The organism is Gelidibacter maritimus (assembly GCF_014062315.1).
In the GTDB taxonomy this organism is placed as follows: Bacteria; Bacteroidota; Bacteroidia; order Flavobacteriales; family Flavobacteriaceae; genus Gelidibacter; species Gelidibacter maritimus.
In genome coordinates, this window is the sequence record NZ_JACGLT010000003.1 from 1 (window position 1) to 115,343 (window position 115,343).

The 115,343-nt window shown below is 37.4% G+C and carries 83 protein-coding genes and 1 CRISPR repeat array (1 of these 84 running past the window's edge); of the genes, 30 read left to right on the plus strand and 53 right to left on the minus strand.

Annotated features, from left to right (window positions below):
• Positions 1-79: 79 nt before the first annotated feature.
• The 3 genes from H3Z82_RS04605 to H3Z82_RS04615 all read left to right on the plus strand — a co-directional run bounded on the left by H3Z82_RS04605 (position 80) and on the right by H3Z82_RS04615 (position 7,126).
• Positions 80-1,624, plus strand: coding sequence for an IS1182 family transposase (locus tag H3Z82_RS04605; RefSeq protein WP_182203050.1), 1,545 nt, complete (start codon positions 80-82; stop codon positions 1,622-1,624).
• Between the two features lie 609 nt (positions 1,625-2,233).
• On the plus strand, positions 2,234-6,832 hold the full coding sequence (gene cas9 / locus H3Z82_RS04610) for a type II CRISPR RNA-guided endonuclease Cas9 (protein WP_182203052.1): 4,599 nt from the start codon (positions 2,234-2,236) through the stop codon (positions 6,830-6,832).
• Between the two features lie 48 nt (positions 6,833-6,880).
• Complete coding sequence (locus H3Z82_RS04615) at positions 6,881-7,126, plus strand: ribbon-helix-helix domain-containing protein (protein ID WP_235982369.1); 246 nt, start codon at positions 6,881-6,883, stop codon at positions 7,124-7,126.
• A gap of 238 nt (positions 7,127-7,364) precedes the next feature.
• A CRISPR array of direct repeats spans positions 7,365-9,046; the repeat unit is 36 nt; unit sequence GTTGTGGTTTGATTAAAGATTAGAAGACACGATATT.
• A 105-nt stretch (positions 9,047-9,151) separates the two neighbouring features.
• Here the strand turns inward: H3Z82_RS04615 and cas2 are convergent.
• Genes cas2 through H3Z82_RS19720 form a run of 3 tightly spaced genes read right to left on the minus strand, consistent with a single transcriptional unit; the run spans position 9,152 to position 10,355 of the window.
• Positions 9,152-9,481 (minus strand): CRISPR-associated endonuclease Cas2, encoded by a 330-nt coding sequence (gene cas2, locus H3Z82_RS04620; RefSeq protein ID WP_182203054.1) that lies wholly within the window; start codon positions 9,479-9,481, stop codon positions 9,152-9,154.
• A complete protein-coding gene (gene cas1, locus H3Z82_RS04625) occupies positions 9,472-10,047 on the minus strand; it encodes a type II CRISPR-associated endonuclease Cas1 (RefSeq protein ID WP_262890679.1) in 576 nt (191 codons plus the stop codon). The genes cas2 and cas1 overlap by 10 nt, the downstream gene beginning before the upstream one ends.
• Positions 9,996-10,355 (minus strand): CRISPR-associated endonuclease Cas1, encoded by a 360-nt coding sequence (locus H3Z82_RS19720; RefSeq protein ID WP_262890680.1) that lies wholly within the window; start codon positions 10,353-10,355, stop codon positions 9,996-9,998. The genes cas1 and H3Z82_RS19720 overlap by 52 nt, the downstream gene beginning before the upstream one ends.
• A gap of 664 nt (positions 10,356-11,019) precedes the next feature.
• Here H3Z82_RS19720 and H3Z82_RS04630 point away from each other — a divergent pair.
• Entirely contained in the window at positions 11,020-12,579 is a 1,560-nt protein-coding gene (locus tag H3Z82_RS04630) for a CHRD domain-containing protein (RefSeq protein WP_182203056.1), read from the plus strand.
• 211 nt (positions 12,580-12,790) lie between these two features.
• On the opposite strand, the gene H3Z82_RS04635 is transcribed toward H3Z82_RS04630, so the two are convergent.
• The 32 genes from H3Z82_RS04635 to H3Z82_RS04785 all read right to left on the minus strand — a co-directional run bounded on the left by H3Z82_RS04635 (position 12,791) and on the right by H3Z82_RS04785 (position 54,413).
• Positions 12,791-13,411 carry a hypothetical protein gene (locus H3Z82_RS04635; protein ID WP_182203058.1) on the minus strand — a complete coding sequence of 207 codons (621 nt, stop codon included), beginning with the start codon at positions 13,409-13,411 and terminating at the stop codon, positions 12,791-12,793.
• A gap of 206 nt (positions 13,412-13,617) precedes the next feature.
• Complete coding sequence (locus tag H3Z82_RS04640; protein ID WP_182203060.1) at positions 13,618-15,051, minus strand: phage tail sheath family protein; 1,434 nt, start codon at positions 15,049-15,051, stop codon at positions 13,618-13,620.
• 370 nt (positions 15,052-15,421) lie between these two features.
• Entirely contained in the window at positions 15,422-17,071 is a 1,650-nt protein-coding gene (locus tag H3Z82_RS04645; RefSeq protein WP_182203062.1) for a hypothetical protein, read from the minus strand.
• Positions 17,072-17,168: 97 nt separating this feature from the next.
• Entirely contained in the window at positions 17,169-18,419 is a 1,251-nt protein-coding gene (locus tag H3Z82_RS04650) for a hypothetical protein (RefSeq protein WP_182203064.1), read from the minus strand.
• Positions 18,420-18,577: 158 nt separating this feature from the next.
• Positions 18,578-19,072, minus strand: a complete 495-nt coding sequence (locus tag H3Z82_RS04655; protein ID WP_182203066.1) for a hypothetical protein — start codon at positions 19,070-19,072, stop codon at positions 18,578-18,580.
• A gap of 22 nt (positions 19,073-19,094) precedes the next feature.
• A complete protein-coding gene (locus H3Z82_RS04660) occupies positions 19,095-19,712 on the minus strand; it encodes a hypothetical protein (RefSeq protein WP_182203068.1) in 618 nt (205 codons plus the stop codon).
• A gap of 104 nt (positions 19,713-19,816) precedes the next feature.
• Positions 19,817-21,028, minus strand: a complete 1,212-nt coding sequence (locus H3Z82_RS04665; protein WP_182203070.1) for an OmpA family protein — start codon at positions 21,026-21,028, stop codon at positions 19,817-19,819.
• A 41-nt stretch (positions 21,029-21,069) separates the two neighbouring features.
• Complete coding sequence (locus H3Z82_RS04670) at positions 21,070-21,600, minus strand: outer membrane beta-barrel protein (protein ID WP_182203072.1); 531 nt, start codon at positions 21,598-21,600, stop codon at positions 21,070-21,072.
• A gap of 348 nt (positions 21,601-21,948) precedes the next feature.
• Positions 21,949-22,482 carry a hypothetical protein gene (locus H3Z82_RS04675; protein ID WP_182203074.1) on the minus strand — a complete coding sequence of 178 codons (534 nt, stop codon included), beginning with the start codon at positions 22,480-22,482 and terminating at the stop codon, positions 21,949-21,951.
• A gap of 746 nt (positions 22,483-23,228) precedes the next feature.
• Positions 23,229-24,152 carry a hypothetical protein gene (locus tag H3Z82_RS04680; RefSeq protein WP_182203076.1) on the minus strand — a complete coding sequence of 308 codons (924 nt, stop codon included), beginning with the start codon at positions 24,150-24,152 and terminating at the stop codon, positions 23,229-23,231.
• A gap of 160 nt (positions 24,153-24,312) precedes the next feature.
• The gene (locus H3Z82_RS04685; RefSeq protein WP_182203078.1) at positions 24,313-25,659 is read right to left on the minus strand and encodes a right-handed parallel beta-helix repeat-containing protein; all 1,347 of its coding nucleotides are present in this window, start codon (positions 25,657-25,659) and stop codon (positions 24,313-24,315) included.
• A 76-nt stretch (positions 25,660-25,735) separates the two neighbouring features.
• Positions 25,736-26,722 carry a hypothetical protein gene (locus H3Z82_RS04690; protein WP_182203080.1) on the minus strand — a complete coding sequence of 329 codons (987 nt, stop codon included), beginning with the start codon at positions 26,720-26,722 and terminating at the stop codon, positions 25,736-25,738.
• Between the two features lie 498 nt (positions 26,723-27,220).
• Positions 27,221-27,979, minus strand: coding sequence for a LytR/AlgR family response regulator transcription factor (locus H3Z82_RS04695; protein ID WP_182203082.1), 759 nt, complete (start codon positions 27,977-27,979; stop codon positions 27,221-27,223).
• Between the two features lie 3 nt (positions 27,980-27,982).
• A complete protein-coding gene (locus H3Z82_RS04700; RefSeq protein WP_235982370.1) occupies positions 27,983-29,941 on the minus strand; it encodes a histidine kinase in 1,959 nt (652 codons plus the stop codon).
• A gap of 310 nt (positions 29,942-30,251) precedes the next feature.
• Positions 30,252-31,691: an SLC13 family permease gene (locus H3Z82_RS04705; RefSeq protein ID WP_182203086.1), complete on the minus strand. Its 1,440-nt coding sequence runs from the start codon at positions 31,689-31,691 to the stop codon at positions 30,252-30,254.
• A 109-nt stretch (positions 31,692-31,800) separates the two neighbouring features.
• The gene (locus H3Z82_RS04710) at positions 31,801-34,419 is read right to left on the minus strand and encodes an exo-rhamnogalacturonan lyase family protein (RefSeq protein WP_182203088.1); all 2,619 of its coding nucleotides are present in this window, start codon (positions 34,417-34,419) and stop codon (positions 31,801-31,803) included.
• Positions 34,420-34,422: 3 nt separating this feature from the next.
• Positions 34,423-35,280: an ROK family protein gene (locus H3Z82_RS04715; RefSeq protein ID WP_182203089.1), complete on the minus strand. Its 858-nt coding sequence runs from the start codon at positions 35,278-35,280 to the stop codon at positions 34,423-34,425.
• Between the two features lie 10 nt (positions 35,281-35,290).
• Positions 35,291-36,553 carry an MFS transporter gene (locus H3Z82_RS04720; RefSeq protein WP_182203091.1) on the minus strand — a complete coding sequence of 421 codons (1,263 nt, stop codon included), beginning with the start codon at positions 36,551-36,553 and terminating at the stop codon, positions 35,291-35,293.
• A 49-nt stretch (positions 36,554-36,602) separates the two neighbouring features.
• A complete protein-coding gene (locus H3Z82_RS04725; protein ID WP_182203093.1) occupies positions 36,603-37,493 on the minus strand; it encodes a PIG-L deacetylase family protein in 891 nt (296 codons plus the stop codon).
• An 11-nt stretch (positions 37,494-37,504) separates the two neighbouring features.
• Positions 37,505-38,398 carry a PIG-L deacetylase family protein gene (locus H3Z82_RS04730; RefSeq protein ID WP_235982371.1) on the minus strand — a complete coding sequence of 298 codons (894 nt, stop codon included), beginning with the start codon at positions 38,396-38,398 and terminating at the stop codon, positions 37,505-37,507.
• A gap of 80 nt (positions 38,399-38,478) precedes the next feature.
• A complete protein-coding gene (locus H3Z82_RS04735) occupies positions 38,479-39,873 on the minus strand; it encodes a RagB/SusD family nutrient uptake outer membrane protein (protein ID WP_182203095.1) in 1,395 nt (464 codons plus the stop codon).
• Positions 39,874-39,890: 17 nt separating this feature from the next.
• Complete coding sequence (locus H3Z82_RS04740) at positions 39,891-43,403, minus strand: TonB-dependent receptor (protein WP_182203097.1); 3,513 nt, start codon at positions 43,401-43,403, stop codon at positions 39,891-39,893.
• Between the two features lie 65 nt (positions 43,404-43,468).
• On the minus strand, positions 43,469-44,647 hold the full coding sequence (locus H3Z82_RS04745; RefSeq protein ID WP_182203099.1) for a FecR family protein: 1,179 nt from the start codon (positions 44,645-44,647) through the stop codon (positions 43,469-43,471).
• 100 nt (positions 44,648-44,747) lie between these two features.
• Complete coding sequence (locus tag H3Z82_RS04750; protein WP_182203101.1) at positions 44,748-45,329, minus strand: RNA polymerase sigma factor; 582 nt, start codon at positions 45,327-45,329, stop codon at positions 44,748-44,750.
• A 422-nt stretch (positions 45,330-45,751) separates the two neighbouring features.
• On the minus strand, positions 45,752-46,780 hold the full coding sequence (locus H3Z82_RS04755; RefSeq protein ID WP_182203103.1) for an AraC family transcriptional regulator: 1,029 nt from the start codon (positions 46,778-46,780) through the stop codon (positions 45,752-45,754).
• A gap of 43 nt (positions 46,781-46,823) precedes the next feature.
• Positions 46,824-46,949 (minus strand): hypothetical protein, encoded by a 126-nt coding sequence (locus H3Z82_RS19725; RefSeq protein ID WP_262890681.1) that lies wholly within the window; start codon positions 46,947-46,949, stop codon positions 46,824-46,826.
• A 35-nt stretch (positions 46,950-46,984) separates the two neighbouring features.
• A complete protein-coding gene (locus H3Z82_RS04760) occupies positions 46,985-47,131 on the minus strand; it encodes a DUF5670 family protein (protein WP_182203105.1) in 147 nt (48 codons plus the stop codon).
• Between the two features lie 175 nt (positions 47,132-47,306).
• Positions 47,307-49,103 (minus strand): CHASE3 domain-containing protein, encoded by a 1,797-nt coding sequence (locus H3Z82_RS04765; protein ID WP_235982372.1) that lies wholly within the window; start codon positions 49,101-49,103, stop codon positions 47,307-47,309.
• A 22-nt stretch (positions 49,104-49,125) separates the two neighbouring features.
• Positions 49,126-49,572, minus strand: a complete 447-nt coding sequence (locus tag H3Z82_RS04770; RefSeq protein WP_182203107.1) for a response regulator — start codon at positions 49,570-49,572, stop codon at positions 49,126-49,128.
• Between the two features lie 11 nt (positions 49,573-49,583).
• On the minus strand, positions 49,584-50,147 hold the full coding sequence (locus H3Z82_RS04775) for a helix-turn-helix domain-containing protein (RefSeq protein WP_182203109.1): 564 nt from the start codon (positions 50,145-50,147) through the stop codon (positions 49,584-49,586).
• A gap of 205 nt (positions 50,148-50,352) precedes the next feature.
• The gene (locus H3Z82_RS04780; protein WP_182203110.1) at positions 50,353-53,958 is read right to left on the minus strand and encodes a PAS domain-containing sensor histidine kinase; all 3,606 of its coding nucleotides are present in this window, start codon (positions 53,956-53,958) and stop codon (positions 50,353-50,355) included.
• 8 nt (positions 53,959-53,966) lie between these two features.
• Positions 53,967-54,413, minus strand: coding sequence for a response regulator (locus H3Z82_RS04785; protein ID WP_182203112.1), 447 nt, complete (start codon positions 54,411-54,413; stop codon positions 53,967-53,969).
• Between the two features lie 345 nt (positions 54,414-54,758).
• Between H3Z82_RS04785 and H3Z82_RS04790 the strand changes: the two genes are divergently transcribed.
• Positions 54,759-55,313: a LemA family protein gene (locus tag H3Z82_RS04790; RefSeq protein ID WP_182203114.1), complete on the plus strand. Its 555-nt coding sequence runs from the start codon at positions 54,759-54,761 to the stop codon at positions 55,311-55,313.
• Between the two features lie 89 nt (positions 55,314-55,402).
• Positions 55,403-57,100: a DUF2207 domain-containing protein gene (locus tag H3Z82_RS04795; protein ID WP_182203116.1), complete on the plus strand. Its 1,698-nt coding sequence runs from the start codon at positions 55,403-55,405 to the stop codon at positions 57,098-57,100.
• A gap of 86 nt (positions 57,101-57,186) precedes the next feature.
• Here the strand turns inward: H3Z82_RS04795 and H3Z82_RS04800 are convergent, their stop codons facing one another.
• The 4 genes from H3Z82_RS04800 to H3Z82_RS19610 all read right to left on the minus strand — a co-directional run bounded on the left by H3Z82_RS04800 (position 57,187) and on the right by H3Z82_RS19610 (position 59,199).
• Positions 57,187-57,660, minus strand: coding sequence for a ferritin-like domain-containing protein (locus H3Z82_RS04800; RefSeq protein WP_182203118.1), 474 nt, complete (start codon positions 57,658-57,660; stop codon positions 57,187-57,189).
• Positions 57,661-58,000: 340 nt separating this feature from the next.
• Positions 58,001-58,471, minus strand: a complete 471-nt coding sequence (locus H3Z82_RS04805; protein WP_182203121.1) for a ferritin-like domain-containing protein — start codon at positions 58,469-58,471, stop codon at positions 58,001-58,003.
• A gap of 148 nt (positions 58,472-58,619) precedes the next feature.
• On the minus strand, positions 58,620-58,886 hold the full coding sequence (locus H3Z82_RS19605) for a sigma factor-like helix-turn-helix DNA-binding protein (protein WP_235982373.1): 267 nt from the start codon (positions 58,884-58,886) through the stop codon (positions 58,620-58,622).
• Between the two features lie 19 nt (positions 58,887-58,905).
• Positions 58,906-59,199 carry an RNA polymerase sigma factor gene (locus H3Z82_RS19610; RefSeq protein WP_317172429.1) on the minus strand — a complete coding sequence of 98 codons (294 nt, stop codon included), beginning with the start codon at positions 59,197-59,199 and terminating at the stop codon, positions 58,906-58,908.
• 110 nt (positions 59,200-59,309) lie between these two features.
• Between H3Z82_RS19610 and H3Z82_RS04815 the strand changes: the two genes are divergently transcribed.
• From H3Z82_RS04815 to H3Z82_RS04845, 7 genes are all read left to right on the plus strand, one after another.
• Positions 59,310-60,488: a FecR family protein gene (locus H3Z82_RS04815; RefSeq protein ID WP_182203123.1), complete on the plus strand. Its 1,179-nt coding sequence runs from the start codon at positions 59,310-59,312 to the stop codon at positions 60,486-60,488.
• Between the two features lie 100 nt (positions 60,489-60,588).
• Positions 60,589-63,978 (plus strand): SusC/RagA family TonB-linked outer membrane protein, encoded by a 3,390-nt coding sequence (locus H3Z82_RS04820; RefSeq protein ID WP_220459131.1) that lies wholly within the window; start codon positions 60,589-60,591, stop codon positions 63,976-63,978.
• Between the two features lie 13 nt (positions 63,979-63,991).
• Positions 63,992-65,428, plus strand: a complete 1,437-nt coding sequence (locus H3Z82_RS04825; RefSeq protein WP_182203125.1) for a RagB/SusD family nutrient uptake outer membrane protein — start codon at positions 63,992-63,994, stop codon at positions 65,426-65,428.
• A 10-nt stretch (positions 65,429-65,438) separates the two neighbouring features.
• On the plus strand, positions 65,439-66,119 hold the full coding sequence (locus H3Z82_RS04830) for a DUF4843 domain-containing protein (RefSeq protein ID WP_182203127.1): 681 nt from the start codon (positions 65,439-65,441) through the stop codon (positions 66,117-66,119).
• 29 nt (positions 66,120-66,148) lie between these two features.
• Positions 66,149-67,657, plus strand: coding sequence for a PKD-like family lipoprotein (locus H3Z82_RS04835; protein WP_182203129.1), 1,509 nt, complete (start codon positions 66,149-66,151; stop codon positions 67,655-67,657).
• On the plus strand, positions 67,647-69,026 hold the full coding sequence (locus H3Z82_RS04840) for a TlpA family protein disulfide reductase (RefSeq protein WP_182203131.1): 1,380 nt from the start codon (positions 67,647-67,649) through the stop codon (positions 69,024-69,026). Before H3Z82_RS04835 ends, H3Z82_RS04840 begins: the two co-directional genes overlap by 11 nt.
• 194 nt (positions 69,027-69,220) lie before the next feature.
• The gene (locus H3Z82_RS04845) at positions 69,221-70,684 is read left to right on the plus strand and encodes a hypothetical protein (protein WP_182203134.1); all 1,464 of its coding nucleotides are present in this window, start codon (positions 69,221-69,223) and stop codon (positions 70,682-70,684) included.
• A 379-nt stretch (positions 70,685-71,063) separates the two neighbouring features.
• Here H3Z82_RS04845 and H3Z82_RS04850 read toward each other — a convergent pair whose 3' ends face one another.
• Positions 71,064-71,618, minus strand: a complete 555-nt coding sequence (locus H3Z82_RS04850) for an RNA polymerase sigma factor (protein WP_182203136.1) — start codon at positions 71,616-71,618, stop codon at positions 71,064-71,066.
• 113 nt (positions 71,619-71,731) lie between these two features.
• Between H3Z82_RS04850 and H3Z82_RS04855 the strand changes: the two genes are divergently transcribed.
• From H3Z82_RS04855 to H3Z82_RS04890, 8 genes are all read left to right on the plus strand, one after another.
• The gene (locus H3Z82_RS04855) at positions 71,732-72,859 is read left to right on the plus strand and encodes a FecR family protein (protein ID WP_182203138.1); all 1,128 of its coding nucleotides are present in this window, start codon (positions 71,732-71,734) and stop codon (positions 72,857-72,859) included.
• 110 nt (positions 72,860-72,969) lie between these two features.
• Positions 72,970-76,467, plus strand: a complete 3,498-nt coding sequence (locus H3Z82_RS04860) for a TonB-dependent receptor (protein WP_182203140.1) — start codon at positions 72,970-72,972, stop codon at positions 76,465-76,467.
• Between the two features lie 14 nt (positions 76,468-76,481).
• On the plus strand, positions 76,482-77,903 hold the full coding sequence (locus H3Z82_RS04865; RefSeq protein ID WP_182203142.1) for a RagB/SusD family nutrient uptake outer membrane protein: 1,422 nt from the start codon (positions 76,482-76,484) through the stop codon (positions 77,901-77,903).
• 19 nt (positions 77,904-77,922) lie between these two features.
• A complete protein-coding gene (locus H3Z82_RS04870; protein WP_182203144.1) occupies positions 77,923-78,957 on the plus strand; it encodes a TlpA family protein disulfide reductase in 1,035 nt (344 codons plus the stop codon).
• Between the two features lie 425 nt (positions 78,958-79,382).
• Positions 79,383-80,774: a T9SS type A sorting domain-containing protein gene (locus H3Z82_RS04875; RefSeq protein WP_182203146.1), complete on the plus strand. Its 1,392-nt coding sequence runs from the start codon at positions 79,383-79,385 to the stop codon at positions 80,772-80,774.
• Positions 80,775-80,993: 219 nt separating this feature from the next.
• Positions 80,994-84,668, plus strand: coding sequence for a fibronectin type III domain-containing protein (locus tag H3Z82_RS04880; RefSeq protein ID WP_182203148.1), 3,675 nt, complete (start codon positions 80,994-80,996; stop codon positions 84,666-84,668).
• A gap of 442 nt (positions 84,669-85,110) precedes the next feature.
• The gene (locus H3Z82_RS04885; protein WP_182203151.1) at positions 85,111-88,599 is read left to right on the plus strand and encodes an HYR domain-containing protein; all 3,489 of its coding nucleotides are present in this window, start codon (positions 85,111-85,113) and stop codon (positions 88,597-88,599) included.
• A gap of 101 nt (positions 88,600-88,700) precedes the next feature.
• Positions 88,701-90,185, plus strand: a complete 1,485-nt coding sequence (locus tag H3Z82_RS04890; RefSeq protein WP_182203153.1) for a T9SS type A sorting domain-containing protein — start codon at positions 88,701-88,703, stop codon at positions 90,183-90,185.
• Between the two features lie 71 nt (positions 90,186-90,256).
• On the opposite strand, the gene H3Z82_RS04895 is transcribed toward H3Z82_RS04890, so the two are convergent.
• The 5 genes from H3Z82_RS04895 to H3Z82_RS04915 form a co-directional block, all read right to left on the minus strand.
• Positions 90,257-93,481 (minus strand): CHAT domain-containing protein, encoded by a 3,225-nt coding sequence (locus tag H3Z82_RS04895; protein WP_182203156.1) that lies wholly within the window; start codon positions 93,479-93,481, stop codon positions 90,257-90,259.
• Positions 93,482-93,880: 399 nt separating this feature from the next.
• Positions 93,881-94,615, minus strand: coding sequence for a tetratricopeptide repeat protein (locus H3Z82_RS04900; protein ID WP_182203158.1), 735 nt, complete (start codon positions 94,613-94,615; stop codon positions 93,881-93,883).
• A 5-nt stretch (positions 94,616-94,620) separates the two neighbouring features.
• Positions 94,621-95,211 carry an RNA polymerase sigma factor gene (locus H3Z82_RS04905; protein ID WP_182203160.1) on the minus strand — a complete coding sequence of 197 codons (591 nt, stop codon included), beginning with the start codon at positions 95,209-95,211 and terminating at the stop codon, positions 94,621-94,623.
• Positions 95,212-95,362: 151 nt separating this feature from the next.
• Positions 95,363-96,460 (minus strand): hypothetical protein, encoded by a 1,098-nt coding sequence (locus H3Z82_RS04910; RefSeq protein WP_182203163.1) that lies wholly within the window; start codon positions 96,458-96,460, stop codon positions 95,363-95,365.
• A 315-nt stretch (positions 96,461-96,775) separates the two neighbouring features.
• Positions 96,776-97,738: an NAD-dependent epimerase/dehydratase family protein gene (locus H3Z82_RS04915; protein ID WP_182203165.1), complete on the minus strand. Its 963-nt coding sequence runs from the start codon at positions 97,736-97,738 to the stop codon at positions 96,776-96,778.
• A 450-nt stretch (positions 97,739-98,188) separates the two neighbouring features.
• On the opposite strand from H3Z82_RS04915, the gene H3Z82_RS04920 reads away from it, so the two are divergent.
• The 3 genes from H3Z82_RS04920 to H3Z82_RS04930 all read left to right on the plus strand — a co-directional run bounded on the left by H3Z82_RS04920 (position 98,189) and on the right by H3Z82_RS04930 (position 100,324).
• On the plus strand, positions 98,189-98,491 hold the full coding sequence (locus H3Z82_RS04920) for a hypothetical protein (protein WP_182203167.1): 303 nt from the start codon (positions 98,189-98,191) through the stop codon (positions 98,489-98,491).
• Positions 98,492-98,556: 65 nt separating this feature from the next.
• The gene (locus H3Z82_RS04925) at positions 98,557-98,859 is read left to right on the plus strand and encodes a hypothetical protein (protein ID WP_182203170.1); all 303 of its coding nucleotides are present in this window, start codon (positions 98,557-98,559) and stop codon (positions 98,857-98,859) included.
• A 118-nt stretch (positions 98,860-98,977) separates the two neighbouring features.
• Complete coding sequence (locus H3Z82_RS04930) at positions 98,978-100,324, plus strand: sigma-54-dependent transcriptional regulator (RefSeq protein ID WP_182203172.1); 1,347 nt, start codon at positions 98,978-98,980, stop codon at positions 100,322-100,324.
• Here the strand turns inward: H3Z82_RS04930 and H3Z82_RS04935 are convergent.
• On the minus strand, positions 100,302-102,740 hold the full coding sequence (locus H3Z82_RS04935; protein ID WP_182203174.1) for a hybrid sensor histidine kinase/response regulator: 2,439 nt from the start codon (positions 102,738-102,740) through the stop codon (positions 100,302-100,304). The genes H3Z82_RS04930 and H3Z82_RS04935 overlap by 23 nt on opposite strands.
• A gap of 181 nt (positions 102,741-102,921) precedes the next feature.
• Between H3Z82_RS04935 and H3Z82_RS04940 the strand changes: the two genes are divergently transcribed.
• Both H3Z82_RS04940 and H3Z82_RS04945 read left to right on the plus strand, forming a co-directional pair.
• Positions 102,922-103,443 (plus strand): hypothetical protein, encoded by a 522-nt coding sequence (locus tag H3Z82_RS04940; protein ID WP_182203176.1) that lies wholly within the window; start codon positions 102,922-102,924, stop codon positions 103,441-103,443.
• A 261-nt stretch (positions 103,444-103,704) separates the two neighbouring features.
• Positions 103,705-105,771 carry a M13 family metallopeptidase gene (locus H3Z82_RS04945; RefSeq protein ID WP_182203178.1) on the plus strand — a complete coding sequence of 689 codons (2,067 nt, stop codon included), beginning with the start codon at positions 103,705-103,707 and terminating at the stop codon, positions 105,769-105,771.
• 108 nt (positions 105,772-105,879) lie between these two features.
• Here H3Z82_RS04945 and H3Z82_RS04950 read toward each other — a convergent pair whose 3' ends face one another.
• From H3Z82_RS04950 to H3Z82_RS04960, 3 genes are all read right to left on the minus strand, one after another.
• Positions 105,880-106,569 carry a hypothetical protein gene (locus H3Z82_RS04950; protein WP_182203180.1) on the minus strand — a complete coding sequence of 230 codons (690 nt, stop codon included), beginning with the start codon at positions 106,567-106,569 and terminating at the stop codon, positions 105,880-105,882.
• A 102-nt stretch (positions 106,570-106,671) separates the two neighbouring features.
• Positions 106,672-107,481: an SDR family oxidoreductase gene (locus tag H3Z82_RS04955; RefSeq protein WP_182203183.1), complete on the minus strand. Its 810-nt coding sequence runs from the start codon at positions 107,479-107,481 to the stop codon at positions 106,672-106,674.
• Positions 107,474-109,774: a M28 family peptidase gene (locus H3Z82_RS04960; RefSeq protein ID WP_182203186.1), complete on the minus strand. Its 2,301-nt coding sequence runs from the start codon at positions 109,772-109,774 to the stop codon at positions 107,474-107,476. The genes H3Z82_RS04955 and H3Z82_RS04960 overlap by 8 nt, the downstream gene beginning before the upstream one ends.
• A gap of 112 nt (positions 109,775-109,886) precedes the next feature.
• On the opposite strand from H3Z82_RS04960, the gene H3Z82_RS04965 reads away from it, so the two are divergent.
• Positions 109,887-110,372: a CBS domain-containing protein gene (locus H3Z82_RS04965; protein WP_182203188.1), complete on the plus strand. Its 486-nt coding sequence runs from the start codon at positions 109,887-109,889 to the stop codon at positions 110,370-110,372.
• 15 nt (positions 110,373-110,387) lie between these two features.
• Here the strand turns inward: H3Z82_RS04965 and H3Z82_RS04970 are convergent, their stop codons facing one another.
• Entirely contained in the window at positions 110,388-110,738 is a 351-nt protein-coding gene (locus H3Z82_RS04970) for a hypothetical protein (RefSeq protein ID WP_182203191.1), read from the minus strand.
• A gap of 50 nt (positions 110,739-110,788) precedes the next feature.
• Positions 110,789-111,433 (minus strand): spermidine synthase, encoded by a 645-nt coding sequence (locus tag H3Z82_RS04975; protein WP_182203193.1) that lies wholly within the window; start codon positions 111,431-111,433, stop codon positions 110,789-110,791.
• A gap of 183 nt (positions 111,434-111,616) precedes the next feature.
• On the opposite strand from H3Z82_RS04975, the gene H3Z82_RS04980 reads away from it, so the two are divergent.
• Both H3Z82_RS04980 and H3Z82_RS04985 read left to right on the plus strand, forming a co-directional pair.
• The gene (locus H3Z82_RS04980) at positions 111,617-111,952 is read left to right on the plus strand and encodes a single-stranded DNA-binding protein (RefSeq protein WP_182203196.1); all 336 of its coding nucleotides are present in this window, start codon (positions 111,617-111,619) and stop codon (positions 111,950-111,952) included.
• A 306-nt stretch (positions 111,953-112,258) separates the two neighbouring features.
• Positions 112,259-113,347, plus strand: coding sequence for a TlpA disulfide reductase family protein (locus H3Z82_RS04985; RefSeq protein WP_182203198.1), 1,089 nt, complete (start codon positions 112,259-112,261; stop codon positions 113,345-113,347).
• Between the two features lie 26 nt (positions 113,348-113,373).
• Here the strand turns inward: H3Z82_RS04985 and H3Z82_RS04990 are convergent, their stop codons facing one another.
• Positions 113,374-113,676 (minus strand): monooxygenase, encoded by a 303-nt coding sequence (locus H3Z82_RS04990; RefSeq protein ID WP_182203200.1) that lies wholly within the window; start codon positions 113,674-113,676, stop codon positions 113,374-113,376.
• Positions 113,677-113,923: 247 nt separating this feature from the next.
• On the opposite strand from H3Z82_RS04990, the gene H3Z82_RS04995 reads away from it, so the two are divergent.
• Positions 113,924-114,259: a single-stranded DNA-binding protein gene (locus tag H3Z82_RS04995; protein ID WP_182203203.1), complete on the plus strand. Its 336-nt coding sequence runs from the start codon at positions 113,924-113,926 to the stop codon at positions 114,257-114,259.
• A 195-nt stretch (positions 114,260-114,454) separates the two neighbouring features.
• Here the strand turns inward: H3Z82_RS04995 and H3Z82_RS05000 are convergent, their stop codons facing one another.
• Positions 114,455-115,343 carry the final stretch of an alpha/beta hydrolase family protein gene (locus tag H3Z82_RS05000; protein ID WP_182203205.1) on the minus strand. It continues 1,928 nt past the right edge of the window, so only the last 889 of its 2,817 coding nucleotides appear in the window; its start codon lies beyond the right edge, outside the window — the gene reads right to left on this strand; the stop codon is at positions 114,455-114,457.

Genomic DNA, 115,343 nt, shown 5'->3' on the forward strand with positions numbered 1-115,343 from the left:
AAGAGGCTGTCTAAAAAGGCAGTCTCTTTTTTTATGCTTTAGATTTAGAAAAAAGCTTTGATTTTCGTATCTTAATGTTATGAAAAGCAACGTTATATGGAAGACCAATAGCCAGTCACAATTGAGTCTTCTCCCACCCAGTTATAATGATTTTGTTCCAGAGCATCATCCCGTGCGTATCGTCAACAGCATTCTTGATCAAATAGATATCAGTTCCATAGAAAGGACCTATAAAGGCGGTGGCACCTCGAGCTATCATCCCAGGGATCTGCTCAAAATTTTGGTCTATGCTTATCTTCGCAACTTATATTCATCCCGTAAGATCGAACAGGCCTTGGGTGAGAACGTCCATTTTATGTGGCTCGGCGGCTGTATCCAGCCTGACCATAATACCATCAGTAATTTTCGATCGGGAAAACTCAAGGGAAAGTTCAAAAAGATCTTTAACCAAGTTGTCATTCTGCTGGCAGAACAGGGCTACCTGAGCTTAAAGGACATCTTTGTTGATGGCACCAAGATCGAGGCCAATGCCAATCGCTATACTTTTGTTTGGGGAAAGAGCATCAAGACCTCGCGCACGCGCATTGAAAAACAGCTCAAGGATTTATGGCGCTATGTAGAGACCGTATATGCAGAGGAAGAACAAAAGCCCAACCAGCCTGATAATTTTAAAGCCATAGATCCCAATGAAGTATCCCAAACGATCGATAAGATCAACCGGGCTCTCCAGGGAAAGGATGTTGATAAGAAAGTAAAACAAAAGCTCAATTATGCCAAGAAGAACTGGCCAAAGAATATTGCCAAATACAATAGCTACGAAGCGCAGATAGGCGGGCGCAACTCCATGAGCAAGACGGATCCCGACACCACCTTTATGAGGATGAAAGAAGACCACATGCTAAATGGCCAGCTCAAACCAGGTTATAATCTACAGGCAGCCACCAACAACCAGTTCATAGCAAACTACACCCTTGCACAGACCACGGCAGACACTGCCACACTTATCGAGCATACCGAAGATTTTATAAAAGGTTATGGAAAACCGCCCGAAAGACTGACGGCCGATGCAGGCTATGGCAGTGATGAAAACTACACCTACCTCGAAGACAATGATATTGAGGCTTTTGTAAAATACAATTACTTCCACAAGGAACAGTTGGATGAAAAACGTGGCAAGAACAAAAATCCTTTTGCAGCAGATAAGCTGTTCTATAACGATGAAGCAGATACCTATTATTGCCCTATGGGGCAGCCGATGGATAATATAGGGAGCTATGTGAGAAAAACAGCTACCGGATATGAACAGAAAATAGACAGATATCAGGCTAAAAACTGTATAGGCTGCCAGCTTAGAAGCCTGTGCCATAAATCAAAAAGCAATCGTATTGTAGAGAGGAACCACAAGCTGGTCAGGCTTAAGGCAAGAGCGAAACAAAAATTATTGAGTCCACAAGGTATTGCCCACAGAAAACAAAGATGTTGGGATGTGGAGGCAGTATTTGGTAACATAAAACACAATATGAACTTCAGAAGGTTCATGTTAAGGGGCCTTGATAAGGTAGAAACAGAAATAGGCCTCATTGCCATGGCGCATAACCTTAAAAAAGTGAGTTTAGCGATGTAAGAATCGCTTTGCCCAATTTTAACCCAGAACTAATTGCCCAATTATCCGAGCAAATCCATAATGAAACCAAAAGAACCAAAAAAATAAAAGGTCGCCTAAATAGTTTTTAGACGACCTCTTTTTGTTTTAGGTGGGTTTTGACTTTTCGATTGAGTCAACTTAGTGCGTAAATCGCATCATAACACAATACGGTTTTTATGGGTTTGGAAGCTTTCGGGATTCCGCGAGCGAAAGAAGTAGGATCCAGCAAACTATATCAAACTGTAAAGAATTAATTTATTTCCTTTACTTGTTTTCATGCACTATCCATACTTTATCCATACACTATCCATGGAGTATCTACGCTATACCTATTTTGTAAGACCCATCCTAGAGGCATATCCAGAGAAATATTTATGAAGCGATTTTATCTATAAAACAAAAAAAGTCCTACCGAAGCAGGACTAAAGATTTTCATCTACGGCATATAGCCTTATTGTGATAAGATTAAAGATTAGAAGTTTTAATCTGAGACAAACATAATAAAATGTTTTCAAATAAGCAATAAGGTTTCCAGTACATTAGATTCAACTTAATGTGTATCTTGAAGCAATTAAAATTGAAAATATCATGGCAAAAGTATTAGGTTTGGATTTGGGGACGAACTCGATTGGGTGGGCAGTGGTTGATGATGATAAACAAAAGATATTCGGTATGGGGAGCCGGATTTTTCCGGAAGGTGTTGTTGCTAAAACAATAGGAAAAGGAGAAAAGGAAGAATCGAAAAACGCAGCGCGAAGGAACAGTAGGCAACAAAGACGTCAGTATTACAGAAAGCGTTTAAGGAAAATAAAACTGTTGAGAACACTTATTGATTTAGATATGTGTCCATTAACTCATAAAGAACTTGATTTATGGGCAAAATGGGATAAATATAGAGGAAAGGCTGGGCGAATTGCTCCAAGTTCAAAAGTTTATATTGAATGGCATCGACAAAATCCTTATCACTTAAGAGATAAGGCCCTAAACGAAGACTTAAGCTTACATGAAATGGGGCGTGTTTTGTACCATTTAATTCAAAGACGAGGTTTTTTGAGCAATAGAAAAGGAAAGGATGATGGTAAAATCTACAAAGGTAAAGAAGGAATGGTTGGTATCGACCAAACTAAAAATAGTATCGATAACGGTACGTTAGGCAGTTTCTTAAATTCAATTTATCCGCCAGAAGGAGAACCATTCCAATTAATAACTGACGAAAACGGCAATGAACTTCGTGTGAGAGCAAGATACACGTTGCGGGATATGTACGTTGAAGAATTTGATAAAATATGGGAGCGACAGGCAAAGCCATTGGGATTGTTGGAAAAAACAGGAGAAAAAAAGAAGCTGACTTTTCTAAAAGGAAATTTGGATGCCAATAGAAACAAGAAGAAAATAGAAAAATTATATCAAAAGTATGGGGAACCAAACGTTACCATTACAGAAATAGAAAATAAAGATACTAGAAAAAGTATTTTTAAGGTTGTGGTTAAATCGATTGTGCCCTTAAAGGAATTTTTTGGAGGAGAAATCGAATATGATAAAGAAGGAACAATTAAACACAAAAGTCAAGATAGTGTCTTGTTCTGGCAAAGACCCTTGCGATCTCAAAAAGGGCTATTGGCAAAATGCCGATTTGAACCAACTGTAACTAAAAATGGTAAATATCTGCAAAGAGGAAAATCTCCTTGCCATTTGTCACATCCAGTTTATGAAGAATTCAGAGCCTACCAGTTTATAAACAATATTGAATACGGTCGAAAACAAAAACTTAATGAATACCAAAGATTGCAAGTTTTGGCTTTGATGAATGGCAAAGACAGTAATTTTAATTTTTCGGAAATTCCTAAAAAGCTCAAAATGGAATATGAAAAATGGAACTACGCCGATGACCAGAAAGTGCCAGGAAATTATACCACAAAACATTTGTCGAGTTTATTTTCTAAGGAAGTATGGGAAAAATACAAACATGAGATTTGGCACTGCTTTATGGATTTTGAAGACAATGACAATTTAATTGAAAAATTGATTTCAGATTTTGATTTAAATGAAAAACTAATCGACAAAGTAGAAAGAATTAATCTTAAAGAGGGTTATTCCAATGTGTCGTTAAAAGCCATAAAGAATATTCTGCCTTTTCTAAGAGAAGGATTTCAAATGAGTGATGCCACTATTTTCGGAGGTGTAATGAATGCTTTTGGTGATCAAATAAACTATTTCAAAGATTCAAAAGAACAATTAAAAAAAGATGTTCTGAATATTGTAAGAGACAAAACCAATAAAGAGGGAGATGCCATTGAGAAAATCAAATCCTATTTGGTTGAAAACGATTTTGGATTTACACCAGATGATAAACGGTTTATAAAATTGTATCACCATAGTCAGGATATAGAAACGAAAGAGTTGAAAGACAAACTGGATGCCATTGAAAATTTAAGAAACCCGATTGTTCAACAAGGACTCAATGAAACCAGACGGCTTGTCAACCATTTGATTGATGAATATGGGAAATTTGATAGAATTCAAGTTGAATTGGGTCGTGATGTCAAAAACAGTAAACAAGGAAGGCAAAATCAGTCGAATAGGATCAAAGAAAATACAACAAAAAATGATGCTGCCAGAAAATTACTTACCGAATACGGGTTAAGGCACACTAGAGTTAACCTCCAAAAAGTCTTGCTCTATAAAGAAATGCAAGATCGTGGCGTTGTCACTGTTTGTCCTTACACAAACATTTCCATCAATATAAGTGACGTCTTGGGAAGGGAAAACAAGATACAGATAGAGCACATCATGCCCAAAAGCACCTCATTAAATGATAGTTTTGGAAATAAAACTTTGTGTGATTCTAAATTCAATGGACTAAAAGGTAATCTTACACCCTATCAATTTTACTTAAAAAACAATGATCCGAAAATATGGGGTGGCGCAGAAACCTGGGAAGACATCGAGCAAAGGATTTATAGGTTGTTGCCATATCCTAAAGCAAAACGATTTACTTCAAAAATAAAGATCGAAGATGCTGATGTACAAAATAGCTTTATCGAAAGACAGTTGAACGACACCCGGTATATCAGCAAAAAGACCAAAGAAATCATGAGTCAGGTTTGCGAAGATGTGAGAGTGCTGCCCGGAGGGCTTACTTCGGAATTAAGGCACTTATGGGGTTTGAATAATATCTTACAGCCGGTTATGAACTTGGACATCAACCTCAAGAACATGGAAGAGGATCGAGTCTATCCACATTATGTTGTAATGGACGAAAACAATAATCTCATTTCGTCATTACCAATTTATAATGAAAAGCCAACATTGGAAGCTAATCAAACCACTATCACAGGGAAAGTAAATAAAGGTGTATTCAAAACGTTAAACAACTATGTCAATATAACTGTTAGTGTGCCAGAATTGACCAATGGAAATTATTGGTTAAAATTGAACATTTCTGAACCCAAAAAAGTGGTGCGTATCTTTAAGGAGCGACCGGAAAGTACAGAAAACACGATTGTATTAAGAGGGAATGTAGAACGGGAAAAATTTAAAAATAATAGTATCGGACTAGTTTCTGCCAAAGCTATTGACAATGGGTCATATTGGGCGAAATTGCCAGTTATAGATAAAAAATTCATTGTTCCAGAAAAAGAAAAGCAACCCAAAAAAACAGGAAAGCAGATTCTGTTGTTTGGCGAAGTAAAAGATAATTATTTCAAATCGTACATCTATGAATGCGAAACTAATACGACGGATGGAAAATATTGGCTGCTATTGGATCTTGATACAGAGCATCCAGTTTATGAGAGAGCCATTAACGAAAAACCGAGCTTTGCTTCAAACCAAATTTGTATTGAAGGAACGGTAAATGACCAAGGTGTTTTTGTTTCAGAGATAGATGCAGAGCATCAATTTGCTACCAACGAAAAGGAAGGAAAGTATTGGGTGGTGTATGACATCGTAAATGAGCCAAATGAATTCAATGCCATTGAGAACCAAAAACCCCCGATAGAAAAAAATCAATCGTTGATAGAGGGAAACATTTGGGTGGATAAATACACAGGGGAGATAAAATTTGACCCCAAGAAAAATAGGGATGATCATAGGCACCATGCCATAGATGCCTTGGTTATTGCCTTGTCAAAACAAAGTTATTTTCAACAATTAAGCACATACAATGCACAGCGGGTGGCAAAATACAAAGGATTGCCTTTTGAAAAAGACCAATTAAATTTCCCTGTACCATGGTTGAATTTCCATACGTCGGCAAAAAAGGAAGCTGAAAAGATCTTGGTGTCACACAAGCAAAATCGAAAAGTGTTGACACAAGTAAGAAAACGCATTACTAAAAATGGCAAAACTTTTACAAGTGTAGGAGACGCCGTAAGGGGTCAATTGCATAAGGAAAATATTTATGGGCAAAGACAGGCACCTGCGGAAGTTAGTAAAGGATATCACATGCGGAAGAAAGTGAGCGATTTAAAAGACAACCAGCTAAAGAAAATCGTTGACCCAGAAATACGAAGAATTATTACGAAAGCGAGAATAGAAGAAGTTAAAATCAATAAAGAAATCGCTTTATTGGAAAAACAAAAAAAGCAAAAAGGAGTTAGTGATGAAGAGGAATTGGTTATCGTAGATCAAATCAACTCGTTAAAAAATGACATCCAACAACTCTATACTTTAAAAAATAAAAACGGAGAACGCGTTCCTATTAAAAAGGTAAGGTTAAGGGAAGAAATGTCCAATGCACAAAAATTAAAAGAGGCAAATCAATATGTGAATCCGAGGAATAATCATCATATAATTATCTATGAAGATAAAATGGGAGAACTTAAAGAAACTATAGTTTCTTTTTGGGAGGTTGTAGAAAGGCAAAAACAAAATCAAGAAATTTATCAACTTCCTGAATTTGATAAGCACGGTAAAATTATAAATACCTTACAAGAAAACGATATGTTTGTGCTGGGCTTGGATGATGAAGAGTTTAATGAAAATAAATTAGACTCTAAGTTTTTAATACAATATTTATATCGCGTTCAAAAAATATCAGCGGGAGATTATTCGTTTAGACATCATTTGGCATCCACCCTGAGAAACAAGGAAGAGGAAGTTAGAGTTACAAGTTTAAAGAGATGGAATGAAATAAATCCTATAAAAGTAAATCTGACAGAAACAGGTTCAATAATTGAAGCCTAAAAAAACTTACAAGTTTGTTGACTTGAAATTAAACCTTTTAAATTTTAAATGATGGCACTTCAATGTATTACATTGACCAAACAAAATAATGATTGGTTAGAAAAGCAAGTAGATGCGCAAGAATTTCTCAGCAAAAGTGAAGGGGTAAATTATTTAATTAATCAAGCACGAGAGAAACAAGAATACGACGATTTTGTTCAAATAAAAATTAACAAAGGCTTGAAAAGTGGCTATACAAAAAAGCAGACAAGAGAAGAGATGTTGGCTGAAATTAAGAGTAATTTGAAATTTTGATCGTTGTAAGATGGTAAGATTTTGCAAATAAAAGTTCTTTGACATAAATGGCTTTATCTTAAACAGCCAAGCCACAACGAAAAATTGACGCTTTTTAATTTTTGTCAACGATTTTTCGTTGTGGTTTACAAACATATTATTCTAATATTATTTGAATGTTTGTGAATCTCCTTCGTCGATTTTATTGAAGATTAGAAGATACGATATTACCGTCAAGATGGTTTCGCAAGGACACGCCGTTGTGGTTTGACTAAAGATTAGAAGACACGATATTTTAAATATTTAATCGTAATAAAACTCGTACGTTGTGGTTTGATTAAAGATTAGAAGACACGATATTCTGTTTTATTGAACAGCAATCCAATGTCCGTTGTGGTTTGATTAAAGATTAGAAGACACGATATTTTCTGTCAGCCGTAGGCTTTGGATGATGTCGTTGTGGTTTGATTAAAGATTAGAAGACACGATATTGATTTAGGAATTGTTACCTGCTTTAAACCGTTGTGGTTTGATTAAAGAATAGAAGACACGATATTATATCTAACAAAGTCATTTAGGTACTTTGTGTTGTGGTTTGATTAAAGATTAGAAGACACGATATTTATTCCCGCAACTCTTAAACCTTCTAATTTGTTGTGGTTTGATTAAAGATTAGAAGACACGATATTTCCTTCTCGTTTACACATGTTAAGACAGGCGTTGTGGTTTGATTAAAGATTAGAAGACACGATATTTAGACGTTTAAAGAATTATACAACGTTTGGGTTGTGGTTTGATTAAAGATTAGAAGACACGATATTGGAGTTTCGGAAGTGAAAAGAAATTAAGTTGTTGTGGTTTGATTAAAGATTAGAAGACACGATATTTGTAGTTATACTGGCTTCGAGTTGGAAAGTGTTGTGGTTTGATTAAAGATTAGAAGACACGATATTACAATGCTGTTATCTGTGATGTAGTAGCCAGTTGTGGTTTGATTAAAGATTAGAAGACACGATATTACCTTGCCAAATGGACCACTCGTATCACGGTTGTGGTTTGATTAAAGATTAGAAGACACGATATTTGAAGCAGGAGGTTGAGCAGTATCTTAAGCGTTGTGGTTTGATTAAAGATTAGAAGACACGATATTCCTAATGAATATAAAAATATCAAAGTTACTGTTGTGGTTTGATTAAAGATTAGAAGACACGATATTAAGAATACACAGGAGATATTACAGCGGTTAGTTGTGGTTTGATTAAAGATTAGAAGACACGATATTGTTTCGGGTTCAACTCTTAAAGCAATCGTTGTTGTGGTTTGATTAAAGATTAGAAGACACGATATTGCATTGGCAGAGGGCACATCCTTGACCGATGTTGTGGTTTGATTAAAGATTAGAAGACACGATATTATGGTCTGTAAGTTTTAGCCGCCCGGCATTGTTGTGGTTTGATTAAAGATTAGAAGACACGATATTGGACGAAAATAAGATAGGTGTGTTTAACGCGTTGTGGTTTGATTAAAGATTAGAAGACACGATATTACAACAAAAACTTTGCTGTCGTCATCCAGGTTGTGGTTTGATTAAAGATTAGAAGACACGATATTGAGGAAGATGATTTGATTGCTGGGTATATTGTTGTGGTTTGATTAAAGATTAGAAGACACGATATTTGAGTCCGACGAGCGCCGTACATCGCTGTTGTTGTGGTTTGATTAAAGATTAGAAGACACGATATTCAAGTTGGGCCATTAATTCAGCTTCTTCTTGTTGTGGTTTGATTAAAGATTAGAAGACACGATATTAACGCAACGGTTAAAGAATTAGCCGAGTCTGTTGTGGTTTGATTAAAGATTAGAAGACACGATATTCCTCAATACTAACGTCAAACGTCAAAATCAGTTGTGGTTTGATTAAAGATTAGAAGACACGATATTAGTTGGTCTTGTACCTTCTGATAGTCATGTGCTTAAAGCAAGATATCGTATAAGAAAATGCTTCTTTTTTGCAGTGATAAGGCAAGATTGAGGCATTTTTTTGTTTTAAAATAACTCCAGTTGTGTGGGTAATGGCTCTTTTGGGACTTCGGCGCGTCCCCAAAAGTTCATAATATTGCCAAATTGTTTATCGGTAATTCGGAGGACGCTCACTTTCCCTAAAGGAGGTAATAGGCGTTTAATACGTTTTTCATGCACATCAGCACTTTCGCTACTGGCACAATGCCGCATATAAACTGAGTATTGCATCATAGTGAAGCCATCTTTTAATAGGTTTTTTCTAAAGCCTGCAGCATTTCGTCGGTCCTTGGGCGTTTCAGTTGGTAAATCAAAAAATACAAATAACCACATAATTCTATAACCGTTTAGTTCCATAATTTTGGATATTTAATTTTCTTTCTTTCACCAGTGTAACATTGTTGAAGTGAACTGGCTGTTTTTTGAAGGCCAACCATTAAAGGGCTTTTTTCGTTTTTGAAATAAACGGTTCGCGTCAGCACCTGAAGCAATTCGGATTTTATCTCTGTGGTCAAATCTTGCTCATCATAATGTTGCATGATGAAATGAACAGCTTCATCTACGGCCGGCCGAAAAGGTTCCATAATATCATCGGCCAGAGCAAATGCGTTGTACTTACTTTTATGATGTATGCCCAATGTATTCAGTAATCCACTTCCGGATAATGCTCTTGCGGTTGCTGCACGTAAAATAGCATATCCGTAATTGAGAAAATTATTAGGGTAATTGCCAAATCGTTCTCTTTTAAAATCGATGTTAAAAAACGATTTCCAATAAAAATTAGCGGCTACGGCCTCCATATTTGTAGAATCTCCGCTTAAGACTTTGCTCTCCAAAAATTCGAACGAATTTTTTTTATTTGTTATTTTCTCTAATAGAATGCCTTGATTTCTGATTTTTTCCTTGATGGTCTGTTGCCACAATTGTTTTTTAAAGGTAAACTAGCGGCTATTTGATATTTGAAAATTTCTTGTTGTATATGATGACTGTTGAGGTTGAGAAGCATTCCATTTGGAAGATGTTTGTCATCGCAGATAATACAAGCACAATTATTATTAATTAATTTATTAAGCGCGGGAATACTTATATATACTTCATTATGATCAATAACGACATAACCGATATCTTCTATTGGAATAGTTCTGTTTATACTGTCTGAAGTGATTACAAGCTGCTCATTAGCGGTAGTTATGGCGCATTTGTTTGCAAAGAACAATGTTTTTTTTAGCATAATTGGTCAGTAAGTTAGGTTGGAATTTTGCCAAGCATAAGCGGGAGGGAACTTTAAATATATAAAATTCAGTTGTTAAAATGCTGAAAGCCAGCAAGATTTTTTAAGGCAACTACTTCATCCTTTGGTTATAAATCTAAACCACACTATTAAAGCACACCTTACAAGCCAAGCTGCCAAATTACAATGACCGTGTTTTTTCTACTAAATAATACATCTTATAAGTGCATTCTATTTTTGCCATGCGTGCAATGATAGAACCCATTATGTAAGTTTATTGCACCATAATAAAAAATGTTAAAAGGGTATATCTTTCAATAGTCTAAACCAAGATCAAATAGCTTTACTCCCATCAGTATTTTTTAACACCTCCGAGCCTATTTCAACTAGTAAAAGACAATTTTGATTCATACCTCGTGCCCTTATCCGTCCGTTCCATTCGGATGGACCCCAAGGTTCTTGCATAATGTATTCGGAGAAATTTCAACATTTAGTCCAGCAGAAAGAGTCAATTTAATTTTTATTGTTTAAAATTCTAAAATTCAGTGTGTTGCGATTTTGATTGACATATTTAATACTAAAAAAGATGATTTTTTAAAACCGACCCTTTGAAAATCTCGTAAGTAGAGTTCAAAGCAAAATAGTTTAACAAAAAATCAAAAACATGAAAACCAAAATTTTAACTTCACTGTTAGTCACCTTCTTAATGTTCACGAGTTGTAGTAATGACGACGACGCTGCTATGATCCAAGAAACGGGAGAGCGCAAAACCTATTCTTTAATGGCTGTTTCCGATCCGTCAATTTCAGGAATGGTCACGTTTGTAAAGAACACCGATAATTCAACTACTGTAAAAGTAGATTTGGATGGGACCTCATCAGGAATGCATCCGGCCCACATTCACATTAATACGGCTGCCGAGGGTGGTGCTATTGCCATTAGTTTAGAGCCAATAAATGGGGCTACGGGCATGAGTTCTACAACCTTTAGTACAAAGGATGACGGCACACCGATTAGTTACGAACAGCTATTGGATTTTAATGGCTATGTCAATGTGCACAAAAGTGCCGACGATCTTGGAACCTTGATTGCTCAAGGCGATATCGGTCAAAACGAATTGACCACTATGTCCAAAACCTATGCCTTAGGCTCTAAATCAGATCCAAGTATTATGGGCGATGCCAAATTCACAAAACGCGTTAACGGCACCACATTGATTGAGATCATGTTGGAGGGTACGTCTGCCGGTGATGAGCATCCAGGACATATTCACATGAATACTGCCGCTGAAGGTGGAGACATTGCCGTAACCTTTACCCCGTTAGACGGAGCAACTGGGATGAGTAAAACGCAGGTTGCAATGTTGGCTGATGGGACAGCAATTTCTTATGATGAACTTTTAGATTATAACGGATACATCAATATTCACAAAAGTGCCGACGATCTTGGAACCTTGATTGCTCAAGGCGATATCGGCCAAAACGAATTGACCACTATGTCCAAAACCTATGCCTTAGGCTCTAAATCGGATCCAAGTATTATGGGCGATGCCAAATTCACAAAACGCGTTAACGGCACCACATTGATTGAGATCATGTTGGAGGGTACGACTGCCGGTGATGAGCATCCAGGACATATTCACATGAATACTGCCGCTGAAGGTGGAGACATTGCCGTAACCTTTACTCCATTAGACGGCGCTACAGGTATGAGTACAACGCAGGTTGCTATGTTGGCCGATGGGACAGCCATTACCTATGACGAACTGTTAGAATTTGATGGGTATATCAATATTCACAAAAGTGCCGACGATCTTGGTACCTTGATTGCTCAAGGTGATATCGGTCAAAACGAATTGACCGGCGAAGCTAAAGCATACACTTTGGTTACGGTTGGCAGTTCTGGTGTTGACGGTGAGGCCACGTTTTATGAGAGAACAAATGGTGAGGCTTTATTGGTTATTGCCGTGATGGGAACCATGAACGGAAACAGTCATCCGTCTCATATCCATATCGGCGATATTAATAATCCTGGTGCTATTGCGGTAAGCCTTAATCCTGTGGATGGAGATAGTGGCATGTCTATGACAAATATTGCTAAATTGGATGATGATAGTGTATTTGGCTATGAAGACGTATTAACTTATAACGGCTATATTAACGTCCATAAAAGCGCTGCAGAATTGGATGTTTTATTAACCCAAGGAAATATTGGTGTCAACTAAACTTTGGTTTGTTGTGATTGCTGAAAGGCTGCCTACTAATGGGCAGTCTTTTTGTTTGATCCGTAATTCATATTAAGCGTCAGATAGCCAAGCACAAATTGGTTAAAAAAAATCCCACAGATGATGATATCTGATGGGATTTTAGGTTGTGTTGCTACTATTGATTTTAGCAGCTCCAGATTAATTAAATAAGGCTTTAATTCTTACTGATTTAGTTATCAAATCGTTGTAAATGTAAGATGTCAATTTTTGATTTATCGTTCCGTGAGCGCACCAAGATGGTAAAATAATGTTGTTCTACATTATCATAATCTGCTCCAGCGCTGTAGCTAAGCGGTTTCACATCTATCATGGTATGCCAATTGCCGTCAGCATTGGCCTTTACGGGTCTCCAGTCTTCAATTACCTTACTGTAATAACGATTGGTATCGGTATAGTTATCAACCGTCCTTTTTCCTGATTGCACTCTAATTTCAATCCATTGGCGTTTGTTTGTACGACCTTTTACGGTTATTTTTCCATTCAACCCTTCGCCTACCGAGAGATTGCTTTTTGGTGATGTAATGGCTACGTAAACTGCTTCCGTTGTTGGCGTGATGACTTGTTCTCCCGTAATGGGGTCAATGCGGCCATGCTTTACACGTTCTTTAATTGGGGTCACCTTGGCTTTAGACCGTGGTATCACCTTCATTTCCTCCATAGTCTTGGCTTTTTTGGTTTTTTCTACCTTGACTTTTTGTTCCACCTTTTGCTTTGAGGTTTTCTGTGCGTATAATTGAGAGGTCATTACCATCAATACTACTGTTGCTGTCATTAATAATTTAATTTTCATAAACTGTTGTTTTAATTAATATTCTATGTTAATCGATGTGTTTGCTTTAACTGAAAGCAAGTCGGTTTTCTATGCTCATGCCAGCTTTTGGTCAAAATGCAAAATTTTTGGCGCAGTCAGTTTTTTTTTAATTATTGACTCTTGACATCTCACATGTTGTTAATAAAGTGGTATCACAAATCAAGCGTTAATGGACGGCGTTCTAATTAATTGTCGTGCATATCTTGAGAAATCCTTAACAACGAGAATTCTGCTGGTCTCGATGGTGATATCCCGATGTCTACAATCATCTTTCCGTTATTTACATCGTGTTCTGTCATGGTTTCATTCAGACCCACCCTTACAAAATAAGCCTGTTCTGGTTTAGCACCCATTAATGCGCCCGCTCGCCAGAGCTCGATGAGGTAATTTGTGATCATTGCTTTCACATTGCTCCACGTTGCAGGGTTGTTTGGCGCATTTTTAAATTGTGCCAGAGCATTTTTTACTGAGGTTTCAATGGTCATGCCCATTCGCATCACAGGAATATAGCGCCATTCGTAATCATTGCTGGCCAATGTGCGGGCACCCCAAACCATAACCCCTTTGCCTTTAAAACTTCTAATGGCATTAATGGATTTTCCTGAGCTGTCAACATTAAGATTGGCCTGAGCATTGTTATCAATGGCTAGTGTTGGTGCTGTAACCTTATTCAGGGATATATTGGCTGGTGCTTTCCAAACGCCTCTGGAGGCATCAGCCTTGGCGTAAACACCAGCAACAGCTGCACTGGGCGGTAATTTGAGATGGATTGTATTGATCCTCTGTTTTATCTGTTGGTATTGTGTTCTATAATTTCCATTATCAGCGTGATATAAAGAGGTCTCAGCTTTGCTTGGATCTCTTGCAATGAGGTCTTCAGGATGCTTCAACACCATGGTTTTATTGTTTTGATTTAGCTTTACTTGAATCTTATCTTCAGAAATATGGTAATTAAGGGTTGTTTGCAAGGATGGAAAGTAAGCCGCTCCATATTTAAGATTTTCGGTCCCCATCGAGAATCGGAATTTTTCTACCGAATCTGAAATATCACTATTTGATTCTTTGACATCGCAGATCAGAAAACGATCCTTTCTTTCGGCACATTGGGCAAGTGCGGTCTTATAGACTTCGGCTGGGTCTCCAATGTTTTCAGAACTGCTGATATCCGGAAACAGAATCAAGGTTGGTATGTCTTCGTTTTCCAGCAATGCTAAACCCGACATAAAGTCTTCATTTTGTATGAGATTATCATAATGGCCAACCGAGGTAATGAAACAATCGTCACCGCCATTGGCAAAAAAAAGTTCCAACATATAGTACATCTTGTATTTTGGAGTAGTCAATAGCTCTGGGGGAATGATGCTTCCGTCATTGGTTATCTGAAACACACCTAAATCAGCTGGGTTAGCGCCACCAAATTTAGATATATACTCCTGCATAGAACGGATCCGTGTTGGGCTATTGGAGCCTTTTTCAGTATACCCTATAAAAGCAGGAATAGACGTCTCCACTTGTGTAATTGAAGGGATGGCACTTGAAACTTCTTGAACATAAACGCCTGGAGTGCTTCTGTTTTTATGAGCATTGCTCCCTTTGTTATCCTTACTAACCTTAGGCATCTTCTTTAGCCGTTTGTGAGGTAGGCTACGTTCTGTTTTTGTCTTTCGATTTGTGATCTTGTTTTTAACCTGTGAGAAAGATCCATAGGAAAAAATGAAAAGAAGGATAATACAAAAAAGGTGTGTTTTGTTCATAATTCATTGTCGTTTTTGATGATTATACTCGCATTTCTATAGCTTGCTTCGAATTCCACTTCCAAATGTCGTCATCATCTCTGATAGCCCTACGGGATAAGGACACTCCGCCAAATTTCACTTTTTCGTTTAAGGTTCTGTTTTTCGTTTTATCAAGCACCTATTCGAATACTTCAAAAACCCTTCAGATCTTTACTATCTGGAGGGTTTTGAATAGAGGAGATGATTAATTGTTTTAGTCAACGAGTTCAAAACGCATCCAAACAAAAGCTTTTCTATTGTTATGAGCGTTTCTCATGCGGCCTCGAATAGGTCCCTCTAAAATTGTCCTTCCTGAATAACTCACCTTTCTAAGAGGTAAGGATGCATTGTCAAAATTATCAAATTTCAAGGATTGACTCACATCACCATCAAAATATGTATGGGATGCATTTAAGTCCTTAGTGCCATTTAAAATGGCAAGAACGTCGTAGATGGCAACTCTCATTTTTCGAGGATCTTTGTTGAGTACATTATCATAATCTTCTCTTACTAAAATATTGGATAGTGTTGTACTACTGTATTCTTTAATCCAGGTGTCTATTGTGAATTCGGCATTCCTGTCATTGGCTTCGTCAGGGGTAATTTCAAAAATAACAGAGTTGTTGATATTTGGCGACCGTCTATCAGTTACTTTTGATTCTTGTACTTGAATTTGCCTATCTCTATTGCCGCAAATCAGAGCTGTTGACCCCGCCCAATAACTATTTTGGTCTCCCGGTTTACATTTTCTATTGTTACGAAACTTTTTGATGTCCCTGCTAATCGGACTTTTTATCTTTCCATTAGCCTTATATTTCACATGCTGCGTGATGCCATAATCATCTATTTTATCGTCATCTTTTGATACTGCACATTGAATTTCAAGCAAGGTTACTTTTAATTTCACATTAGGAATGGGTTTCCACATCGTCTTGGTGGTTGGTTCAGAATAAATGGTTCTGGTTGCTTTGTTACCTACTTCCTTACCATTTTCTTTTCGTACTGCTGTGATATCGTGAGTCACCTTACCATCTGCTTTGTCCACCTTTATAGAATAGAGCTTAACCCTGCCCCATTCGCCTTTGTTGTCTGTAGATAGATTGGTTTTTGTTCTTTTTGTAATCGCCTCGCCATTTTCTTTATAGGTAGTTGTTATCATGAGTTCGATATCACTATTCCTTTTGGCGGTGCCCCCAAATACAACGGGAATTTTGGTGAATGATGAAATTTGCGGTGGAGAAATGATGCGTGTTTCTGTATCCTCAAGATCTAAATTGAGGGTGTTGCCAACATCTAATTTCTTATCTACTTTTACTGGCGTCTTCATTTTTGCAGGCTGTTTAACCAGGCGCCGCTCAACCTTGGATGATGGGACTTCTTGAGGCACCAAGGTGAGCTTTGGATTGAGTGCCCTGAATTTCTTTTCAGTCATCTCCACTCGAGAAATCATTTGAATGGGCTGATTGGTTGAAACACTGATTTTCTTTTCACTATCGGTCCTTGAATTATCTGTAACTATAATTTCAAAACGGAGATTTTTTGAGCCCTCTGGAGCCCACAAATTAACAGGCGTACTTTGCCATTTCCCATTGTTGCTGGCTGTTGCTGTAAATGTACCCAAGCCTTGATCTCCACCACTGTAAATTGCCTTAACCTTTATGGAAACGGTTGTTTCTTTTGGCGCTGTACCAGAAATAGTCAAGGGTGATGAGACTTTTGACTTGTTCTTGGGAGAGGTGATAGAAAGGTCAATACTATTTCGGAATTTAACTTGCGCTTTTTTGCCCCTAATTACTTGAGCATGAAAGGGCGTTGAGGCCATTAGGAAAAAATAGACTCCTAAGAATAAAATTGCTTTTTTCATGATTAATATATTGTTATAATGATTATTTTATAGGATAACATTTCACTTGAAGACTTCAGAATCCAATTCATAAAAATGGACCTGATGGAATATTTCCTTATCGTCTCAAATGCAATACTGTAATTTCAGACGGGTTTCTTTTATCGCGAACCAATACGGTGAGTTTGTACTCTTTTTGTGATGCACGGCCGTTATTGGTTTTTGGTGTTCCTGTATTTAACTGTGTGCTCCAATAGCCTCTGGAATCTACAGAAACTGAGGTCCAATCTTTAATCACCCTCCCGTTGTTCTGTTGCTGATAGTTTCCAGCACTGCCTTGCCCTGTTTGTACGCGGATTTCCAAAGTGTGGTTTTTCATTGCGCGTCCCTTGACCGTAAATGGTGATCTCACTTTTTCGCCTTGATAAAGATTACTCTCTGGTGAGGTTATCTTCAGTCCCAATTTTTCTTTGGCTTGCGAGTTGACCGTTACCGAGGCTTTATTCCCTTGTTCTGAATTGTTGACAACCCTGACTGCCGTAATCTCAAGAGTGACATTGTCATCGGCGGCGTCCGCTTGAATGGAATAAAGTTTGCCAGATTTCCACTGACCATTGGCGTCTGTTGATGCATTTAATTCTGTGCTTTGCCTAATGTCCTGACCGTATTGTGTGTAATGGCGATTAATAACAATTTTAACCTCACTGTTTTTTTGTGCAGTTCCAGTGATTATCAATGGAAAGTCAACATTGGTATTACTGGTTGGCGAGGTGATATATGTATTGGGTATGTTGCTTGACGGTCTTTGAGGGCGTTGATGTCCAGTTATGGGATCAATTGGGCTCTGAGTTACTCTTTCTGGCATCTCAGTCAACTGAGGATTGAGTTCTTTTATCTTCTTCGCCGTCATTTCCACACGTTCAATTCTTTGGATATTGCTGGTAGGAGAAACGATTATTTTTTTTGAATTTGGTTTCCTTAAGCGTTTCATCTTCGATTTCTCTACCACTGATTCTGAAGCCATGATTTCAAATTTTAAGTTATTTACGCCCTCTGGAGCCCACAGATTGATAGGTGTGCTTTGCCAAATTCCATTGCGGTTGGAGGTTATTTCAAATGTCCCCAAATCTTGATCGCCTTCCGCGAAGGTGGCTTTGACGTTGAGGGTTACCTTGGCGTTTTTTGAAGCCGTACCGGCAATGGTAAGCGGTGAAGAAACCTTGGCATTATTTTTTGGAGAAGTAATGGACAGCTCAGCGCTGACGTTTTTTGGAGATTTGATAGTTTTGCCTAAAGTTCTTTGCGCATACATCTGGGTGGAGATGATTAAGAACACAAATGATGCTAAAGTTAAAATTGGTTTTTTCATGATATATGGGTTTAGGTGTTACTGTTTATTTTGGGGTAATCCCTGATTAAGTTTTTTTAATTTGAAGCGGTTATGATGTGTTTAGTCGGTTATTGATCAGTCGGTTTTTTATGTATTTAGAGATAATTTGAATATGCTTTTAGCTTTTGAAAAAGGTTTTAATCCACTCGCATAAAAACAAAAACCAAGACTTCTGGGCCCGATGCTGTGCCTTGATATCTCTCGCGTCTTGCCGCCTCTGGAATCTCTTCAAGCTTTAGGGTTGTTTGGTTAATTTGAATGATCCTGAATTCTCTAATCGGCGGGAACGGACTGTCTTGATAGGGTCTGCTGTCGGACAAATCAATTTTTAAAGTATTGCCTTCCACATGGTATTGTCCAATGAAATATTGATAGATGGCGCAATGGTCATCGTACCAGCGTAAATTCATTTTACCGTCTGACGAAAAGCGCAACTGATCACTGTTTCTATGGCATACATTCTGATAATTGTAAAGCCGCTCATTAGAGCCATTGATAATGGTGCCCGTTTTTACAAAGGCCCAATCACCCCAAAGACTTCCTGGCAAAGGTTGTTGCAAGGTGACACAACTCATGGTCATGCTACAAATGCTTAGAACTAAAATGAGGTTTCTAAATTTTATGTCTTTCATTAGGTGTTTGTTTTTGGGGTCATTATAAATAATTTGGAACTTTCACCACCACACGACCTTTAATTTGGGAGATGTTCTCTTCATAATCTTCAAACTGACCGTCAAACACTAAGGTATAGCCTAAGGAGCCACCTTCATGACTCTTTAAGCCGTAAGTGATATTGGATAATTTGATTTCGCCAGACATACTATTCTGTACGTCAGAGGAAGGCGGTGCGATTGAAATAATCAGATTGGATTTTTCTTCAGAATCATCTTCTGAACCATCAAATAAGTCGGCAACGGAACCATCGGCATTTTGAAAAAGGAGTCCGTGAAGGAGTATATCGTCATTGCCTATTCGTAAAACAATGCCCTTACCATTTTCAGTATTGCTATAGGCTGAAAAGTTGTTCATGCTGCCTGCATCTGTTGATACATTTTTAATGTCTCCCTTTAAGTGGCGTTCGTTGGCACTTCCTGGATTTATGGTAATATCATAGGTGTGATTTTCGCTTTGCGCATCCTCTTGACGTTCTTGGACAGGTGTTTCAGAAGCCTCTTCAACCGTATCTTTTGATTTATTGTTATTGCCACAACCAAAGACCAATGTAAGACAGATGAGAAGTAGGAGGGGCGTTGTTTTTTTAAAGTTGTTCATGGTTATTTTGTTTCATTATTAAAAATTAATTCTGAGGTGTTTAGGTTGTGTTAAGTCAATTCATCGCTTATATAATTTTGGAAGGGTGTAAATTTCAAATCGGTTTATAGCTTTTTGGCATCCCAACCAGTTTTTGTGGCTTCGTCATCACAGTAGCCCCATCGGCCTTCAAAGTCGGTAAAATCTTCATTGAACTTAAGCACCAAAGAGCCCCAGTTTTTTCTGCCGTAAATGTCTGTTTTACATTTTTTAGCCGAGCCATTTTCAACCCACTGTCCAACCATGGTATGGGAATCGGTCATTTTTCCTAAAATTTCGCCACCATCGTTTTCATACCAACCGGCAATGACATCTCCATATTTATAGATACGGAGATTTCCCTCTGCGGTTGTTTTCCAAGTTCCTACAACACCTTTTTGCTCTATTTCGTTGTTTTGGAAAACAATGAGCTCTACTCTTCTGTTTTTCGCGCGTCCTTCTTCCGTAGTATTATCGGCAACGGGATTTGTTTGTCCAAGCGCTTTGGTTTCAATGCGGTTGCGGTCAATTCCAATGGTTTCAATCAAATAAGTTTTTACCGCATCCGCTCTGTTTTTGGATAGTGTCAAATTACTTTCAGCCGAACCGACATTATCGGTATAACCTTCAATAAGCACCATGCCGTTGAGCTCTTTTATTTTTTCGGCCATGTCAGCCAACTCCTGTGTGTCTTCTTTAAGCGTGTATTTTCCGGTATCAAACGATACTGCCGCATTTAACTGAAAATTGATACTAGAGCCAATAGCGCCTATGGCATCAATATCAGCACCGGGCCATTTGCCGCTCTTTTTTTCTTTAACATCTACCACTTTGACATACCTAAACACATCCGATTTTTCAACATAGTCGGCAATGTCAATCGCCGAAAATCCGCCACCGGTACGCCCTACAGAAATCCATGCTTCGCCATCTTTGGAGATGTAGGCATCAACAGGTTCGGTTAATGCCCCTATTTCCAAGATAAATAAATCAGGACCTTCAATGTCGTATAGCACGTTATCGGTAAATTTCACAACCAACTCTCCGCCATAGCCCAGGGTGCAAAAGTTGCTGTAAGGTGAGGTTTTAGAATCTGGAATGCCAAGGGCTTCCTCTGGACCAAAGCCTTCAATCGGGCTTGGATTGCCAACCTTGAAACTGACCACTTCATCGGCAAAGGATATGTCGCCATAAGGGAAAAACACCCTGTTTCCGTGACCGTCGGGATAGGTTCTTCCTATTTGAGAGTAACATAATGCCGAGATCATGAGCATCAATGAAGTTATAATATATTTCATCTTATTTTGATTTTGAGCTTGATTTTTTACATTTTTAAATTCTAAATATTGAATTTAACTCCAGCTGCAATAACCAATTGTCCGCCGTCAATAATGACGTATTTGAGTTCAGCAAAGGGCATTATGCCACTGTTGCTTATATACATTTTGGCACCTGCACCTAGATTAAGGCCAAACCTTCCATCGCTGGCACTATAGCTTCCAGGAAGTTCTTCATAACCAGCTCCGTCATATTTAGCTTTTACGCTGCTATAGTTTAAACCGGCAAGCCCATAGACATGAAATTCCCCGTCGTTTACAAAGTAATAATTGGCATTTCCGTTGACTTCAAACCAGTTGACCTTAATTGGTCCTTCTGTTTTTGGAAAATAATAGATGAGACTTGGTGATATACTGAGGTTGTCGGCGATGCCAAACTCGGCGTTGGCCCCAATTCCAATATTTTCAATTTCAGTACCGTAGGCGAGCATGACCCCAAGTCGGGTGTCAATTTCCTGCGCATTTGCAGTGGTCGAAAAGAAGCCAATAAAGGCTAAACTAAGGGTTGCAATAATTAATTTTTGAGTTTTCATGAGTATTGATTTTAATTTAAAGAGTTATAATTTTGTGCAATAGTACGTTTGTGTAGAATTGGTATTAACGTTTGTTATAAGTTGTTCTTTCAGCCTCCTTCCGTTTAAGTGAGTTGCCTATTAAATTTGGAATTTGTTGTACCTGACGGAACCAGTTCAGGCGATTGAGCCATAAGATAGGTGACCAAAAACAAACTCAGAACTATGTACACTATGGTTTTAAGGTTTTTTGTTATCATATTAATTAGTTGTTATTTCTTGGGATGCTTTAAGATCTTTCTTGGTTATCTGTGTGTCCAATTATTCCAAAACTTGTTTATTCCACTTCATTTCTTTTAAATTTTACGTTTAAAGTTTATCAATAATAAGCTTCGCTAGAGCCAATGTTTGTGTCTTGTTGGAATCAGCATCCGCAGAGGTTCTTGCGTGTACGTGAATTAAATTACCCTTGTATAAAAAAGTAAGTTGGGTTTTTTTCGTGCTCCAGGTCGCCATATCACCAATGTCATCAACGGATTCACCATCTTTATAATAAGATACAGAAGATTTATACTGTGCTTCTTTAATGTTAGAAACCTGTACAATGCTCATTTCGGCCGCATAGTTTGCCATGTGGCCGTTCATCACTTCATAAGGCCAGGTGATAGATTCCCATTTGTAAAAACAGGTAGGAAAAGTGGTGTTTTTTTCTTTCATACTTGTTTCAGTTTCTGTAGGAATAGACAATGTGTTTTTGATTTCTGTTTCGGACAACAGTTCACAAGGCGATTGAGCGCGCGATTTATCTGAGCCATCCTGAATTTTATCAGAATTGGATTTTTCAGAGTTTCCGCAAGCAAAGACACTTAATACAATGGCAATTAGGACTAATGATTTTTTCATTGTTTTCAATTTAATTATTCGCAACTATTTGACGTTTTAATACAGGAAAATTGGTGCGCCAAGATGTCTTTTGCTCTATAGTTGCTTATAAATCAACAGGAGTTAGGGCACTATTTCTAAATTCAGTTAAGAATAGAGGTGGTGGTTAAATGGAATATATAGTGTTTCAATGGCATCATGGACGAGTTCATTTTTAAAGGTTTTAAAAATAACGAGCGTAAAGCATAGGCTTTTAACTCATTTCTTGAACTGGGGATTCAACTCTTAAATGCAATGGATAAGCTAATCGTCATTAATTTTGAAATTTAACGACAGTCAATTTTTCATTTTTAGGAAATAAACTAAAATTAGTTATACCTGCAAATATAATGGACGTATTTTCTTACGCAAGACCAAGTCAGAATTTGGCAGTTCATACTTAGTATTTGACAAGGTTGACTTAGAATTCAGTAAGAGGGATGTTTCAAAAAGAAGCTAATAAATTAACAAATACATAAAAGTGCGGTCTAGCACTATAACATTATTGTCTGACTAACCAACGGTTCATACGCTGCTTCCGATTGGGATTCATATCAGCTACTTTCAGATGTCTTAACTACGAACTTCGCCCGAACAGCTTGTGGTTTTACACCAATAATATTGTGATTCCAAATTATTTTTACCAGTTAGTTCACAAAGCCGACTTTCAGTGTACAAGTATAAAACTGTCAATTTTCAATGATCTGAACCCAGTTTTAGGATAGGGTCTAATGAGTTTGGAATCGGATTTCTTGTATTTTATCTGTGTCAGAAATTAAATATTTTACAACGAGGTTGCCCTTGAAATCAAAATGCGCAATACCTTCATGATCAGCATTGATATATCTATAATAGCCTTCGTTTTCTGAAGGCACTAATCGGGCGAAAGTCTTAGAAGAACCGTTTTTGTAAAGGTTAAACCCATTTTTACTTTGTTTCAGCTTGTAGCTTATATTTTTAAAGCGCAGCTGTGTTGGTGCTTTGATCACCTTAGTTTTAGAGGTAGGGTTCTTCATGAAATCTGGTACATCCAAGCCTTTCCCTGCTGTTTTAGCATTGACATTATGCCAATGGTCAGGCGTTGCGATGCCTACTTCTTCTGCTTTATCGTTTGGATTGTGAAAATGGTCAGGAACCGCTACACCTTTTTTTTCCGTATTGTTGTTGGAGAGTTTTCTCTGTTGATGCTTATGAACTTTTATGGATTTAGCTTGTGACTTCATTTTTACATTTGAAAAACTATAATTCAATCTTTTGATGGGTTCAAAGGCATTCACCAGGGCGTCCTGATAGGCCGATTTATTTTCTCTTTTAATGAGACCTTCTTGCCCGCTCTCAAAAACGACCTTGCCATGACAATTTTTCAAGGTTGATATGAGTTTGTTTGCGCTGTCTTCGGAAACTTTATCTACATCCGCATGAAGTCCAAAGCACGGGTTCTTTTTAAGTTCTGTTGGCATTTTACTGCCTTTTATAATTGTTATGAAACCTTCTTTCTGAAATAATTTAGTGGTGAGAGACGTTAATTGGTAGGCCTTGACGTTAATCCCAAAAGTTTTTGGAACAATGATATATTTATAGCCGTTAAGATCTTGTGCATTAAGCGCATTTAATCCGACGATCAGTGCGATAAGGAAAAATATCTTTTTCATTATTTATACTATATAGTTAAAGGTTAACATTCTGTTCCTTATCGAGATTCATTTCAGTTTTTCTTTTTTGCCACGTCTAGATTAAAATTGAAATGGGTTATATGATTATTTTTTAATGCACAGTAATTATAAACTCTGAGCAGTGTTTTAATCATTATTCTTACGAACTTTCAAGCGTAGGAATCTCTTTTCCTTTCCAATCAGAGAACAGCTTTGGGGTATTATCCAGACTGAGATTGGCATGTTCTAAATGAGATTTTTCTGCATTTTGTATACTTATTCCATACTCAAAACAATTTTTAAATACCACATCATGGATCTTTAAAAACCTTGAAGTTTCCAGAAAAATGGCACCGTTAGGTTTTTTGGTGGTTCTGCCGGCATTTTTTATGATGACGTGTCCAATTTCATTTAAAGGACTGCTGGATCTCACATTGATTTGTTGCCAAAATCCAGCAATATCATGTTCTCCACGAATAGTAATGGGATTATCGGTGGTGCCCACCATAATCAATGAGGCGTTGTCATCTACGTGAATCCATTTTTGTGTAGACATGATAACTTCAGTGCCAGGCGCTACCGTAAACACGCCATCTTCAATCCTAAAGTTACTTTGAATGAAGTAGGGCACATCCAATTGAGCCCAAGTAGCGTCGCCGTGTATGGTTCCACCATCTAATTCAATATAATCCTTTTCATTTCCAACGAATTTATTGGTGTCATTAAATAATCTTAAACGCGAGACATCCGTTTTAAAAGGAATTTTATTTTTTGTGAAGGTGCAGTTGGTCATGGTTATATTTGATACATCTTTTCCTACCCGTTTATTGGTAAGCATTCCATAGTTTTTACTATTTGAAAACGTACACCGATCAAGCGTTAACGTGCTAGTATCGTTTTGAATGTTCAAAGCCGCTTTTGAGTTGCCACCGGCATAATCAACAGTAACATACGTCATGGTATTGATCATACTTGAGCTTTCCGTATAAATGCCTCTCCAAAAGCCTTTTATTTTTTCTTTGGCAGTAAGTACAATTGGTTTTTCGGCAGTTCCTTGTATTTTAAAGGAAGATTTACTCCCAAAATTCAGTCCTGCATCCTGTTCAAAGGCAATAACTACACCTGGTTCTATGGTTAACTTGCCATCAACCCTAGCCATACAAGAGATGACATAATCTATTTCGGCTTTTGGGTTGTCCTTTAAGATGGCATTGGGGTGTTCATTAAAATAGTTGCAGTCCAATAAAACGGCCGATGTGTCGGCCTCCGAGAAATCAGGACTCGCGGTGCCTGGAGCATCTGGAGCAATTTGGGATCGATCAGCCTGTTCCGAATTTGAACTTATCGCCTCACTTTGGCTAGCAGTGGCTTTGTCAGCTTGGCTTGGATTTTGCTCTGACTCTAAATTTTTTGTGTCACCTTTTTTATCATCGCCACAACTGACAGCAGCAAAGCCCACCAAAAGCAAAAATAATACGATTTTGAATTTTAATTGGATTGTTTTCATGTGTAATGGAGTTTATTGAGTTTTGTATCTTTTGTAATCATTTTATATTCATTTATTTTGGACAGAAAAAACCCGCCTAATCCTTCGTTAAGGTGAGTGCTTCGCCGTCTCTTATAACTACAAGTTCTGTTTTTGTAAGCAGTTGGATTTCCCAAATAGTACTGTTTCCATTTTCAATCACCTTGATTTGATCGTCAGCGATAAACTTAAAAGTTGCATTTATCGTGGCACCAGCTATACATTTGTCACTACTATGGTCTTCAGCATAGGGTTTTATGTGTAAGATATAATCGTCTGTAAATTGAAAAAAGGTTTTTTTAGTGCATACGGATAAGGCCGGGTGTCCTTGAATACGTTCATAATACCATTTGCCAATAATAATGTCTTCAGGAGGCAGTTTAACAATTGAAGAAGATGCAACACCGCTTAGGGCAGGATCTCCTTTTATTGTAACCCGGTCACCGGTAACCATGAAAGGCTCTCCCGGAAATCCATAGACTGTGATTTGTTCAGTGCTGACCTCCTTAATAGGCATAGCACCCATGCGGTGATCATTGTTATAAAAAGACAAAAAATAAGTGGTGTCCAAAACCTCCAATTGGACCTTTTTTTCAGAGTCGTCTTCTGTTGAATTAAAACTTATTGGGAGGGTTTTATTTTGATAAGTTACTTCATAATTCAGTTGCTTTATTTCGGCCCTGGTCAAGCATGTTTGCGTGGGTTGCAAGCGTACAAAATCAATAGGTTGCTTTGCGCGATCTGGTATTAAACGCAAGCGATTGGGATTCACAAACAGAAACTCTCCTCCAATTGGAATTGAGCTGTCCTCCACAGCGAGTCGATTATCCTTGATATGGTAGGTAGTTGCCGATTGACGTTGGTCAAAATCATAAAATATCAAACTGTCTCCGGAGAACTGAATCACAGTGGAATGTCGGCTATTTATTTTAGAGATATACCACTTCCCTTCCAAGCTTTGTGCTAAAGATGGCGTGCTTGTAAAAACCGTAACCAGAGTTAGTAAAACCAATATAGATTTGAAAATAGAGGCGTTTGTTTTCATATATTAAAAGCATTTCTGACAAATAAATGGCCAGTTTCATAAGCTCTATGCGCTTTAGGCGCTATAAGCTTGTGATTAAAACACCTGCCATACTTTTCTGGCGAGATATATATTTATGCGCACTTAGGAAAACTTTAGATATGTAAAAGTTTTCTTTCGATTTAATGAAAGGGATCCAATTGTTTTATGAAATATTATTAATGCAGGGGGATTCAGGTGAATAGTTGTTTTGAAAAAACACTAGGGTCCAAAGATAGTCGATGTATTTTCTTACACAAGTCGAAATCAGAATTTGGCGGCTAAGACTTAGTATTTGACTACTTTGACTTAGAATTCAGGCATACATCTATTTATAGAATATTTTTTATTTGTAAGTGAATGGAGAAATGGAGAAGAATACACACTCTGAAAATATTGCGTTTGAAAAAGACGAATGGAGGACTGAAGCGTGTTTTTTAGGTGTATTATTTAAATACTATCACCATAACGGATAACTAATTACTTAAAACGGATCATGGTTTCCAGGATTTCATTGATCTGTTGTCCTTTTTGTCTTGATACAGGAATTTCCACATTATCATGCATTATAAGACTACCTCCATCTTGTTTAAGAATCCCTTTTACAAACTGGGGGTTTATTAAATGCGATTGGTGTACCCTAACAAAACCGTGGTCCTGCAAAAGTTCTTCTATTTCCTTTAAGGTTCTGCTGATTAAAATTTTGTTTTGGTCCTTACAGAATATATAGGTGTAATTGCTATCGGATTGACACCTGACAATATTCTGAATCTCCGTTATTTGGTAACCAACACCTGTAGGCAAGGCAATTTGAGAACAATTTTTATTATCGTTTTTTAAATGATTTTGTAGGAGTTGCCATTGCTCTCCGCTCGTTTGTTTACGTCGCTTTTCCCAATTGGAAAGTGCTTTGACAATATTTTTTTCTGTAATGGGTTTCAATAGGTAGTTGATAGCACTATATTGAAAGGCTTTAATGGCATACTGGTCATAGGCGGTGGTAAAAATAACATCAAAATCAATGGGTAGCAGATTGTCCAATAGTGCAAATCCGTTGAGGTTGGGCATTTCTATATCCAGAAACAGCAAATCTGGAGGATTATTTTTTATAAATTCCAATCCAGTGAGCGGATTCGTAAAAACACCGATAATATTATAGTCGGCGTGCACTTTCTTAATTAAATTTTCCAAGACATTGGTGCAATGGTCTTCATCGTCGATAATAATTATGTTGGTCATGTCTCAATATTTATAAGTTAATGTAATACGCGTACCCAGTGCTCGATTGTCTTCTTCAAGATCAGTAATTTGAAGATAAATGGCCAGGTCATTCAAATGATTATATAGGGTCAATCGGTCCTGAACAATGGTTGTGCCCATAGAGTTATGCAATCTTTTACTCTTCTCACTTGCTTTTCTGCCAATACCGTTGTCTTCTATAATGATTTTTAAATCCTTGCTGGTGTCGAAAGTAATGGTCAATCTTTTCTCGGCTTTTAAACTGGGGTGTAGGCCATGCCAAATAGCATTTTCTACAATAGGCTGTAAGAGTAACGGTGGAATTTCAAATTGCGAGAGCGCTTCTTTGGAATCCACTTCTATGACATAGTTGAAATTCTTGCCCATCCGACTTTGTTCCAAAGAAAGATACAATTCTAAAATTTCCAATTCCTCCTCCACAGTTATTTTTTTGCGGTTGCTATTTTGCAGGATCTCACGAAGCAAACTTGCAAAATCGTCTAAATAGATTATGGCGTCTTCATTTCTAGAGGTCATAATCAAATTTTTTATAGCGTTCATGCTATTGAAAATAAAATGCGGATTCATTTGAGAGCGTAAGGCCATCATTTCGGTTTCCTTTATTTTCTTCAGAAAATCATCCTTTGTTTTTTGTGTCTTTTCACGCTCTATTTCGGAGTAAAGACGAATGAGTTCTTGGGTCTTTTTTTGTACTATTTCATCGAGTTTACGATTCATAGTTTTTTGCAAATGTTGATTCTCCTTAAGTTGGTCAATAAGTTCTTTATTGGCTTTTTCTTTATCTTGTTGAAGTAAAAACGTGTTTTTTCCTAAAGCGAGTGAAAAACAATACACCTCCGCCAATAAACCGATCTGAAAAATAATATTGGGAGATTCTTTAAAATTAAAGAAATGACCAGGGATGAAGTTCATTCCAGTGTATGCAACATAAGTGCTTAATAAGGCACCAATAAAGAAGAAGGTCTGTCCGATGATAAAATAGATCAACAGTGGATGCTTCACTTTGTAGATGATCCAGAAAATCAAAATGAAATTTGCGGGAAGAATTATATAGCGTACGATATAGAAAATTCGGACCGCGTATTTTCCATTAAGCAGAAAATAGCTCACGGCAAAATTAGTTATTGCGTATAGAAAACAGAGAAGTCCGAGATAAAAAAGAATTTTGGCAAGTAGCTTATCATAAGATTCAATCTTTAAAAGCTGCAAAATAAACAAGACATAAAAACCAATAAAAAGAAATTGAATGGGTTCAAATAAATCGAATGCCAAGCTCGGGTTATACTCAAAAAAATTGCCGATTGGCGCCATGGTATTCCTGAGTGTCAAGAATCCATAAACAAGCTGAAAAAGTAAATAGCCCAGATAGTAGAAGTAAAGTTTTTCGCGCACTCGTAACCAAAATACAAGTGCGAAAATGGATATTGTGATTAGTGATATAATGTAGAAATAGATAAACCCTATGGCGTAGGTTTGATCATCATAATGGCTAACGTAGGCCTCCCAATAGCCCAATTCTGAAAAAAGAACTGGTGTATCTCGAGGTTTTAAGTTTTCAATGTCAAGTTTGACATAAACCAGTGACGATTGGAGGGGGGATAAGCGTAATTTGGTAAACGTTGGATCTGATGGATTGGCTCTTTCGGATAAGGGAACATAATAACCATTGATCAGGGTTTCCTTCTGCCGCCCATTTTGATGGTAAACAGTTGTATAATCATAATTGCTATATAGATGAATGTCTACGGGTTCTCTCGATTTATTTTCAATTTCAACTTTAAGCCATAGCGAAGTTTCTAAGGAAGCTGTGTGTGTTGCTTCATAAGGGCGCCAAGATGAATTTTGTCTGATATCGTTAAAAGATGCTGCTCTATCAGCTTGAAGAACTTGTACATTTTTATTCCCGGCTAATGTTACTTGTTCAGGAAGAGAATCTGCCATAATCTGCCCAAAGAGTTGAGTAAAACCCAATGATAAATAGCAAATTATAAGCGCAAGTATTTTCATTGTAGCTAAAATACCATTCTATTTTTAAATGATTGGCTGTGGCTTAGAATTTAGCTCCTTTGATTTAGTATTTGGTATGTTTTGAGTTTTTAACCGCCCATGGAACCGTCCAAACTAAATAATCATTATATAATTAATGATTTCTAAGAATTGTCTTTTGGTGTGCTTTTCAAATTAATCATGGATAAAACTACTGGAAACAAGGGGAACTTGTCATTTATTGTGATTTTCACTTGAATTTGTTTTATAGACCCCACAATATGGGTAGGATATAATAAACAAATAAGGTTAAAACTATAATTGATATCAGATTCATCCAAAATCCAGATTTCATCATATCAATGATTCTTAAATAACCAGAGCCAAAGACGACGGCATTTGGTGGTGTAGCTACTGGCAACATAAAAGCACATGAGGCAGCTGTAGTTGTTGCTACAATTAACACAAAGGGGTTAACGTCTAAACTCACTGCAATTGGTGCCAAAATTGGTAAGAGCATAGCTGTAGTCGCCAAATTGGAAGTTATTTCCGTCAAAAAGTTTACGGCAACGATAATAATGAAAACTAATAAAAACAGAGAAACTCCAATCAATAAATCAATCTGACTTCCCAACCACAACGCTAAACCAGTTTCTTTAAAACCTGCAGCTAAAGCCATTCCTCCACCGAACAATAAAATTATTCCCCATGGAATTTTTACAGCATCTTCCCAGCCGATAATTCTTTGGTTTTTATTTTTCGTAGGTAAAATAAATAAAATCATGGCAGCACTCATCGCTATGATCGTATCATCTATTCCTGGAATTATGGACTGAAGTACAAAGGAGCGTGTAATCCAGCAGATTGCTGTGAAAATAAAAACAATTAAAACAAGTTTTTCTTCAAATTGCATTGGTCCCAATTCTTTTATTAATCGATTGATCTCTCCTTTCCCTCCGGGAAATTCCTTTTGTTTAAACTTGAAAGCCACACGTGTTAAATAAAGCCATGCAATTGTTAATAATATGATTGAAATTGGCAGTCCATATTGAATCCACTGCCCAAAGGTGATTTCTATGCCGTAGGCTTTTTGAACAAACCCTGCCATTACTAAGTTGGGTGGTGTACCAATTAGCGTTGCAATTCCACCAATGGACGCTGAATAGGCGATACTGAGCATTAAAGCTTTTCCGAAATTAGTATTCTCATTTTCTATAGTTGTAGGGTTGTCTTTCAATTGAGCAACTATGGACATCCCCATAGGTAGCATCATGACTGCCGTAGCAGTATTCGAAATCCACATGGATAGAAAAGCAGTGGCCACCATAAAACCAAGAATTACCTTATAGATATTGGTTCCTATTCCTTTGATAATGTATAGAGCGATGCGTTTATGTAAATTCCATTTTTCGATAGCAATTGCTAGAAAAAACCCTCCTAAATAAAGAAACACATACTTATCACCATAGGCGGCAGTAGTATCTTCAATTCTCATAATACCTGTTAAAGGAAATAAGATTAAGGGTAACAGTGCTGTTGCAGCTATAGGGACGGCCTCTGTTGTCCACCATATTGCTACCCAAATAGTGACTCCTAACATAAAATGGGCACTCTCAGGCATGTCTTGAGGTTTGTCTATAAGTGTTAGGATAAAAAAGGATAATGGCCCAAGGATTAGAGCTATAGTTTTTTTTGGGAAAGTCATGAATGTGGTTTTTATACTCTGTGAAGCTTAGGACGATGAAAAAATCATAATTACTAACAAGCCATACTACTAAGTATGGCTCATTGATGATTTTTACCGTAAACTCATTTTATTTAGAAACTTTCTCTTTGTCAGTTTTTTCTAACCAATACAGCAAATAAGGAATGTTGTTTGCATGCGTCCATCCAAAAACTCGAAGTCCCATATTCAGCTCCCAAATTGCAGCTCTATCTGAATCTTCTGGTAGTCTCGAGATTTCCAATAAAGCATCACTAAATTCTTTTTGAGTGGTTGCGCTACTTATTGTTATTGGAAGTTTTGACACTTTTAGGGTCTCGGCTCTTTTTTGGGCTTCATCAAAATAAGCTTTGTTTCCACTTAATTCATATCCAAGAATTAGTGGATAGATAGTAGCTAAATAAGACTCCATTTTATGGTTCAATGGCGGTACGTTTTTAACCCATCTGGCATGATCTATAAGTGCTTTCTTCACCTCTTCACTTCCAGTTAATTGATAGTATTTATTTAAGCCTTGGGCCACATAGGTTTGTGAATAACCATATCTGTCCAATAAAATATTCCCGCCTTGTTCTTTTTGAAGGTCCAGCAAAATTCTTACACGATCGTCCAGTTCAGTTTTATATTTTTCTAATTTGGTAGCGTCATAGAGTTCCATTAAATTAAGTACAGACAAATATAATCTTCTGCCTCTTAAGTCGTGATCTCCCCAAATTCTCTTTATATAGGTGTCTCCGGTCATTTTCGCAACCTCGAGCGCTCTTTGATCTCCTGTTATATAATATGAAGCTATCCAACCTTGAATCCAAACATGGGCACTAAGGACGGCATTCCAGTGCTCACTAGCGTGTCTGAGACCAACTCCTAAATAGGGTGTGGATTCTGGTTCATCTTGATAATTCCAAAAATCAATCGACTCATTAATTTCTCCTATGTAAATTCTTTTTTTAGGCCAATGAATATTGTCGACATCCATGGTATGCTTACTCATGCTCTCGGCCATGTGATAGTATTTAGGATTGCCTGTTCGCATAAAATTTGTCCATAAACTAAAGTCAGCAGTCGGTTCATTGTTGTTCCACATATACCATTGATCATTGAAATAATATGTTTTCATATCACCATAATTAAACATACCGTACCAAGATTCCCATTCTTGATTAAAGGCCATCCAATCGTACTTATATTGTAAGGCATTTTCAAATTCTGGAAATTTGGTGCTATAAGGCGCCATATTTCCATAAACTTTAGAATCGGTATACCATTTTGGACTTGCATGGGCAATAGGAGGGTCTAAAACATAATCCATGGTGTTTTCAATGATTTCTGTTTTTTGGGCAGTATGAAAGTAATAAATGAACTCAGTAGTTTTAGTAATTCCTTGAGCGAAGTTGGCTAACATTTCACTATCTACCTTTGTATTGGCTCGTTCGAAACTCATAGGATCAATACTGGCTGGCCATACATATGCATTAACCGAGTTAGTAGTGGGGTCAATTTCTAATTCTTTGGGATATTCTTGAAGAAAGTTCTTTATTCCTATGCTAATTCCTTTTGACTTATCAGAAATATCAATCCATCCTTTCGCCCTTTCGGCATATACAAGTGGTGATTTATCATTAAAAACCGTTGCAGAGAACCCTTTTTCTTTTTCTGTGGAAGTAGAAGTTTCCATAGCTTTCTTTTGCTGAGGCCCTATCTGTAAAACTCCCATCTTCTTATCGGCAAGTGTCGTATCAAATGCGTCGTCAGCTTGAATTGTGTTTAAATCCCTGTCGGTGTTGGTTGAAGTAGAAAATTGAACCTCTTTATCTAAATGGTATTTAAACGTTAAACCACATCCAGCAATTTGATCATTAGGTTGGGTCCATCCTATATCATCAGTTGAGGCTTCTGAAATAATGTTTTTGTTTTGAGTAGCAATATTGGCATATTCGCCTTCTTGAATTTTATGTTTATCTGGTACACCGGTATAGGTGAGTGTGTGCAGTACTTTAATGTAACTTTTTCCTGCATAGGCGTGAATTCTTAATGTGAAAGGCGAGTCGTTATTGTCGCTTTGATTATATTTATATGTGCCTTCTATTCTAAATATGATATGTAAAGGTCCAGAGCCTTTTTCTCTGAAAACTTCATTGACGATGGCTTTTGAAAGATCAATTCCAGAATCGTCTAATATGTCTAAAAAGGTGCCTCTATAGTTTTCTGGTGCCGATGCAATCAATTCATCTTTTGAGTAATCTTTGTCACCGTTTTTATCTATATATACTTCATCTAAAAACCCATGTCCTTTCTTATTAATATTAAATTTTAAGGTCCCGGTGTTTACCATTATACCTCCAGTAGGTCTCATATTGTTTGAAGAAATAATTCGCTTTTCTGGTTCCATAGGATAGATACCTTCGCCATACTCCAGAGTATAATCAGAGGCTTCATCTGCAAAAAAGAATACCCAAATCCATTTAATACTGTCGTCTGCCGGTTCCCATGTTGTAACTTCTGTAGTTTGAGATACAATTTCTTTCCCCTTACTATTTAGCATCCTAACATTATCAACTGAAAATAATTCACCTTTCGGAAACGGAATTCCTAAGGTTATCGGAGCCCCTTTTTTATTGTTTTCAATTTTTATAGGGATTTGTTTTTGGATTGCTGCGCTAATATTAAATGTTATGATTAGTGCTAGCAACAATAATATTCTATTTTTCATATTCTAAGTTGTCGTATTGTTATTTGATTTTTGGATGCATAAAGAGGCTGCACCTAATATTGCCGATCCTTTTGTAGTTGATACTTCAATTACTAAATTTTCGATTTGTTTTTGATAAGCAAAAGAACTCAAACTTTCAAGCATGGCATCTTTAAAATAAGGATAGGCCTTACTGATGGAGCCTCCTAAAAAAATGGCATCCGGTGCGAACAAATACAAGATATATTTAAGGGTTTCACCCAAATGTTCTCCGTATTCTTTAAAAGCCTTCAATGCTATTTCTTGTCCTTTTACTGCTTTTGTCGCCACATCTCTGGCTGTTGAATTATAATGTTGGGAAAAGAAGAAACTTCCAGCGTAGTTTTCGATAATACTATCTTTATAAGGCAACATTCCTATTTCGCCAGCCCCACAAAGCACACCGTTATAAAGAACTTTATTAATTATTATTCCCATACCAACACCTGTGCCTAAAGAAAGTCCTATAACATTTCCGTACTTCTTGGCTTGACCATATGTAAATTCTCCCAAGGCGAAACAATTGGCATCATTGTTTATAAAAACGGGAAGATTAAATTCTTTTTCAAGGATTTGTTTCAATGGAATTTCCTTCCACGCAGGTATATTTTGCACATCATACACTATTCCATTGACAGGATCTACTACTGCTGGAACGCCAACACCAATGGCTATCACTTCTGAAGTTAGATTTTCGCGTATAACCTGTGTCAAATTTCGCAGAGTAACATCTGCAGTGGCAGTGCTATCAACTAAAATATGAGCTTCATTTTTAATCGAATTACCTTGAACTGTACCGACATTAATTGTCGTTCCTCCTATATCTACACCTAGTATTTCCATTATCCCAATTTTAATTGCTCTTTTTAAGGCTTATGGTTTTATTGTTTACTAAGGGTTTGGCCCAAAAGCCAATGGAAAGGATGAACAGTAAAGGGATGATAAGGAAAAACAATGCTGCTCTTAAACTTATAAGTTCACCCAGCCAGCCGACGATAAAAGGAACAATAGCACCGCCAGCTATCCCAGTACATAAAATCCCTGATAGAGACCCATGGTGGCTCGTAACCGAGTTAAGTGCCAGTGAGAAAATAATGGACCACATAACTGAGATAAAAAACCCAATAAGTGGGAAAGCTATCAACGCTACATTAAGTGAGCCAGTAATAGCTACTATAACTGTAACTATGGTAATTGCAGTCGCCAGGATAAGGAGCTTTCTACTATCCATAATTTTTAAAAGCAATAGTCCTAAAAGACAACCTATAGTAAGCATTGCCCAGAAATACGAGACTGTATCTGCACCGATGGTTTGTGCATCAACATTGTGATATTCCAGTAAAAACTGAGAGATCCAGCTGCCTATCCCTTGCTCAGTTCCTACGTAACAGAAAATTCCTAAAAAATAAAGTATGGTCCACTTATTTTTCAAAAGATTCATATAAGAACTCTTATCTCCGGCTCTTTCATCTTCATTTTTTTCAACTTGTGGATACTTTATAAAAAGAACCACGATCAACATAATCAAGGCGATAAATGAAAAAACAAAATATAAGGATACCCAAGGTAGGTTTGAGGGAACAAAATCTCTCAATAAACTAGCTACAGTCTGTGTGTTTGAGCTGATATCACTTACTAAATACTTATATAAATAAGGACTTGCAAAAGACGCCAAGCCAAATATGAGTTGTGCTAATACAGAATTGAATGCAAAATGTTCTTCCCCTCCCGCAACTCTAAGCATTGGGTTAATAACCACTTGAAGGACCGCCATACAACATCCCAAACTAAATAAAGTGATGGTAAATGTGATATAGCTTGGGTTGATCGCAAACAAAAACGAAGCGAGAGTCATCACAAAAAATGATGCTACCAATAAGGTTTTGTTGCCATATTTTTCCGATAAAAATCCTGCAGGAATGGACATTACCCCATAAGCAATAAAAAACGAAAATGGGAGCAAGCCTGTGAGAGTTAGACTTAAATCAAAACTCTGCTTAACGTCTACAATTATAGAGTTAAGTATGTTTGTTATAAAAGAGATCACAAAGAAAACTAACATTACCAATAATATGATATGGTAGAATCTCTTTGTTGCTTTATCTTGGTTAGTCATGTTCAGTTATTAATTTAGTGTGATAGTTAGGTGTTTATGTGTAGTGCTTCTATTGCTTTAGCATAGGAAAGAAGTGTTTAATTTCTTCATCAGTAGGTTGTTTGCCATACTCACAGATTTCAAAAAATTCTACGTTTTTTACTTTTGACACATCTGCATTTGGATACCATTTATTTAAAGCCTCTGAGCCGGTCTTATCTAATGGTCTTCCCTTCAGAAAAACATTCTTCATCCATTCAAAACGTTCGTTTTCTCCTTTAGGAATCTCGTCCATATTCATTCCCATGACCCATGGCATCCATTCAAATACTTGCGATTCATGAGCTGCAAAAGCTCTTTGCTTTTGTTCCATAACATCATCAATAACCACAGCGATGTCTTTAGAGAAAGGATAGGGTTTTTGAAAGTTATCTTGCATATACAAAAAGATTGGATTCTTTTGTAATGGTGGTGTATCTGGTGTGACATTTGGAACAATGACTAAGTACGCAGCATCTTGAACGGCAATCCCGGCATTTCTATGATCCGGATGATAATCATTAGGTCGTAAACCAAGAACAATATCTGCATCCCATTCTCTAATGGCCCTAATGACTTGATGTCTGACCGCTAAGGTTGGAAATAATTCGGCGTCATGATTATCTAAAACTTCATATTCAATGCCTAATATTTCTCCTGCCTTTTGAGCTTCTGCACGCCTTCTTTTACCTAGTACGCCACCGCCCATATCTTGATGACCTGCATCACCATTAGTGAGTGCAAGAAATTTAACCTTGTGTCCTAACTTCGCATATAATGCAGCTGTTCCACCAGCACCAAAATCACAATCGTCAGGGTGGGCACCAATGGCAATGATCCTTAACGGAGTATTTGATTTCTCTTGAGCAAAGGTGTAAAGGCTCATTAAAAGTGTGAATAATAAAAATGCTGTTTTTTTCATTTTGTTTTATTTTAGTTGATTAACATTGGGAAAAGTCGTCTGATGTCTTCATCAGTAGGTTGTTTTCCGTATTCACACACCTCAAAAGATTCCACATGTTTTGCTTTTTTTGCTTTTTCTGATCCGTACCATTTCGTTAAAGATGCCCGTGCATTATCAGAAACTGGTCTACTCCAGGCGTTGATCAGAAAGGTTCTCTTGTCCTTTTCGTTCTTAGGAACTTTTGAAAGCATTCCTGCTGTCCAGGGCAACCATTCATAAAACTGGGAAGTGTGTGCATCCAAAGCATCCATCTTCTTATCAAAAACACTGGTAATATCAACAGTGATATCTGCTTTAAATGGAGTTGGTTTTTGAAAATGATCCTGTAGGTAAAGAAAAACAGGATTCTTTTTTAATGGCGGTGTATCTGGTGTGACGTTAGGAACGATAACCAAATAGGCTGCATCTTGTACCAGAACGCCGGTATATCTGTGGTCTGGGTGGTAATCTACTGGTCTATGTGTAAGTACGACATCGGCATTCCATTTCCTTATTTCTCTGATAACTTGATGTCTTACTTCAATAGTTGGAAACAGTTCACCATCATGATTATCAAGTACGGTGTACTCTATGCCTAATCTTTTGCCAGCTTCTTGTGCTTCAGCGCGTCTGATTTTTGCAAGATGACCACCACCTTTTTCATAATGGCCTGCATCTCCATTTGTTACTGACACGAATTTGACCCGGTGACCCATTTCGGCAAATAATGCTGCCGTACCGCCCATTTTATTATCACAATCATCAGGATGCGCACCAAACACAATAATATTTAGTGGCTCGTTCACTTTCTCTTGTGCGTTGATAGTTGTAAGGCTAAATATAAAGCACGACGTAACCATCAATTGAATAATTTTATTTTTCAAAATTGAAAATTTAGAGGTTATAATATGATTTCATAGAAATTGGTCACACACTATTCATGTGTGACCAATTAGAAGTAATTTTAGTTTGTGTTTTGAACAAAACCTGTGTTGATGTCCATTTCCCTTTGTGGGATGTAGAATAAATTTCTAACAGCAGCTTCTGCAATGAACGGTTCTGCCTCGTGAACTTTTTGAGCAGCCACACCAAATCTTTTTAAATCTGGCCATCTATGATTCTCAAAAGCTAATTCCACTTGTCTTTCATTTAGTAATTTTTCTGTGAAAGTACCGGGAGATGATGCATCAATATCTGCTAAACCTGCTCTTGTTCTTACTTCATTAATTAAATCGTAAGCTTCAGTAGATTCTCCAATAGCCTCAGCAAGCATTAATAGAACATCTGCATACCTGAAAACTACGAAGTTATTATCTGCATCATTTTCAGTTGGTGGATCACTCCAAAACTTTTTAATGTATTTGGCTAATACCGTATCACCAGAAGCATTGATGTATGAAGTTCCCAAAGAAGGATCCAGTCTTAAATCGCCAGGAGCGTATGCGGCAACCAAAGCATCTGTTGGTCTGTTTCTACCAAAACCTTGACCTGTCTGCAAAAATGCACTTGGAGAAAAATCATTGGTAAATGAACTACCTTGGCCTATACCGCCACTCATAAATTCCACTTCAAAAATAGACTCCTTGTTATTTTCATTAGCCTGTCCCCACAGATTAGCATAATCACTTACTAATTCATAGCCATAGGAGGTTTTAATCCGTCTTAAGACTACTTCAGCTTCGGAATTTTTGTTGAGCGTCAATAAAACCTTTGCCAATAAAGTGGCTGCTGCACCTTTGGTAGCTCTTCCTTTATCTCCAACAGAATAAGAAACTGCCAGATTGCTTTCAGCTAACGCTAAATCTGAGCTTATTTGTGTTAAGACTGTATTCGCATCCACTTGAGTCAATTCATCTCCAACAGAAAATGGGGTTAATTGTAATGGGATATTTCCATAAGCGATGGCTAAATGATAATACATAAGAGATCTTAAAAATAAGGCTTCGCCAATAATTCTATTTTTAACATCAGCATTCATTTGTATGCCATCTATTCGATCTAAGATGACGTTACAATTTGCAATAACAGAGTAGGAATCTGTCCATACGGCAGTAATCTGCTCATTCAAAGGGTCTTCAGTGAATGCGTTTATTTCAGCATATACCCTTGCTAAACCTGTAGCGTCTGGACCTTGGTCGGTATTGTCACCTCTCATTTCAAACATTGTCCAATAGCCTCGTCCATATACACCGTTGTTTTGTAAACCGGCATAACTAGAGTTAATAGCGGAAACGAAGTCGTTTTCGGTGTTATAAAAGTCTGCCTCATTCCGGTTAGAAATAGGTGCTAAGTCAGTAAAATCACTGCTGCAAGAACTTAAGACTACCATTGATAGAAATACTATAATTATATTTTTCATTTTGATTCGTTTTTAAGTTAGAAATTAAGATTCAGTCCCACAGTAAATGACTTTGTCAATGGGTAAGCTCCATAATCTTCACCAGGAGTTAAACTACTATTTGGACTTGCACTTACTTCTGGATTGTATCCTAAATAGTCAGTTTTAGTAAACAGGTTTGTTCCAGTCATATAAATTCGAAGCTTGGTAATGTTAGCTCCAAAAAGATCTTTAGTTGGTAAGGTATAACCAAGGGTCATGTTTCTTAATCGTACAAAAGATCCATCTTCTACCTGAAAAGATGAAGGTCTTGCATTGTTTCCATGATTTCCTGATAGCCTATCAGCTCTATGAATCTTTCCGTTTCCTGGTTCGGCTTCTGATTTCCATCTGTCATTGAAAACTGCGTACGAATTGAAGTTTGCCTCACCATTTTTCAAGTGTCTGCTAGTTAAGTTTAAAATTTCATTTCCTTGAACTCCTTGAATTAGGAAGCTGAAATCAAATCCTTTGTAACCAAATCTGTTCGTCATTCCCCACGTATAATCTGGAAAATAACTCCCTGTTACAGTTCTGTCGGACGGCGTAATTTTTCCATCACCGTCGACATCTTTAAACTTTAAATCTCCAGGTGCAGGATTTGGTGCTTGAGTATCTACAGGAGAGTTTGCGATATCTTGGGCGTTTTGATAAATCCCATCAACAACGTAACCATAATAACTTCCTATTGGATCGCCAACACGAGTAATATGTCTGATTCCTGCCTGACCTGATGAGAAAATAGGCTCACCTTTGGAGTTAAGAGATAATACTTCATTTTTGTTTGTGGAAAAATTAAGATCTGTTTCCCATGTAAACTCTCCAACAAAATTTCTGCTTTTTAAAGCAATTTCAAATCCTTCATTCTTTACCTCTCCAATATTCTGTAAGGTAGTTTGAAAACCTGAAACGCCCGAAATTCCGACATTTAAAAGTAAATCTGAAGTAATTGTTCGGTAATAATCTGCCAATAAAAATATTCTGTTATTAATTAAGCCTAATTCTAATCCGATGTTCGTTTGTTGAGATTTTTCCCATGTTAAATTTGGATTAGGAATCGTTGATTGAATCAAACCGTTGATTTCATTGCCACTAATGTTATAGTTGTTTGGTGAGAGTAGGCCGATAGCGCCATAATTCGGGATCTCAAAATTCCCTGTTTCTCCCCAACTGAATCTAAATTTCAACTCTGAAATAGATTCTATAGATTGCATGAAGTCTTCTTGAGTAACTCTCCATCCCACAGAAAATGATGGAAAATATCCGGTTTGATTGTCCTTTCCAAAACGAGAGGATTTATCAGATCGAAATGTTCCTGTAAATAGGTATTTGTCATCATAACTATAATTCAGTCTAAACAATGCAGAAACTAAAGACCATTGCTCTTTAATTGAATTACCTGCATAGACTTGCCCGCCACTGATAGTATGCACCAAATCATCTGGAAAGTTGTCTGCCATCACTTGCTTTATACCAATATTGTCTTTTTGGGCGGTATATCCTGCAATAGCATTAAAATAGTGTACGTCAATTTCTTTTTCCCAATTTAGGGTATTTTCCCAAAGCCAATTAACTTCTGTAGAAGATGAGGCCTGGGCATAAGAGACGCCTTCTGTTGCTTCTCTAAAAAGAAGTGTGTTGGCTCTATAAAAATCCCTGTTGTAAACATTAACGTAAGTACCTCCAAAAGTCTTGAATGTTAATTCTGGTAGAATTTTATAGGACAAGCCTAAAGACGCTCTTGTTTGAAATTGAAATAACTTATCATCAATAGCATCAATAATCGCTAAAGGGTTACTTGCAGAGGTGGTCCCGCCTCCTAAATGAGATTGATTGTCTGTTTGATTATACGATCCATCGGCATTATAAGGATTAACTGTTGGAGAATGAACTAGAGCTGAATAAACTATTCCAGGAGGCGTTGCAAAATATGGTGCAGACCCTGGTTGTCTTTTGTTTTCTGTTATGGTTGGTGCAATTCTTAAATCTAAATTAAGTTTTTCACTCACTTGAGAATTTAAATTAAGCATCAAGTTATATCTTTCGAAATTAGATTCTGGAATAATACCATCTTGTTTAAAATAGCCAGCAGAAGCATGGTAGCTTGTTTTATTCTTCAAAGGAGAAGCATAAGAAAAATTATAACTCTGTGAATTTCCAGTCTTAAAAATTAGATCTTGCCAATCTGTATCTGTGCCATCCCAATTAATAAAAGAAATTGGCATTTCATAATTGGCGTTTCCTCTATCTCCTGGGCCAATTGGATCACTTGCTGATGCACCTGGGTTATCCTGCAAATAGGCGTTATTTCTTGCATCTCTTGTAAAGTCTATTAGCTGTTGTGAGTTCATTAAATCAACTTTTTTAGCAACATTTTGAGTACTATAAAAAGAATCAAAGGAAAAAACTCCTTTATCAGAAGATGTTCCGCTTTTAGTTGTAATTAAAACTACACCATTACCACCTCGGGAGCCATAAATTGCTGCTGCAGAAGCATCTTTTAATATCTCTATTGATGCAATGTCGTTAGGGTTAATAGTTGCCAATGGATTTACTGGAGGCGCTTGAAAATTGCCGCCTCTTTTAGCCAAATCTCCTTGAATTCCTATAGTTGTTAAGTTTTTTGAAATGGGAATACCATCTACTACAAATAATGGATCATTACCAGCTGATATGGAACCAGAACCACGTATCCGTATGTTTGGACTTGAACCTGGTTCACCCGATGTCTCTTGAACCTGTACACCTGCTACTTGACCAATTATTGCATTCTCTGCACTTATGACAGGAATGTTTACAATGTTTTGTGGCGATATCGACGAAACCGCACCTGTTACTCTTTTCTTAGATAAAGTTCCATAACCAACAACTACAATTTCATCTAAGGCCGCCGCATCTGGAATCATGGTTATGGTGATGTTCGATTTTCCTTCAACATTTATATTCTGAGTTTTGTAACCAACGTAAGATACTATGATTTCTGTACTATTCGTTATATCCACTTCAAAATTACCATCAAAATCTGAAACGACTCCTACGCCAGTACCGGTTACTTGAACAGTTGCTCCAATCAATGGCACGCCTGATTCATCCAGTATAGTTCCTTTAAGCTTGTTCTGAATTTTAATAATAGTCTTGTCTTTTATAATTTCAGGAACAACTGTATTTTCAGTCTTTTTTGTTACTACAATTTGGTTAGAAGTGATTTCATAATTCAAATTTGAGTTTTTAGAAAGTTCTTTTAGCAACTCTGATAAATGAACTTCATTAGATACGAGATTTACTTTCTTCTGGGTCTCAATATCTGATGTTTCATAAAAGAACATATATCCTACAGAATCTGTAATAGTCTTAAAGACCTTTTTTAAAGGTTCGTTTTTGATGTTAACAGACACAATCTCATTCTGTTCGCATAAAATGTTTGCATTTGCATTTATGCAAAAAAGCAGTGACAAGAATAGAGAGGCTCTCGTCAAGTTTTTTACTCTTGGTGTTGTAATTATTTGCATCATACTTTTTATAAATTTTGAGTTTAGTTATTGATTAGTGTACTAGTGATAATTCATTTACTTCATAATCATTGAGGGTTTTTAGGGTTATTTATAGTAATGATCTCATCTTTTCTTTGGAAGGAAAAGTTAGTATGGGTCTTTATAGTATTTAGGATTTTTTCAATACTATCATTTTTAAAAGTTCCATTATATCTGAAACTATTAATGTCGTGAAAGTTATTTATGATTTTAACATTATAATGGCGTTCTAGAGTTTTTTGGATCGTCTCAAACTTTTCATTTTCGAAAGTCAATATCCCTTCTTTCCATGAAATATATTTTTGGATATTTACAGTAGTAATCTCTACATCTTCCGAATTGCTTGAGAGTGAAGCCTTTTGAGATGGAATCATCATCTGATAGTTCTCTTGGCCTTTTATCGAGGAATTTGTTTTTACCCCTACAGAGCCTTCAACTAAAACTATTTCTGTCTTATCATCTTCTGAATAACAGGACACATTGAATTCCGTACCGTAAACCTTTGTAATACTATTTTTCGAATTCACAATAAAAGAGGAATTTGGAGCCGTAGTAACTTGAAAGAACGCTTCACCTTCTAAAAAAACTTCTCTTGGTTCATTTTTAATAAAAACATTTGGATATTTAAGAAGACTGCCAGAATTTAATAGTATAGATGACCCATCTGACAACACCACATTAAATGTTTTTCCATAGGGAACTTTAAGGATGTTTTGAAGTGGTTTGTTCTTTCTGTTAGTCGGCTCGGCTACATAGGTTAAGACGCCATTCTCCACAATGGCAACTTCGTGACCGGTTTTAGTCTTAATAGTTTTGTCTGTATCAATATTAAAATATTGCTTGTCACCATTGATAAGTTGTAATGTGACCTGATCTGTCATTTCCACAAACGGACTGACGTGGTTTTCTTTCTTTAATAAATACAATGTTGATAATAGAACACCTACAATCACAGCTGCATATTTAAAGTAACGAACAAACCTTTTTATTCTGAAATTAGATTTGGATTTGGAAGTACGTATTTGCCTTAAGAAATCATCAAAGGCAGTTTGGACTTCACTACTGTTATAGGCAATATTAGAAAGTTGATGTGCCTGAACGAATTCTTTAAATATCTTTTCATTTTTCTTTGAGCCTACCCAGCGGAGAAGTTTCTCTGTCTCCTGAGGTGTCGCTTCATTTACCAAATACTTGACAATGATTTTCTTGGCATTAAATTCCTTCATACAAAACTTAAACAATTGTTAAACTTATTAATAAGACGTAAGAATTTTAATAAACCCCCACTCTTGTTTATACAATTATAATAAAACTATAAGTTTATTGTTAAAAAGGTATGTGAAGGTTATGGAGTAAGTGAAAAAAAAGGATAATTATTTTGAGACCTTTTCTAAGTCTCCGTAACGCCTTAGTCATATGTCTTTCTACGGTTTTTATCGAGATATTTAATTCTTCAGCAATTTCCGAATATTTAAGGCCATCTTTTTTTGCGAGTAAGAACACGTTCTTGCACTTCTCAGGTAATTTGTTTACTTCAGAAAGCACTAAGTTGATTTGCATATCTAATTCGTAATTGGTGAAATCTACTATTTCATGAATGGCATTTTGTTTTAATTGCTCTAAGAGTTGAAGTTCTTTTTTGTCTTTTCTTTGTAAATCTATGTAGAGGTTATAGCCAATTTTAAATATATATTTCTTTAAGGAAGAATTAATAGATAGCGATTCCCTTTTATTCCATATTTTGATGAAGACTTGTTGCGATAATTCTTTTGAAATCTCTACACTACCAGAAATGGATGTGAGATAAGCCCTTAACTCGGAGTAGTAAAGAGTGTAGAGGTGTTTGTATGAAGTTTCATTACCTTTTCTTAAGCCTTCAATAAGTGTTTTTTCACAATTGTTATCCATTTAGATTACTTAATTCGATTTAATTTGAATGAGAAAAATAAATAAATTGTAATTTATATTTACTTTAAAACTATAATTCCATTTGACTTTTTCGTCTTAAAATCCTAAAAATTAATGTCTTAATGGATTGTTTAATTCATTTAGGTTCAGATAGCATTCTTTACAATATATAGATATTGGTAAAGAGTTAAACAGCCACTGTCTAAATGTATAATAATTATCTTGATTTTGAATAATATTATAAGAAAGAGTAGATTTTCGTAAGTAAAACATATAGTTTTGGGATTAGTATAGGTAATGCTCTGTCTTTAATAAATCCTCCTTTCGACAGAAAACTCCAAAAAATTAAAAGAGCCCTAATTTTCATCAGAGCTCTCTTCAATTAAGTACTAAAATCCCTTGAAGTACGTAATAAATATATATTATGCTGAAACAGCTAACTTATTTTTCTTGTAATCGCTTGGCGTACAGTCAAAACGTTCCTTGAATATTTTTGAGAAATAGCTTCGGCTTGTAAATCCAACAGTATAAACAATTTCTGAAATATTCAAATCAGTATTGATGATCAGGTCCTCTGATTTGGTCAAGCGTACGGATCGGATGTATTCACAAACTGTCAATCCGTGTTGGAATTTAAAGCCTTCCTGCAACTTGGCAGCCGACAGACCAACTTTGTCACTCAAATTTTCTACCTTATGGTCAAGATCTGGATACTCATTGATGTATTCGGTTAATTTTGCAATGCCATTCAATTCCATTTTGGTTAAGGAGGTAGGCTCCATTTCCAAACCTTCAATATCATTATTATGGTGCTCTATTTCAAGCGCCAAAATGACGTTAACTATACCTTTGGTCAACAATTGCCTTACCAGGCCTTCCTGCTTGATGCTTTGAAGTTGTTTGATGCTTTCGGCTATTTTAAGGTTGTAAGAACCAATGTATAAATAGTCCTCCTTTTTATTTTCTATAAAGGCTTCCTTTAAACTGTTACTCCATTGGGAGTTTTTACTTTCGGCTGTGTTGACAGAAATTAAAGTCGCCACAGTTTGTACATCCTTCTCAATAAAAACAACATTATGGCCGGATATGATATTGGCAACAATGCTGGTTTGAAAAGCGTCAATATTCTTGATTTGATCTGGGTTGCTTTCTCTATCAGCATCTTTATGGAAAGCATGGGAAAGTTTTCCTTTTGAGCAATACATAAAGTTGACATGAGTGGCGAGAAGCGCTTCAATGGAAATTTCTATAGTCTCACTGGCAAGAATATCAAATTCAAGTACAGAAAGTCCATCTTCTAAAATAATGGAACGAATGCTACCGTTTGCCAGCTCATTTTTAATTTCAAGTTTACATTCTGTCGTACTTTTTGCTAACGTACCACCAATCTCACTTTGAAGTGTGTCGAAAAAAGAATAAAAATCGTTTACTTTGGATGCAATTGTTATCATGGCGTGTTATTTTTATGGTTAATTAATGTTGATTGGTTCGGATCTATTTTTGACCCTTTATTGTTTTTAATACCCTAATACGGGCATTGGTTGCAGAAAAAATGTTCTTTGGAAAAACTCTTGCGACTTTAGCATATTGTCTTTCTGACGATGTTAGATTGGTTTTCATAACTTTTAGTTTTTATTGATTTTATATCTTAATTTTTAACGTTTCTCCAACATTCCAGCGACTCCTAAAAGAGCAGCGGTCAATAGTAAAAAATGAACTGGAGTTTTAAGACCATACACAAAGTAGCTTACTGCCCATATAATGACTACGAGAACTGATACCGTGTAAAAAATCGTCTTCATACTAAAATCGGCTTCTTTCTTTATCTTCCTATTCATCTGCAATACAAAGATGCGCCAATACACTGCCTTTTTTCTTACAGCATTTTCCGAATTGATTATAGAATTCCCATAAACGCATAAAAAAACACCTTATTTGGGCAAAATAAGGTGTCAGATTGAAGCAACTAAAAAGTGATTAGCTGGTAATTGGAAGATACACAATAAATGTAGAGCCTTGATTAGGGTAACCTTCCGCAGTGATATAGCCGTTATGGTTTTCAACTATTTTCTTGCAAATAGAAAGTCCGATGCCAGTACCGGAGTATTCGTTTTTGTTATGCAATCTGCTAAAGAGCGTGAAAATTTGCTCGGCGTATTCTTGGTCAAACCCAATGCCATTATCCTTAATAGTAATTGTATGATAGCGACTGTGCTTTGAATATTTCAGATTTGGCACTTCGCTTGCGTGAGTTTCCGAATATCTGATGGAGATGACCGGTGCCACATTTTCTCGACGGTATTTTAAAGAATTACTGATCAGGTTTGAGAACAGTTGCTTGATCTGAAATGGGATGACCTTCATGGACGGAATTGAATCTGATGAAATACGCGCTCTTGTGTCCGATATGATTTCAACTAAATCATGTTTTGCGGTTTCTAAAAGGATGTTGATGTTAGAATCCTCAAAAGCTTCTTCCGATTTGTTGGTTCTTGAAAATTGAAGTAAGTCGTCAATTAAAGAACGCATCCGAGCCGAAGATGATTTGATGCGCTTTATATATAGTTTTCCGTTGTCAGTTAAGTTTTCTTGTTCTTTATCTTCCAAACGTGAGATAAAGGTTTGGATCTTACGGAGTGGCTCTTGTAAGTCGTGGCTGGCAACATAATTAAAGGATGCTAACTCTTTATTGTTGCGTTCCAATTCTAGGTTGCGTTCTTCAATCAAACGGTAGTTTTCAATTTCGTCGGTAATATCGGCAGTAGTTCCCAACAGCTTTTTATGACCATCGGAATCTATAAGAACCTTACCATAAGCCTTAAAATGCTTTATGCTGCCACTTTTTTGAATAATGCGATAATGGATGAAAGGTAAGTCTTCGTTTTCCATCATTTTATTGACTTGCTCCGTGAGTTTATCCAAATCTTCAGGATGGGTGAAGGCTATGAAATTTTCAAGGGTAGGTTCAAAAGATTGAGGCTCTTCACCCAACAATCGATAAAGGTTGTCTGAATACTCAAAGGTGTTGTCGTCAATATTCCAAATCCAATTGCCATGTTTGCTTATAATTTCAGATTGTGTGGTCGACTCCTTAAAGGTTTCCAGAAGTTCATTTTTTTCTTTTAGAATCTTTAAGTTCTTACTGATTTGTAAATAGATCAATAAAAGGATTAACAGTGAAAAAATTAAAACATAATAGACCACCATTGGTGCATTTGAAAGGCTCTTTGAACTTCTTTCTTTTTTGGTGCCCAACAGGTCACTTTCATGAGTGGTTATTTCAAGGACTTTAAAACGCACACTGTTCATGTTTTGTCTTCCTTCTTTGAACGCCGAGATAAACTCCGCCGATTCTATTTCATTCTTTTGGGCGAGTTGTAGGGTTTTTTCAAAGATGCGTAAACTGTTATCTATTTTGATTTCTAAATCCGCTATTTTCTCTTCCTGATCAGGATTGCCTTGAGTAAGCGCTTTCAATCGTTGTAAACTAAGGTCAAGCTCTGAGCCACTCACCCATAAAGGTTCTAAAAATGTGGAGTCCTTGGAGATTATGTAGCCGCGTTTGCCACTTTCAGCATCTTTTAAAGCAGACAGTAATTTCTCCAATTCAATGTGCAATTGGTAAGCTTCTTGAACTTCATCAAAGGAATCAGAGAGTTCCTTGATATAGCGATACGCCAAACCTCCCATGACCAAAACAATGAATAAACTCAAACCGAAAATGATTTTTAAGAAGCGTTCAGAATTGTATAAGGATTTGAATTTCATGGTCATACCAAGTTAAGTTTAAGTGGTATTATAAACGTAATAGGAAATTATCTTTGTTCAATCCGCTGGTATGGTATTGCCAGTTCATGGTGACTACGTCGGATAGGATTTTCTTGAGCACCTTAAAATCATTAGGTTTTTTGATGTAGATATTGGCACCACTTACAAAGGTGTCTTCTATATCTTCTTCTGAGGCAGAAGTAGAATATATGGCGATGGCAATATCCTTAAACCTCGGATTGCTTTTAATTTCTGTAAGACATTCCAAGCCGGATTTCATGGGCATGTTCAAATCTAAAAAAAGAATGTTTGGCAATGTTGATTCCGACTGGTTTAGTGCGTTCATCAAATCCACGCCATCTTTATAGATATCTACTTTGGTCTTCATCTTCAATTCGTCAAAGGCCTCCGTAAAAAACAAGCGGTCATCTTCGTCATCATCGGCTAATACCACATAAGTGTAATTTTCTCGCATAGTTTTCAGTATTAGTTCTTATTGTCGCTCAAAGCTCTTCTTTTAGCAATAATTCGTTGAAATGTGGTAGGCGTAATGCCAGTTGTATTCTTAAATTGTGTACTTAAATGGGCTACACTAGAATATTGCAGCCTAAACGCAATTTCCGTTAAAGATAAGTCGGTATTGATCATCAGTGATTTTGCATGTTCAATACGTTGCAGGATGATAAAATTCTCAATAGAAGTATAGGTCACTTCCGAGAATACATTGGACAGATATCCATAGCTATGACCCAATTTTTCTGAGAGATATACCGAACTTTTTACGTTGACGGTATCATCTGTATTTAAGACCATCTCAATGATGGTGTCTTTTATTTTTTGAACTAAAATAACTTTCTGGTTTTCTATTTTTTCTATCCCGTATTCTCTGAGGATAAGGTCAAATGCTTTCAGTTTATCAGATGGTACGTCTTCCAAAAACTCAATCTCGCCAAAATTCAACATCCGATATTTGATACCAAGTTCCTCCAGTTTTTCATCGATGACTCTGGTGCAGATCTGGGTAAAATCAAATTTAATAAAGATTTTCATAACGTACGAAATAGATTACAAAAGTAAACATTATTTTTATACTGTAAACACCATAATTCCTTAGTTAAACACACTGAAAACAAGAAGTTTTAATGGCGGTCCAATTTAAACATTTTTTATATTTTTTAACGGTTTTTGTTGTCTCAAAAACTTAGAAGTTTAAACCTATTCCTATTAAAATACAATATAATACCACTAGTGGGTTCTAATACTCCACAGCTCTTGATTCCGTTGGCAGATATATATCAAACTTGGCGCCTTGGTTTAACTTTCCATTGGCGTGAATAATACCTTCGTGATTTTCAATGATTCTTTTCACGATTGCCAACCCAATTCCCGTGCCTGAATATTCATCTTTACTATGTAAGCGTTGGAACACTTCAAATATCTTTTGGTTGTATTCAGGTTCAAAACCAATGCCATTATCGGTATAGCTGATATGGTAAAAATGAGCATGATCTGAGGGCAGTGCAATGTCCAAGCTTTTTGCTTCAACTTTCTCACAATTAATTTCAATAACTACGGGAAGTTCTGCCTTTGCAAATTTTATGGAATTGCTGATCAAATTATGCATGATTTGTTTAAATTGTACAGGGATCACTTCAATAGCGCATATATTATTGAGTTTGATAGTAACCTGATGCTCTTCCAGTTCTTCGCTTAAGGTTTCTTTCAGTTCTTCAATTACCTCACTGAGGTCTACACTTTCAAAATTTGATTCTTGAACATTGGTTCTTGAATACGAGATCAGATCTTGAATTAAATTTTGCATTCTGTACGCCGACTTCTGCATCCGGTTAAAATGTTTCTTGGCCCGATCAGATAGGATGTCATATTCGGTTTCAAAAATCCGGGAAGAAAAGGTCTGGATTTTTCGTAAGGGTTCCTGCAGGTCATGACTGGAGATATATACAAACGACTGTAATTCTTTATTTATTTTTTCAAGATCAAGGTTCTTTTTTTCCAATTCATTGGTTCGCAATTGGACCATATTTTCCAACTCCGTCGTAAACATTTTTTGCTCTTGGATATCGGTACTTGATCCCACCCACATTTTAATATGGCCATCAGCATCCTTTTGCGGGATTGCCCTGCTCAATTGCCATCGGTACTCGCCATTGTACTTCTTAAATCGGTGTTCTATTAAAAAGTCATTGCCCGTGCTTATGGCGTCGTTCCATTGTTTCATATTCTCTTCCCAATCGTCGGGGTGCACAATCTGTATCCATCCATCCTTAATAATTTGTTCAGGCGTCAATCCGGAATAATCATAAACCGATTGATTAAAATAATTAAGGTTGCCATCAGGATCTGAAGTCCACACATGTTGCGGCATGGAATCGGCCAGAAGCCTAAATTTTTCCTCGCGCTCCAGCAATTGTTGTTGAAAGCTGCGTTCTTCGGTAATATCTCTAACGGTACCCAATAATCTGAGAGGCTCGTTATTATCGTCGTAAAACACTTTGCCTTTGGCGTCTATCCAATGTAACGATTGGTCTTTCCAGATTACCCTTGCCTGGTAGTGAAGTGTCCCTTCTGCAAATGCTTTTTTGAAGGCCTTTTTCCTAACGATATGATCCTCAGGATGGAGGGTGGTAATAATATCTTTATGTGATAGCTGGGCTTTTTCTGGAAAACCTAAGATCTCATAACAGCGTTCAGAAGCGTTAATTTCACCCGATTTCAAATTGGCATCATAAACCCCTAACTCGCTAGCCTCAATGATAAGTTTAAGCTTTTCTTCGTTTTCCTCAATCAGATGCTTGGTCTTAACCATCGCGGTGACCTCCGAAGCCACTACCATGACCCCAATGATGTTGTTGTTTTCTTTTAATGGATGGTAAACAAAATTGTAATAGCCTGTTTCAGTCGTACCGTGTCGGTCAAGTTTGATTGGAAATTCATATCCGTAAAAAGGTCTTCCGGTTTTATAAAGATCGGTAATAATGGGCGACATCACATCCTCTACCTCTGGTAAGACTTCAAAAAGTGGCTTGCCTACAAATTGTGCTTCAGTTTTCTCTATTAACTGTAGATAGTTGTCATTGGCCATTTCAATGACATTCTCTTTACCACTAAAAATAACAATGCCCAAAGGAGCTTGCATTACCATATCGCGGAAACGCTTTTCACTTTCTTCTACTTTCTGTTTGGCTTCATTGAGCTCTGTAACTTCAGCGGCCGTATTCATTACAGCATAGACATTGCCAGAGGCATCAAGTAAGGGTGTGAAACTGTAATTATAATAAAAGGTATTTAGTTTGCCGTTTATAACAATCTCGACCCTTTGATTTTTAGTGTGAAAAGGAATACCGGTACGCAGCACTTTTCTTATCTGATCAAAAATATGTTGGCTGCCAAATTCTGGTAGGATATCGGCGTATAATTTACCGATAACGTCGTTTCCTTTACCCCAAGCATCCATAACCGACTGATTGGCAAGTAGTATTCTCATATCATCCCCGGTGAATACCGCAATTGGAAATGGTGCACTTTCTACTAAAGCCCGCATGTTCTGCTCACTTTCTTCCACTTTCTTTCGCGCCTCTACTTGCGGTGTAACATCAGTACCAATAGCCATAACGCCATTAATATGGCCATCAGTATCGTAAAGTGCCTCGAATGAAAAACTGATATAGATAAGGACTTCTTCGTCATTTTTGGTAAATTTTACTGGCATTTCAGAGGTTGAAAAGCGTTGTCCAGTAGTATATACGCCATCCACAAAATCCTTTATGCCTTGTGATACAAGTTCAGGCAGGGTCTCAAAAACGGGTTTATTCAAGACTTGTTCCTCAGTCCGTCCCCATAGTTGGAGTGCTAATCTATTGGCAATTTCAACCTGGTAATCGGGTTCTCTGAAAATGGCTATGGCCACAGGGGCTTGAAGGATCATTAGCCGAAGACTTCTTTCGCTTTCTTCAATCCTCTTTCTTTCCAGCACTCTATTGGTGACATCCTCTATAGTACCGGTCAGTCTGTAAGCAATTTTCGCTTTATTAAACCATGCACGCCCTCTGGCATGAACAATAATGGGTTTGCCCGAGTCAGGATTTATAAGGCTGTATTCGATATTGTAACTTCCAGAAGAGGATGGCTGTAAGACGTCAGAAATGGCTTCTAATACACGTTCTTTATCTTCTTCTGCAATGACATCTATGGCGTTGGAGAGTTCAATACGCTCTTCTGATGGTAATCCAAACCAATTCTTCAATCGGTTGTTGGCGGTAAAATTTTTGGTGATGGGATTGTAATCAAAAGTGCCCAATTCTGCGGTATCTATGACAAACTCCAATTCATTTTTACTTTCTTTTAAAGCCTCTTCAGCTTTCTTCTTATTAGTGGTCTCAACAATGGTTACCAACACGCCGCCCACAGTGCCATTGCTCATTCTTATAGGGCTGTAGGCAAAATCAAAGTAACAGACTTCTACTTGTCCATTTCGGTTTAATGGCAACATAAAGTCCGAAAAGCCTATTGGTGTTCCTTCCATGACGCCATCAAACATTGGCCTCACGATGTCCCAAATTTCTAAGAAGGTATCTTTTGTGCTAGTGCCTAAAGCCTGTGGATGTTTATTGTCGGCCAAGATAGGACGGTAAGCGTCGTTATAAATTTGAGTATAGTCTTCTCCCCAAGCAATATACATCCCAAAAGGATTGTCGAGCATGACGTTGACCATGGTCTTTAATGTTTCCGGCCAGGTTTCGGGATGGCCCAATGGCGTTTGGCTCCAATCCTTGGCTCTGATGAGTTGACCCATTTCGCCGCCACCTTGCAGAAAGTTATATGATGTGCTGTTGCTATCCATGTATTGATTTAAGGGTGAATTATAAAGTGTTCTCTTGAAGGTGGTTTAACTGTAGTATTGCCAAATAATGCCACTACTTTTTCAATAACGCTTTTTATACTTGCAAACTCCGCGGGTTTTTGAATATAATGATGGGCTCCCATATCGTATAAATTATTGACAACCGTTTGATCAAGAGAAGTAGAGTAAATGACAATGGGGATATGCGATAAGCTGTCTGAAGCTTTGATTTCTGCAATACATTCCATTCCCGATTTTTTTGGCATGTTAAGGTCCATAAATATCAGATTTGGTAGATGATCCGGTGCAGATAGTAGAAATTCCATCAGCTCCACCCCATTGTTCAAGACAGTGAGTTTACAGGCATGATATGTTTCATCAATGGCATCTCTAAAAAATTCGCAGTCGTCTATATCATCATCCGCAAGTAGCAAGTGTAGCTTTGTGTTTTTCATTTTAGTCCCACATGTTGGTTTTAGAACGTTGAGATTTACTATATCAAAAATATGGTTTTTTATTTAGATCTTTTTGACATACCCACCTGAGAAAGTTCGGAAGGACCCGGAGGTTCTTGGTTAAAACTCGTTTAGGTTTGTTAACGGTCAGCTCTACATAAGTATTAAAAACCTTTAAAGTTAATATTAAAATCTGTTCGTATGTAATTCTTTTTGAACATACAATTCGTCCGTTGTCCGATCAACTCACATATTGTCCGTACTACAAAATTCATTATATTAGTGTCTTGTAAATAAACGAATTTTCTATTTTAAAATGGAATTTTTGTTAAAAACCACCTGTTTATGATTGGATATATTGTTCTGGGCGTTATTGTCCTACTTGTTTTTTTAATGGTCTCAGTGTTTAACAACTTTGCCAAGAACCGTAATGTGGTAAAGGATGCCTGGGGTAATATTGATGTGGCTCTTAAGCGCCGCTATGATTTAATCCCGAATCTTGTTGAAACTGTTAAAGGCTATGCCACTCACGAAAAAGAAACCTTAGAAAGCGTCATTCAGGCTCGAAATGTAGCAATGCAAGTGCCCGATGGCGATATTAATGCGCAGATAAAGGCAGAAAATCAATTGCAACAAACCTTGAGAAGTATTTTTGCACTTAGTGAAGCTTACCCCGATTTAAAAGCTAATGCAAGTTTCCTCGATTTGCAGAATAAGCTTAATGAAATTGAAGAAAACCTTGAACGCAGTCGCCGCTATTACAACGGAACGGTACGCGAAAATAATACTTATGGCGAAAGTCTTCCGGGTGCATTGTTTTCTGGAGTGCTTAAGTACCAGCATTTCGACTATTTTGAGGCGGATGCTGCTAGTCGTGAGAATGTAAAGGTGAGTTTTTAGCATTTAAGTAACTATTGAATCCCCTCGGCATTTTTTTACTATGCCAATTTTAAATACGTACTAGTTCTGCGTATTTTAGACCTGTATCAATGAAACAGCTATTATTTTTACTTCTTGCTTTACTGTGCCTGAATTTTGGCTATGCGCAAGATTTTACCGTGGATCATTATAAAGTGGAAATCACCCTTCATGAGGACGGTTATTTTGATGTGATTGAAAATTATGACCTCACTTTTGAAATCCCAAAGCACGGAATTTATAGAGATATCCAAACCAAATATGATCTTTTGACCGAATCTGGTAATCAGGAGATCCGAAAAATTAAGATTAGTGATGTTGATGTGCCTGGGCACAATTTTGAAAAGCCATCCGGATTTGAGCAAAAATTCTCGTCGGCCTACCAAATAAAAATTGGTGACGCCAACAAGACCGTCGTGGGACCGCAACACTATGAAATCAGATACCGAGTTCACAATGCTTTCCTGCATGAATCTGATGGCGTGAAATTCTACTGGAATTTAAAACCCAACAACTGGCGGACCACCTTTAATGCTATAGAATTTAAAATACACCTCCCGTCTTCAATTACACTAAGTTCAGACGATGTGTTTGTGTATTCGGGAGCCTTAGGTGATACGACCGAAACCCAAGACATTGATTTTGTTGTTTCCAACGCTATAGTTGAAGGTAAAAGTCTACCTACTTTTAAGTCCCATCAAGGTCAAAGTGTGACCATCTTAATTAATTTACCACCAAACGCCATTGCCGAAATTAAACCATTCTGGCCGTTTTGGACCGATTACGGATGGGTGTTTGTTTTGGCTGTGTTGCTAGGTGGATTTTACATGACTTGGTTGCGTTACGGTAAGGACGATAAAGTAGTGAGCATTACCAGCTATTTTCCACCGGAAGGGATGGATCCTGCTATGGCTGGGTTTCTGATCAATGATGCCGATGATATTTCTGATTTAATTGCCTTGATCCCCTATTGGGGTTCAAAAGGAATTTTAAGAATAGAAGAGATTCCTAAAAAAGGTTGGTTCTCATCATCTGATACCAAACTGATTGCCTTAAAACCACTGTCCGAGGATGCCACGAGTTATGAAAGAACCATTTTTGATGGATTGTTTGGAACGTCCATTGTTCCAAATGAAACCGAAGTACTCATTAGCAGTCTGAAGAATAAATTCTACACCAAAATGAGCAGTGCACGCAGTTCTTTAAAGAAAGCTGCAAAACCGTACTACGATGGAGGAGCCAAGCGCGTACAGATCATCACTTACGTGGTGCTTGTTTTACTGGTTTTAGGATTGGCGCCATTGCTATTATTTGTTTGGGGTTTTATTGCCATGTTTGCTGTGATCATTCTGATTATGTTCTTACTCTTTATGAATAAATTCATGATAAAAAAGAACGTGAAAGGAAATACAGCCTTCTCCGAATTGAAAGGGTTTAAGCAATTTATAAAAGTGGCTGAACTAAATAAGTTGAGGATGTTGATTGCGGAAGATCCTTCCTATTTTGAAACGACTATGGGCTACGCCTTGGCATTTGGGCTGTTTGATAAATGGGCCAATAAGTTTGATGCCTTAAATGTGCCACCACCACAATGGTATAGTTCAACCTCAACAGTGCCTTTAACCATGAACAGTTTTTCCAATTCTTTTGCTAATACGATGTCTTCGGCAAAATCGACCATGGTCAGTTCGCCAAGCAGCAGTGGGTCTTCGGGAGGCGGTGGTTCGTCCGGAGGTGGATTTGGCGGCGGTGGAGGTGGGAGCTGGTAAGCAGATTGTTATTTGGACGGTGTTACTTATAGGTATAAAAAAACCCCCTGATGGAGGTTTTTTCAATGATCTATTTCAATTTGTGATTATGAAATATCTTCAAGGGTTTTGACGCGGTTAAGCGTTCCTTGTATATCTCTTAATTGCGATTGTAGAACGTTTTGGATTTTTGGAGCTAACGTGTTTTTCTTCATGACATCTTCATATTCATCAACACTTGCTTTTTCTCCGCGAATCACTTCTTCCAACACAGCTTCGTCGTCGTTTCCGGCCACAGAGCTTTTAATGTCAATCCAGGCACGGTGTAAAGATCCGGTAACGCTTCCGCTTTCTTTAGGCGCTTCGCCCAAATCGCGCAATTCTTTATCAATAGCCGTAGCAAAGTTACTACGTTGTACAGCCTGTTGCTTTAGAAAATTTTTCAACGCTGGATTTTCAGCATCCTGCATCGCTTTTTTATAGCCTTTTTCGGCGTCGTAATTCTTTTCAATGATACCTTGTAAAACATTAACGGTATCTTTATGTGATTGTTCTCTAGCTTCTTCTAATGAGGTTTTCATGATTCTATAATTTTTAAGTTCATCTCTAAATTACAATTATCAGATCTAAAATTATCTTAAAGAAATCTTATTTAGCATAGGATTAACGTTGCGAATTAGTTTTCTTAAAGAGTGTTAATGCTGGTCTAATCATGTCACCACAGAAGACTGTTTTGAAGATATTGATCAAATATATTGCCTATCCTATTTTAGGCTGTAGGTCTTTTATACGCTTTTTAGAATTCAGAAACACCGATTGAGTTTTATGAAAATTGTCCAGAATGTGTGTATTACTATGAAGCGATTAGGCATAAAAAAACCTCCAATTTGGAAGTTGTAAAATTTTATGATCTTGGAAAGATTAATTGGCATTAAAGTGCTTTACATCTTGTAGCGTGTTTTTGATCGCTTTTAATTGAGATTGCAACAGATTATGGGTCTGTGGTGCCAATAAGTTGTTTTTTAGAGCATCTTTGTACTCTTTGACTTTAGCTTTCTCACCCCGAATGACCTCTTCAATAATAGTTTCATCAGCATTACTGGCAACACGAGTCTTAATATCAATCCAGGTACGATGTAAGGTTGCTGCCATACTGCCATTTTCTATTGGCGTGTCACCTAAATTCCTAATCTGTTGATCAATTTCGTTCGTAAAGTTACTGCGCTGACGTGCTTGTTGCTGCATAAAGTTTTTTAATTCAGGATCCTGTACATCCATCATCGCTTTTCTGTAGCCTTGTCGCGCATCATAGTTCTTTTCTATAATGGCTTGTAACACGTCAATATTATTTTCGTTTGTTTTCTGTCTAGCTCGTTCTAGGGTTGTTTTCATTGTAAATAATTTTTTGGGTTAACCATAGAACATAAGGATTTATAGCCCTAATTCTCTTAAAAATTTCACATTTGTGAGAGTGTTAACATATGGCATTCTGAATGTTAAGGTTCAATTGTATGGGTTAGTCCACACGATGTGATGTGTTTCACGTATGGAATAATAGAAAAAGGATAGCGTCTGTTCTGCTTCCAATTTTTGATCGAAGGATAGAGAAGGCCTTGGTTATATGTGCTTCTACTGATTTGACGGAGACATTTAAAAACTCAGCAATTTCAATATTTGTTAAGCCTTCCTCTTTACTTAGCAAGAATGTTTTTTTACATTTTGGAGGTAAGTTCTGAATCTCATTTTTTACGATAGTTATTAGTCGCTCCAGATCGTTGTCATCTTCATATTCTACGAAATGACTCAAGGCTTCTATATGAATTTTCTCAAGTGTTAAGACTTTTTTTTTGTTTCCTATAGTGATCGATAAACTCGTTGTAAACGGATCTATAGAGATAACTTTTAAAAGAGAAATCAGTTTTTAGGTTGTGGCGTTTTCTCCAAATGCGCACCAATACATTCTGGACAATATCTTCTGCTTGATCATAATCGCGGGTTAGTCCATAGGCATAAACACAAAGTTGATGATGGTAAGTATCCATCAAAAATGAATAAGCGTGTTCATTCCCATTCCTGAGTGCCTCAACTAAAATAAAATTGTCGGAAAAATCCATTTCCATTGTGGGTTCCACGTGTTTAATATGAAAATTGTCACAATGTATAAAAAAAGTTAAAGAAAAGTTAGGGTTGAGCAAAAGTATAACGTAATAGTTATAAATCGAATAAACTAATGTTGACACCTGTCATAGAAAATATCATCGTAAAATATCTAAACAAGGAAGCCTCTCCATCTGAATTGGAGACTTTGGATTTTTGGTTGAAGGATGAGGCCCATCTGGAAATTTTTAAAAGTTACATTAAAACCAATCATCTTATAGATGCCAATGTTTTGAAATTTGATACCGATACATCCAAAAAGCAGTTGTTAGAATTGATCTCAAAAGAGAAAAAGGTGATTAGATTAAAAACTTTTTATCGAGTTTCAAGCTATGCTGCGGTGTTATTGGTGATGCTTGGCATTGGATATTTATTTAAGGATCAATTGTTTGTTACGAACGGGGAGGGGTCTAATCCACCGATAAATATGGTTAAAAGCACCATAGAAATTGGAACTGATAAAGCTACTTTAACGTTGGAAGACGGTTCTGAGGTTGTGTTAAACAAGAATACTTCCTACAAAACAGCCTATGCCAACAGCGATGGAGAGGCTCTTGTTTACAATGATGATGATGTTGATGATGAGAGCTCTGCCGAACCGGTGTATAATGTATTGACCATTCCGAGAGGCGGGCAATTCTTTATTCAGTTGGCCGACGGCACCAAGGTGTGGCTCAACTCCGAGTCGCAGTTAAAATATCCGGTTGCCTTTGCAAAGGGAAAAACGCGAGAGGTGACCTTGGTTTATGGAGAAGGCTATTTTGAAGTGTCTCCGAGCACCAATCACAACGGCGATGCCTTCATAGTGCAATCGGAAATGCAAACTGTAGAAGTTTTGGGTACGCAATTTAATATCAAGGCTTATAAGGACGAATCGGACATTTACACCACCTTAGTGGAAGGAAAGGTGATGGTAAATGGCGCGCATGACAACACGGTTTTGAAACCAGGGCAGCAATCTATTAATTCTCCGAATTCAAGCATGGTCGTTGTGAATGCCGATGTGAATATGGAAACAGCTTGGCGCCAAGGCCTATTTAGCTTCAAGGAAAAGTCGCTTAAAGACATCATGATAGTCTTATCAAGATGGTATGATGTGGATATTGCGTTTGCCAATAAAGATCTAGAGAAAATTAGATTCAAGGGGGTGTTGAGCAAGGAACAAGAGCTTGAAGATATTTTATCGACCATAAAAAACCTTAAAGTAATTAATGCTTATGAAATCACTAAAGATGCAATCCTTATTAAATAAAAATTAGGGGAATAAAAGCAACTACCGTCCAAAGTACACTGCTTCCTCCCCCTTTAGTAGAAAATGATTAATTAGTAACTAACCAAAATCAAGTAAATTTATGAAAATTAATTTAACTGACGGTTTCCCTAACCTGCGGAAAACGATGCTCCTATCACTTATGAGACTATTTCTCTTATTGTTTTGCACAACCGTGTTTAGCTTTTCATCGGTTGATTTACTATCTCAAAATGCAATCATCCGGTTTGATACAGATAAAGAACTTACTGTAGATCAGGTTTTTGACGAAATCATTGATCAAACGGATTATACTTTTTTATACCAGATTGGGATATTTGATGGCTTACCCAAGGTGAAGGTTAGAAAGGGTAAGATCAAAGCCAACAAGCTTTTGGAAATTAGTCTTCCAGAGGGGTATTTTAGGTTTGGTGATGGAGGTAGAAATGTTATCGTAATTGAGAGAGTAACTCAAGAAGATGATCGTGTTAATGAGATCACTATGCAACAAATTATTAAGGGGAAAGTTACAGATGAAAATGGCGCTCCTCTAAGTGGTGTAAATGTATTGTTAAAAGGTAGTCGTAAGGGAACTATGACTGATATTGATGGTGATTTTGAGTGGACTTTGGGTGTGCAGGATGAAATCATATTAGTGTTTTCTTATATTGGAATGGTTACTAAAGAAGTGCTTATCAAAGACAATACGCAGCTGTCTATCGTAATGAAAGCGAGTACTGAAGAAATGGATGAAGTTGTGATAACAGGTATCTTTGAAAGAAGAGCTGAAAGCTTTACCGGATCCACTACCGTGATTAAAAGAGAGGAACTTATGAAAAGTGGGAATCAGAATTTGCTTCAGAACCTAAAGAATATTGACCCTTCCTTTAGAATTCAGGATAACATAGATTTCGGCTCAAACCCAAACCGTATGCCCGATGTGCAAATTCGGGGTCAACAAGGACTTCCTGATTTCAAAGGGACTTACCAAGGGAATCCAAACCAACCACTTTTTATCTTGGATGGATTTGAAACCGATATTTCTACCGTTTTTGATATGGACATGAACAGAGTGGAGACCGTTGTTTTGCTAAAAGATGCTGCTGCGAAGGCAATCTACGGATCAAGAGCTTCAAATGGAGTAGTTGTTATCGAAACTCATAAACCTAAACCTGGACAACTGAGAGTATCCTACAAAGGTGATTTAAATATTACGGTTCCAGACCTAACTGGATATAATCTTACTAATGCTCAGGAAAAATATATATTAGAGAGAGACATTATGACTCCCGACTATGATTATCATCATGAGTACGCCTACTATTGGGAACAGCACCTTAATAATATACGGGCTGATATTGCTCGAGGAGTGGATACTCACTGGCCTTCAAAACCCCTTCAATTAGGAGTAGGTCATCGTCATTCTGCATATGTTGAAGGCGGTGATGAATATGTGCGTTATGGTGTCGATCTGTTTTATAACGATATTAAAGGTGTTATGAAAAGGTCTGAGCGTAAGACGTTTACTGGTAGTTTTTCTTTTTCTTATCGTTATAAGAATCTTATGTTTAGAAATCTGTTTAGTGTCTCTCTGAATAGAGGTGATGATTCGCCATATGGCTCCTTTTCAGAGTACACACGATTAAATCCTTATTGGAGTCCATATGAAGAAAACGGACAGCTCAAACGGATCTTAGGCGTTGTAGGGGGAGGTGGGCTAATGGAGACCCCGATTGGCAATCCAATGTGGAACGCGCAGATTGGTACAAAGAATTTCAGTGAATACACCGGACTTACCAATAACTTATATATTGAATGGCAGGCGATGGAAGCTCTGAAATTGGTAGGTCGTCTTGGTCTTTCGAGAACTCAGAATACACGTGATGATTTTTATCCTGCATCTCATACCCGGTTTGCAAATTGGGACGAGAATCGTTTTTTCGAAAGGGGCTCTTACGATAAATCTTTAGGAGAGAATTCAAATATCCGTTTTGACTTAAATACACATTATTCACATCGAAAAGGAAAACATCAGCTTTTTGTTAATGCAGGTATAAATGCTCAGCAAAACTCATCGGAAAATGTGGGTTTTTCAGTGATTGGTTTTCCTACCGACCGTCTTGATTTTATTGCCTCAGGCAGAGAGTATCCTTTGAATTCCCGACCTAGCGGAAACGAAAGTATAAGTAGAGAGATTGGGGTGCTTTCGGCTGCAAACTACTCGTATGATAACCGCTATTTGGCTGATTTCTCATATCGAGCTTCTGCATCTTCTATGTTTGGTAAAGAAAATCGCTGGGGACATTTCTGGTCAGCAGGTGCAGGCTGGAATCTACATAATGAAAAATTTATGGAGAATTTTGATTGGTTAAAACAATTTAAGGCTAGAGCCTCAACCGGATACACAGGTTCTCAGAATTTCAACTCTTATCAGTCATTAGCCACTTTTGGATACTATCAGTCCCAAGCATATGACAATTGGGTTGGATCTTATTTGTTCAATCTACCTAATGATGACCTGAGATGGCAGAAGACAATGGATTATAACGTGGGTTTCGATGCCAATTTATGGGGAAGGCTTAGCATCAGTTTTGATTACTATATCCAGAAAACGAAAGATCAGCTGTTGGATCTTACCATTCCTCCTTCAATGGGGTTTCTCACCTATAAAGAAAATTTGGGAAGCACTCAAAATAGAGGTGTGGAGTTGAGAATTAATGGACGTCTGATATCAGACCCTAAGAACGACCGAAATCTAAGTACGTTTTTCTCTATTGCTGGAAACAAAAATAAAATTGACAAAATATCAAATGCCCTAAAAAGTTTTAATGATACCAATGACGATAATTTAACCACTGGAAGTGGTTCAGCTGCCAATAGACCTTTACTCCGTTTTGAAGAAGGGCAGTCTTTGAATGCGATCTGGGCTGTACGTTCTTTGGGCATTGATCCTGCCTCGGGAGAAGAGCTTTTCCTGACTAAAGAGGGAGATATAACTACCGAGTGGAGAGCGCAAGACCAGGTTGTATCTGGAGAATCAATACCCTCTTTCAATGGGAATTTTGGATTGAATGCAGATTTCAAGGGAGCTTTTATTAATATGTCATTCAACTTTCAATTTGGAGGACAAATTTATAACCAAACCCTTGTCGATAGAGTAGAAAATGCCTATTTGCCTCTGAATGTAGATAAAAGAATCTACGATTCTGTATGGAAAAAACCCGGCGACATTGTTGCATTCTCCTATGATAGTAATAAAACCACTAGACCCAGTTCACGTTTTGTACAGGATCTAAACGAATTGAGATTGTCAACTATTAATATAGGCTACGATTTTAAACACTCGTCCTTACTTTCAATACTAAAACTAAAACAACTTAAAACGAGCTTTTATATGAACGATGTTTTCAGGGCTTCCAGCGTTAAAATAGAGAGAGGACTTGATTATCCTTTTGCGCGAACTTACTCAATTTCAATTCAGGCAACCTTTTAATAGAAGATAAATTATGAAAATAAAAAAAATAAAATTTATACTCGGCATATTTGCAATATGCTTGATAAACGCATCGTGTGAAGATGCGTTATCTGTGAGTCCAAAATCTGAGGTTAAATATGATGATTTGTTCAGTAATAAATATGGCTTCAAAGATCAGTTAACCGGAGTATATACATCTTTATGTTCGGAAGATCTTTACGGTGCAAACCTTACGTATGGTATGATGGATGCTTTGGGGCAGCAATATGTTTGGACTCAGGAAACTGGGAAGTATTATTCTTTTAATCGATTTAATTATGATAATATAAACAGTGTATCTGTTATAGAAAATGTGTGGAGCAAGATGTACAATACAATTGCAAACACCAACATCCTTTTAAAAGGACTTGAAGATCACAAAGGAATATTGCTGGAGGAAGAGGAGAGAATATATAAGGCTGAGGCTCTTGCTCTACGTGCATTTTTGCACTTCGATCTGTTACGAATATTTGGAGGGAGCTATGCAACAGGTGCTAATGAAGAGTCAATACCTTATGTGAAAAGTATCTCAAAAGAAGTAACTCCGTTTTCGACAGTATCAGAAACAATTAATTTAATTATTGCTGATCTTCAAGAGGCAGCGTCACTATTAATCAACGATCCTATCAAAGGAGAGGTAGAGAACACCACTTTCTTGGGGAACAGAGAATTTCATTTAAATTATTATGCAGTACGAGCTCTTCTCGCTCGTGCATATCTCTTCAAGAACGATAAATCTAATGCATATCAAAATGCCATGGAGATAATAAATTCTGGGAAATTTCCTTGGGTTGCACGGACAAAAGTAACCACACCTACCAGAGAGACAAGAGACGGCATTTTTGTAACTGAAGGAATTTTTATGCTCAACAATTCAAAGATAGACGAACTTACCGGTAAATATTTGAGGGAGGGACAGTCAGAGGATAAATCTAATCTTCTTGTTATCAAACCCTCTGTTCTAAACGATATTTTTGAAACTGATAGGTATGGGGGCTTTGACTGGAGATATACATACTACTTTGAGACCCAAAAAGAAAACTTCTATGGAAGCACAAAGTTGTGGCAATTCCGCACAATGCCTACTGAATACAAAAACCGTCAACCACTTCTAAGTATCAGTGAAATGTACCTTATTGCAAGTGAATGTGCACCAGCAAAAGAAGAAGCATTAAATTATTTTAATACGCTGAGACAGCATAGGGGTTTTGATTCTGGCTATGATTTACAAATTGAAGTAACAGACAAAGTTTTGCAAAATGAAATCGCCAAAGAGTATCGAAAAGAGTTTGTAGGTGAAGGACAATGGTTTTTCTACTGTAAAAGGACTGATATGGATATTATTCCAAATACGATAGTACCATTTGCCAAAAGCTATTATACACTCCCAATTCCGGATCAAGAAAATGATTATGGTACCAGAAATTAAAAAGATGAATATGAAACAAATTAATAAAATATTTGGTGTGTTGTTATTGTTAATTGCTTTAAGTGGCTGTAACAATAAGTATTTAGAATACGATGAATCTCTTTCTACAGTAAGGTTTATATACAATATTGCAGAACAAGACAGTGTTACATATTCCTTTGCTTTGCATCCAGGTGTAAGTGAAGATGTTATAGATATACCAATTCAATTGATAGGGCTTACCTCTCCAGTGGACCGAGAAGTTGGAGTTGAAATTGACAAAGAAAAGACTACTGCAAAGGAAAATGATAATTTTATTATTGGGCAATCTGTTATTCAGGCAGATTCAATAACAGGAAAACTGAGAGTCAACGTAAAAAAAACATCGAACCTCGAGGATGAGTCTTTGGTAATAGCTTTTAAACTCAGTGAGAACGCGAACTTTGCCTCAAGTCCTATAGATAAATCAACATATAAAATTATACTTACCAGTAAACTCATTGAACCTTCTGACTGGCCCTTCAATGAATATAGCAGAGTAAAGCATGAATTTGTTATTAAGGTTACTGGAAAGGGAACTAATTATAGTGAATGGAATGCTCAAGAATTGATCTATTACATAGGAGAGCTCAACAAAGCTCTATATGAATACAACAAAGAGCATCCTGGAGATTTTCTCACAGATGAAAATGGTCTTTTGGTGACCTTTTAAATTCAAATTAATAATATAAAAACACTCTTATGATGAAAAAAATATTTATTTTTTTATTGAGTGTAGTCATGATAATCGCTATTAACTCCTGCTATAATGATACAGGTAACTATGACTACTCTCAACTTTCTAATGTTACGATTACAGCACAAGATACTGTATATGTTACTCAGTTCAATACTCTAACAGTTCCTGTTGAGATTGATCTTGATGGAATGGCAGAAGACGATTATACTTATAGCTGGAGGCTGTGGTCGAATGAAATAGGAAACAAACTAAAAAAATCTATTTCTGATACAAAAGAGCTCTCTTATGAAGTAGTTGAGGTTCCTGGGTCATATACTTTAGTATTCACGACTACCAACAAACTTACAAACGTGAGTGAATATAAAACTATTGACTTGATGGTGCAGGGAGTGATATCAGAAGGTTGGATGGTTTTACAAGAAAAAGACGGTAAAACGGATTTTGATTTAATAATGTCTCCCTACTTTTCAGAGCGGCATCAAGAAGATATTATTCTTCGCAATCTATACGAATCTGTAAATGGAGAACCTCTTCAGGGACATGGCCTAAAAATTTCGAATTATTTTGCATTGGGCCGTTATCAGTATGTTGTTATACTTACGGATGAAGGTGGGGTTAGGCTCTCAGCTACTACTATGCAGAAAACTTATGATCTTTCTACCTTGATGTTCGACGAAAAGCCTTTGCAACCCGAAAATTATTTCTATTTCGACTACTATTGGTGTCTTGGACGAGGGAATGAGGTTATTATTTCAGATGGAAGATACTACATTAACGAACTTCTAGGAGAAGGCTACACAGAGCCAATACTCAAAGATGGAGAAACTTATCGTGCCTCCAAATGGGGACCAAAGCAATTGTGGACTTTTAAAGGAATGATATACGATGAGTTGAATGGTCGGTTTTTGGGAATACAGAATCCATACCTTACCGCTACTCCTTTACCTGAGGCAGTAGGAAGAAAGTTTGATTGGAACAATATGGGAGCAAAACTACTCTATATGGATACAGGTTTCAAGCATTACGACTATGGTCTAATGGAAGACTGGGACACTCAAGAGCTCTCCCTCTATGTTCTCAATTTTGATGTTAAGAATAATTTTGATGTTGCCATGTACAGTGCAGACAACATTCCTGAGTTGGCTAATGCCAAGTATTATGCGATAGGAGAACGAGGAAACGTGTTCTTCTATGCAACAGATAAGGATATATATCTCTATGATTATGCAGGTAGCAACACAGGCAATAAGGCTCATAGCGTCCCAATTGATGAAAGAATAACAAATATGAAGATTTTCAAACCATTGGTAGATAGATATATTACAAGTCATCCCTACGACAACAAAATACTGATACTTTCTACACATAATGATAATACTGGAGAAGGTAAGATATATATGTATAAATTCAATGAAAGTGTGGGGACCATTGAAAAAGAATCGGAAAAGGTATTCGACGGATTTGGAAGAATTTTAGATATGGATTATAATTATGCAAAATATGGCTCATAAAGTATCAATAATAAACTTGATTGCATTGATTGGTATGTTGCTATTGCTCACTGCATCCTGTAAGAAATCGCGCTTTCAAGACGGATTGAACAAAAACACTGATATCATACTCAATATTAATATGGGACAGCATGGGAGTAGCAGGTCGGTAAGTGTTTTTTTTAAGGATTCATCTTATAGGGTGTCACTGGATAGTCAGGGAATAGCTAAGTTAAATATATCTGGAGTCTCTGGCTCTGGATATGCATCTATATATGGACCGCGAGAAATTCGCTCTACATATCTTGAACCAGGAAAAGAGCTTAGTCTTTATAGAGATGAAAATGGCGAATATAGCTTTACAGGAGACATGGCAAAAATAAATAACTATCTTAATAATTACATACCACGTTTAAATGTAGATTATAAAATGCAGGAAGAAAAGTTTTTAAATCAATGGGGAAAGCTCTCAGGCTTGTTAAAAATGCATTTTGATACACTCTCTTTACCAGACAATTTTATAAAGATTGAAAAGAGGAGAATGGATTTCATAGTCAACAATATGTTGCTCGATTATTCACTTTATTATTCAAGATACCATGGAATAGACCACTCCCCTAGTGATGATTATTATAATACTTTAGTAGAAAAAATGCAAGAAGATTCAACACTGAGTGAACTTTTCGAGTACAGGCAATCTTTCAAAAAATGGGTTCAAATGCTTGCAAACAGAAACAGTCTTGACAACAAGCCTATTAGCAAGTTGAGGAGCCAACTAACTTATGTAGATGATAACATTGAAGGAGCACGTTTGGCAGAGTATCTTACACACTCTTTCATATTTTATTATGTTAGAGATAATGGTATAGCAGGTATCGATGAGATGCTCCCTTTTTATAACTTAAAGGTTGAGGATCGGAGTAAAATAAGCGAATTCCAAAAGATGTATAATGAGTATTCAAAACTAGAGAAAGGAAATCCTGCTCCTGATTTTAAATTTACTAGTATCGATGGCAATAGTTTTCAACTTTCAGATTTTTATGGAAAATATCTTTATATTGATGTATGGGCTACTTGGTGCGTTCCTTGTTTAAAGGAATATCCTGTACTAAAAAAATTAGAGGAACAGTTCGAAGGAAGAAAAATTAATTTTGTGAGTGTTTCCATAGATGAGAATATGAATGATTGGAGAGAGAAGGTAGAGAAAGAAAATATGAAAGGTTTTGTTTTACATATTGGGAATGATACTACATTTCGTAAGAATTATATGATAGACTTAATACCTCGTTTTATCCTTATCGATCCTCAGGGTAATATTATAGATTCAAAAATGACTCGCCCATCAAATTTAAAGACTTCTCAAAGCTTGAGTAAGTTGCCTGGAATCTGAAAAGTCAAAAATGACTTTGATTTAATAACTCCAGGCACTACAGTGACCTTCCACGGCCTTCTGATCCTAATCCATAGAACTATTTAACGAGTTAAATATTTATACTTATTATGAAAAATGGAATAAGATCAATATTAGAAGTTGTCAGGAGCAATAATACAAATAAACCTTATTTATAAAAACTCACTTCTACTATGAAAAAGCTATTTCCATTAATGTTTGTGATGCTCACAATGATCTTACAAGCCCAACACAAAGCGACAAACTATGTTATAGCCGCAAGTGAAGCAGTTAAGAATGACGCGGAATGGTTAAAGGTCGTTGATGAATTACAAAAACTTCATCCAGATGCAGTGGTTATAAGCTATCAAGATTCTTTAAATCAATTGCTGCCTTCATTACGAAACTTGCGACCGCGCTATCTCGCTGTTATTGAAAAGCCGAAAAATATAAATAGAGATTTTGTGATTGAAGGAAATCGGATGTCTCGCACCATTGATGATGATAGATACGATGACTATATTTGGGGTGTTATCACGGGATATTCGCCAGAGGATGCCCTCAGAACAATACGCCAAAGTGCCGAACCATTTATAATAAAATCGGCTCTATCGAGTATAACAGAAGTGAGCAGCGGAGAGTGGTTCGATAAATTTGCCTGGATTGATGATCACGTAAGAGGACGATGGGGAGAGAAAACGAACCCTCAAGACCCTGTGGCTATATATAAAACGGATACCCTCGGCGATCTGCTTTCGATTTTTCATAAAAAGTGGGAGGAGATCGATCCCGATTTAATCATCACTGCTTCTCATGCCACTCAATATAATCTCGAGATGCCCTATTCGGTAGGTAATCTTGTTGCAAAAAATGGCCAACTTTATGCGAAATACAAAGAGCCAGAGGCTATTGTAAGCACAAACAAGCCACGCGTTTTTTTTCCGGTAGGCAATTGTCTTATTGCGGATATGAATAATTCTGACCAATCTATGGCGGCAGCATTTCTATCGTCGGGCGGATCAACCGCGATGATTGGATATGTCGTATCTACTTGGTATGGAAGAAACGGTTGGGGAGCATTGAAGTATTTTTTGGCGAATCCAGGGAAACATACATTGGCAGAAGCGGCTTTTTTAAATAGACAAGATATGTTAACCCAAGAATACCGTAAAGATCCACGCTATCTTGATGTTATACCTAATTTTAAAACTTTTGGAGATGCCGCTCGAAACGATATTGCTAAAAAAATGGCAGAGCTTCAACCTGACAATCTCACAATGGACGATATTGGTTTTAGCTTCGATAGGGATGTGGTTGTTTATTATGGTGACCCGGCGTGGAATGTTAGAAGTAAAAGTATTTTGGATTCTCCTGGGTATCATTTTAAATTCGAAAATAAAGGAGACAATTACACCATAACTTTAACAACTGAAGACAACTTCTCAATTGACAAAGCTAAAGGAAAAGGATTTAAAGAAGAGCATGTGAAAGATATTCCTTTGGCTTATTTTTTACCTCAACGTATCTTTAACCCTGGCATTTTTGAAAATAAACAACACTTGGATGTTGCATTCGATGAAAACTTTTTGTTGATCTATAATCAAGATATTAAACCTAATGAGGCTTATACGATAATCTTAACCAGCAAGGTTGAATAGTGGTTACAATTGCCTCCCAATAAGCAATCCCTACCACAAAACTCAGGAGTTTGAGTTAGTCTGAAGAACACTTTGGCAAAAAAGCTAGAGTGTTTCTTTTTTTAGCCACATTAAAATATGCGATGACGATAATTTTACCCAAAATAAGTCCCATCCATACTCTAATAAATTTATTGGCTCAGGTAATAAAAAATATTGATTAAATGATGACTGTAAAAACCGAAAATTCTTGGTGTTTATATTTTTAGTCATACATCTACTATGTATGAGATGTTCGTGTCAAAATTTTAGAAATATGTTATATACAAAATATCACCTAAGCATTATTTTCTACATTGGTGTCTTCCACCAACAAGAGCCCCACTCGTCACAAATCCGATCACTCCATCATCAACAAAAACAGCAACAAATCCTCCTTATAGTCTTCTCTTATTTTTATAAAAGTCACTCGCATTTGGGACTCCACGGTTTTCACGGAAAGGCCGAGGGCATCTGCGATTTCTCGATACTTTAGTCCCTCCATTTTAAGTTTTAGAACCTCTTGGCAACGCTCTGGTAATTGATCAATAACGCGCCAGAGTCGTTGGTTTTTCTGTTCCAATTCTGCTTCAGTAGGAGTGGTTATGGTTTGAAGTGCCTCGTATTTAAGCTGTTCCAAAATTGATGCTTCCTTCTTTTTTTTTCGCAAACTGGTTAGAAATTGATTGTATCCCATCTTATACAAATAACTTTTGGGCGACGAATGGATTTGAATGGTGTTGCGTTTATTCCAAAAATCCACAAAAACCAACTGGGCCAGATCTTCTGCCGCATGGCTATCCGAAGTAAAATTAATAAGGTATAGATATAATGATTGGTAATAGCGATCAAAAAACTGTTTGAATGCTAGTTTGTTGCCTTCCTTAATTTGTGCTATTAAAGTGGTGTCATCCATTGTGGACTCTCTGAAATTTGCGATGAAGTTAAGGATAATTCAAAAAATTATTTCAAATTAATAAGGGTAAATCATTTTTAGTGCATCATAGATGTAAATAAGGAAAGCATATTTTGAAAAAGATTATAATTAAATATTTAAACGATTCTATTTCGGATGATGAGTTGGACCGTTTGAAGGTGTGGATTCAGAAGCCTAAGAATGAGCAAAAATTCAAGGAATATGTGCGCATTAACCATGAATTGAATGGCTTAAATACCAAGATAAATACTGATAAATCATTTCAACATGTTTTAGAACAACTTCATGATACTAAAGGTTCAAGTGCTGGTCGACTTCTGAACGTTTTGAAATATGCCGCTGTCTTTATTGGCATTTCCCTTATAGGCTATGGTGTTTATAAAGGCGGTACTCAGAACGTCTATCTTCCGGATGTTCCCCAGATAGTCTTGCAATTGGAAGATGGAACGACTCAAATTGTCGAAGAAGGGCAGAGCATGGTCATTAATAATGCTGCTGGACAAAGGGTGACGCAACTAAATCAACAGCAATTAATTTATTCATCTTCGGATAGCGCTATGACCGAGTTGCGTTACAATACCTTGAAGGTGCCTTACGGAAAAACTTTTGGACTTGTATTGTCAGACGGAACCAAAGTCATGTTGAATGCAGGGTCTGAATTGAAATATCCTGTTCATTTTATAGAAAGCGAAAACCAGCGTACTGTGTATCTGAATGGGGAGGCCTATTTTGAAGTCGCTAAAAATGAGGCCCATCCATTTATCGTAGAAACCCATGATATGGATATTGAGGTTTTGGGGACAACATTTAATATCACTTCTTATACCGATGATGATAAGTCTTATGCTGTATTGGTGGAAGGACAAGTGGCGGCACATAATAAACTTCAAGCTCAAAGTCCGCTGCTTATGAGTCCAAATCAAAAAGTGTTTTTTGGCCAAGATGAATTGGAGATTAAAGCCGTATCAGTTGACAAATATATTGCTTGGGTTCAGGGCCAATTGATTTTTGTGGATGATTCATTTGCAGTCATCAAAAATAAACTGGAGCGTAAGTACAATGTCACCATTAAGAATAACTATAAAGAACTTAATGATGTCAATATTACCGGCACCTTCAAAGATGAAAGTTTTGATCAGGTGTTAAAAACATTTCAAACTTATATAGAATTTGACTATACCATAAAAAATGGTGTGGTGACGATTACAGAACCAAAGTAAAAATAGATCCCTGCCTTCGCAGGGATAAAAAAAGGAAGATGCGCCAACACCTTCCTCAGTATTAAATAGTGATTCAACCGTTTGTTAACCAATTAAATCGATGTAAACTTATGAAAAAACAACGAATTAGAAATGTACTTACGTGCATTTTGAACCAATCCCATCTTAAGATGAAATTTACCCTTCTCTTTTTATGTATCAGTCTGTTGCAGGTCAATGCCTCCAACAGTTATGGTCAAAACCAAAAAGTAACTTTAAACGAAGTGGATGTCTCCATGGTACAAATTTTCCAGCAGATTGAAAGTCAGACCGGGTTGCATTTTTTCTATAATAATAAAGATTTGGATTTTCGTCAAAAAATTTCTGTCAATGCCGATCAGCTTCGGGTGTTAGAACTTTTAGCTACCGTATTTCAGGATAAAGGAATGACCTATCAAATATTGGGCAATCAAATTATCTTGAAAAGATCTGGTGTGCCTTTAGAGCCGACTTTGGCTAATGAGAAAATACAGCAACGAGAAATTAACGGAATTATCAGTGACCAGATGGGAATGCCTATGGCAGGTGTAACCGTAGTTATTGAAGGCACTCAAAAAGGTGTGGTCTCCAATTATAATGGTGAATATTTCATCAAAATTGATACTGGAAATGAAGTTTTAGTGTTTTCATCTTTAGGTTATGAAACACAGCGTGTTGTCATTGGTGATGACAATATCATTGATGTGGTCATGAAGGAAGATTTCAGCCAATTGGAAGAGGTTGTTTTAATTGGTTATGGCGAACAGAAACGTGAAGACGTTACTGGTGCGGTATCCTCCATTAAACCTGAAAACATTGTACAGGCCGCAACAGGAAGCGTAGGTTTTGATCGTGCGCTTGGTGGTTTGGTTAAAGGCGTTCAAGTATCTCAAGGTTCAGGTCGTCCTGGAAGTCCAGTGCGTTTGAATATTAGAGGGGTGACATCGCCGTTTTCTTCATCAGGTTTAAACCAACCCTTATACGTTATTGATGGGGTGCCTTTTAATATCGATGGTATCGCTGGTGCCAATCCGTTATTAACGCTTAACCCTGTTGATATTGAAAGTTTTAACGTTTTAAAAGATGCTGCTGCAACTTCTATTTATGGATCTCGGGGGGCCAATGGGGTCATCATTATTACTACCAAGAAAGGAAAACGTAATCAAGCGGCTACCGTAAATGTATCGATGGCAACCACTATGGCTCGACCTATCAACACGGTAGATGTATTGGATGCTAACCAATATCGCAATTATTATGACCTACTCCTTAATAATAGTGTCAACGCTATGAATGCGGGACAATTAGATCCGTTCTTTGCTTTCGATTTGGATAATATTGGTTACGTCAATCTCGATTTTAATACGTTTACGGTCAGTTATGATGGTTTGCGTGAAGACTATTTTGGCGATGCCAATACGGATTGGAATAAGGAAGTGTTCAGAAGTATGGCTGTAACCAATCAAGCCAACGTAAGCGTAAACGGCGGTACTGAAAAGACCAATTATGCTTTAAGTCTATCATTTATCGACCAAGACGGATTGACTGTAAAAGATGGCTTAAAACAATATACTTTAGGGATGTCTTTGGATACCGACGTGTCCAAACGTGTTAAGTTTGGTGGATCTGTTAATTTGGGTCATACAGAATCCAACTCAGGTGAAGATGATCTCTTTGGACAATATACCGTCAATACGTCAATTGCGCGTGCTAGACCAGATTTACCCGTTTATGATGAGAATGGTCAATTAATGGGACAGACTGATTATAGTTACGGGTTTCAAACCATTGAGCCGAATCCTTTAATGCGTTTGCAAAATAAAACCAACAACAAGAATTATAACTTTATAGGAAATTCGTATATCGAAATAGAACCTGTTAAACATTTAAAGGTTAAAGCCGACGTAAACGCAGCAGTTTTTTATACAGACAATAGTTCTTTTGTTCCTAAAGTAACTCAGACGGATTTCATTTTCTTTCCAAACGAATCTTTTTTAAGTGAATCCAGCACTTTAGTGTCAAATGTTACTACCAATTTGACGGCCAATTACGATTTCACATTTACCAATAATCATTTTAATATTTTGGTGGGTGCTGCATGGGACCGTACAAATTTTGATAGAAACAGTCAGTTCTACGCAGGATTTCCAGATGATGATATTCTTATTAACGGCACATCAGCAGAGTCTGTCCAAGCCTACAGTAGTAATCAAATGGAAACAGGTTTAAATTCTCTGTTTTCTCGAGTGACTTACAGTTACAGAAATCTTTATAATGCCACTTTCAATTTTAGAACAGATACCTCTTCAAAATTTGGTCCTGGTAATAAGCGCGCTTATTTCCCTTCACTTTCCACAAGTTGGAATATTGCTAACGAGCGTTTTCTTTCAGAAAGCAATAGTGTTAACGTCTTAAAATTAAGAGCAAGTGCAGGACGCGTAGGATCAACTAACGTATCTGATTTTGCCTACCTACAGTTTTTCAATACAGCATCCAATAATATCTATAATGGAAGCTCCGCGGTGGTGCCAAGTAATACCTTTCCTAATAAGGATATTGGTTGGGAAGAAACCAATGAGATTAACTTAGGGTTGGATTTTGCATTTTTCAATTCAAGATTAAGAGGTGGCGTTGATGTGTACAGCAGAAAAACCAAAGGCGGTTTGGTAAATACGCCAATCCCTTATGAGTTGGGTGCTGATACGTATTTTGCAAACTTTGTGGACGTCAGCAATAAAGGTATCGAATTAAGTTTGGGTGGAGACATACTGAAAAACGACGATTTCTTATGGTCAGCCAATGTTAATTTTTCAATAAACAGAAATAATTTGGATAAGCTGAACGGCGCAAATATCAACCCGTTCCAACTTGATTATTTTGTTGAGGGCGAGCCTGTAGGAACTATCAAAGGTTATAAAGTGGTGAAAATTTTCCAATCGCAGGACGAGGTGGATGCTTTAAATGCAGCTTCTCCAGATGGTACATACGATCAATTTGCAACCGGAGCAGGAGATTATATGTATGAAGATATTAATGGTGATGGAAAGATTACAGCAGATGACCGTGCCATTATCGGTGATATAGAGCCAGATTTCTTTGGCGGAATTTCAAACACTTTCAGATATAAGAGCTTTAGCTTGACGGCTTTGTTTCAATATTCTGTGGGTGCAGAATCACTTTGGAGCCCGATTCCTTTTGGCACTTTTAACCAATTGGGAGAAAATAAATATAGCGAGTATGCGCTTAACACGTGGACGCCAGAGAATCCTGATGCCCGTTTTGCAAGAGCAGTTTATTTTGATCCAGGTGCAAGTGGACGAACGTCTGATAGATATTTGTACGACACTTCATATTTGCGTTTGAAAAGCCTTCAATTTGTCTATGATTTCAATCCTCAATTATTAAAAAATATCGGGGTTTCTAATGCAAAATTGATGCTTACCGGATCTAATTTAATTACATGGACCAAGTGGCCAGGTATGGACCCAGAAACTTTTTCAGAAAGAGGAGGCATAATTGACCAAGTCAATAACGAAGATCCATACCCACTGTCTAAGTCATTCTCATTAGGCCTACAAGTTCAATTCTAAAAAACACATATATAATGAAAACATATAGCACTATATTTAAATCAATACTTTGTTTGTCGCTCGTGGTTTTGGCCAGCAGTTGCAGCATTGATGACGTCAAGCCAATCAATCAATTGACTGAAGAAAATGCCATCAGAGATGCCGCTTCAGCGCAAGCTATTCTTAATGGCGTATATGACCTTGGTCGCGAATTTGACGTGAGCAACTTTCCTTTATATCTGGCCGGTTATGGCAATGAAGGACGTATTTTGAGTAGCGGTCTCTCAGGAAGTAAAGGGTATAACACCAATGAGGTTCCTGTTGAAAATAGATTTTTGACCAATCTTTATAACGGGTTTTACAAGATCATCAATTTGAGCAATTTTCTGATTGAAGAGTTGGAAGCAGGAAAGGCGGTTGATATTTCCGAATCACGTAAAATGGAAATGATTTCCGAAGCCAAATTTCAACGGGCATTTACCTATTTTAATTTGTTGCGCTATTTTGGACAGTTTTATGACTTAAATTCCGAATATGGCGTGGTGGTAAGAACCGAATTTGCAACCAATCTAACAGCACAACCAAGAAATTCAGTTCAGGACGTTTACAATCTTATCCAATCGGACTTAGAATATGCTGCTGAAAATGGCCCTATGTATATTGAACACTTCTACTCTGGAAGTTTGGCGGCTAAAGCACTATTGTCAAAAGTAGAATTGTATTTGGGTAATTATGATAAGGCTGCCTTGCTTGCTGAAGAAACCATCAATAATGGCGAAGGCTATATGCTTGAAGCTGAGTATAACAGTATTTTTACAAATAGTTTTAATTCTTCAGAAGTTATTTGGGCCCCGTTAACTGGTCCCGGAGCAGAAGGAGGAACTCAAATGGATTTGATTGCCAGAACTACTTACAGTGAAAACCTGAGAAAGTTGGCCGATGCACAAGTGGGAGACGCTGCCGATGGCGTTTTGGATGCTAATGGGTCAGGATACGATCCGCGTTTTAGCTTTGCTTATTCTGAAGATACGAAAGGTCAAAATACCCAGGCAAAATATCCTTTTGGAAACCTTGCTGGTGGGCAAAATAATACACTCTACCATTTGCGTTTAGGTGAAATTTACTTAATCCATGCCGAAGCTGAAGCCCGTAGAGAAGGCGGTGATCTTGATGTTGCATTGGAAAGCCTAAATACCATCAGACAACGTGCTGGCGTAGATGATAAAGTACTTTCAGACCAAGCAACCTTACTCGAAGATATCCGTCAGGAAAAACTATTGGAATTGTTTTTTGAAAATGGCGAACCTTGGTTTGATGTGGTGCGATATGATATTTTAGGTAACCTTGATGCTTCCGCTGTAAAAGAAACTTTAACCTCTGAAAATAAATTTATCCTACCCATGACTTCACAGGTGATGATTGGTAATAATACTATAGTCCAAAATCCTGGCTATTAATTAATAAAATTTTAAAAATATGAGAAATTTAATCGCAATTGCCATCCTTGTTCTGGTGGCATCCTGTAAGCAAGAACCCCAAATACCAAAGGATTATGCAGTAGTTCACGGGACTATTAAGAATGTAAAAGACAGTATTAATTTTAGACTTTATAATCCTGAAACCTCCAAATCGTTTGTTATTGAGGTGGATGAAAGCGGTAACTTCAGAGATACCTTAAAACTCGAGTCACCTGCCATGTTCAATGCGGTGTATAACAATATTTTCGTTTTATACCTTCAAAATGACATGGATCTTAAAATTGATTTCGATTCGGATAAAATTAAAGAAACTCTCACGTTTCAAGGGAATGGAGAAGAAGAAAATAACTTCTTAAAATTTAAATCAAAACATGTCAGCGGACTTTTTGGTGATGATTATAAGGCGTATTTGGGATTGAATGAAGATGATTTCAACAAAACTACCGATAAGTTCTTAGACGATTTTCATAGCGAATTGGATAAAAAAGCCGCGGTGTTAGATTCTGTTTTCGTTGCCAAGGAAAAAGCCGATATGGCAGAGTTTAAAAAGAGCATGATTGCTCAGCACCAAGAGCAATTGGAGATCAATGCAAAACTTGGGAAAGGGAAGCCATCTCCAGACTTTAAAGACTACATCAATTATAATGGCGGCACGTCTTCTTTAGCCGATTTTAGAGGCAGCTATGTGTATATTGACGTGTGGGCAACATGGTGCATACCCTGTATTTATGAAATTCCATTTTTGAAAAAAGTTGAAAAGGAATATGCCGACAAGAATATCAAGTTCATGAGTATATCTGCCGATCAGCCTAAAGATGAACAAAAATGGCGCGACATGATTAAGGACAAAGATTTACACGGCATTCAGTTATTAGCTGATAATGCCATCGAATCGCAATTTTTGATGGACTATTATATTTATGGTATTCCGCGCTTTATTCTTTTAGATCCACAAGGAAATATAGTGTCTTATGATGCGCCAAGACCTTCTGAGGACAGGTTGAAAGAGCTCTTCAATAGTTTGAATATTTAAAATCAAGCTTATATATAGCCATTGTCTTCTTTTGAGTTAGTCTTCAAAAAGTAATTAGAGGTTGCCCATTGTGGGTAGCCTCTTTTTTTATGTCGTATTATGATCTTTTTCAGCTAAATCTTAAATCCATAAAAAAATCCTGATGACATTTTTAAAATGCACCGATGTGTTAAAGTAAACCTCATAAAGCTATTAATCAGCTAGGGAAATAAAGGGTTTATATAAGGGTGAGGCTACCAGAAATGGTGGCCTTTTTTTGTTTCAGGATTTTATAATCCAAACTCTTCAACTCGCTGTATTGTCAATGAGTATCCATGTTGAATCTCAGTCTCAATCCAATTATCCTCAGCTTTTTAGTTGTTTTCTTGTAAAATCTTGCTGACATATCCAATTGATTCCGATGTCATAGCATAAACCTTATAATTATGAGACATATTTTACTAATTTTTTCACTGTTTTGCGTTACCTGCACTACGGTCAAGGCACATGCCAACATCAATAGGAACACCGTTGCCAATTGGAGTTGGGAAGCCGTACTAACTGATAGCAATAACGTGGTTGGTTTTGATTGTGCAAGTATTGGAGAGAATACAAATAATTGGATTACAGAAGGTCAAAATAGGGATGTTTCAGCTGACGACGTTTCGGTTGCCAATCTTATGGGCGCTCTGGCCTATAATCCAACCAATGATGCATGTTCAAACGCAATCGCGCTTTCCTGTGGTGATGCTGTTACTGGAACTACAGTAGATGCAACGCTTAGCGGTATGGGTAGTGCGAGTTGTTCAGCAGGTACACCAGCTGATGTATTCTATTCGCTTAACGTACAAGAAGGAACTGAATATATAATTACTGTTTTAGGTGATGATTATGACGCCGTGCTCATGCTATATAATGGGTCTTGTGGTAACTTAATTGAATTTGCTTGTGCTGATAATGGTTTCTCCGCTGGTATGCAGGAAAGGATTGCATTTACGGCTACTGCTACTGAAACGATCGTAATTAGGACCTATGACTGGAGCGCTTCTGCTGGGAGTTTCACGATAAGTGTTGACTGCGACGATTTTGCAGATTGTGAAGATCCTTATAATGAGGATGCCACAAACTCTGATGTTTATATTTCACAAATTCAAATTGCAGGGATAGGAGTAGATAAAGGAAATACAGATTATGATTTCCTATATACGTCTAATCGTATGTCAACTGACGGATATGTTGAGGTCACCAATCCTATGCTTACTATTTACCCTGGATTGGAAAGCCTGTATACACTAAGCAGTGGTCCTGATGGAAATACCGACTCCTATTACTATTCTTTATGGATTGATTCCAACCAAAACGGATGTTTTGAAGCGGAAGAACGAATATTATGGACCGATGATATGAATTTGGGTGAAAATGTAACGGAAGTGCCGCACACCTTCTCAACAAATTTAGTTCCAGGTACCTACCAAGCCAGAATTCGAAACAGTATGAACGACTTTCCTTTGTCTGAAGGAGCCGGTGATGGGGAAGCATTAGATTTCAATGTTGTAGTGATAACTGAAGCAGAGGCTGGTTTAATCTTAGGGGTAGATCATCAAGTTTTTAGCGACTTCAATTTTTACCCTAATCCGGTAGGGCATGAGGTGAATCTACATGCCAAGACACCAATAGAGCAGGTGGAAGTCTACAGCTTATTGGGTCAGCAATTAATTCAAATTAAACCAAATGCTCTAAAAACAAACTTGAATGTCAATGGCTTACAATCGGGAGTGTATATAATGAACGTTACAATCAACGGAGGTATGAAATCCTTCAGAATTATGAGAAAGTAATGTTTGAGAAACCCCAATGGATAGGAAATCCGATACTAATTTATCTTCGTTGGCATGAAAAAGGGAGATGAGGATATTTTTTAAATAGATCACAAAATTATTTTAATAATAGAGTAAAGACTCATGATAATAAAAATTGAATTGTAAAACTAAGTTGATCCTTTGACTTCTGCCGGTAAGTGTAACCTGCACTTTTTTCAACCTTTAAAAAATCATATCATGCAAAAATTAAACAAAGATAGCGTTCTTAAGTGCACGGTTGTGTGGAAAACACTTTTGGCCACCGCTGTAATTTTCGCCTGTTCTTTTACTACGACGAATGCACAAATAGCAGGTGAAGTTTGTGAAAACCCATTAGTAATCTCCAGCTTGCCTTTTATGCACACAGGAAACACTGGAGATTATGGAGACAACTATGACTCATCAGATAAACCGCGACGTGCAGATGGTGCGATTGGTGATCCTTCCTCAAGTTTTTTGCGTGGAGATGATGTGGTTTATGCATACACGCCCTCCGAAGATGGCACTATTGATATTTCCGTGATTAACAATAGAGAAAATACTGGTTTCTTCATATTTACTGGTTGTCCCTTTGAGAGTAGTGTTGGTGGTGATGCGAGCAGAAATGAGGAAAATTTACATGTATACCAGCTTCCAGTTTCATCAGGTGTCACCTATTATATTGTAATTTCGACTGATCGGTATCCGCAAATGACGCCTTATACCTTAAATATAACTTCTTGTAAAAGACCAACTGATTTGGTAGTGGAAAACGTCATGCATACCAGTGCAGAGCTCAGCTGGGCTTCAGATGTTGACCAAGGTGATATATATGTTATGAGGTCTTATAGACTGGCGCCAAATATAAGCAGTTTACCAACTGAAACAAGCGTAAGTTCTCCATTTACTATAGATAATTTAATTCCAGGTGTAGAATATCATGCTTATGCACGTGCTGATTGTGGTGACCAAGACGGCGTGAGTGAATGGTCAGAACCAATAAGTTTTTCCACGACATGCGACGCTGTTTCAAGTTTGCCATATATAGAAAACTTTGATGCGTATAGATCAGGGACTTATTGGTTCCCAGAATGTTGGGAGAGACCGGTCATATTTAATAGTACTGCCATTAACATTTACCCATCTATTAGTGGACATTATCAAACTTCAAGCTACCCGAATACTTTACGATTTTATTCTCAGACTGGTACACCTACCTACGCAGTATCACCATCATTTGCAGAAGACATTTCCAATTTGCGTGTTAAATTTACCTTGAAACGAGAGGAATTACGTTCAGGAACAATCGATGTTGGCGTGATGAGTGATGCCAACGATGTCAGTACTTTTGAACTCGTTGCAACCATTGATCCTGATAATAATGATTTTAATGCGTATTACTTTGATCTCAATCAGGTATCGCTTTCAGGTTCAGGAAACTATATTGCCTTACGGCATAATTCCAATTCGGCTAATTATGATTATCACTTAGATGATTTTAAAGTAGAACTAACACCTTCTTGTCTTGAACCAACCAATGCAGTTATTTCCAACATCACAACAACCAGCGGCATCTTCAGTTGGGAAACAATTACCAATCACAGTGACTTTTATATTGCTGAAGCCGGCGGAACAAGTCCAGACGAAAACACAACTCCTACTTTAAGCAATGTGAGTTCTCCCATCACATTAAATCAACTTACGCCCAATACAGAGTATGACGCTTACGTGCGGGTTGATTGCGGAGCAGAAGGAGGCCTAAGCGCGTGGACGGGACCAGTTAGGTTTTTTACAAGATGTACAGCTACCAACACGCCTTTCCTTCAGAACTTTGAATTTGTTACAGTGCCAAATATCTCTAATTGTGAATCTTTGGAAACAAATAATGGTAAAGGATGGGAAACTCGTTCACTTAACACTTTTGGTTTCAACGGTAATGTTTTAAGCCATAAATATACCCGTATTGGTGATGGTCCGGTTGATGCATGGTATTTTACCCAAGGTATTAATTTAAAGGCTGGCGTAGATTATTCAATTTCTTATGTTTATGGCAACAATAGCGAGCAAGATATAGACAAGCTAAAAGTAGCTTATGGGACCTCTGCAAATTCTTCGGCAATGATCGTAGAGCTGGCAGATCACGAATTTCAAGTCACGACGCCACAATCAAGTGAGGTAATTTTTAGCGTAGATAACGATGGTGTTTATTATTTTGGATTCCAGGCACATTCTGATAAACTTATGTCGTGGATATACGTGGACGATATTTTTGTTGATGTATTACGGACCTGCCCAGTCTCCGCTGAGGTAGTGGTTGATAATATAGAAACAAATCAAGCGCAACTAAGCTGGACCTCCACAGGTCAAAATCAATGGGAAGTGCTTTACGTGGAGTCTGGTTTTAACCATTTGGAAGATGGAACGTCCGTTACAGTTCAAGGACTTCCAAACACTACCCTTGTAAATCTAACTTCAGAAACCACCTATGATGTGTATCTAAGAAATGTCTGTGCCGTAGATGATAAAAGTTATTGGGTCGGTCCTCAAACTTTTAAAACCGAAACTAGCTGTCCTCGTCCTACCAATATACAAATAGATAACGTCGGCCACGACAGCGTCCAAATATCTTGGGAAGCTGGAAGCAGTGAAAGTGAATGGATTGTCTATTATGGAGGAGTTATTGGTTATGATCCTGTAAATGAAAGACTAATTAGTTTTGACCCTAAAAAAGGAGAAGGAGAATCGGTCACTGTGCAAGGCAGTCCTCAAGTTACCTTGACAGGTCTAAAATCTGCAGAAGAATATCAGGTATACGTGGAGGCTGTATGTGCTGAAGAGGATCGGAGTTCGATTCCACCTTATGTAATGGCCAGATTTATTACGGAACTGGAAGGTGGTTATTGCATGGTGTATCCTGAAAGGGTTCGTCCAATTACGAATGTTGAATTCGCCACTATTAAAAATCTTCAACTTGGCCGTGGTTCGGGGCCAGGTTTTCAGGATTTTACCGACATGGTGGCAGAGGTTAATGCCGGAGATACCTACACCATTAATATCGAAGGAAATACGATAGAACTTAGAAGTTCCTTTACGGTATTTATCGATTGGAATCAAGATGGCGAATTTAACAATGATGATGAACGCTATGAAGTAGGCACCATTTTCAACTCTAATGGTTTTGATGATAAGGTCATTTCAATGGACATTCAAGTCCCGACAGAAGCAGTTAATGGAATGACGCGAATGCGGGTGATAAGTAGGGGAGAGGATCGAAACTCTGAATATGTTCCCAATGCCTGTGAACTACCGAGATCTTTAGGTCAAGTAGAGGCTTACACCGTAAACGTGAAATCAGATGTTGACCCTGTAGATTGTCAAATTCCCACAGCCTTAACTTTGGGAGCGGTAACTTTTGATGGAGACGGAGCGCAGCTTGTGGTGTCTTGGATGGCCGGCGGGATTGAAACCCAGTGGGAACTCTCTTATGTCAACGCCAATGACGCCGCTGATAGTGGTTCGGCAATGGTTAACACTACCCCGCAAACTATACTTGACCTCACAGCAGGACAAGGGTACAGCATAAAAGTACGTTCAATCTGTGATGGTGCCAATAGCGCCTGGACAGAAGTTGCTGAGATGACTTTAGGATTTGATGATATAATGTTTACAAACTTTACTTACTATCCAAACCCTGTCACAAATCAACTCACGCTGCAATCGGCAGTTTTGATTGATCAAGTTGAAGTTTACAACCTACTGGGCCAAAAAGTAATTCAAATGAAGCCAGGTGCCGTAGAGGTCCAATTGGAAACTAAGCAGTTACAGTCGGCAATTTACTTGATGAAAGTCTCTATTGGCGGAAGTCATAAAGTCTTTAGAATTGTGAAGAAGTAGCCATCTAACAATATTCTGGGTGATGCTTGAGAAAATTCTTTAAATAAAAAACTCAATACTAATTTATCCCCGTCTGCATGATTTATGTAGATGGGGATGGTTTTTAGGCCGTACTCAAACCCTTTGAAAATAACTGATGTTTTCTTCTGAAAGCTCAATTCCATCGCATTTGGTAACCATTCGCCATGCAGCTTAAGTTCTCTCGTTTTTCTCTAATCCTAATGGAAATCAAGATGGTTTCTACCATTTCACCTTTTAGGCAGGGGAAAAAATGGTAGAAATTAACTTAATTAGATATTGACTGAATATTTGCTTCATTTGTAAGCTATTATGCCTGGTGGATTTTCTTAACAGATTAAAAATTTTCATTTTAAGGCTTTTTTATGCTCACATTTTAAAATTGCTCCGATGTAGTGATTTAACCTTATAAATGCTATTAATCATGAGACAAATTTTACTGGTTTTTTCACTGTTCTGTGCTTCGTACATAACAGTAAATGCACAAACTAACACCTGGACAGGTGCAGGAGCTAACACCAATTGGAATACTGTTGCCAACTGGAGTTTAAATGCGGTGCCAACGGCTGCGCATGATGTTGTGATTCCCACAGGATTTAACGTTATCATTAATGTTGCGGCAACGACAAAATCGATTGTGGTACAAGGAAACGCTACCTTGAATATTGCGAGTAATTTAAGTTTTGTAAATGCTTCTTCTTTTACTGAAAATGTTACAGTTAATTGGTCAAACTCGAACTTAACTGGTGGTGGTACCTTGACTAATAACGGAACGGTTAATTTATTATCGACTGGGTCGCGCTATATTACGAATGCTACAACAATTGTTAATAATGGTCTGTTTACAATGCCGGATGGCGGTTATTTATACCTCTACGATACGTCTATATTTAACAATACTGCGGAGGGTGTTTTTGATATTCAATCAAACGGCGTTATTTATAGAAATGGCGACGAGCACAGTTTTAATAATGATGGACTGTTGAAGAAAACGGGTGCGGATAATAATTCTCAAATTCAATGTCGTTTGACAAATTCAGGAATTATCAGTGTTGAAGATGGCACTTTAACCCTGAATGGATCAGTAAAAACGTTCAATTCTGGTGTTTATAATGTAGCTACTGATAGTGGGTTAATCTTAGAAACTCAAATTAATAGTTCTGGAACCTTTACTGGTGTGTTGAATGGTGCCTTAATCTGGTCAAACAATCTGTCAGTTGAAGATGCTGTTACATTTAATTTTACTGGAACTTCAGGTGTTCAATGGAGAGGAAATAGTTTAATTGGTGGAGGTACTTTGACCAATATGAGTAGGATTGATCTGTCACTGTCGGGGAGTAGATATATTTCAGATGGTACAACCTTGAATAATCAAGGCTTGGTTACCATGCCATCTGGTGGCTATTTGTATTTGTATGATACCTCAGTTTTTAATAATACATCAAGTGGTGTTTTTGATTTTCAATCAGATGGCGTAATTTACAGAAATGGCGAGTCGCATAGTTTCAACAACGTAGGTTTACTGAAAAAAACGGGTGGTTCGGGGAATTCCCAAATACAATGTAAACTTGCAAATAGCGGGACTATTAGTGTTGAAAGTGGTACTCTGACCCTAAATGGCTCCATTAAGACATTCAATTCTGGTGTATATAATGTGATATCCAATAGCCAACTGATTTTGGGAACGCAAATCGATGTTTCGGGGACACTTTCTGGTGTGCTTGACGGTGCATTGACTTGGTCTAACGACATATCTGTTGCTAGTACGGCGACTTTTAATTTTACTGGAGAGACGGGTGTGCATTGGACAGCGCGTAATTTAATTGGTGGTGGAACGTTGACGAATGCGTCCACAATTACCTTGGCAACTTCCGGGAGTAGATATATTGTCAATGGCACAACCTTGAACAATCAAGGCTTGATGACCATGCCATCTGGTGGCTATTTGTATTTATATGGTACCTCAGTTTTTAATAATACATCAAGTGGTGTTTTTGATTTTCAATCGGATGGCGTAATTTACAGAGATGGCGAGTCGCATAGTTTCAACAACGTAGGTTTACTGAAAAAAACGGGTGGTTCGGGGAATTCCCAAATACAATGTAAACTTACAAATAGCGGGACTATTAGTGTTGAAAGTGGTACTCTGACCCTAAATGGCTCCATTAAGACATTCAATTCTGGTGTGTATAATGTGGTACCCAATAGCCAACTGATTTTGGGAACGCAAATCGATGTTTCGGGGACACTTTCTGGTGTACTTGACGGTGCGTTGACTTGGATCAGTGATATGTCTGTTGCTAATGCTGCGACGTTTAATTTTACTGGATCCACAGGCGTAAATTGGAACAGTAATAGTTTAATTGGTGGAGGAACCTTGACCAATGCAAGTAAAATCAATTTAGCTGGTAGCGGTAGTAGATATATAACAGGCACCATCACAACCTTAGTCAATTCAGGAACTATAACGATGCCTTCGGGTGGCTATCTTTATCTTTATCATGATACTACTTTAGATAATCAAGCCTCAGGTGTTATTGATATTCAATCCGACGCGCAGATTTATAGTAACGGGAACGGAGCACTTAGCATTAATAATGCTGGACTCTTTAAAAAATCTCTTGGGAACGGTACAAGCAATGTTCATCCACCTATAACAAATTCAGGTGTAATTGAAGCCAACTCCGGTACATTAAATTTCCAAAACGGTGTTAATTTCAATAATACTATTAATGGTATTGTTAAAGGCACAGCCAATATCGATATTCCTTTAACTGCTACGTTCACCAATGACGGCACCTTCGCTCCAGGAGGCTCTCCAGGAACATTAACTGTTTTAGGTGATTACAAATCTTCTGATACTTCTGTATTGGATGTAGAGTTGAATGGTTTGGTTCAAGGCACAGAATATGACCTTTTGTCCATTACCGGAACCAATGTGGTATTTGATGGTGATGTTAATGTAACCATGGGTTTTGATGCCGCCGTCGGAAATTCGTTTACCATTGCAACAGTTTCTGGAACCATTGCAACAAAAAGCTTGACCACCCCGTTAACTGCCGATTATGATGGTTTTAGATATACATTTGATGTCACCTATCCGAATGATAAGGCAGTAAGGTTAACCATTTCATCACGAGTGGATATTCAGCCGCCTACAGTAATTACACAGGATGTTACTTTACAATTGAATGCCTCTGGAAACGCTACGCTTACCGCTTCACAAGTAAATAACGGTTCGAGTGATAATGGCACAAGCAGTGCCAATTTGGTTTATGAATTGAGTAAAACCAATTTCAATTGCGGTGATCTGGGCAGCAATACAGTGACCTTGACTGTAACGGATGAAGCAGGCAACTCAGCCAGTGCTCCCGCCACCATAACTGTTGAGGATGTCACAGCACCAACCGTAACCTGTCCGGCAGATCAAACCGTTGAGGTGAATGCCGTTGAGTATATCCTACCTGATTATCTTGCAACAGGCGGCTTGACGGTTTCAGATAATTGTAGTTTTACAGTGGTACAATCGCCAGTGGCAGGAACCGAGTTGACCCATGGTGTTCATAGTATTACTTTTGCAGTTACCGATGCTGGAGGTAATGAGGGAACCTGCAGTTTTGATCTTACGGTCAATGACCTTTCATTGGGTATTGAAGACCATGAATTAAATGATAGCGCAGTATTGTTATATCCTAACCCCGTGCATCATATATTGACTATAGAAAATGTTGGACATTTAGAGTTATTGAGCGCTGACATAGTTGATATTACCGGAAAGACTATGAGCACTATCAACCTTGAACACATGGGGTTGACAAAAGAAGTTTCCTTAGAGAGTTATGCCAGCGGTATTTATTTTATGAAAATAAAAGGAAAAACTGGTATGTTGACCAAACGCATTATCAAAGAATAAGTGAGTGGAGTTAGTTTTAGTTTTTTGCAGGGCCATCAATCATGGTTGGTGGCCTTCTATAATTATAAACGCCACACCTCAATTAAATAAAATCAGAGATTATGAAACAAAAATTCATTTTTAGTTTTTTTTCAAGGAAAAATAAAGTCTCTAAATTTTTGGTTATTCTTCTCTGCTTGGGTAACACCATGGTCCAAGGCCAAGACTGGGAGCAAATGGGAACTGATATAAATGGGGTTAACAATGGCGACCATAGCGGGGTAAGTGTTAGTATGAGCAATGATGGGCAGACTATTGCAATCGGTTCATTCAGTAATCAAGATAACTCTACAACCACTGGACATGTGCGGATTTTTAGCCATACGGGAATCGATTGGGTAATAAAAGGAGATCCTATAACAGGATTAGACACGGAAAGAGGTGTTGGGAGTTCTGTTAGCCTGAGCGGGGATGGTAATAGAATTGCAATATGTATAACCAGTGACGGCACGCCTGCCCGCAATGGCAAGATAAGAATCTTTGACTGGAATGGCACGTCCTGGGGGCAAGTGGGTAATGATCTTCTATGGCACGGTGGAAGTGTTTGGATGGGTTCTGTAGCTCTAAGTAACAATGGGCAAGTAGTGGCTGTGGGTGATTATTCCTATTCTACAAGCGAGGACTTTTCCGGACAAGTTCGGCTTTATACCCTAAACGGAAATACTTGGCAACAAAGAGGCTCTTCCATTACGGGTACAGCTGGTGGCCTAACTGGGTCCGCGTTGAGCATCAGCAATGATGGGGATGTTTTTGCCACTAACTTACAGGATGAGATTCAAGTGTATAGATGGAATGAGACAGATTATGTTCCAAAAGGAACTATTTTGAATCCATTTTCACTTAAACATGTGACCTTAAACGGAAACGGAAATTGGGCCGCAGTTTCTGGTGAAAATGCAAATGGAGAGACCGAGAATAAGGGTGCAATTCAGGTTTATAAATGGGATGGATCTTCTTGGAAACCTGAAGGAATTCCTATTCAAGGCGAGCCTGAGTCTCGTTTTGGACATGCTTTGAGTTTTAGTGATGATGCCCAGGTGTTGGCAATTAGTTCAATAAGTAATATGGAAACAACTAGTCCTGGACATGTGCGGGTGTTTGTACAAAATGGTTCTAATTGGGAGCAGACCGGAAATACCATTATTGGACCTCAGTTTTTAGATTATTATGGAAATTCCATAAGTTTAAATGCAAGAGGTAATATAATAGGGATTGGCGCACCCGGTTATTTAGTGTCAAATTATGGATTTAAAGATCGCACCCAGGTTTTCCGCAATGATGAAGTTATGAGTGTGCCAGAAGTCAATCAACCTGAATTTGCACTTTATCCCAACCCGACCACGAGTAATTTCACCATTGAACTCGGTAAGGAATATTCAAACGTTAGTATTCAGATTTTGGATATGCTCGGTACAGTTATTTCGAGCACAAATTACAAATTTGTAAAATCAATCGAGGCACAAATTAATGGTCCAACAGGTACTTATTTTGTGAATGTAGGTACCAGCGAGGGATTTTCAAAATCATTCAAGTTCATTAAAAATTAAATGCGATGACCTATCAAAAATGCTCCGATGGTAAAATATGAGTTTTCATAATTGTAGGATTTTAACCTTTCTTAGTTGTATAATTTCTTTCGAACGAAATAAATCACACCTAAAAGCGCTAATCCTGCAAGAATCCAAAGAATATGGTTAGGAGAAGAAGACAGTTCAATAGGAGTGGTATCACCAATAAGCACCAATCCCGCCCAATATTGAGGATGTGCCGTACGTCCGTCGGCAGTAGAAATATAATCGAGCTTAGCTTGTTGTAAGGCTTTGTCTTTTGCCCAACCTTTTTTGAGATACTCATAAAAAGACTCAATAATCTTGGCGCTCGATTGTTCATCTATTTTCCAAAGACTGGTCAAGATGCTTTCACTTCCTGCATAATTAAAAGCGTGTGCCAAGGAGATCATACCTTCACCTGCTTGATAACTTGGCTTTCCCGTTTCGCAAGCCGTTAAAATGGCAAGATTGGATTCTAAATCAATATCGTAAATTTCGTAACTATAGAGCGAATTATCCTCAGCATTTAAACTGTCCAGTGATTTCGCGAAAACCAATCTTGAAAGCTCGGGCGACAGGTTGTTGGATTCCGCATGGGTACCGATATAGATGATTTTATGGTTCTTTGCGTGTGTTGTAAAACTTCGTTTCAAAGCCATGTCATTCACAAAATATTGTCCATTGAATTCTTTTGAAAATTTCTTGGCTAAACTGATGCTGAAAGGTTGTGGCAATAAGGTCAAATAGCTATGATCTAAAGTCAACGAATCAGAAATGGTTTTTTTGTAGCTCTTTTTCATGGCGTCGTTGAACTCTGGTGCAAACGCCACGAAATTATTATCAAATGAATTAGGTTGCTGATTTTTATTTAATAAGAGTAAACTATAGTTGTAGGAGATGATGTGTTTTGATAACAAACTAGTGGTCGCAAGATCTTTCGGTTTAATTATTTTTGAAGGCGTCAAGCTTTCAAAGCTTAAATTGAATAATACGCCATCAGGAATTATAATGATATGCTCATTGGTCATTTTGGTTTCGAATGGAAGCCAAAGTTGAGTGTATAGTTTTGAAAGTAAAGCGGCGGTTTTTGAAAATTCAAGATTATTTTCACTTAATTCCGTAATGTTTTGCTCTATTCCTTTAGAATTTAATTTAAACATCTGGGTGTCATTTGCATCGGCAACAAATGCATACAATACGGTGTCAACATATACATATCGGACTACCGTAGTGTTGACTGGTATGTTTTTTTGTAGCTCATTAAGTGGTTCTTCAATAGTGGCGTAGCGCATTTTATAATATTTTGGATGCTGTTGTTTCAAAGAATCCAAAAAGTGTTTCCAATCTGAATTTGAATCAAAAAAAGCGACCATGTTTTCGCTGTCCTCAAGTGAACTCGCCATGGTGTTTTTAAGTTGAATTTCACGTTCTAAAATATTTTTAGGAACATCACTAAAAGCAATATTGTTGCGAAGGTTGAGACGGGAACGGATGCGATTATAAATTCCCGATTCGTGCAATTTCATCATCTGACTCAAATACTTTGAATTCTTAGTAATATCAAATAATTTTAAATTCAGTTGTATTGCCAAGGAAGAAATCGATTGGTAGTTTGATACTAAAACATTAATGTCTTCGTATTTGTAAAGTGTGGTTTTTCGTCGCTCCAATATATCCGTAGCTTTATCCAAACTTTTGAGTTGTTGCTGCAGAAATATGGTGTCCATTTGATCATTTAACTTATATTCTGCCTGAGCTTTTAAAAGAATCAATTGGGGTTTATGGAATTCAATTTGAATAGAGTCGGCTGTAGTGGAGCGTTTATTTAAAAAATCATCGGCCTTTTGCACCCATTCCAAGGTTTTATCGTAGTTGCCGATTCTGTAATTGACCTCGGCCAAATTTAACAGCTGTTTGAATTCCGAAAAATTATCATCGCCGCCATGCTTTATAACATATTCATAGGCGTCTGTAGCAAACGCAACTGCTTCTTCGGATTCTCCGTTATCAGCTAAAAAGCAGGATTTATTTCGCAAAAAGTTTAAAAATTCAATATCGTAAACGTTATCCAATGCTTTTTTAAAAAGAGGTTCGCTCTCTGAATAATACTGAGCGGCTAAACCAGGGTTGTTTGTTGCACTATGAGCCTCTGCCAAGGCGTGTAATCCGGCAGCTTTCCAATACGGGTTATCATCTTCAATACGGTTCAATTGATCTAATCCCAGGGTAAGGCTTTCAATGGCCTGATCATACTCACGGAGCGACATTTGCGATTGGCCAATTTGTATCCACGATGCACCGAAGCTGGGATCTCCAGCTTCCACAAATTTCTTTCGCTTATTATGGGCGAAGATGAGAATGTCATTGGCTTTTTTTAAATCGCCTTGTTCATTATAAAAAACGGCAAGATTGGAAATTGCCCGCGCCTGAAAGCGTTTAGCCTTCGAAACAACATTTTCATCGGTGTAGTTTTGAATGACTTTTTCGTAATTGGTGATGACCACATTTTGGATAGTGACCGCTTCCGCTAAATCGCCCTGTGAATACTCTAATAAAGAGAGATTGGATTGGATAACGGTTGCTAAATATAAATTGTATAAAGGATTCCCCTTAGCAGTTTCAATCGTTTTCAACGCTTTTGTGTAATAATATTTGGCACTGTCCAGTTTTGTTGACATCCACATCGTTGCACCAACGGCATTATAACCATCTGATAGTTGGCCTCTGTCGGTAGATTTGTACGATTCAAAGTTTTGTAGAGCACGCTTAAAATACTTTTCTGCCTCTCTGATATTACCCAGTGCCAGCATGGTTGCTCCAACGTTATATTCCACTTTGCCGATTTCTTCTGGTGTGGCATCCTGCACCTTCTGAATGGCGGTGTAAGCTGATTTGGTGAGCTCCAAGGATTTTGCATTATTTCCTATTTCATCATAAAAATTTGAGAGGCTTAAAAGCGACTTGTAATGGGTTCTTTGATTATTGGTTGCTGAAAGAATATGATCCAAAAAAGCATCGGCCTTGATGGAGGCTTTGGTTGAATTGGATTTAAGAAGCTCAATTCTACCCAGGTAATAAGGGTATTTGTGTAAAGAGTCGTTGAGGTTTTTATTTTCTAGATAAGTAATTTGAGCGGTCAACGCCGAATCGGCCTTCTGAATGTATTTATTCAGCATAAAAGAATCAATGACCTTCGTGTTTAGGCGGTTTTTTTCTTGAGCGACAGTTGAGAATTGAAAGAGAGAAAATGCCAAAATAATGGCATAGTAGACATAGCATGAAAAGTCCTTCATAATCAGGTTGGGATTATTAAAATGAAGTTTAAATAAAGGGTTTTGCTATCATCAAGTATGAAAGATACTAAATTATATCTTTCATTTTCTCCTTTTTAATGTTTTTTTCCTGTTATCAGCCGAGCTTTCATAATTAAGAATTAAACAGAACGCATATAAATATCATTAATGGGGCCATCTATTTATATTGGACTGGTGGCATATAATCAAGAAATGGGTTCGTTATTCAGAATTGAATCGGACACCTTTACTTAAAAGAAAGTAAAATAGTTGAATACATACCTTGCTTTCTCAAGTTTTGATTGAAGATGAGAGATTTTGGCTTATAATTCTGGAAATAGGACGCTCATGCCCAAGAATGTTGAATAAAACAATACAGTCTTTAAACTTGTTACGGTATCACTTTAAGTGTTTTAAAATAGCATTACTTTTCTCAGAGCCGCTTTTTTTAAATTCCTGGATAGCTTCTTCTGTTCTATCTGATTTTAAATAGGCCATGCCCAAGTAATAATGAGCGTCTTCCAAGAATACACTTTCTGATCTGTCTAAGGTTTTATTTAAAAAAGGAATGGCTTTTTTTGCATTTTTATCTGCCAAGTAAGCAACGCCCAAAAAGTAATTGATAGTGTCGTTTTCAGGAGTTTTAACCGCTAATTGCTGCCATTTTGAAATGGCAGTTTTATAATCGCCTTGTTTGTAGTTGACCATGGCATCATAAAAGACGAAACTGTCTGTAGAACTCATCGTTGTAGGTAACCCAGGGTCTGCTTTGAAATGCTGGTTGAAGAGCTTGTCATTGGATGAGCCACTGAACATCCAAAACATGCCGAGCGCAATGATGATTCCTGCTGCAATGGCGAGTTTGGTAAAACTCAAAAAACGTACTTTTGTAGTACTCTTCTCAATTTGGGGAGTTTCAGGAATTTCTTTATGAAATTCATCCAACTGCTCTTTTAGTGCTTGGGTTTCTATGCCTAAAAGCGTCAATCTAATATTTTCAACCAATATTTTGAAGTCAGCATCACTACGAAGCTGCTCTTCAAAGGCTATACGTTCTTCTTGCGCCATTGTTCCGCTTTCGTAGCGTTCAACAGTTTCAAGTAATTCGGGGGTAATGTTGCTATAATCTTTCAATTGTCTTATTTTTTCGAGGCTAATGCCAATTGACGAAGCTTCTCCATGCATCTGTATTTTTTCGTCCTTACACTATTTTCCTCAATTTTTAATTTATTTGCTATCTCACGTAATGAGGCTTTTTCATAATAAAAAGCAGTCAATAATTCTTTACACGGGGCCCCAAGATTTTTAAAGGCCTCCATGGTTTGTTCTAATCTTTTTTCGAAAAACTCTTGTTTTCCATCTTTTTCATGATCATTTAAGTCGATGCCTTTATCTAAGACATTCAGTTCGTGTTGAATTATTTTTGTTTTTTTAAAGCTTGGTGATCGTAAGATATCCATCCACTTATTTCGAGCTATCCGATATAGGTACCCTTGCAGGGCAGTTTCATTTTCCGGAATAAATCGGTCGTTTTTTACGTTTTTCCAAACAACAATAAAGGCCTCTTGATAAATATCTTTTGCGTGCTCTTTTGATCCATTATTCTTCAGGACTAAAGTTTCAATCTTATGATAATTATTGACATAAAGCTGCTTTAGAACTACTGAATCATTGGCTTTGATAGCTTTGAGAAGTTGAAGTTGTGAATCGATATTGTGAACGTGTTCCATAAATTATAGCAAAACACGATGAATATACAATTAATTCAAATTACTTCAAATACGGAAACTATCAAATGAACCATTTACACGATTAACGACTTTTTCAATCTGTATCTTTCATAGTTTCTGATTTATAAACTTCATATATTTATTTTTATTGTTAATGTTTTGTTGCCAAATCCCATTGCTGATTATCATACAGCGGATCTTGATTTGGATTGTAAAACTGGTCGCTGGTGGCAATGTACTTACCGTCACTATTCATCCAATAGTTTTCTGCACCTGCATTTACCTTGAAAGTTTTTCCGTTTAGGTTCACATTCTGTTCTTCTCTGATCATGTCAATAAAGTTGCTATGACTGGAATTTGAAGCGTAAGCTGGTGGCGCATTGGTACCTCTAATATTGTCTAAAAATCGCGCATGATTAGCATCTCTTGCGTTGTTAAAATCCCTCATTCTACGCTGATGTAATATGTTTTTTTGCTGCTGTCTGTAGTTATTGACTTGTATCTGATATTTTTCCCAATAGGGATTGTCAACCTTATTGAAATCGGCATTCATGGCAATTTTCAAATCAGTTTCATAGTGATCCGTGGGGGCAAGGAAAAAGTTCAACTGATAGTTCCATATAGCCATGACCTCTCCTCCAATGAGCGCGGGGTCAGTGTGCAATATCAATTGGCTGAAAAAAACCAATGCTTTAACATTGTCATCATTGATCCATTCTGTAGGATATACGGTATACTCTACATTTTTAAGACCCAGCTTGGCCACATGTTGTTGAACGTAAGCTGTTAATTCGGGAAACTCCCGGTGCGATAAGAATTTAAAGCCTTCACGGCCCATAAGCGCTTTGAGTTCCTGTTCAACAAAACCAGCGGGTGAAATCAACGGCCGTTCATTGGTAACCCCGTAGCCACGCATCGCTTGCGCATAATACGGATTTTGAAATGCCACAAATTGTTGCATCGGCGTGTTAAAGGCCTTCATGCCATTTTTATTTTGCATGAGATATAGAAACGAAGGGAAATCGTTGTCAAGATTGTAGATTGGTCTGCTCATAACCTCCCAATCTGATGGAAACTCTTTTTGATAGACAACCAATCCCGTTTTACCATCAACAAAATAATGTTTCTGTGCCGAAGACTCAAAAAACCCAAGGTCTGATTTAGAGCCACTCCTCGCATCTTGAGACTGAGATTCCAGACAAGAGGAGCATATCAATAATGTAAAAATTAATGGAAATAGTGCTTTCATGATGCTTGCTTTCTACATCATCGCACTTAAATTAAAATGTCATCACTTTTTTTTGAAAAAAGTTTTGACGTTGGGAGCTTAGAAGTTTAAGGTATTGTACTTGTTTGATTGTTGCGGAGGCTTGATTTAAATGTGATAACAAAAATCATCAATCATCAATCAACAATCAACAATCGTTAATCACACCTTGAATGTCTCTGAATAGAGTTGACCGTTTTTACGAATATGAATTTCCATGACACGTGTAGATTATTATTCGCGATTCTAAAATCAACAATCAACAATCAAAAATCATCAATCAACAATCCTTTTCGCCTAACTCTCAGATGTCGTATACTTCTCGCCCAACTGCGTTAACATTTCAGCACTCATTTTCTTAAGATCAAATTTATGATTCCAATTCCAATCAGATCTGGCCACGCTATCGTCAATTGATTTTGGCCAAGTATCTGCAATTTGTTGCCTAAAATCGGGATTATAGGTAATGATAAAATCTTTAATATGATTTTGAATTTCAGAGGCAAGGTCATTCGGTGTAAAACTCATGGCCGCCAAATTATATGAAGATCGTATGGTTAATTGATTGGCCGGTGCATCCATAATTTGAATGGTGGCATCAATGGCATCATCCATAAACATCATTGGCAATTGGGTATCTTCAGAAAGGAAACTTGAATAATGCCCATCTGTGATGGCCCTGTGGTAAATTTCTACAGCATAATCGGTCGTACCGCCCCCTGGAGGTGTTTTCCAACTGATAATTCCTGGGTAGCGTAAACTCCGCACGTCAACACCGTATTTATCATGATAATACTCGCACCATCTTTCGCCAACCTGTTTGGTGATGCCATAAACTGTTGTTGGTGCCATAACGGTATGTTGCGGCGTATTAAATTTAGGAGTAGTAGGACCAAATACCGCAATACTTGAAGGCCAAAATACTTTTTCAATAAATTTGGCTTTGGCAAGGTTTAACACATGAAATAAGGAGTCCATATTTAAATCCCAAGCTTTCATCGGATATTTCTCTCCAGTGGCACTCAGCATAGCCGCCATTAAATAAATGGTGGTGATGTTATATTTTTCTACACAATGTAAGATAGAACCATAATCCTGGGCGTCAACAATCTCAAAAAGACCTGAATTGACCACATCAAGATTATTATAACCAATGTCAGAAGCAATGACATTGTCATCGCCATGAATACGCCGTAATTTAAAGGTTAGTTCTGAACCAATTTGACCACAGGCTCCAATAATGAGAATTTTTTGAGACATTGTTGTTTAAATTTTAATGCAAAAGTACAAAGTTTTTTTAGGAAGAATGGGATGTTTTCAGGAATGAATTTTCCATTATTCCCACCAGTGGGTTTTAATACTTCGAGTTGCCCTGAGTAGAAAAGACAATTCTTTATTCGTACCTCATGAGCTCGCCCGCCCACGCCAATCGGATAGCCCCCCGAGGCTCTTGATTTAGATCATAAAATCCTAATAAACCTTAATAAAAAAATAAAATTGTGTAGAATTTACACGATGTGTGGAACTAAAACGGGTGATTTACACAGTTGCTAAAATTTCAATAAAATCAAAAGATCAAATTAACTTGCTGATTTTCAGCAGTTAATCATTGACAATGGTTTTAACTCTCTCAGTGGCATGTTTATTTCTAATTAAAACAGTAATACCACAGAACAACAAATAAACAATTAAACTTTAAAATTAAATATTATGAAAAAAGTAGTTTTAACAGTCGCTATTATATTAGGAGGATTTTCAACATACGCAGTCTCTACAATACCTCCAACACCTCAGGTTGAATTGATAGCACAAGAAGAATATAAAGAGATCAAAGTTGAAGCACTTCCACAAGCCGTGAAAGATGCCTTGGCAAAAGATTTTCCTACGGCCACACTGACTAAGGCTTATGTAGGCGAAAAACAAGAATTGGAATACAAATTGGATCTTACAATTGAGGGAGAAGAATTATCGGTGTATGCTGATAAAGATGGAAACTGGGTTGAAAAGAAATAAGGTTTTGTTTCCTGAATAATTCACAATCAATACAATACATAAGAATCAAATAAAATTTAAATATTATGAAAAAGTTAGTTTTAACAGTAGCAATCGCTTTAGGAGGATTATCAACTTATGCAACGACAGCATTTAATATGAATCAAACAGAGAAATTTGAAATCGTTGCACAGGAAGAATTTAAAGAAATCAAAGCTGAAGCACTTCCACAAGCTGTGAAGGATGCACTGGCAAAAGATTTTCAGACCGCCACTCTAGATAAAGCTTATGTAAATGATAAGCAAGAATACAAATTGGAAATTACTCTTGATGGAGCGGCATCAACAGTATATGCTGACAAGGATGGGAACTGGATTGAAAAAGAATAAAGTTTCATCACTTATTTAAGCAGGAAAAGGACGTTTTTAAGGAAGCGTCCTTTTTTTTATGTTTTTTTTAAATGGTTTAGTTAGTTTAACTTGATATTTTTGTAAAAATGAATAAATTATGAGTGCCATTCTTTTGGTTGAAGATGATGTGAGCTTTTCTGAGATGTTACGACGTTTCTTGGAGCGGCACCAGCATTCGGTGACCTTGTCATATACGCTTGAAGACGCCAAAACCAAGGTGAATATATCGTCTTTTGATTTAGTATTTGCTGATCTCAGGCTTCCCGATGGCGATGGAATTGCGCTACTCAACCATATCAAGACCAAGGATGCCTCGGTTCCGGTGGTATTGATGACAGGTTATGCCGAGGTGTCCACCGCAGTGAAGGCGATGAAGGAAGGTGCATTTGATTATATCTCTAAACCTTTCAATCCTGAAGAGGTGCTGCAAGTGGTCAAAAACGCACTTAAGGAGAAGCAGGATCTTAAAAAACCGAAAGAAGACTCAACTACCGCACCAAAGGGCCAGTCTACCGCGACACCCGGTTTTGTCTCGGGCATAAGCGCCGCTTCTAAAGTACTGCATGACCATATCAATTTGGTGGCACCCACAAGCATGTCCGTTTTGATTTCTGGCGAAAGTGGCACGGGTAAAGAAGTAGTGGCAAAAGCCATTCATCTAAAAAGTTCAAGAAAAAACAGACCTTTTATTGCGGTAGATTGTGGAGCGATTCCGAAGGAAATTGCTTCAAGCGAATTTTTTGGCCATAAGAAAGGTTCTTTTACCGGCGCTATAAACGATAAAATTGGTCATTTTGAAGCCGCCAATCATGGCACATTATTTTTAGATGAAGTTGGGAATTTGTCTTACGAAAATCAAATCCAATTGCTGCGTGCGCTCCAAGAAAGAAAGGTCAAGCCTATTGGAAGCAATGACGAAATTGAAGTGGACATAAGATTGTTGACCGCAACTAATGAAGATTTGTTGAAGGCGGTGGAGCAAGGCGATTTTAGAGAGGATCTCTACCATCGACTGAATGAATTTTTTATTAAAGTTCCCAATTTGCAAGAACGCCAGGATGATTTAATTCTCTACGCAGATTTCTTTCTTGAAAATGCCAATCAGCAATTGAACAAAGCAATCATCGGATTTTCTTCTGAGGTCTTGAAAATTTTCCAGAATTACACTTGGCCGGGTAATCTAAGAGAACTTTCCAATGTCATAAAACGTGCTACCTTGCTAACTACTGGAGAGGTCATACATAAAGAAGTACTACCTCCTGAATTGTCTGCTGCACCTGCTAAAGAAACCGAGACAGCATCTTTCTCAGCCAAATCAAACGAAAAAGATTTGATTATTAAAGTCCTTGAAGAGGCCAACAACAACAAAACCAAGGCGGCCAAACTTCTCAATGTTTCGAGAAAAACACTTTATAATAAACTTAAGGAGTATAATCTGGAGTAATATACGCTTGCATGTCTTTATAAAAGGCCTTGAGTTCTTTCTCCAAAGCTTCCAAAATCTCATTATCTGCAACAGTCGCATGTTCTAGTACTTCTAAATGTGGTACTACTGAAGTGGCTTTTAATTGTTTGAACATGGTCAGCATGCGGTGGCTTAAATCGTTGATGGTTTTAATATCATTTTCTTTTTGTGCCAACTTTAATTCGGCAATATGTTTTTTGGTGTCCTTTAAAAATAGCTCCAACAACGATTTTAGCGCTTCCTCGTCATGATTTAAGAAGCCCGCAATGGAATGCGTGTCAAAATGTTTAGAACGGTACGATGTCTTACTGTTTTCTTCTTCGGGTTTGGTGATGCGTTCAGGAAACAATTCACTTAAAATATCAACCCAGGTATGAGCCTCAAAAGGCTTGTAAACCACTTTTGAGAAGCCACTTTCTAGATAATCTTTGGTATTGATGTCCATCCTACCAGTCATAGCAATAATAGGTTGCTGTTTATAAAAAGGCAACTGTTTGACGGTTTCCATAAAATGGAACCCATTCATTTTAGGTAATTGAATGTCGGTAATGATCAAGTCATAAGAGAGTGATTCCAATGCTGAGAGCGCCACCATGGCATCTTCAAAAGTATAGGTGGTAACTTGGTGCTGTTCCAAAATATCAGCAATAAGTTGTCGCAGTGAGGCATCGTCATCAACTACAACTGCCTTTAATTCAAATTGAGAAACTTCAGTGGCAATGGGCTTGGTCTCCACTTCTTCATAAGAAAGTTTCACCGGAAAGGAAATTTCAAAAGAGCTACCTTCCCCAACAGCGCTTTTCAAGGACAATGAGCCTTTTAAAAGATTCATTAATTTTTTTGAAATGGCCAAACCTAATCCAAAACCGGAGTGTTTGGTATTAGTGGATTGATTGACTTGTGTAAAGGCATTAAAAATATCCTTTTGTTTTTCTTTGCTAATTCCAATTCCAGTGTCAGTAATGGTTATGCTAACGCTATATTTATTATTTGACGCGTGTAATTTTGTGCTGATGCTAATGCTGCCTTCGTCGGTAAATTTGTAAGCATTCCCAATCAGGTTATAAAGCACCTGTTTAATCCTAAATGGATCAGAGACAATGGTAATGTCAAGTGCCGGATCATGCTTGACAAGGAGCGCAATGGGCTTATCCGCATAAATGGCTTTGATGTTTGTGCTGGTCTCGTCCAAGACAGTTTTTAGGTTAAAGGGGATGCTTTCAATAGTGATATGACCATCCTCTAATTTTGAAAATTCCAAAAGATCATCCACCAATTGGCTCATATAGGCAGAAGCATTTTTAATATGGTCTAAATAGTTGTCCTCTTTTGCATTTTGTGCCGTTTTTTGTAGTAATTCACTATAGCCCGAAATAGTACTTAAGGGCGATCTCAAATCATGGCTTACCATATTGATCAGTTGCTCCCTGCTTTTTAGAAGCGAATTGGTATAAGTGTTTGACTTTTCAAGCTCTTCACGATAACGCTGACTTTTCCAAAAATCGTTTAATATAACGATGGAGAAAATGACCACTAGGATGAAACTGATGATGGCGGCCATGTAAATAATGCTAGTGCCACGATCTAACGCCTCTTGTCGTTGTGCAATGATACTTTGCGATGAGGCTACCATTTCTCGTTCTAAAGTGCGGAGTAAATTACGTAACTGTCGTGAGGTCTTTAGATCGCTTTCAACCAATTCGCGTTCCTTTAGCATCAGGGATTGTCTTTGTGATGCTACTTCCTGTTGGATTTTTCTCAACATGTCTCGGGAGGTGGTCACAATGGAATCAATTTGTTTTTGATCGACCTTGCTTACGGAATCCTTTGCTTTAGACTCATTTGAAAATTGAATAAAACCTTCCAGGACCTCTTTTACTTTAGGGTTGACTTCGGTCGGGTTTTCTACATAATCGTCCAAGGTTAATTTCCCTAAAATAGGATCGATACTCTTGAGTTTGTTGATGGTTTGTTCAATCGATTTTTCGGAGGTGTTTCGATCTTTTAGACGACGGAGTTCGCTTAAGTCCTGCTGTTTTTTATCAAAGATTACTTGAATACTGTCAAGCAATGCCTGTTGATATGAGTTATTCACCAAAATACGTAAAGTATCTATGGTGTTGATAAGACTGTCATTTTGCGACACATAGGCGTTAAATTTATCTGCAGTATTAAGTTGGAGTGCTGCTCTTGCCAGACTTTCATTTTCGTAGATGTCCGTGACCAACCCACTTATTTTTATGAGTTTCTGACGTTCTTTCAGGTCGTCAGTTTGGGTGGCTGTAAAATTACCCAATTCAGAAAAAACCAGCCATCCAGAAATTGCGGCTAAAACTCCAAGAGCGATATATCCAAAAAGCACCTTAAAAGTGATTTTTCTGCTAGATGATCTCATATAAAATTGAAAAGGTAAGGCAAGATAAAAAATGTACGCCAATGCGGAGACCATTAAAAGTGATTTATGCCAAAAATAAATTTTCCGGTTTGGCCAATAATTGAAATATGAATAAAAGGAGATACGTTTAGATTAATTACCTTTGAACTTTAATTATTTATCTTAAAACATCTCTTGTTGTATGAAACAACTCTTTTTATTAAGTTTTTTAATCTTTATGGGTTGTAAATCGGAGCCAAAAACTGATGTAATTAATATACAAGATCAGGAAAAATCCTATGTTTTTACCACAGCCGATATTCAAAAAATGGATTATACAGAGTATGTTTTAAGCGCAGATAGCAATCAGGCTATTTTGGATTGGCAAAAATTCCAGGACTTACAAGCGCAGATTGAGCTTTTAAAGAATGGAGATCTTTCTTTTTTTAAGGTTGAGAAAAACATTATGCAAGAGTTTATTGCCGAATTAAAATTACAACAACCTCCAATCGTTATTACTCCAGCCATCCGATCGCGAATGACTGTTTTGGAAACTAATTTGTTAAGACTGCAAGACCTTGCCAATCTTGATAATATTAAGAAACCTGATCTTCTTGAAAGTATTAAGGGCTTGCTTGAGGCAAATGTGAACCTCATCCTTCAAATCAACAAAAAGTTTGAAAAAGAGGCACAACAGATTGAACTTCCGGTTAAAACAGAGTAGTGGTGAGAGAGTGAGTGGTGAGAGATGAGTCATGTTGACGATAATTTAGATTTTTGCTTAGAGAAGTTTTGAATATTGAACACAGAATATCAAATTATGAAGTTTAATTAGGTTTGAAACTTTGAACTCGAAACTTTGAACCTGAAACCTGAAACTCGAAACCCTCCTCATTTCTCTTAATCTTTTGTTAATATGTAACAATTGCAGGGAACAAGCTTCATATTAATAACTAATTTTATTCAAATAAAACATTTAAACACTATGAAAACCAATCTTAAGTATGCCTTGGCCACTACTGGATTCGTATTTATGACCGTAGTTGGTTGTAAAGAAGAACCGAAAAAAGATACCGCCATGGCAGAAGAAAAAATTCCCGGAATTGTTCTCGAAAATATGGACACTACGGTAAGTCCAAAAGACGATTTCTACAATTACGTCAACGGAAATTGGGCAAAATCCAATACCATTCCCGATGATGAAACCCGTTGGGGTGGTTTTGGAGTTTTACGAAAGCAAACACGCCAAGACGTTTTGAACATTGTAAAGAACGCCCACGAACTAGGGACCTATGCTGATGGCACTGACCAGAAGAAAGCGCTATTGCTTTTTCAGAGTGAGTTGGATTCTGTAGCAAGAAATAACGCCGGAATCGAGCCGCTCCAACCAATGCTAGAAGCTATTGAAGGCATTGAAAACCTTACCGACATGCAAACCGTTTACGCTACGGTTGATGGGGTAGGTGCGCCTTTTGCGGGACTTGGTGCATCACCAAACCTTAATAACAGTAGCATGAATATGGCTTGGATCTATCCTGGGAGTCTTGGATTGCAAAGAGATTACTATTTAGATCAAGATGCCAAATCAAAAGAAATCAGACAGCAATATGTTGATCATATAATCAGAATGCTTCAGTTTATTGATTATGATGAAGCTACAGCAAAATCGGCGGCTGATAAAATACTTGCCATGGAAACCAAATTGGCCGAGCCAAGATTGGATAAGGTAGCCATGAGAGATGCACGTAACTATAACAACCCAGTTCCTTTTGCAGAGCTACAAAATATGACCTCTGCCATAGATTGGAAAAAGTTGATTGATGACTTGGGCATTGAAAAAAAGATTGATACGGTAAATGTGATGCAGCCAAAATATATGGCTTCTTTGCAAAACTTCTTAAAGCAAACGCCAATTGAAGATATCAAGACCTTAATGGTTTGGAATACGCTTAACGGTTCAGCGAATTACTTATCAACCGAAATTGAAAAGGCCAATTGGGACTTTTACGCAAAAACGCTCAATGGGGCACAAAAACAACGTCCGGCAGAGGAGCGCGCTTTAGGGACTGTTGATGGTGCCGTGGGTGAAGCGATCGGGAAATTGTATGTGGAAGCAAAGTTTCCACCTGAGGCAAAAGCCAAAGCAGAAGAAATGATTGATGATGTTATTGAAGCTTTTCAAAACAGAATCAAGAAATTGGATTGGATGACCGAAGATACTAAAGAAATGGCCATCGAAAAGTTGGATAAATTTACGGTCAAAATTGCTTATCCTGATGAATGGGAAGATTATTCAAATCTTGAAATAAAAGAAGGGAATACCTATGCGGAAAATATGAGAGCGGTGAGCAAGTGGGCAAGAGAAAAGAATTTTTCAGAAATCAATGAACCAGTCGATAAAAAGCGATGGGGCATGGCACCACAAACCGTGAATGCGTATTTCAATCCGCGGAACAACGAGATTGTATTTCCAGCAGCTATTTTACAACCTCCTTTTTACAATTACACTGCAGATGATGCCGTAAATTATGGTGGTATTGGTGCGGTTATTGGACATGAAATTTCTCATGCGTTCGATGATTCGGGTGCACGTTTTGATGGCGATGGAAATTTGAGAAACTGGTGGACAGATAAAGATTTGGAGGAGTTTACCAAACGTGCTGATGCCTTGGCAGAACAGTATAGCGGCATTGAAGTTTTAGACAGTGTCTATATTAATGGTAAATTTACCTTAGGCGAAAACATTGGCGATCTTGGTGGTTTACTAGGTGCTTATGATGGTTTACAACTCCATTTTGAGAAACACGGACGTCCTGAAAATATTGACGGATTTACGCCAGAACAACGTTTCTTTATGAGCTGGGCAACAGTTTGGAGAACCTTAATCAGAGAAGATGCCTTAAGGACCCAAATAAAAACGGATCCGCACTCACCAGGCGTTCAGAGAGCAACGCAGCCTTTAAAAAATATTGATGCGTTTTATGAAGCTTTCGATATTCAAGAAGGTGATCCGATGTATTTGGCACCTGAAAAACGAGTGAGAATTTGGTAAAATTCTCAAGTCGATGATAACAAAAAAGCAGCCTCGTTAAAAGGCTGCTTTTTCGTTTTATATGATGCTGTGTTCTACCAATTAGTTTTAACTAATTAATTGGTGTTGTTAATCTTCTCCTTTTTTACGTGATAGTAAAGCTTCTTTACTGATCCTGGCCAAATTGAAGTTAGGATCAATGGCAAGCGCACGATTTAAAGTGGCAATGGCAATTTCCTGATTGGCATCTTTATCTTCACTATAGGTGAGAATTCCTTTTAAATATAAAAACCCTGCTCTTAAAGAGGTTTGATACGGTTGTTGCGTCTCATAATAAGTACGTCTCATCTCGTCCGTTACGTTGGCCAGACCGTATTCAACTTTTTCTTGAGCACCAGCAATATCACCAGTCTGAAGCATTAAATCGGCTATTTCATAAGCTAACACCGGACTGGCTTCTTTTTTATAGAGTTTTTGATAAAACTCCAGCGCACGGGCACGTTCGCCCAAAGCATTTAGGGCAATAGCCTTAATTTCAGTATTTAAGTCAGAATCTGTGGCATTTGCCTCAATACCAATGGTATTTAAAGCTTCCATGTTTCGGCCTTCAGAAACATAAATATACGCCAGAGTATCTTTTCTGGCCTGAGTTGGTGCAAGCACGTCAAGATGCGTCATGGCATTGATGACACCTTGAACGTCGCCTTGCTTTTTCATTTGTTGGTAGTACTTTTCAAAGTGCTTTTGAAGTTCTGTCTGGGTTTGGGCAGCGATATTTAATGAACTCATCACAGCCACAAGTAGAATTAGTTTTTTCATTTTCAAATTAGATATTCTCGGCTTTATATCAGGCCGTTATTTAGTTAATTGCGCCAAATCTATAAAAATAAATAAAACAAACCCTTAAAAGCTTGCTAATTGTTACAGATGGTGTTTAAACTCATATTTCAAAATCTGTTCCACTTTTTTGCTGGAAATAATTTTCCCGCGACTTTGGCTAGCGGAATCAAATTGTGGAATGGGAAGGTTTTGCGATTTACAGAGTGATGTATAATACGCTTTTCTTGTAGGATGTTGAGGTGCAGCGGCATTGAAATCAGTATTCCAATGTTGACCTTGGATGATCCTTTTTATTATGGCAATACAATCGTCTTGATGAATTAAATTGATTGGGCCTTCTGGACTCTTTATGTCGGTTTTTCCCGATAGAAATTTTGCTGGATTCCGATTGTCTCCAAATAACCCGCCAAATCTTAGAATTGTTGTTTCAAAATTTTGATTGGTTTTAAAAACCTGTTCGGCAGCGATGAGCTGCTTGGCAGATGCCGATTGTCCGTTTTTTGGACTTTCTTCTGTAATAACCGGCATTGACATATCATCTTCATAAACAGCAGTGGAACTGACATACAGGACGCTCTTTATCGTCGAACGTTCAATGTGCTTACAAAGTAAGTCCATCTGTTTGACAAAGTCTGCATCAGGGTTCTTGCGTAATCCGGGCGGAATGTTGACGATAAGAATCTCGCTCTCCTCTAAACAATGGTCAATATTCCCGTTGATACCTTCTTTAGAAATGGAAATCAAAAACGGTTGGATGCCTACCTTTTTTAATTCTTCTAATTTATCAGTAGAGGTTGTGGAGCCTTTTATGACATAACCGTCTTTTATCAATTCTGCCGCAAGCGGTAGTCCAAGCCAACCACAACCGATAATGCTTATCTGTTTATTCAAGAGAGATGGTTTTTTTTATGATAATGGCATCATTTAAAACAAATGGTTTTGGAATCATTGATTTCGATCGTTTTGCGATGTTGAATAAATCGTTTTCCAATAGGTCAAAAGACACTTCAAAAATCTCGAAAGTTGTTGTTTGGGACGCAGGAACAGTAAAGTTCAATTCGATGGCCTTCTCTTCAGTAACCACATAACTGAACAGTCTGTTTTTGATACGTTCTTTAAAAACTTGGGTTTCATCCTCTCCTTTTGAAATTTCCAATCCGTTGATGTTAAAGCTTAGAAAGGTGTTGGAGGCATCAGCATAAAACTCAAAGGTGTTCACGTTGCGCTGTGGCGAGACAAAGACCTGAAGATGTCTTACATCTCCAATAATAGTGTCTTTCTGTTTATCAACATAGGGTTTTTTGAGTGGTTTTATTTCGGCTTTTTTGCTGTAATATAATTTTGTGCCGTATTTACTATCAAAATTGATAGTGGAAGCGTCAAATTTATCAGGGTTATCGGTAAGTTGCGTTTTTGTCCAAGCGTCTAGAGTTTCATCATAAGTTGCCCATTGAGCTGTGTCGTTATCTGCGTCGTACAGATAGATGAGGCTGTTTGGTTTTGGTCGCTCTTCATTAAAGTCCGATGTGGCGTGTGCTGCCATGAAAAATCCCAAGGCTGAAATGAACAGTAGTAAAGCCCATCGGTTTTTATAACGCGAAAATCCGAAGACGGTAATGCACAAAGAAAACATAATAGATATTAGCAGCGTGGTGGCAACAATGGTCTTTAATCCCAACCCTACCGGAAACATTTTTAGAAACGGCGACATGATCATTAATAATGGAAAGAGTAAAAAGGTCATCAAAAGAATGTCAGGATGTCTTTGCCTGATCAGAACAAAAAGACTGATCAATCCAAAATAAACCGGGATGATAAAAAAGCTGGCACCTTTAAGTATAAATGCCAAAGCGGTACAAATAATTAACCATAAAAGCAATGGCGGAACCGCTAAACTTGCCGTATTTTCAGGTTTATAAACTTTGTTGTAAAGCCACATGCACACGGCTGTAGAAAACAGGGCGAAGGCCCAAATATAAAGATGGCCATTGTACGGAAAGCCATGAAGTATTTCGGCGTACTGGGGGTAGATTAACAATAGTAATTTCCATCCAAAATAGCCAATAATACCGTTGATGAGCAAGGCGCCAATCCCCGGAAGGAAAGCTAGTGCCATTTGTTTGGAGTTTAATCTCCTTTTTTGAATGCCGTAAAATACCAAAGCTAAAAATATAAGCCACGCCAAAATTAGCATTGGAACTATCCAAGAATTTGGATAGCTGACCATTTTAAAGAGTGGGACATTAAAATAGACCGAGTCTTTATCACTCTTTAAACTGCTGAGGTCGGCATTTGAGAAATAGTTGAGCAGTGGCATCAAATAACTACCTTGATGCTCTAAAGTATTTCGGTCCAATCGGTCGTAAGTATCTAAGGCCGTATGATAGTCAAAGTGATCATCAATAAAGGCAAAATTCAACCCGTCTATATCACCATCTTCCCTAAAATAAGTCAGATCTGTATCGTTGGGCAGCATTTTATAGACACTATAGGCCAAAGAATTGGCAACAGGGTAATCAGGATTTGCGGCTTTAAAGCCATTGATCAATTTTTGATTGCCACCATTGGTTTCAATCAACATATAGCTTGGTCCGCCGCTACCACGTGCTTCAAAATTTAGAACAAGACCAACATCCTCGGCCCATGGATGCTGATTCACGAAAATATCAGCACCATTTAGACCTAATTCTTCAGCATCGGAAAATAGGATAATGATATCGTTTTTTGGAGTTTTACCTTCACTTAAAAAAGCACGAATTCCTTCCAAAATAGTGACCACGCCAGATCCAGCATCACTTGCGCCATAAGAGGCGTGCGATTTACTGTCGTAATGTGTGAGCAACATTAAGGCTTTAGAATTGTCGCTGCCCTTAATTCGAGCTAAAATATTTTTGGGTTTGACAATGCTGCCCCATTTTTTGTTTTGGCTATAGGCTTCTTGAATTTGTGTTTCGAGACCTAAATCGTTCAATGCCTTGACCAGATAGTTTTTAACCACTTCATGTTCTTCAGAACCCACATAATGTGGCTTTTTGGTTATTTTTTTGAGATGGACCAAGGCGCGCTCAGAAGAAAAAGCGGTGGGATCAGTATTTAAATCGGTAATTTTTGAGGGCATTAATGCGAAAAAACTCCAATAAATAACTAAAACAATTAAGACGACGGCAATGGCTTTTTTCAGCATAAAAGAAGGGTTTGGTTGGTAGTATAAAACTACAAAATAAATTTGGTGTAAATGAGTGTTAGGTTAAATGACGAATTTTTGCTAAATTTAAAGTTCACTAAAATATAAAATTATGGCTATCAAGAGTTTTCAAGGTTCCCGAAGACAACAGCAAAAACTAAAAGCTGTTGATCAGTTGCCAGTTAGGGTTTGTGATTACATGACCAAAGATTTGATTACGTTCAGAACGGATCAAAAGATATTTGAGGTGGTGGAAATTCTGATCAGACATAGAATTTCAGGAGGGCCTGTGGTTAACGATAACAATGAATTGGTTGGGATTATTTCTGAAGGCGATTGCTTAAAGCAGATCAGCGATAATAGATACTACAATATGCCTGTTGAAAAAGATACGGTTGGGGATCGGATGATGACCAATGTAGATACCTTAGATGGCAATATGAATGTTTTTGACGCGGCGAGTATATTTTTAGAATCCAAACATCGTAGATTTCCAATTCTTGAAAATGGAAAATTGGTAGGACAGATCAGTCAAAAGGATGTTTTAAAAGCGGCCTTGGAAATGAAAGGTCACACTTGGGATCCGAAAGAGAAGTAGAGTGTTTGTAGGTGTTTAACTCTCCCGTTTAACCAAGGCGTAAAAATCACCTTCAAGCGGTAAATAGCCTTGATCATAAACAAAGTAATACACGGTGCCAATTTTAGTGGTGTAGATACTTGTGAAATAATTAAAATCAAAACCTTTTTCAATCAGTTTCCCTCGGGAAACTTTTGTTTTTTGATCTGGATTTAAACTTTCCAAGATCCGATAGTTTTTACGCAACCTGTTATTCGTATTTCTGATCAGGTTTTTATTGTCCTTGTTGATGGTGTTGTTGTAAGAGTTTCTGCAGGCATCACTGCAGAATTTTTTATCGGCTCTACCAAAAATCTTCTCACCACATTCTAAACACTTTTTGCTCATAATTTAGAAGTTAACAAACAACAAGATACAAATTATTCCTATTTGATAACTTATAAGCCTTTTGATAGAATAAGGGTATTGGTCTGATTTACTTTTTCAAATACTTCTGTCTGATATTTATGCGATTTTAAAAATTCGATAACCTCGTTTAGCGCATGGCTTTTTGTTTTGGCCAAGGAAGCATTAAATAGAATAGTGCCATTAGTAGATGAGGCTTTCAGAATGTCCTTCCAAAACGGAATCATTAAAAATGCCTTCGGCACATCGGTATCAATGAACAGGTCGATGATGATCAAATCAAATTGAGTACTATTTACCTGCATAAATACCAAGGCATCTTCACAAACAATTTTTAAATTTCCATCTTCCTTAAGACCGAATTCATTCTTGGCAATGTCTATAACAGTTGGATCGATATCTACTGCGGTAATTTGCTTAGTATAAGAAAAATCTTTCCGAAGGGTTTCAATTACACTTCCCCCGCCGAGACCCAAGAGTAAAACGGATTTCACTTTGTTTAAATCGACGTGCTTTAATCCAAATTTCAAAATTCTTTGAAGAGAACCATAAGAATAATTGGCGTTTTTGGTATTGAGATGCTTTTTGCCGTTGTACCAGGTGATTTCCAAGGTCCCGCTAAAGTCAGATTGAATTTTCTTTGTAATGGGATAGAGATAGCTTAGAAGTTTGGCCATACTTCAAATATACGCTTTTTTGATGTTTAAAATACCCGTTTTCAAACGACTACAAACATTTACAAACGAGTTTAAGTAGTTAATAACCGAATAAGATTAGGTTACCATCGCATCTTTGTGATGTTGAATTGACCGAATGATATTCAATAGTATTAACTGTTTAACCTTTAAATTTTAGAAATCATGAACGCATTAAGAAACACAGTACAGTTGATTGGAAGATTAGGACAGGATCCTGAAATTGTAAGTTTTCCTGACGGGAACAAATTGGCAAAATTCTCTATGGCCACAGATGACAGCTATAAGGCTAAAGATGGCACCAAAGTAGAGCGCACTTATTGGCATAATGTGGTGGTGAAAGGGGGATTGGTAGACGTTGTTGAAAAGTACGTCGCCAAAGGCAAGGAAATCGCCATTGCAGGCAAATTAACCAACCGTTCCTGGGATGACAAGGACGGCAAGAAGCAATATATGACCGAGATCCATTGTAATGGTCTGTTGCTCTTGGGCGGGAAGTAGGAATTAAAATTCCAATTTGCCCTATCTACCCACTGGTAGAAAATTCCAAATTCTAATGCAAGACCATTGGGATTTGGAATTTTTTTATTCGCATCTGTGGGTTTTATTGCTTCAGGGCTTGTTTCAATCGAAAAGATAGTCCCGAATTCATACCTCTAAAACTTCATTCATGGTTCTTGATTGGGGTTTTCCACCGACGATATCTTACTCTGTAAATCAACCTTTAATTCCAAAAGAGTAAGCTTAGGTTTTTTTAATAGTAAATAAGGCTGTAAATTTCATTTTTGGTAAAATTTTTTGAGGTTTATGAAATTATATGTGCTTTTTTTATCCGTCGTTCTTGGATTAGTTTCCTGTGCAGGAAATGAAAATTTACAATCTCCAGATGAGATCTTGTCAAAGGCTTCGGAAAAACTCACTACATGGGAGACCATAAGTTTTACTGCAACTACAAACAATCCTACCAGACCGACCACAAAAACCGTTTACAAATTGAAGAAGGTTAATTATGAGCCTCATTTAAAACTGTTCTTTTTTAAAGAAATGAACCAGGAAACGGCCATCTATTACAAACTCGCTTCTTTAGCTGTGGTTGAAGATAAAAAGAATAAAATTACCGTCTTTGATTATGGCAAGGACCGTTCCATTCCAAGATATCTGGAGGCCTATATGGGAGATGATGATAATCTATTGGTGACGGCGAGACTAATGAATCAATTCAAAGATAACATCGACTACGTTGAACAAACGAGTTTTAATGACCGGGAATCCTATGTTTATACTTTTGATAAATACAAAATTTGGATCGACGCCAAGTTAGCAACTCCTTTAAAACTTGAAATAGCCAATGGGAAATCAGCTAAAAAAGAAATAATCTATGACGCACTTGTTTTCAATGAGCCCATGGATGACGCTGTTTTTACTCATATAGAGAAGGAAGGCTATGTTTCGTCTGTTTTTGGCATTAAAAAAGAGCCAATGCTCAATGTGAAAGCACCCGATTGGAACTTGTTGGATTTGGATGGCAAAAAAGTGTCTTTAGGTGATTTTCGAGGATCGCCGATATTTTTGGAGGCCTGGACCTCTTCGTGCAACCATTGTATGGCGTCTCTTCCAAAAGTCAAGGAAATTGAAAGTGAATTTGGCGACAAGGTGAAAGTCATCACCGTAAATTTTGATTACGACTTAAGTGAAACCAAAAAAACCGCTAAAACTGAAGGGCTCAATTATATGATCTTACAGGGTGATGCAAGCTTTGACAAGCATTATGATTTGCGTTCATTTCCATCTTATTTTGTTATCAATAGTGAGGGCACCATAGTCTATTCAGAACGCGGTACCATTGAAGGTAAGAAAGCAAAAGCACTTTTTGAAGCGCTTAGGCGGGTTAAATAATAGTTATGATTATAGAAATTAATTAATTAAAAGGGCGCTTTGCAGATATTAGAGAGCTCTTCATTTATTTCAAAAACTTTCCCTCTGATATTTGAATATCCAAATTCGCTCAATCTTTTCGAATGCATTTTTAAATAGTTCTCTGCATTTTCTCGAGTATCAAACATATAAACACCTCCGGCCATGTTGTCTTTCTTACTTTCTGTCCAGAATTTCCAGATAAAACCAGGTTCCTTGTTTATGCTTTTTGCAAGCTCTTTCATTTGACTTGCCATTTCCTTTCCCCATACGTCTTTATGCGGGAAATCTACATGCATGATAACTGCCATAATATTTGAGTTTTAATTTAATTGTAAAGTTAGAGATAAGTAATTGTTTTTCTACTATGAATTTCCTGTAAGAAACGGGTTGTTTAAAGCACATCATATCCGTTTACAAACGACTACAAGCATTTACAAACGAGTTTAAATAGTTAATAACCGAATAGTATTAGGTTACCATCGCATCTTTGTGATGTTGAATTGACCGAATGATATTCAATAGTATTAACTGTTTAACCTTTAAATTTTAGAAATCATGAACGCATTAAGAAACACAGTACAGTTGATTGGAAGATTAGGACAAGATCCTGAAATTGTAAGTTTTCCTGACGGGAACAAATTAGCAAAATTCTCTATGGCCACAGACGACAGCTACAAAGACAAAGATGGTAACAAAGTTGAGCGGGCCTATTGGCATAACATTGTGGTGAGAGGCGGTTTGGTAGACATAGTGGAAAAATATGTTACCAAAGGTAAAGAGATTGCCATTGAAGGTAAATTGACCAACCGTTCCTGGGAGGACAAAGATGGCAAGAAGCAGTACATCACGGAAATTTTCTGTAATGAGCTGTTGTTGTTGGGAGGGAAATAGAAATTTAAAACCCCAAATTCCGCTGTCTGCGGACTGGTAGAAAATTCCAAATTCCAATGCACGACCATTGGAGTTTGGAATTTTTTATTTCCATTTGTTTCAATCAGCATCTGACTCTAAAATCAGGCTTCTAATTTCTATGGTGTTCGCATTGGTCAAAATTCTCTGCCCTTAACACCCTAGCGGAGAAATAATCTAATCTTTATCCAATTCATATCTCAGATCTTTCCCTTTCATTATATGTGGCAAACCTTCAGTCATCCAAAGTGGAGCCGGCGCATCTTTTAAATAATGATCAAAAAACTGCATCATCCGGATGGAGAGATCTTGCTTGTTTTTTAACTTACTCAGATTGTGCGCCTCATTATTATAAACCAAGAGCCACACCGGTTTGTTCAAACGCCTCATTCCCATAAACATTTCGATGCCTTGGTAATACGGTACAGCGCCATCAGCGTCATTGTGCATCATTAATAGCGGTGTTTCAATATTGGGAATGCCAAATAAAGGGGAGTTCTTCAAATACAGATCTAAGCCATCCCAAAGATTTTTTCCAATTCGGCTTTGCGTTTTCTCATATTGAAAAGCTCTGCTCATCCCGCTTCTCCAACGGATGCCGCCATAAGCCGATGTCATATTGCTTACCGGGGCACCAGCCATTGCAGCTTTAAATTTGTTGGTGACCGTGATGAGGTACGCGGTTTGATAGCCACCCCAACTTTGTCCCTGTAATGCCATATTATTAGAATCAATAAAACCTTTGGCTTCCATAGCTTCTACGCCTGAAACAATCGAATTGTAGGCATCCGGACCAGGCTGCCCCAATTTATAGACAATATCCGGCACAAAAGCAACATAACCGTTGCTGACCAAATAACTCATGTTTACAGTTGATGCACTCGGCTTTGGTGTATGGTAACGATTATAGGTGTCACTTCTTCTTTCGTAAAAATAAGCAATCATTGGATACTTCTTATTAGGATCAAAATCTTCTGGCTTGTATAAGAGTCCCTCCAATGTCTCTCCGTCATAAGCCTGCCATGATACCAGCTCTACACTGCCCCATTTAAAATGGTTATGTTGC

Coding starts and splice junctions, on each gene's coding strand:
- H3Z82_RS04650 (WP_182203064.1), bottom strand. CDS start 18,419: ATGAAAAAACCAATTTTAACTTTAGCATCATTTGTGTTCTTAATCATC.
- H3Z82_RS04995 (WP_182203203.1), top strand. CDS start 113,924: ATGAACGCATTAAGAAACACAGTACAGTTGATTGGAAGATTAGGACAA.
- H3Z82_RS04950 (WP_182203180.1), bottom strand. CDS start 106,569: ATGAAAAAACTAATTCTACTTGTGGCTGTGATGAGTTCATTAAATATC.
- H3Z82_RS04770 (WP_182203107.1), bottom strand. CDS start 49,572: ATGCGAGAAAATTACACTTATGTGGTATTAGCCGATGATGACGAAGAT.
- H3Z82_RS19610 (WP_317172429.1), bottom strand. CDS start 59,199: ATGGAAATGGATTTTTCCGACAATTTTATTTTAGTTGAGGCACTCAGG.
- H3Z82_RS04930 (WP_182203172.1), top strand. CDS start 98,978: ATGAGTGCCATTCTTTTGGTTGAAGATGATGTGAGCTTTTCTGAGATG.
- H3Z82_RS04700 (WP_235982370.1), bottom strand. CDS start 29,941: ATGGCAGATTCTCTTCCTGAACAAGTAACATTAGCCGGGAATAAAAAT.
- H3Z82_RS04615 (WP_235982369.1), top strand. CDS start 6,881: ATGATGGCACTTCAATGTATTACATTGACCAAACAAAATAATGATTGG.
- H3Z82_RS04910 (WP_182203163.1), bottom strand. CDS start 96,460: ATGAAAGCACTATTTCCATTAATTTTTACATTATTGATATGCTCCTCT.
- H3Z82_RS04905 (WP_182203160.1), bottom strand. CDS start 95,211: ATGGAACACGTTCACAATATCGATTCACAACTTCAACTTCTCAAAGCT.
- H3Z82_RS04875 (WP_182203146.1), top strand. CDS start 79,383: ATGAGACATATTTTACTAATTTTTTCACTGTTTTGCGTTACCTGCACT.
- H3Z82_RS04695 (WP_182203082.1), bottom strand. CDS start 27,979: ATGACCAACATAATTATTATCGACGATGAAGACCATTGCACCAATGTC.
- H3Z82_RS04630 (WP_182203056.1), top strand. CDS start 11,020: ATGAAAACCAAAATTTTAACTTCACTGTTAGTCACCTTCTTAATGTTC.
- H3Z82_RS04925 (WP_182203170.1), top strand. CDS start 98,557: ATGAAAAAGTTAGTTTTAACAGTAGCAATCGCTTTAGGAGGATTATCA.
- H3Z82_RS04735 (WP_182203095.1), bottom strand. CDS start 39,873: ATGAAAAATATAATTATAGTATTTCTATCAATGGTAGTCTTAAGTTCT.
- H3Z82_RS04680 (WP_182203076.1), bottom strand. CDS start 24,152: ATGAAAAAGATATTTTTCCTTATCGCACTGATCGTCGGATTAAATGCG.
- H3Z82_RS04645 (WP_182203062.1), bottom strand. CDS start 17,071: ATGAAAAAAGCAATTTTATTCTTAGGAGTCTATTTTTTCCTAATGGCC.
- H3Z82_RS04710 (WP_182203088.1), bottom strand. CDS start 34,419: ATGAAAAATAGAATATTATTGTTGCTAGCACTAATCATAACATTTAAT.
- H3Z82_RS04800 (WP_182203118.1), bottom strand. CDS start 57,660: ATGAAAACCTCATTAGAAGAAGCTAGAGAACAATCACATAAAGATACC.
- H3Z82_RS04675 (WP_182203074.1), bottom strand. CDS start 22,482: ATGAAAAAATCATTAGTCCTAATTGCCATTGTATTAAGTGTCTTTGCT.
- H3Z82_RS04605 (WP_182203050.1), top strand. CDS start 80: ATGAAAAGCAACGTTATATGGAAGACCAATAGCCAGTCACAATTGAGT.
- H3Z82_RS04740 (WP_182203097.1), bottom strand. CDS start 43,403: ATGATGCAAATAATTACAACACCAAGAGTAAAAAACTTGACGAGAGCC.
- H3Z82_RS04850 (WP_182203136.1), bottom strand. CDS start 71,618: ATGGATGACACCACTTTAATAGCACAAATTAAGGAAGGCAACAAACTA.
- H3Z82_RS04865 (WP_182203142.1), top strand. CDS start 76,482: ATGAAAACATATAGCACTATATTTAAATCAATACTTTGTTTGTCGCTC.
- H3Z82_RS04760 (WP_182203105.1), bottom strand. CDS start 47,131: ATGAAGACGATTTTTTACACGGTATCAGTTCTCGTAGTCATTATATGG.
- H3Z82_RS04970 (WP_182203191.1), bottom strand. CDS start 110,738: ATGAGCAAAAAGTGTTTAGAATGTGGTGAGAAGATTTTTGGTAGAGCC.
- H3Z82_RS04965 (WP_182203188.1), top strand. CDS start 109,887: ATGGCTATCAAGAGTTTTCAAGGTTCCCGAAGACAACAGCAAAAACTA.
- H3Z82_RS04720 (WP_182203091.1), bottom strand. CDS start 36,553: ATGACTAACCAAGATAAAGCAACAAAGAGATTCTACCATATCATATTA.
- H3Z82_RS04665 (WP_182203070.1), bottom strand. CDS start 21,028: ATGAAATATATTATAACTTCATTGATGCTCATGATCTCGGCATTATGT.
- cas9 (WP_182203052.1), top strand. CDS start 2,234: ATGGCAAAAGTATTAGGTTTGGATTTGGGGACGAACTCGATTGGGTGG.
- H3Z82_RS04885 (WP_182203151.1), top strand. CDS start 85,111: ATGAGACAAATTTTACTGGTTTTTTCACTGTTCTGTGCTTCGTACATA.
- H3Z82_RS04685 (WP_182203078.1), bottom strand. CDS start 25,659: ATGAAAACAATCCAATTAAAATTCAAAATCGTATTATTTTTGCTTTTG.
- H3Z82_RS04765 (WP_235982372.1), bottom strand. CDS start 49,103: ATGACCATGAAATTCAAATCCTTATACAATTCTGAACGCTTCTTAAAA.
- H3Z82_RS04845 (WP_182203134.1), top strand. CDS start 69,221: ATGAAAAAGCTATTTCCATTAATGTTTGTGATGCTCACAATGATCTTA.
- H3Z82_RS04835 (WP_182203129.1), top strand. CDS start 66,149: ATGATGAAAAAAATATTTATTTTTTTATTGAGTGTAGTCATGATAATC.
- H3Z82_RS04920 (WP_182203167.1), top strand. CDS start 98,189: ATGAAAAAAGTAGTTTTAACAGTCGCTATTATATTAGGAGGATTTTCA.
- H3Z82_RS04820 (WP_220459131.1), top strand. CDS start 60,589: ATGAAAATTAATTTAACTGACGGTTTCCCTAACCTGCGGAAAACGATG.
- H3Z82_RS04940 (WP_182203176.1), top strand. CDS start 102,922: ATGAAACAACTCTTTTTATTAAGTTTTTTAATCTTTATGGGTTGTAAA.
- H3Z82_RS04690 (WP_182203080.1), bottom strand. CDS start 26,722: ATGAAAACAAACGCCTCTATTTTCAAATCTATATTGGTTTTACTAACT.
- H3Z82_RS04790 (WP_182203114.1), top strand. CDS start 54,759: ATGATTGGATATATTGTTCTGGGCGTTATTGTCCTACTTGTTTTTTTA.
- H3Z82_RS04780 (WP_182203110.1), bottom strand. CDS start 53,958: ATGGATAGCAACAGCACATCATATAACTTTCTGCAAGGTGGCGGCGAA.
- H3Z82_RS04840 (WP_182203131.1), top strand. CDS start 67,647: ATGGCTCATAAAGTATCAATAATAAACTTGATTGCATTGATTGGTATG.
- H3Z82_RS04660 (WP_182203068.1), bottom strand. CDS start 19,712: ATGAACAACTTTAAAAAAACAACGCCCCTCCTACTTCTCATCTGTCTT.
- H3Z82_RS04880 (WP_182203148.1), top strand. CDS start 80,994: ATGCAAAAATTAAACAAAGATAGCGTTCTTAAGTGCACGGTTGTGTGG.
- cas2 (WP_182203054.1), bottom strand. CDS start 9,481: ATGGAACTAAACGGTTATAGAATTATGTGGTTATTTGTATTTTTTGAT.
- H3Z82_RS04935 (WP_182203174.1), bottom strand. CDS start 102,740: ATGAGATCATCTAGCAGAAAAATCACTTTTAAGGTGCTTTTTGGATAT.
- H3Z82_RS04895 (WP_182203156.1), bottom strand. CDS start 93,481: ATGAAGGACTTTTCATGCTATGTCTACTATGCCATTATTTTGGCATTT.
- H3Z82_RS04825 (WP_182203125.1), top strand. CDS start 63,992: ATGAAAATAAAAAAAATAAAATTTATACTCGGCATATTTGCAATATGC.
- H3Z82_RS19720 (WP_262890680.1), bottom strand. CDS start 10,355: ATGCTAAAAAAAACATTGTTCTTTGCAAACAAATGCGCCATAACTACC.
- H3Z82_RS04745 (WP_182203099.1), bottom strand. CDS start 44,647: ATGAAGGAATTTAATGCCAAGAAAATCATTGTCAAGTATTTGGTAAAT.
- H3Z82_RS04985 (WP_182203198.1), top strand. CDS start 112,259: ATGAAATTATATGTGCTTTTTTTATCCGTCGTTCTTGGATTAGTTTCC.
- H3Z82_RS04830 (WP_182203127.1), top strand. CDS start 65,439: ATGAAACAAATTAATAAAATATTTGGTGTGTTGTTATTGTTAATTGCT.
- H3Z82_RS04775 (WP_182203109.1), bottom strand. CDS start 50,147: ATGAAAATCTTTATTAAATTTGATTTTACCCAGATCTGCACCAGAGTC.
- H3Z82_RS04980 (WP_182203196.1), top strand. CDS start 111,617: ATGAACGCATTAAGAAACACAGTACAGTTGATTGGAAGATTAGGACAG.
- H3Z82_RS04635 (WP_182203058.1), bottom strand. CDS start 13,411: ATGAAAATTAAATTATTAATGACAGCAACAGTAGTATTGATGGTAATG.
- H3Z82_RS19725 (WP_262890681.1), bottom strand. CDS start 46,949: ATGAAAACCAATCTAACATCGTCAGAAAGACAATATGCTAAAGTCGCA.
- H3Z82_RS04870 (WP_182203144.1), top strand. CDS start 77,923: ATGAGAAATTTAATCGCAATTGCCATCCTTGTTCTGGTGGCATCCTGT.
- H3Z82_RS04890 (WP_182203153.1), top strand. CDS start 88,701: ATGAAACAAAAATTCATTTTTAGTTTTTTTTCAAGGAAAAATAAAGTC.
- H3Z82_RS04715 (WP_182203089.1), bottom strand. CDS start 35,280: ATGGAAATACTAGGTGTAGATATAGGAGGAACGACAATTAATGTCGGT.
- H3Z82_RS04805 (WP_182203121.1), bottom strand. CDS start 58,471: ATGAAAACAACCCTAGAACGAGCTAGACAGAAAACAAACGAAAATAAT.
- H3Z82_RS04755 (WP_182203103.1), bottom strand. CDS start 46,780: ATGATAACAATTGCATCCAAAGTAAACGATTTTTATTCTTTTTTCGAC.
- H3Z82_RS04750 (WP_182203101.1), bottom strand. CDS start 45,329: ATGGATAACAATTGTGAAAAAACACTTATTGAAGGCTTAAGAAAAGGT.
- H3Z82_RS04945 (WP_182203178.1), top strand. CDS start 103,705: ATGAAAACCAATCTTAAGTATGCCTTGGCCACTACTGGATTCGTATTT.
- H3Z82_RS04640 (WP_182203060.1), bottom strand. CDS start 15,051: ATGCCTAAGGTTAGTAAGGATAACAAAGGGAGCAATGCTCATAAAAAC.
- H3Z82_RS04815 (WP_182203123.1), top strand. CDS start 59,310: ATGTTGACACCTGTCATAGAAAATATCATCGTAAAATATCTAAACAAG.
- H3Z82_RS04785 (WP_182203112.1), bottom strand. CDS start 54,413: ATGAAAAACACAAAGCTACACTTGCTACTTGCGGATGATGATATAGAC.
- H3Z82_RS04725 (WP_182203093.1), bottom strand. CDS start 37,493: ATGAAAAAAACAGCATTTTTATTATTCACACTTTTAATGAGCCTTTAC.
- H3Z82_RS04860 (WP_182203140.1), top strand. CDS start 72,970: ATGAAAAAACAACGAATTAGAAATGTACTTACGTGCATTTTGAACCAA.
- H3Z82_RS04655 (WP_182203066.1), bottom strand. CDS start 19,072: ATGAAAGACATAAAATTTAGAAACCTCATTTTAGTTCTAAGCATTTGT.
- H3Z82_RS04705 (WP_182203086.1), bottom strand. CDS start 31,691: ATGACTTTCCCAAAAAAAACTATAGCTCTAATCCTTGGGCCATTATCC.
- H3Z82_RS04670 (WP_182203072.1), bottom strand. CDS start 21,600: ATGAAAACTCAAAAATTAATTATTGCAACCCTTAGTTTAGCCTTTATT.
- H3Z82_RS04795 (WP_182203116.1), top strand. CDS start 55,403: ATGAAACAGCTATTATTTTTACTTCTTGCTTTACTGTGCCTGAATTTT.
- H3Z82_RS04975 (WP_182203193.1), bottom strand. CDS start 111,433: ATGGCCAAACTTCTAAGCTATCTCTATCCCATTACAAAGAAAATTCAA.
- H3Z82_RS04990 (WP_182203200.1), bottom strand. CDS start 113,676: ATGGCAGTTATCATGCATGTAGATTTCCCGCATAAAGACGTATGGGGA.
- H3Z82_RS04915 (WP_182203165.1), bottom strand. CDS start 97,738: ATGTCTCAAAAAATTCTCATTATTGGAGCCTGTGGTCAAATTGGTTCA.
- H3Z82_RS04960 (WP_182203186.1), bottom strand. CDS start 109,774: ATGCTGAAAAAAGCCATTGCCGTCGTCTTAATTGTTTTAGTTATTTAT.